General features: G+C 65.0%; 98 protein-coding genes, 1 tRNA gene and 3 pseudogenes (2 of these 102 cut by a window edge). 53 read left to right on the forward strand and 49 right to left on the reverse strand.

What is annotated here, in order from left to right; genetic code table 11:
* The 3 genes from HNP48_RS07035 to HNP48_RS07045 all read left to right on the forward strand — a co-directional run.
* Positions 1-510, forward strand: partial view of a tyrosine-type recombinase/integrase gene (locus tag HNP48_RS07035; protein ID WP_184856172.1) — the 3' portion only. Its footprint begins 423 nt before the window's first position; the window shows 510 of its 933 coding nt (coding positions 424-933); the start codon falls outside the window, past its left edge; it ends in the stop codon at positions 508-510.
* A 33-nt stretch (positions 511-543) separates the two neighbouring features.
* The gene (locus HNP48_RS07040) at positions 544-948 is read left to right on the forward strand and encodes a nucleotidyltransferase domain-containing protein (protein ID WP_184856173.1); all 405 of its coding nucleotides are present in this window, start codon (positions 544-546) and stop codon (positions 946-948) included.
* 68 nt (positions 949-1016) lie between these two features.
* Complete coding sequence (locus tag HNP48_RS07045; protein WP_184856174.1) at positions 1017-1490, forward strand: hypothetical protein; 474 nt, start codon at positions 1017-1019, stop codon at positions 1488-1490.
* Positions 1491-1531: 41 nt separating this feature from the next.
* Here the strand turns inward: HNP48_RS07045 and HNP48_RS07050 are convergent, their stop codons facing one another.
* From HNP48_RS07050 to HNP48_RS07060, 3 genes are all read right to left on the reverse strand, one after another.
* Complete coding sequence (locus HNP48_RS07050) at positions 1532-1864, reverse strand: pentapeptide repeat-containing protein (protein WP_260420126.1); 333 nt, start codon at positions 1862-1864, stop codon at positions 1532-1534.
* 143 nt (positions 1865-2007) lie between these two features.
* Positions 2008-2349, reverse strand: a complete 342-nt coding sequence (locus HNP48_RS07055) for an SMR family transporter (protein WP_184856175.1) — start codon at positions 2347-2349, stop codon at positions 2008-2010.
* Positions 2350-2351: 2 nt separating this feature from the next.
* Positions 2352-2927 (reverse strand): TetR family transcriptional regulator, encoded by a 576-nt coding sequence (locus HNP48_RS07060; RefSeq protein WP_184856176.1) that lies wholly within the window; start codon positions 2925-2927, stop codon positions 2352-2354.
* Positions 2928-3065: 138 nt separating this feature from the next.
* Here HNP48_RS07060 and HNP48_RS07065 point away from each other — a divergent pair, with 138 nt between their 5' ends.
* A complete protein-coding gene (locus tag HNP48_RS07065) occupies positions 3066-3557 on the forward strand; it encodes a hypothetical protein (RefSeq protein ID WP_184856177.1) in 492 nt (163 codons plus the stop codon).
* Between the two features lie 106 nt (positions 3558-3663).
* Here HNP48_RS07065 and hrpA read toward each other — a convergent pair whose 3' ends face one another.
* Positions 3664-7737 (reverse strand): ATP-dependent RNA helicase HrpA, encoded by a 4074-nt coding sequence (gene hrpA / locus HNP48_RS07070; RefSeq protein WP_184856178.1) that lies wholly within the window; start codon positions 7735-7737, stop codon positions 3664-3666.
* Positions 7738-7926: 189 nt separating this feature from the next.
* On the opposite strand from hrpA, the gene HNP48_RS07075 reads away from it, so the two are divergent.
* The 4 genes from HNP48_RS07075 to argA all read left to right on the forward strand — a co-directional run bounded on the left by HNP48_RS07075 (position 7927) and on the right by argA (position 13871).
* Complete coding sequence (locus tag HNP48_RS07075) at positions 7927-9792, forward strand: serine hydrolase (protein WP_184856179.1); 1866 nt, start codon at positions 7927-7929, stop codon at positions 9790-9792.
* 313 nt (positions 9793-10105) lie between these two features.
* The gene (locus HNP48_RS07080) at positions 10106-10351 is read left to right on the forward strand and encodes a hypothetical protein (RefSeq protein ID WP_184856180.1); all 246 of its coding nucleotides are present in this window, start codon (positions 10106-10108) and stop codon (positions 10349-10351) included.
* 12 nt (positions 10352-10363) lie between these two features.
* Positions 10364-12436, forward strand: coding sequence for an AAA family ATPase (locus HNP48_RS07085; protein ID WP_184856181.1), 2073 nt, complete (start codon positions 10364-10366; stop codon positions 12434-12436).
* A gap of 88 nt (positions 12437-12524) precedes the next feature.
* Positions 12525-13871: an amino-acid N-acetyltransferase gene (gene argA / locus HNP48_RS07090; RefSeq protein ID WP_184856182.1), complete on the forward strand. Its 1347-nt coding sequence runs from the start codon at positions 12525-12527 to the stop codon at positions 13869-13871.
* Positions 13872-13922: 51 nt separating this feature from the next.
* On the opposite strand, the gene HNP48_RS07095 is transcribed toward argA, so the two are convergent.
* From HNP48_RS07095 to HNP48_RS07110, 4 genes are all read right to left on the reverse strand, one after another.
* Positions 13923-14792: a MurR/RpiR family transcriptional regulator gene (locus HNP48_RS07095; RefSeq protein ID WP_184856183.1), complete on the reverse strand. Its 870-nt coding sequence runs from the start codon at positions 14790-14792 to the stop codon at positions 13923-13925.
* A gap of 122 nt (positions 14793-14914) precedes the next feature.
* Entirely contained in the window at positions 14915-16501 is a 1587-nt protein-coding gene (locus HNP48_RS07100) for an ABC transporter substrate-binding protein (RefSeq protein ID WP_184856184.1), read from the reverse strand.
* 45 nt (positions 16502-16546) lie between these two features.
* On the reverse strand, positions 16547-17752 hold the full coding sequence (locus HNP48_RS07105; protein ID WP_184856185.1) for an amidohydrolase: 1206 nt from the start codon (positions 17750-17752) through the stop codon (positions 16547-16549).
* Positions 17753-18025: 273 nt separating this feature from the next.
* Complete coding sequence (locus HNP48_RS07110; RefSeq protein ID WP_184856186.1) at positions 18026-18361, reverse strand: hypothetical protein; 336 nt, start codon at positions 18359-18361, stop codon at positions 18026-18028.
* Between the two features lie 128 nt (positions 18362-18489).
* On the opposite strand from HNP48_RS07110, the gene HNP48_RS07115 reads away from it, so the two are divergent.
* From HNP48_RS07115 to HNP48_RS07125, 3 genes are read left to right on the forward strand one after another with little or no spacing between them, the layout of a single operon-like run.
* The gene (locus tag HNP48_RS07115) at positions 18490-19629 is read left to right on the forward strand and encodes an alpha/beta fold hydrolase (protein WP_184856187.1); all 1140 of its coding nucleotides are present in this window, start codon (positions 18490-18492) and stop codon (positions 19627-19629) included.
* 48 nt (positions 19630-19677) lie between these two features.
* Complete coding sequence (locus tag HNP48_RS07120) at positions 19678-20610, forward strand: bifunctional enoyl-CoA hydratase/phosphate acetyltransferase (protein WP_184856188.1); 933 nt, start codon at positions 19678-19680, stop codon at positions 20608-20610.
* Positions 20607-21722 (forward strand): acetate/propionate family kinase, encoded by a 1116-nt coding sequence (locus HNP48_RS07125; RefSeq protein ID WP_184856189.1) that lies wholly within the window; start codon positions 20607-20609, stop codon positions 21720-21722. Before HNP48_RS07120 ends, HNP48_RS07125 begins: the two co-directional genes overlap by 4 nt.
* Position 21723: 1 nt before the next feature.
* On the opposite strand, the gene bla is transcribed toward HNP48_RS07125, so the two are convergent.
* Positions 21724-22617, reverse strand: coding sequence for a class A beta-lactamase (bla, locus tag HNP48_RS07130; RefSeq protein WP_184856190.1), 894 nt, complete (start codon positions 22615-22617; stop codon positions 21724-21726).
* 116 nt (positions 22618-22733) lie between these two features.
* On the opposite strand from bla, the gene HNP48_RS07135 reads away from it, so the two are divergent.
* Positions 22734-23591, forward strand: coding sequence for a LysR family transcriptional regulator (locus HNP48_RS07135; RefSeq protein WP_184856191.1), 858 nt, complete (start codon positions 22734-22736; stop codon positions 23589-23591).
* A 3-nt stretch (positions 23592-23594) separates the two neighbouring features.
* Here the strand turns inward: HNP48_RS07135 and HNP48_RS07140 are convergent, their stop codons facing one another.
* Positions 23595-25235, reverse strand: a complete 1641-nt coding sequence (locus HNP48_RS07140) for an HD family phosphohydrolase (protein ID WP_184856192.1) — start codon at positions 25233-25235, stop codon at positions 23595-23597.
* A 94-nt stretch (positions 25236-25329) separates the two neighbouring features.
* Here HNP48_RS07140 and HNP48_RS07145 point away from each other — a divergent pair, with 94 nt between their 5' ends.
* The 12 genes from HNP48_RS07145 to HNP48_RS07200 all read left to right on the forward strand — a co-directional run bounded on the left by HNP48_RS07145 (position 25330) and on the right by HNP48_RS07200 (position 39087).
* Positions 25330-26310, forward strand: coding sequence for a rhodanese-related sulfurtransferase (locus HNP48_RS07145; RefSeq protein WP_184856193.1), 981 nt, complete (start codon positions 25330-25332; stop codon positions 26308-26310).
* Positions 26307-26987, forward strand: a complete 681-nt coding sequence (locus HNP48_RS07150) for a glutathione S-transferase (RefSeq protein WP_184856194.1) — start codon at positions 26307-26309, stop codon at positions 26985-26987. The genes HNP48_RS07145 and HNP48_RS07150 overlap by 4 nt, the downstream gene beginning before the upstream one ends.
* 111 nt (positions 26988-27098) lie before the next feature.
* Positions 27099-27800: a hypothetical protein gene (locus HNP48_RS07155; RefSeq protein ID WP_184856195.1), complete on the forward strand. Its 702-nt coding sequence runs from the start codon at positions 27099-27101 to the stop codon at positions 27798-27800.
* Positions 27801-27871: 71 nt separating this feature from the next.
* Complete coding sequence (locus HNP48_RS07160) at positions 27872-29422, forward strand: hypothetical protein (RefSeq protein ID WP_184856196.1); 1551 nt, start codon at positions 27872-27874, stop codon at positions 29420-29422.
* 692 nt (positions 29423-30114) lie between these two features.
* Positions 30115-31464 carry a dsDNA nuclease domain-containing protein gene (locus HNP48_RS07165; protein ID WP_311773811.1) on the forward strand — a complete coding sequence of 450 codons (1350 nt, stop codon included), beginning with the start codon at positions 30115-30117 and terminating at the stop codon, positions 31462-31464.
* Positions 31454-32008 carry a hypothetical protein gene (locus tag HNP48_RS07170; RefSeq protein WP_184856198.1) on the forward strand — a complete coding sequence of 185 codons (555 nt, stop codon included), beginning with the start codon at positions 31454-31456 and terminating at the stop codon, positions 32006-32008. Before HNP48_RS07165 ends, HNP48_RS07170 begins: the two co-directional genes overlap by 11 nt.
* Positions 32005-34035, forward strand: coding sequence for a hypothetical protein (locus HNP48_RS07175; protein ID WP_184856199.1), 2031 nt, complete (start codon positions 32005-32007; stop codon positions 34033-34035). The genes HNP48_RS07170 and HNP48_RS07175 overlap by 4 nt, the downstream gene beginning before the upstream one ends.
* Before the next feature lie 155 nt (positions 34036-34190).
* On the forward strand, positions 34191-35081 hold the full coding sequence (locus tag HNP48_RS07180; RefSeq protein WP_184856200.1) for a LysR substrate-binding domain-containing protein: 891 nt from the start codon (positions 34191-34193) through the stop codon (positions 35079-35081).
* Positions 35082-35194: 113 nt separating this feature from the next.
* The gene (locus tag HNP48_RS07185) at positions 35195-36016 is read left to right on the forward strand and encodes an NAD(P)-dependent oxidoreductase (protein WP_184856201.1); all 822 of its coding nucleotides are present in this window, start codon (positions 35195-35197) and stop codon (positions 36014-36016) included.
* Positions 36013-37038: a Gfo/Idh/MocA family protein gene (locus tag HNP48_RS07190; protein WP_184856202.1), complete on the forward strand. Its 1026-nt coding sequence runs from the start codon at positions 36013-36015 to the stop codon at positions 37036-37038. The genes HNP48_RS07185 and HNP48_RS07190 overlap by 4 nt, the downstream gene beginning before the upstream one ends.
* Positions 37035-38054: a Gfo/Idh/MocA family protein gene (locus tag HNP48_RS07195; protein ID WP_184856203.1), complete on the forward strand. Its 1020-nt coding sequence runs from the start codon at positions 37035-37037 to the stop codon at positions 38052-38054. The genes HNP48_RS07190 and HNP48_RS07195 overlap by 4 nt, the downstream gene beginning before the upstream one ends.
* Positions 38055-38115: 61 nt before the next feature.
* Positions 38116-39087, forward strand: coding sequence for a tripartite tricarboxylate transporter substrate binding protein (locus tag HNP48_RS07200; protein ID WP_184856204.1), 972 nt, complete (start codon positions 38116-38118; stop codon positions 39085-39087).
* Positions 39088-39150: 63 nt separating this feature from the next.
* On the opposite strand, the gene HNP48_RS07205 is transcribed toward HNP48_RS07200, so the two are convergent.
* The 10 genes from HNP48_RS07205 to HNP48_RS07250 form a co-directional block, all read right to left on the reverse strand.
* Positions 39151-39687 (reverse strand): disulfide bond formation protein B, encoded by a 537-nt coding sequence (locus HNP48_RS07205; protein WP_184856524.1) that lies wholly within the window; start codon positions 39685-39687, stop codon positions 39151-39153.
* Between the two features lie 72 nt (positions 39688-39759).
* Complete coding sequence (locus HNP48_RS07210; RefSeq protein WP_184856205.1) at positions 39760-40884, reverse strand: sulfate/molybdate ABC transporter ATP-binding protein; 1125 nt, start codon at positions 40882-40884, stop codon at positions 39760-39762.
* 24 nt (positions 40885-40908) lie between these two features.
* Positions 40909-41820 (reverse strand): sulfate ABC transporter permease subunit CysW, encoded by a 912-nt coding sequence (cysW, locus tag HNP48_RS07215; protein ID WP_184856206.1) that lies wholly within the window; start codon positions 41818-41820, stop codon positions 40909-40911.
* Positions 41817-42707, reverse strand: coding sequence for a sulfate ABC transporter permease subunit CysT (cysT, locus tag HNP48_RS07220; protein WP_184856207.1), 891 nt, complete (start codon positions 42705-42707; stop codon positions 41817-41819). Before cysT ends, cysW begins: the two co-directional genes overlap by 4 nt.
* Before the next feature lie 3 nt (positions 42708-42710).
* Positions 42711-43715, reverse strand: coding sequence for a sulfate ABC transporter substrate-binding protein (locus HNP48_RS07225; RefSeq protein ID WP_184856208.1), 1005 nt, complete (start codon positions 43713-43715; stop codon positions 42711-42713).
* Positions 43716-43870: 155 nt separating this feature from the next.
* On the reverse strand, positions 43871-44455 hold the full coding sequence (locus HNP48_RS07230; RefSeq protein WP_311773812.1) for an alpha/beta hydrolase: 585 nt from the start codon (positions 44453-44455) through the stop codon (positions 43871-43873).
* A gap of 87 nt (positions 44456-44542) precedes the next feature.
* Positions 44543-45184 (reverse strand): peroxiredoxin, encoded by a 642-nt coding sequence (locus HNP48_RS07235; RefSeq protein WP_184856210.1) that lies wholly within the window; start codon positions 45182-45184, stop codon positions 44543-44545.
* 113 nt (positions 45185-45297) lie between these two features.
* Positions 45298-46029, reverse strand: coding sequence for an AAA family ATPase (locus HNP48_RS07240; RefSeq protein ID WP_184856211.1), 732 nt, complete (start codon positions 46027-46029; stop codon positions 45298-45300).
* A 28-nt stretch (positions 46030-46057) separates the two neighbouring features.
* The gene (locus HNP48_RS07245; RefSeq protein WP_184856212.1) at positions 46058-46927 is read right to left on the reverse strand and encodes an HDOD domain-containing protein; all 870 of its coding nucleotides are present in this window, start codon (positions 46925-46927) and stop codon (positions 46058-46060) included.
* A 139-nt stretch (positions 46928-47066) separates the two neighbouring features.
* On the reverse strand, positions 47067-48014 hold the full coding sequence (locus tag HNP48_RS07250) for a LysR substrate-binding domain-containing protein (protein WP_184856213.1): 948 nt from the start codon (positions 48012-48014) through the stop codon (positions 47067-47069).
* Positions 48015-48140: 126 nt separating this feature from the next.
* Here HNP48_RS07250 and HNP48_RS07255 point away from each other — a divergent pair, with 126 nt between their 5' ends.
* On the forward strand, positions 48141-48785 hold the full coding sequence (locus HNP48_RS07255; RefSeq protein WP_184856214.1) for an FMN-dependent NADH-azoreductase: 645 nt from the start codon (positions 48141-48143) through the stop codon (positions 48783-48785).
* A 70-nt stretch (positions 48786-48855) separates the two neighbouring features.
* Here HNP48_RS07255 and HNP48_RS07260 read toward each other — a convergent pair whose 3' ends face one another.
* The 9 genes from HNP48_RS07260 to HNP48_RS07300 all read right to left on the reverse strand — a co-directional run bounded on the left by HNP48_RS07260 (position 48856) and on the right by HNP48_RS07300 (position 58109).
* A complete protein-coding gene (locus HNP48_RS07260; RefSeq protein ID WP_184856215.1) occupies positions 48856-49404 on the reverse strand; it encodes an NADPH-dependent FMN reductase in 549 nt (182 codons plus the stop codon).
* Positions 49405-49572: 168 nt separating this feature from the next.
* Positions 49573-51621, reverse strand: coding sequence for a family 2A encapsulin nanocompartment cargo protein cysteine desulfurase (locus HNP48_RS07265; protein WP_184856216.1), 2049 nt, complete (start codon positions 51619-51621; stop codon positions 49573-49575).
* Between the two features lie 9 nt (positions 51622-51630).
* Positions 51631-52563, reverse strand: a complete 933-nt coding sequence (locus HNP48_RS07270; RefSeq protein WP_184856217.1) for a family 2A encapsulin nanocompartment shell protein — start codon at positions 52561-52563, stop codon at positions 51631-51633.
* 74 nt (positions 52564-52637) lie between these two features.
* Positions 52638-52910: a helix-turn-helix domain-containing protein gene (locus HNP48_RS07275; protein ID WP_184856218.1), complete on the reverse strand. Its 273-nt coding sequence runs from the start codon at positions 52908-52910 to the stop codon at positions 52638-52640.
* The gene (gene epsC, locus HNP48_RS07280; RefSeq protein ID WP_184856219.1) at positions 52907-53842 is read right to left on the reverse strand and encodes a serine O-acetyltransferase EpsC; all 936 of its coding nucleotides are present in this window, start codon (positions 53840-53842) and stop codon (positions 52907-52909) included. Before epsC ends, HNP48_RS07275 begins: the two co-directional genes overlap by 4 nt.
* 49 nt (positions 53843-53891) lie before the next feature.
* Positions 53892-54374, reverse strand: a complete 483-nt coding sequence (locus HNP48_RS07285; RefSeq protein WP_184856220.1) for a rhodanese-like domain-containing protein — start codon at positions 54372-54374, stop codon at positions 53892-53894.
* 140 nt (positions 54375-54514) lie between these two features.
* Complete coding sequence (gene solA, locus HNP48_RS07290) at positions 54515-55714, reverse strand: N-methyl-L-tryptophan oxidase (protein ID WP_184856221.1); 1200 nt, start codon at positions 55712-55714, stop codon at positions 54515-54517.
* Between the two features lie 109 nt (positions 55715-55823).
* Positions 55824-56975 carry a hypothetical protein gene (locus tag HNP48_RS07295; RefSeq protein WP_184856222.1) on the reverse strand — a complete coding sequence of 384 codons (1152 nt, stop codon included), beginning with the start codon at positions 56973-56975 and terminating at the stop codon, positions 55824-55826.
* A gap of 174 nt (positions 56976-57149) precedes the next feature.
* A complete protein-coding gene (locus tag HNP48_RS07300) occupies positions 57150-58109 on the reverse strand; it encodes an ADP-ribosylglycohydrolase family protein (RefSeq protein ID WP_184856223.1) in 960 nt (319 codons plus the stop codon).
* An 89-nt stretch (positions 58110-58198) separates the two neighbouring features.
* Here HNP48_RS07300 and HNP48_RS07305 point away from each other — a divergent pair, with 89 nt between their 5' ends.
* Positions 58199-58894: an NrtR DNA-binding winged helix domain-containing protein gene (locus HNP48_RS07305; protein ID WP_184856224.1), complete on the forward strand. Its 696-nt coding sequence runs from the start codon at positions 58199-58201 to the stop codon at positions 58892-58894.
* 6 nt (positions 58895-58900) lie between these two features.
* Here HNP48_RS07305 and HNP48_RS07310 read toward each other — a convergent pair whose 3' ends face one another.
* From HNP48_RS07310 to HNP48_RS07320, 3 genes are all read right to left on the reverse strand, one after another.
* Positions 58901-59842, reverse strand: coding sequence for a CysB family HTH-type transcriptional regulator (locus HNP48_RS07310; RefSeq protein ID WP_184856225.1), 942 nt, complete (start codon positions 59840-59842; stop codon positions 58901-58903).
* A 67-nt stretch (positions 59843-59909) separates the two neighbouring features.
* Entirely contained in the window at positions 59910-60707 is a 798-nt protein-coding gene (locus tag HNP48_RS07315; RefSeq protein WP_184856226.1) for a MetQ/NlpA family ABC transporter substrate-binding protein, read from the reverse strand.
* Positions 60708-60982: 275 nt separating this feature from the next.
* Entirely contained in the window at positions 60983-62068 is a 1086-nt protein-coding gene (locus tag HNP48_RS07320) for a DUF6817 domain-containing protein (RefSeq protein ID WP_184856525.1), read from the reverse strand.
* 107 nt (positions 62069-62175) lie between these two features.
* On the opposite strand from HNP48_RS07320, the gene HNP48_RS07325 reads away from it, so the two are divergent.
* Both HNP48_RS07325 and HNP48_RS07330 read left to right on the forward strand, forming a co-directional pair.
* Entirely contained in the window at positions 62176-62766 is a 591-nt protein-coding gene (locus HNP48_RS07325; RefSeq protein ID WP_184856227.1) for a helix-turn-helix domain-containing protein, read from the forward strand.
* Positions 62763-63308: a GNAT family N-acetyltransferase gene (locus HNP48_RS07330; protein ID WP_184856228.1), complete on the forward strand. Its 546-nt coding sequence runs from the start codon at positions 62763-62765 to the stop codon at positions 63306-63308. The genes HNP48_RS07325 and HNP48_RS07330 overlap by 4 nt, the downstream gene beginning before the upstream one ends.
* Before the next feature lie 2 nt (positions 63309-63310).
* Here HNP48_RS07330 and HNP48_RS07335 read toward each other — a convergent pair whose 3' ends face one another.
* Positions 63311-64210 carry a LysR family transcriptional regulator gene (locus HNP48_RS07335; RefSeq protein ID WP_184856229.1) on the reverse strand — a complete coding sequence of 300 codons (900 nt, stop codon included), beginning with the start codon at positions 64208-64210 and terminating at the stop codon, positions 63311-63313.
* Positions 64211-64280: 70 nt separating this feature from the next.
* Between HNP48_RS07335 and HNP48_RS07340 the strand changes: the two genes are divergently transcribed.
* Positions 64281-65135, forward strand: a complete 855-nt coding sequence (locus HNP48_RS07340; protein ID WP_184856230.1) for a DMT family transporter — start codon at positions 64281-64283, stop codon at positions 65133-65135.
* A 30-nt stretch (positions 65136-65165) separates the two neighbouring features.
* Positions 65166-65957, forward strand: a complete 792-nt coding sequence (locus tag HNP48_RS07345) for an N-acetyltransferase (RefSeq protein ID WP_184856231.1) — start codon at positions 65166-65168, stop codon at positions 65955-65957.
* A 124-nt stretch (positions 65958-66081) separates the two neighbouring features.
* Here HNP48_RS07345 and HNP48_RS07350 read toward each other — a convergent pair whose 3' ends face one another.
* Positions 66082-66648: a fasciclin domain-containing protein gene (locus tag HNP48_RS07350; RefSeq protein WP_184856232.1), complete on the reverse strand. Its 567-nt coding sequence runs from the start codon at positions 66646-66648 to the stop codon at positions 66082-66084.
* A 213-nt stretch (positions 66649-66861) separates the two neighbouring features.
* On the reverse strand, positions 66862-69246 hold the full coding sequence (locus HNP48_RS07355; RefSeq protein ID WP_184856233.1) for an arginine/lysine/ornithine decarboxylase: 2385 nt from the start codon (positions 69244-69246) through the stop codon (positions 66862-66864).
* A gap of 202 nt (positions 69247-69448) precedes the next feature.
* Between HNP48_RS07355 and HNP48_RS07360 the strand changes: the two genes are divergently transcribed.
* From HNP48_RS07360 to HNP48_RS07370, 3 genes are all read left to right on the forward strand, one after another.
* Positions 69449-69874: an NfeD family protein gene (locus HNP48_RS07360; RefSeq protein ID WP_184856234.1), complete on the forward strand. Its 426-nt coding sequence runs from the start codon at positions 69449-69451 to the stop codon at positions 69872-69874.
* A 105-nt stretch (positions 69875-69979) separates the two neighbouring features.
* Positions 69980-70906 carry an SPFH domain-containing protein gene (locus HNP48_RS07365; protein WP_184856235.1) on the forward strand — a complete coding sequence of 309 codons (927 nt, stop codon included), beginning with the start codon at positions 69980-69982 and terminating at the stop codon, positions 70904-70906.
* A 92-nt stretch (positions 70907-70998) separates the two neighbouring features.
* A tRNA-Ser gene (locus HNP48_RS07370) sits at positions 70999-71088 on the forward strand.
* A gap of 821 nt (positions 71089-71909) precedes the next feature.
* Here the strand turns inward: HNP48_RS07370 and HNP48_RS07375 are convergent.
* From HNP48_RS07375 to HNP48_RS07390, 4 genes and pseudogenes are all read right to left on the reverse strand, one after another.
* Positions 71910-73115 (reverse strand): SOS response-associated peptidase, encoded by a 1206-nt coding sequence (locus tag HNP48_RS07375; protein WP_260420128.1) that lies wholly within the window; start codon positions 73113-73115, stop codon positions 71910-71912.
* 593 nt (positions 73116-73708) lie between these two features.
* Positions 73709-77107, reverse strand: a pseudogene (gene ligD / locus HNP48_RS07380) (DNA ligase D).
* Between the two features lie 18 nt (positions 77108-77125).
* Positions 77126-77311 (reverse strand): DUF3606 domain-containing protein, encoded by a 186-nt coding sequence (locus HNP48_RS07385; RefSeq protein WP_184856236.1) that lies wholly within the window; start codon positions 77309-77311, stop codon positions 77126-77128.
* Positions 77312-77343: 32 nt separating this feature from the next.
* The gene (locus HNP48_RS07390; protein ID WP_184856237.1) at positions 77344-78255 is read right to left on the reverse strand and encodes a Ku protein; all 912 of its coding nucleotides are present in this window, start codon (positions 78253-78255) and stop codon (positions 77344-77346) included.
* 140 nt (positions 78256-78395) lie between these two features.
* On the opposite strand from HNP48_RS07390, the gene HNP48_RS07395 reads away from it, so the two are divergent.
* From HNP48_RS07395 to HNP48_RS07420, 6 genes are all read left to right on the forward strand, one after another.
* Complete coding sequence (locus HNP48_RS07395) at positions 78396-78746, forward strand: hypothetical protein (RefSeq protein WP_184856238.1); 351 nt, start codon at positions 78396-78398, stop codon at positions 78744-78746.
* 32 nt (positions 78747-78778) lie between these two features.
* Complete coding sequence (locus HNP48_RS07400) at positions 78779-79216, forward strand: nuclear transport factor 2 family protein (RefSeq protein ID WP_184856239.1); 438 nt, start codon at positions 78779-78781, stop codon at positions 79214-79216.
* Between the two features lie 204 nt (positions 79217-79420).
* A complete protein-coding gene (locus HNP48_RS07405) occupies positions 79421-79897 on the forward strand; it encodes a (2Fe-2S)-binding protein (protein ID WP_184856240.1) in 477 nt (158 codons plus the stop codon).
* Positions 79894-80931, forward strand: a complete 1038-nt coding sequence (locus tag HNP48_RS07410; protein WP_184856241.1) for a xanthine dehydrogenase family protein subunit M — start codon at positions 79894-79896, stop codon at positions 80929-80931. The genes HNP48_RS07405 and HNP48_RS07410 overlap by 4 nt, the downstream gene beginning before the upstream one ends.
* Positions 80928-83297 carry a xanthine dehydrogenase family protein molybdopterin-binding subunit gene (locus tag HNP48_RS07415; protein ID WP_184856242.1) on the forward strand — a complete coding sequence of 790 codons (2370 nt, stop codon included), beginning with the start codon at positions 80928-80930 and terminating at the stop codon, positions 83295-83297. Before HNP48_RS07410 ends, HNP48_RS07415 begins: the two co-directional genes overlap by 4 nt.
* 168 nt (positions 83298-83465) lie before the next feature.
* A complete protein-coding gene (locus tag HNP48_RS07420) occupies positions 83466-83948 on the forward strand; it encodes a hypothetical protein (protein WP_184856243.1) in 483 nt (160 codons plus the stop codon).
* 424 nt (positions 83949-84372) lie between these two features.
* Here the strand turns inward: HNP48_RS07420 and HNP48_RS07425 are convergent, their stop codons facing one another.
* Entirely contained in the window at positions 84373-85155 is a 783-nt protein-coding gene (locus HNP48_RS07425) for a YoaK family protein (RefSeq protein ID WP_184856244.1), read from the reverse strand.
* Positions 85156-85361: 206 nt separating this feature from the next.
* Between HNP48_RS07425 and HNP48_RS07430 the strand changes: the two genes are divergently transcribed.
* Positions 85362-85994, forward strand: a complete 633-nt coding sequence (locus HNP48_RS07430) for a response regulator transcription factor (protein WP_184856245.1) — start codon at positions 85362-85364, stop codon at positions 85992-85994.
* A gap of 42 nt (positions 85995-86036) precedes the next feature.
* On the opposite strand, the gene HNP48_RS07435 is transcribed toward HNP48_RS07430, so the two are convergent.
* Positions 86037-86252 carry a hypothetical protein gene (locus HNP48_RS07435; RefSeq protein WP_184856246.1) on the reverse strand — a complete coding sequence of 72 codons (216 nt, stop codon included), beginning with the start codon at positions 86250-86252 and terminating at the stop codon, positions 86037-86039.
* A gap of 130 nt (positions 86253-86382) precedes the next feature.
* Between HNP48_RS07435 and HNP48_RS07440 the strand changes: the two genes are divergently transcribed.
* From HNP48_RS07440 to HNP48_RS07450, 3 genes are all read left to right on the forward strand, one after another.
* Positions 86383-86673: a hypothetical protein gene (locus HNP48_RS07440; RefSeq protein ID WP_184856247.1), complete on the forward strand. Its 291-nt coding sequence runs from the start codon at positions 86383-86385 to the stop codon at positions 86671-86673.
* Positions 86674-86851: 178 nt separating this feature from the next.
* The gene (locus HNP48_RS07445) at positions 86852-87079 is read left to right on the forward strand and encodes a hypothetical protein (RefSeq protein ID WP_184856248.1); all 228 of its coding nucleotides are present in this window, start codon (positions 86852-86854) and stop codon (positions 87077-87079) included.
* A 736-nt stretch (positions 87080-87815) separates the two neighbouring features.
* Entirely contained in the window at positions 87816-88154 is a 339-nt protein-coding gene (locus tag HNP48_RS07450; RefSeq protein ID WP_184856249.1) for a hypothetical protein, read from the forward strand.
* Positions 88155-88536: 382 nt separating this feature from the next.
* On the opposite strand, the gene HNP48_RS07455 is transcribed toward HNP48_RS07450, so the two are convergent.
* Positions 88537-89562, reverse strand: coding sequence for a phosphotransferase enzyme family protein (locus HNP48_RS07455; RefSeq protein ID WP_184856250.1), 1026 nt, complete (start codon positions 89560-89562; stop codon positions 88537-88539).
* A gap of 988 nt (positions 89563-90550) precedes the next feature.
* Between HNP48_RS07455 and HNP48_RS07460 the strand changes: the two genes are divergently transcribed.
* The 6 genes from HNP48_RS07460 (at position 90551) to HNP48_RS07490 (ending at position 99353) form a co-directional block, all read left to right on the forward strand.
* On the forward strand, positions 90551-90841 hold the full coding sequence (locus HNP48_RS07460; RefSeq protein WP_184856251.1) for a hypothetical protein: 291 nt from the start codon (positions 90551-90553) through the stop codon (positions 90839-90841).
* Positions 90838-91047 carry a hypothetical protein gene (locus HNP48_RS07465; RefSeq protein ID WP_184856252.1) on the forward strand — a complete coding sequence of 70 codons (210 nt, stop codon included), beginning with the start codon at positions 90838-90840 and terminating at the stop codon, positions 91045-91047. The genes HNP48_RS07460 and HNP48_RS07465 overlap by 4 nt, the downstream gene beginning before the upstream one ends.
* A 489-nt stretch (positions 91048-91536) precedes the next feature.
* Positions 91537-92319, forward strand: coding sequence for a translesion DNA synthesis-associated protein ImuA (gene imuA / locus HNP48_RS07470; protein ID WP_184856253.1), 783 nt, complete (start codon positions 91537-91539; stop codon positions 92317-92319).
* The gene (locus HNP48_RS07475; protein ID WP_260420129.1) at positions 92255-93571 is read left to right on the forward strand and encodes a DNA polymerase Y family protein; all 1317 of its coding nucleotides are present in this window, start codon (positions 92255-92257) and stop codon (positions 93569-93571) included. The genes imuA and HNP48_RS07475 overlap by 65 nt, the downstream gene beginning before the upstream one ends.
* 37 nt (positions 93572-93608) lie before the next feature.
* Positions 93609-96707, forward strand: coding sequence for an error-prone DNA polymerase (locus tag HNP48_RS07480; RefSeq protein ID WP_184856254.1), 3099 nt, complete (start codon positions 93609-93611; stop codon positions 96705-96707).
* A 1284-nt stretch (positions 96708-97991) separates the two neighbouring features.
* Positions 97992-99353 (forward strand): leucine-rich repeat domain-containing protein, encoded by a 1362-nt coding sequence (locus HNP48_RS07490; protein ID WP_221480110.1) that lies wholly within the window; start codon positions 97992-97994, stop codon positions 99351-99353.
* A gap of 606 nt (positions 99354-99959) precedes the next feature.
* Here the strand turns inward: HNP48_RS07490 and HNP48_RS07495 are convergent.
* Entirely contained in the window at positions 99960-100346 is a 387-nt protein-coding gene (locus HNP48_RS07495) for a hypothetical protein (protein ID WP_184856257.1), read from the reverse strand.
* A gap of 538 nt (positions 100347-100884) precedes the next feature.
* Between HNP48_RS07495 and HNP48_RS07500 the strand changes: the two genes are divergently transcribed.
* Positions 100885-101991, forward strand: a complete 1107-nt coding sequence (locus HNP48_RS07500; RefSeq protein WP_260420130.1) for a hypothetical protein — start codon at positions 100885-100887, stop codon at positions 101989-101991.
* Between the two features lie 283 nt (positions 101992-102274).
* Here the strand turns inward: HNP48_RS07500 and HNP48_RS07505 are convergent.
* Positions 102275-102838: pseudogene (locus HNP48_RS07505) on the reverse strand (transposase); the annotation flags it as partial.
* Positions 102839-102840: 2 nt separating this feature from the next.
* Here HNP48_RS07505 and HNP48_RS07510 point away from each other — a divergent pair.
* Positions 102841-103113: pseudogene (locus HNP48_RS07510) on the forward strand (transposase domain-containing protein); the annotation flags it as partial.
* A gap of 148 nt (positions 103114-103261) precedes the next feature.
* Here HNP48_RS07510 and HNP48_RS07515 read toward each other — a convergent pair.
* Positions 103262-104959 (reverse strand): hypothetical protein, encoded by a 1698-nt coding sequence (locus tag HNP48_RS07515; protein ID WP_184856258.1) that lies wholly within the window; start codon positions 104957-104959, stop codon positions 103262-103264.
* A 409-nt stretch (positions 104960-105368) separates the two neighbouring features.
* On the opposite strand from HNP48_RS07515, the gene HNP48_RS07520 reads away from it, so the two are divergent.
* On the forward strand, positions 105369-107123 hold the full coding sequence (locus HNP48_RS07520; protein ID WP_260420159.1) for a methyl-accepting chemotaxis protein: 1755 nt from the start codon (positions 105369-105371) through the stop codon (positions 107121-107123).
* Between the two features lie 80 nt (positions 107124-107203).
* Here the strand turns inward: HNP48_RS07520 and HNP48_RS07525 are convergent, their stop codons facing one another.
* From HNP48_RS07525 to HNP48_RS07535, 3 genes are all read right to left on the reverse strand, one after another.
* Positions 107204-108901: a diguanylate cyclase gene (locus HNP48_RS07525; protein ID WP_260420131.1), complete on the reverse strand. Its 1698-nt coding sequence runs from the start codon at positions 108899-108901 to the stop codon at positions 107204-107206.
* Between the two features lie 845 nt (positions 108902-109746).
* On the reverse strand, positions 109747-111819 hold the full coding sequence (locus HNP48_RS07530; protein WP_184856259.1) for a DUF1566 domain-containing protein: 2073 nt from the start codon (positions 111817-111819) through the stop codon (positions 109747-109749).
* On the reverse strand, positions 111809-113293 hold the full coding sequence (locus tag HNP48_RS07535) for a DUF1566 domain-containing protein (RefSeq protein ID WP_184856260.1): 1485 nt from the start codon (positions 113291-113293) through the stop codon (positions 111809-111811). The genes HNP48_RS07530 and HNP48_RS07535 overlap by 11 nt, the downstream gene beginning before the upstream one ends.
* A gap of 171 nt (positions 113294-113464) precedes the next feature.
* Here HNP48_RS07535 and HNP48_RS35320 point away from each other — a divergent pair, with 171 nt between their 5' ends.
* A complete protein-coding gene (locus HNP48_RS35320) occupies positions 113465-114268 on the forward strand; it encodes a helix-turn-helix transcriptional regulator (RefSeq protein WP_184856261.1) in 804 nt (267 codons plus the stop codon).
* 300 nt (positions 114269-114568) lie between these two features.
* Here HNP48_RS35320 and HNP48_RS07545 read toward each other — a convergent pair whose 3' ends face one another.
* On the reverse strand, positions 114569-115343 hold the 3' end of the coding sequence (locus HNP48_RS07545) for an ATP-binding protein (protein WP_184856262.1). It continues 1436 nt past the right edge of the window; 775 of the gene's 2211 nt are visible here — the last part of the coding sequence; its start codon lies off the right edge, out of view; it ends in the stop codon at positions 114569-114571.

The following is a 115343-nucleotide window of genomic DNA, read 5'->3' on the forward strand; positions in this document are numbered from 1 at the left end:
GTGCTGTTTGGGTTTTGGCGCGCATTTCGATCCGACGAGATCGTCAATATGCGCGTGGAGAACGTGACAGCCATTGCCGGCAAGGGTCTGACCTGCAGGCTGGATCGCAGCAAGGCGGATCGCGCGATGGAGGGCCGCACTTTCCATTGCCCGGCACTATCCAGGCTGTGCCCAGTGGACGCCTATCTGGAATGGATCGCGGTCAGCGGCCGTCTGGCCGGCCCGGTGTACTGCGGCATCGACCAGTGGGGCCACATGTCCGATCGACCCATGCACCCCACCAGCCTGATTCCCTTGCTGCGCAAGATGTTCCATGACGCCGGCGTCGAGTCTGCTGAAGGCTATTCGAGCCATTCGCTGCGGCGCGGATTTGCGGGATGGGCACGCGCCAGCGGGTGGGATATCAAGGAGATGATGGAGTACGTTGGATGGCGCGACATGGAGTCGGCGCTGAGGTACCTGGATGCCCCGACCGCCGGACTGCAGGAGCGCTTCGAAAGCGGGCTCTGACATCGCTTGGACAACACCCAACCCGAGGCATGCATGCAGCCCATTCTTGCCCCTCACGTGCGCACCTTCGTCGACTGCCTGACGGATCTGCCGGTACAGCCTTCATCTGTGTGGCTGATCGGTTCGCAGGCCAGTGGCCGAGCCCAGGCAGGCTCCGACACAGATCTGCTCGTGTTCGGCCCGCCCGGGTTGATCGACGCGATCCGGGCGACACTTTCTCAGCCACACGGGATCGACTGCATGGTGCTTGTAAACGGCGACGACTTCGAGGACCCCTGGCAGGAAAAAGGCGGCTCCCTTTCCCGCTGGCGTTGGGCCTTGAAGTCAGCCACCGAAGCCCAGTACGAAGGGAACAAATTCATCGCAGATGAGCCTGGTGGATCGCTCGGCCAATTTGAGACGCGGCAAGAGAGAGCCATCCGCATCTGGTCCAGTTGAAGGCGAGCGGCATGCGAGTCTTCCCACCTGAAGTCAGGCAGGCCCGTCGACCGACATCGCTAGCACCCATGGCAACGAGCTGGATCAATCGGGCGCCACTGGGCCATCAAACAGGAGAGAAGATGCTTCTTGTGTATGTGGATACCGGTGGAATGCTCAAGGAAGTCGCAGCCTTGGAGGCTGCTGGCCTTCTGAAAACGCACTACTTCCCCTTCGAGCAGCGAAATCGCCGGGTCAAGGCCTTCGTGCCTGGCTCGGGCGCTTCCTGGAAGCAAAGCAATCTGAGTTGGAAAGAGGCCCCTGGAACTTGGAACGACTACAAGCCCTCGGCGCTGTTTGAACCGCTACGCAAGTTGCTGGGCGCCAAGGTCGATGCGCAGCACCTTGATTCCGGGGTCAAGGCCGGTTGCTCAGTTTTCCTCACGAGCGACAAGACGGACATTTGGTCCAAGCGCGATGCAATACAGGCGCTCGCCAACATCCGCGTCCTCCATATGCCTTCCGAGTTGGCGACACTGAGGCAGCTAGCAAACCAAGGGTAAACCCGGATCTGCTAACGGAATAATTTGCACGGGAAACGAGATCACCCCAGATCGCAGCGGTACCAGCGCGCATCGGTCAGTTCGGCCAGCTGAAAGTTGGCCAGGCCGGCGCGGCAACCAAGCCAGCGGCTGTCGACCAGGGTCGATTTCTCGAACGAGGCCCCGGCCAGGGTGCAATCGGTGAACTGCGCGCCGCGCAGCTCCAGCCGCGACAGGTCCGCCCCTTCGAAATCGCACTGCTCGAAATGCAGCGGGCCCGGCCCGCGCTCCAGCAGCGCCAGCACATCGTCCCGCGACAGGGTCTGGCCGGTGATGGGGGCCGCCGCGGGCGCTGCTGCGGCAGCAGACGAAGAACAGGCGTAGGAAGCGGTCATGGCAGCAAGCAAAATCAGGAAGATAGAGTGCGCGGGCTCATACGGATTCGCATTCGACCGTATAACTAGGCGGGAAGCCGCAGACAGTGCTTCAGCACGGCAAGGCGAACCAACGACGTTAGACGGTTGAAGGCGAATCCGTATCAGTGGCCCACGCTCTTGGAGAACAGGTTCACGACCAGCACGCCGGCAATGATCAGGCCCAGGCCGATCACGGCCGGCAGGTCCAGCTTCTGGCCGAAGGCCAGCCAGCCCACGACCGAGATCAGCACGATGCCCACGCCCGACCAGATGGCATAGGCAATGCCGACCGGCAGGGTCCTGAGCGTGAGCGACAGCAGGTAGAACGACAGGCCGTAGGTCACGACCGTGATGGCGCTCGGCCCCAGGCGGGTGAAGCCGTCGGAGGCCTTGAGCGCCGAGGTGCCGATCACCTCGGAGACGATGGCGACGCCGAGCAAGGCGTAGGCGGTGGTCAGGTTCATGGCTAGGTGGCTCCATCGCAAAGGTTCAACAAAGTCTGCAGCACGCGGGTTCTGCGTGCCTCATCCATGGGGTACACATCCAGCATCTGGCTGAACCAGTAGCCGTCGGCCGCCATGCGGCAGGCCAGCAGGCGGTCGGCCATGCGCAGGTCGTCGCCATCGTGGGCCAGGGCTTTTTGCATCTCGGCGCTCCAGCGCTCGCGCGCGGCCGGCAGGGTCAGCGCCAGCAGGCCGATGGCGCGCTGTGCCTCCACGCGGTTGCAATCGCTGAAGCCATCGAAGGCAGTGCGGATGTAGGCACGGGCATGCCGGCCGGGGCGGCCCTCCTCTTCGAGCGCCAGGGCGCGCGCGTAGCCTTGCAGGAATTCTTCGAACAGCTGGTCATTCAGCGCATCGAGCAGGGCCTGCTTGCTGCGAAAGTGGTGCTGCAGGCCGCCCTTGGTCACGCCCGCGCGGGTCGACACGGCATCGAGCGTGACCGCGTGCGGCCCCTGCTCGACCAGCAGCGTGCGCACCACGGCCAGCAGTTGGCTGCGCACGAGTTCGGGGTGCTTCTGGCGGCGGTGGGCTTCGGTCACGGCGATAAACAAACCATCTGGATGGATTGTTTATTGTAGCGCCAATGGCCCTGCTGTGCACAATGCCCTTGCCCAAAGCCGGTCTGGGGCGGTACAAGCCAGATTCCGCCCCGCGCGTCCACCCCAGCTCTCGCACCCATGGCAGATCCCTCTCGACAGTGGCTGATCGACGCCTTGCACACATGCTTGCTGCCCGCGCTGGAGGGCCAGGGCTTTGTGCCGCACCCGCTGGCCGGCGAGGATGCCCGCAGCCCCGAGATCCGCACCAGCTTTCCCCTCGGCCAGTCGCGCCGAGCGCGCGAGGGTGGCCATGACCTGGTGGAAATCCAGCTCGACCGCCGCCGCCCGGCCTTTCGGCTGAACCTGGGCGTGGCGCCCGATGCCGGTATCCTGCACGCTGCGGGTCCGGTGGCACGGGACCAGATCTGGGTGCACTACCTGCCCCGGTACTTCGAGCTGTACCAGCACCCGCTGTTCAGGCGGTGGTTCGCCATCGGCCGCTGGTCGCGCGCTTCCGCCAAGGTAGAGGACTACGCCGCGCTGGTGGACCGGGCCGTGGCCCTGCTGCCCGAGATCGACCAGACGCTGGCGGTTGGCAAGCCCGGCCAGCATGTGCGGGCCGTGGGCTGACTATACGGATTTGCCTTTAACCGCATAGCGTCGTTGGTTCGCCTTGCCGTGCTACAGCACTGTCTGCGGCTTCCCGCCTAGCTATGCGATCAAATGCCAATCCGTATCAGCTGTTGACCTGCGCCCAGAGCTTTTCCAGGCGCTTCACGCTCACCGGCTGCGGCGTGCGCAGCTCCTGCGCGAAGAAGCTCACGCGCAGTTCCTCCAGCAGCCAGCGCAGCTCCTGCATGCGGCCGTCCACCTGGCCCTTGCGCTCGGCCACCAGGCGCCAGTAGCGCTGCTCCTGCGGGCGCAGCTCGGCCAGCTTGGCGGCGTCGCGCGCGGGGTCGGCGCGGTATTTGTCCAGGCGCAGGGTGATGGCCTTGAGGTAGCGCGCGTAGTGGGCCAGTTGCGCCCAGGGCGCCACGGCGATGAAGTTCTTGGGCATCAGCCGGGCCAGTTGCTGCTGGGCGTCCTGCGTGGCCTCGGGGGCATTCTTGGTGTCCTTGATCTTGCGCGCGGCGGCCGCGAACTCGATCAGGATGGTGCCCGCCAGGCGTGCCACCTCGTTGGCGATCAAAGTCAGGCGGCCCCTGCCCTCTTCCATCCGGCGCTTGAAGGCGAACTCGTCGGTGGGCAGCGGGTCGAGCAGGAAGGCGCGGTCCAGCGCCACGTCGATGATCTGGTTGCGCAGCTCCTCCTGCGTGCCACCGCCCGTGCCGTCGGCATTGCGGCCCACCTGCATGTAGGCCACGGCCATCTTCTGCAGGTCGGGGATGTTTTTCTCCAGGTACTTGAGCGCGTCCTTGATCTGCAGCGCAAACAGGCGGCGCAGACCCGCGCGGTGCTTGGCCGCAGCGACCTCGGGTTCGTCGAAAACCTCGATGGTCACGGCGTCGCCGCCGTCGATCAGCGCCGGAAAGCCGATCAGCGTCTGCCCGGCCTTCTTGATCTCCATCAGCTCAGGCAGCTCGCCAAAGGTCCAGGCCGTGTAGCGCTGGCCGGCCGGGGCCGCGGGCTTGGCAGGGGCGGCCGCCGGTGCTTTCGTCGCAGCGGCTGCCTTGCCTGGCGCGGGCGCCGCAGGGGCTGGTGCCGGTGGGGTGGGCGCACCAGCGGCCAGCTTGAGCCCGGCCAGCGCCTGGAAGGCACCGCGCGCCTTGGCACCCCACTCGGCCTTAAGGGCGCCCAGGTTGCGGCCATGGCCGAGCTGGCGGCCATGCTCGTCCACCACGCGGAAGTTCATGAACAGGTGGGGGCTGAGCATGTCGAGCTTGAAGTCGGCGCGCTTCACGTCCAGCGAGGTCTCGTCGCGCACCTGCTTGAGCAGCACGTCGGTCAGCCCGCCCTGGCCGAAGCGCTCGGGCGCGCCCAGCAGTTCGGCCAGACGCGCGGCGTTCTCGGGCAGCGGCACGAAGCGGCTGCGTGGGCGCTGGTGCAGGCTTTTGAGCAGGGCCTGTATCTTGTCCTTGAGCATGCCGGGTACCAGCCACTCGCAGCGCTCCTCGTTCACCTGGTTGAGAACGAACAGTGGAATCGTCACGGTGATGCCGTCACGCGCATCGCCGGGCTCGTGCAGGTACGTGGCCGCGCAGTCGACCCCGCCCAGGCGCACGGTCTTGGGAAAGGCGTTGCTGGTGATGCCCGCCGCCTCGTGGCGCATGAGCTCCTCACGCGTGAGCTTGAGCAGGTCGGGCTGCTGGCGCGAGGCTTCGCGGTACCAGGCCTCGAAGCCGTGGCCACTGCACACATCGGGCGGCAGTTGCTGGTCGTAGAAGGCGTAGATCAGCTCGTCGTCCACCAGCACGTCCTGGCGGCGCGACTTGTGCTCCAGCTCCTCGACCTTGGCGATGAGCTTCTGGTTGGCCGCCAGAAACGGCAGCTTGCTCTCCCAGTTTCCGCCCACCAGGGCCTCGCGGATGAAGATCTCGCGCGCGGCATGCGGATCGATCTTGCCGAAGTTGATGCGCCGGCCGCTGTAGATGACGATGCCGTAGAGCGTGGCGCGCTCCAGCGCCGTGACCTCGGCCGACTTCTTTTCCCAGTGCGGGTCGAGCAACTGCTTCTTGAGCAGGTGGCCGCCCACCTGCTCCAGCCACTGCGGCTCGATGGCGGCAATGCCCCGGCCGAACAGGCGTGTGGTCTCCACCAGTTCGGCCGCCACGATCCAGCGGCCGGGCTTCTTGGACAGGTGGGCCCCCGGGTGCTTGTAGAACTTGATGCCACGCGCGCCCAGGTACCAGTCTTCCTCTTCGCCCTTGGCGCCGATGTTGCCGAGCAGGCCGGCCAGCATGGACAAATGCAGTTGCTCGTAGCTCGCGGGCTGGGTGTTGATGGCCCACTTGTGCTCGGTCACCACGGTGAGCAGCTGGGTGTGGATGTCGCGCCACTCGCGCAACCGGCGGATGCTGATGAAGTTCTGGCGCAGCAACTGCTCGTACTGGCGGTTGCTCAGCTTGTGCGTGGGCGCTGTGGCCGCGGCCACGGCGGGCGCGGGCGCCGCTGCAGCCACCGAGCGTTGCGCCACGGGCAGAAAGGCCTGCGACGGCGCGCGCTGGTTGGCCATGGCCTTCTGCGCGCGGGCCGACGGCAGGCTGGGTGCCCCGCCCCGTGCTTCGTTGATCCATTTCCACAGCTTGAGGTAGCCGCTGAACTCGCTCTTCTCGTCGTCGAACTTGGCATGCGCCTGGTCGGCCTGCTGCTGTGCCTCCATGGGGCGGTCGCGCACGTCCTGCACGCTCAGGGCACTGGCGATGATGAGCACCTCGTCCAGCGCCTTGCGGTCGCGCGCCTCCAAAATCATGCGGCCCACGCGCGGGTCCAGCGGCAGGCGCGACAGCTCCACCCCCATGGGCGTGAGCTCGTTGGCATCGTCCACCGCACCCAGCTCGCCCAGCAGCTGGTAGCCGTCGGCAATGGCGCGGCCCGAGGGCGCCTCGATGAAGGGGAACTGCACCACGTCGCCCAGGTGCAGCGACTTCATGCGCAGGATGACGCCGGCCAGCGAGCTGCGCAGGATTTCCGGATCGGTGAAACGCGGGCGGGCATTGAAATCCGCCTCGTCGTACAGGCGGATGCAGATGCCATTGGCCACACGGCCGCAGCGGCCCGCGCGCTGGTTGGCGGCGGCCTGGCTGATGGGCTCGACCAGCAGTTGCTCCACCTTGCTGCGAAAGCTGTAGCGCTTGACCCGGGCCGTGCCCGCATCGATCACGTAGCGGATGCCCGGCACCGTGAGCGAGGTCTCGGCCACGTTGGTGGCCAGCACCAGGCGCCGGCCGGTGTGGCCGTCGAAGATGCGGTCCTGCTCGGCCTGCGACAGGCGTGCGAACAGGGGCAGCACCTCGGCGCTGCGCATTACCGGGTGGTGCGACAGGTGCTTGCGCAGGTGGTCGGCGGCTTCGCGGATCTCGCGCTCGCCGGGCAGAAAGATCAGGATGTCGCCCGAGGCATTGCCCTGCCAGAGCTCGTCCACCCCGTCGGCGATGGCTTCGTTGAGGCCATGGTCGCGCGTCTCCTCGAACGGCCGCCACCGCTGCTCCACCGGAAAGGTGCGGCCCGATACATAAATGATCGGCGCAGGGCCCTTGGCCGACTCGAAATGCTTGGCAAACCGATCCGCATCGATGGTGGCCGAGGTCACCACCACCTTGAGGTCCGGCCGGCGCGGCAGTATCTGGCGGATGTAGCCCAAGAGGAAGTCGATGTTCAGGCTGCGTTCGTGCGCCTCGTCGATGATGATGGTGTCGTAGGCCTTGAGCAGCGGGTCGGTCTGCGTCTCGGCCAGCAAGATGCCGTCGGTCATCAGCTTGACCGAGGCGTCGCGCGAGAGCCGGTCCTGGAAGCGCACCTTGAAGCCGACCACGTCGCCCAGCGGCGTCTCCAGCTCCTCGGCGATGCGCTTGGCCACGCTGCTGGCCGCGATGCGGCGCGGCTGGGTGTGGCCGATCAGCTGGCCCTTCTGGCCGGCGGGCGCATTGCACTTGCCCCGGCCCAGGGCCAGCGCGATCTTGGGCAGCTGCGTGGTCTTGCCCGAGCCAGTCTCGCCGCAGACGATGACCACCTGGTGCTGGCGCATGGCCTGCATGATCTCGTCGCGCTTGCCCGACACGGGCAGAGATTCGGGGAACGTGATGCGCAGCGGCGCTGCGCGCGGGGCGGCAGGCGGGGAAACGGCAGAAATGGGAGGCGTGGAGTCGGTCATGAAGGCCTGCATTATCCGAGGCCTGCGTTGGCCTGGTGCAACACCGGCCATGGGCGGCGACCCCATGGCCCGCCGCGGCAAAAAAAAGCCACCCCTGCCGCCCCCCGGCAAGGGCCGGAAGGGGTGATTTTCAGGATGTAATCACCCCCGGCCATTTCTTCACGCCGCGCGCAGCCAAGAACACCCCGAATGCCTTTGCAGCCCCCTGCTCCCACGCCGCTCCTGGACCCGCAGCCCCCCCGCCCATCGCGCCGCGACTGGCTGGCCTGGGCCGGCACGGCGGCCGTGGCCCCCTGGTTGCCCGGCTGCGGCGGCAGCGGTGCCCCCGCGCCCAACCTGGATGCCACCATGGCCTGGGGCCGCCGCCAGATCCGCCAGGCCATGCAGGCCAGCGAAACCCGGGCTGCCTCGATTGCGTTGATGTACGGCGACCGCATCGTCTGGCAGGAGGCCTTCGGGGTGCTGCGCGAGTCGCCGGCCACCCCTGCCACGCCGGAGACGCGCTTCAACGTCGGCTCGGTCAGCAAGGTGGTCGCGGCCCTGGCCGTCATGATCCTGGTGGACCGCCAGCTGGTGCAGCTCGATGCCCCGGTGGTGCGCTACCTGCCGCAGTTCAGCATGCTTTCGTCGGGTTACCGCGACATCACGGTGCGCCACCTGCTGAGCCACGCCTCGGGCCTGCCCGGTACCTACCTGCGCAACATGTTCGCCTTTGCCCCCCTGCCCGGGTATGCGGCCGGGCTGGAGGCCGCGTTGGCCGACATGCATCTCAAGCACGCCCCCGGCGCCATGGCGGTCTACTGCAACGATGGCTTCACGCTCATCGAGCGCATCGTGCAGGCGGTCACGGGCCAGAGCTATACCGCCTTCGTGCAGTCTGCCATCCTCACCCCGCTGAGCATGGGCCGCTCGGGCTTCACGCTGCAGCCCCTGGCCGAAGGCAGCTTCGCGCCGGGCTACATCGGCCAGGCCCGGCAGGGCCAGGAATTCGTGATGGGCTATGCCACGAGCGGGCTGTGCACCACGCCGGGCGACATGATGCGCCTGGCCGCCCTGCTGATCCAGGGCGGGGAACAGGATGGCCAGCGCATCGTGTCCAAGGCCGGCGTGCTGGAGATGGGCAGCGACCAGAACCCGGCCATGCGCATCAACCTCACGCCCGACTGGCACTGGGGCCTGGGCTGGGACAGCACCCAGCACCCGGGCCTGGGCCCCGCCGGCGTGCGGGCCTGGCAAAAGAGCGGCAGCACGGTGTTCTGCGCCAGCGACTTCTATGTGCTGCCCCAGGCCGGCATGGCCTTGCTGCTCACGGGCAACGCACCGGGCTTTCGCCCCGGCCCCATCGCCGAGGGCATTCTGCTGCGGGCCTTGCAGGAGATCGGCCAGCTGCAGGCCCTGCCATCCAAGGTGAGCACCACCGTGCCCTCGGTGGCCACCACCTCCACCACCGATGTCGATGCCCTGCTCGGCATCTATGGGCGGGCGACCAAGCCGCTGAAGGTGGCCTCGCCCGACAGCCAGCAGATCGACCTCCTGGTGTGGTCCGCCACGCTCAAGGGCTGGGAGCCGCTGTGCGAAGGGCTGCGCCTGCGCAGCGATGGCTGGTGGTGGTCCGATGCCAGGCCCGGCACGCACTACCGCTGGGAAGAAGCCGATGGCCGCCGCTACCTGCTGTCGCGCGAGCCGGCCCGCGCCGGGCACTACTGGGTCACCACGCCCATGGCGCAGCAGATGCCGCGTGCCGCCGCCCCGCTGCCCGCCGCCTGGGCCGACCGCCTGGACAGCACCTGGATCCAGGCCAACGAGGCGCCGGAGTCCATCCTGCTGGCGACCGGCAGCATGGCCACCGCCACGCTGAAGGAATTGCCCGAGCTGCGCGGCTACCTGTTCTGGGACGACCGGCAGTTTCTGCTGCCCCTGTCGGCAGACCGTGCGGGCATGGCCGTGCGGGTGCCCCTGCAGGAAGGCCGCGACCTGGTCGAGCTGGTCGTGCGCACCCAGGACCAGCAGGAGTGGCTGCACGCGGCGGGCTGGGTCTACCGCCAGGGCGACTGATTGAACGGGGCGCACCGCACTGTTCCTTTCACGCGACAGTCCGTCGCTCCCGCTTGCCACGCGCTGCGCACCTCGCCACAATCGCGTCTTCTTTCAGCCATCACGGCCCTGTCGGCCGCCGCTGAAAGCACCCACTGGAGGTCACCGCTATGTTTGTTCCCTTGTTCGCTCCTGCCTGACCACAGTCCACCGCCCCGGCTGGACTGTGCATTCACGAGTCCAGCCACGGCAAACAAGCGCTCTTTCGCACCCAGTGCGGCGCTCCACAAGCCCTGGCTACATCGCCGGGGTTTTTTGTTGGTGGAACGCACACATGAGTGCCCAAAAATTGTCCCGAGCCTACGCCCAGGGTGAAATCAAGAAGCTGCGCCGCATGAAGCAGCCCCTGGTACTGAAGCTCGAATCCTCGGGCCCGCCCCGAAACCCTGTGGCCACCGCGCTGGCCCAGCGCAGCCTGTCCAGTGCGGCAGGCAAGCACATACGCAGCCGCGGGGCCCAGCGCCGCGCGGACAACGTCGCCCTGCGCAAGGCGATCCAAGGCAAGCTGCAAAGCGATTGATCGATTGACGATATGAACCCCTTTTCCAACGACGTGCCGCCGCAACTGCGGCACACCCTGCACCCCACCGCGGCCCTGGCTGCGGGCGGGGTGCCCACCACCGCACCGCATGCGGCGCCGGCCCCGGTGCACGCCCACGGCGGAGCCTCCACCGGCGCGGCGAGCGCAGCGGACCTGGGCGCACGCCAGCAGGCGCTGGCCCAGGCGGCGGCGCAGCTCAAGGCCGAGCTCGTGGGCATCGACGACGTGATCGACCGCGTCATCGATGCCGTGCGCGCCTGGTACGTGCTGCCCCAGCTCATCAGCCGCCCGGTCATCGTCTGCCTCTGGGGCCTGACCGGCACCGGCAAGACCCAGCTCACGCGGCGCCTGGCGCAGCTGCTGGGCTACTACGACCGCTTCGTGGAAGTGCAGATGGACGGCTTCAGCCATGGCGCCAGCTACCGCAGTTCCACCATCTCGGGCATGCTGGGCGATTCGGGCATCACCGAGGGGGCGCCCGGCATCCTGGTGCTCGACGAGTTCCAGCGCTTTCGCACCATGGACCGCAAGGGAGAGGACGTGAAGGTCGAGCGCTACCAGGACGTCTGGACCCTGCTCTCGGACGGGCGCCTGCCGCCCGCGCTGAGCGCGCTGTCCAACATCGAGCGCAAGCTGGCCGACGCGCACTACGAAGCCGAGCGCGCAGAAGACGGCGACGATGACCGCGCGGGCAAGGCGCCCTACCGCTTCCAGCTCGACGCCTGGGACGCGCAGGAACTCAAGCGCATGCTCAAGCTGCAGGAGCCGCTGGCCGAGATCATGCAGTGGCCGCCGGCCAAGGTGCAGGCGCTGTTCACGCGCTTCCAGCAGTCGCACCACTCCTGGGAGACCGACTACAGCAAGCTGCTGGTCTTCGTCTGCGGCAACCTCGACGAGATGTACCACGAGACCGCCCAGCGCGTGGAAGACTGCGACACCGACGCCGATATCTTCCACCGCCTCACGAGCAAGCTCTCGCTGATCGACGTGAAGAAGGCCCTGGGCGAACGCTTCAAACCCGAGCAGATCGCGCGCCTGGGCAACGGGCATGTGATCTACCCCTCGTTCAGCAAGGCCACCTACGAGCAGCTCATCCGCAACCTGTGCGCGCGCTACGTGGACGACATCGCCGCCCAGTGCGGCGTGCGCTTCGCCATCGGGCAGGACGTGCTCGACGAGCTGTATGCCAACGCGGTCTTTCCGGCGCAGGGCACGCGGCCGCTGTTCTCGTCGGTGCACGCCATCATGAGCGCCAACCTGGTCAACGCCGCACTGTGGGTGCTGCAGGAGCAACTGCCGCTGTCGCAGGAGTTCCCCATCCACCTGGCGCCCGGCAAACGCCACCTGCTGGTGCGGGGCCAGGGGCCGCAGGGGCCTTGCGAGACCACCTTCCCGGTGGTGCTGGAGCTCAACCGGCTCAAGCAGCGCGCCAATGCGGACTTCCGCGCCCTGCTGGCGGTGCACGAAGCCGGCCACGGCCTGGCGTACTGCGTGCTGTTCGGCCATGCGCCGCAGGAGGTGAAGATCAACATCGCCTCCTTCGAGGGCGGCTACAACAGCTTCTCCAGCCTCAAGGCCACCACGCGGCAGAACGTGCTGGACATGATGTGCGTGGGCCTGGCCGGCCGCGTGGCCGAGGAGCTGGTCTTTGGCGAAATGGCCTGCACCACGGGCGCCGAGCAGGACTACAAGCAGGTGACGGCCGATGCCGCGCGCTACATCCGCAACCACGGCTTTGGCGCCCGGCTGGCGCGCACCGATGTCACGGTGGAGATGGACAACCATGTCAACACCGACGTGGGGCCGAGCAACGATGCCATCGAGGCGCTGATGCAGCAGCAGTACCGCCGCGCCCAGGAGCTGCTGCAGACCCACCGCGAGGCCCTGGGCCGCACGGTGGACGCGCTCTTGCGCCAGGGCACCATCGCCCCCGTGGAGATGGTGGCCCTGCTGGCAGACTGCGGCATTGCCCTGGCGCCCCCGGCACCAGGCGGTTTGCCCGACGAAGGCTTGGTGCTGGAGCCGTTTGCCGCCAAACTGGGGGCGTTCCGCAAGGGCGTGTGATGCGCCCTGCAGCATGGGGCGGGGTACGCCCTTATGATGCGCGCCTGCCAATATTCTTATTACACCGCTCGCCCCACCCTTCGCAGCCATGTCCGCCGTCTTCAATTTCACCTTCGTGCCCTGGTTCCGCTCGGTGGCGCCCTATATCCACAAGTTCCGCAACCAGACCTTTGTGATCGGGCTGACGGGCGAAGGGATCGCCGCGGGCAAGCTGCACAGCATTGCGCAGGATTTGGCGCTGATCCAGGCCATGGGCGTGAAGATCGTGCTGGTGCACGGTTTTCGCCCCCAGGTGAACGAGCAGCTGGCGGCCAAGGGCCATGCGGCCAGGTACTCGCACGGCATCCGCATCACCGACTCGGTGGCGCTCGACTGCGCGCAGGAGGCCGCGGGCCAGCTGCGCTACGAGATCGAGGCCGCCTTCAGCCAGGGCCTGCCCAACACGCCCATGGCCGGCGCCACGGTGCGCGTGATCTCGGGCAACTTCCTCACGGCGCGGCCCGTGGGCATCATGGACGGGGTGGACTTCCAGCACTCGGGCCTGGTGCGCAAGGTGGACGTGGCCGGCATCCAGCGCACGCTGGACATGGGCGCGCTGGTGCTGCTCTCGCCGTTCGGCTTCTCGCCCACGGGCGAGGCCTTCAACCTGAGCATGGAAGAAGTGGCCACCAGCGTGGCCATCGAGCTGCGCGCCGACAAGCTGATCTTTTTGACCGAGGTGCCCGGCATCCGCATGCAGCCCGGCGAGCCCGAGAGCGAAGACAACCCCATCGACACCGAGCTGCCGCTGGCGGCCGCACAGGCCCTGCTGGCCACGCTGCCGGTGGCGCAGAACCCCACCGACACGGGCTTTTACCTGCAGCACTGCGTGAAGGCCTGCAAGGCCGGCGTGGAGCGCAGCCACATCCTGCCCTTTGCGGTGGATGGCTCGCTGCTGTTGGAGGTCTACGTGCACGACGGCATCGGCACCATGGTGATCGATGAAAAGCTCGAAGAACTGCGCGAAGCCACCATCGACGACGTGGGCGGCATCCTGCAACTGATCGAACCGTTCGAGAAGGACGGCACCCTGGTCAAGCGCGACCGCACCGAGATCGAGCGCGACATCGCCGCCTACACCATCATCGAGCACGACGGCGTGATCTTTGGCTGCGCCGCGCTCTACCCCTACCCTGAGGCCAAGACGGCCGAGATGGCCGCTGTCACCGTGTCGCCGCAAAGCCAGGGCACGGGCGATGGCGAAAAACTGCTCAAGCGCATCGAGCAGCGCGCGCGCGCCGCGGGGCTGGAGAGCATCTTCGTGCTCACCACGCGCACCATGCACTGGTTCATCAAGCGCGGCTTCCAGCCGGTGGACCCCGACTGGCTGCCCGATGCGCGCAAGCGCAAGTACAACTGGGACCGCAAGAGCCAGGTGCTGGTCAAGAAGCTCTGACCATCACGACGGATGGCTGCCAGCGCCTGCTGCACAAGCGCTGGGTTTTCTTCAGGGACGGGGGCGGCGCGGCAGCGCGTCGGTGTGGAACCGCGAGGCACCCAGCGCCAGCTCCAGCAGTTCCTCGCGCGAGCGTGGGCTCTGTGCGGCAATCAGCGCGCACAGGCCTTCGAGCAGGCCGAGCACGCCCATGCCACCGGCCGGCAGCACCGCGTGCTGCGACGGTGCCAGCAGCACATGGTGGGCGTGGGGCGCCACGGGGGATGCGGGGCTGTCCGTGATGGCCACCACCCACACGCCCCGCTCGCGGGCCAGGGCGCACAGCTCGACCGTGAGCGTCGAGTACCGGGGCAGCGAAATGGCCAGCAGCATGTCGCCTTGCTGCAGCGCCAGCACCCGGCGCTGCGCCTCGCCCGCCCCGCCCAGGCCGCTGATGGCATCGACCCCGCCCCGGAACAGGCTGGCATAGCTCACGAAGTAACTCGCCAGATAGGCACTGACATCGCTGCCCAGCACGCCCACGCGTGGCGCCTGCGCGAGCAGTTGCGCCACCTGCTGCGGTGTGTCGGCATGGAGCAGCGCGGCAGCCGAGCGCAGTTGCTCCACCCCGTCTTCCAACGCCGCCTGCAGGCGCTGCGCCGGCTGCGTGGCCTGGGTGCGCTGCTGCTGCAGCTTGTCGACCGGGGGCGCGGCACCGTGCAGCACCTGCTGCCAGTCCTTGCGCAAGGCGCTGTAGCCCGGGTAGCCCAGCGCCCGGGCGTAGCGGTTCATCGTGGCCACGGACACATCGCAGCGCTCCGCCATCGCATCGATGGCCAGCGTGGCTGCCTCGAAGGGGTGCGCAAGCATGTGGTCGGCCACCTGGCGCTGCTGTGCAGTCAGGTCGGCATAACGGGATTGCAGGTGGCGGGCAGCGTTCACGGGCGGAGGTTCGAAGCGATGTCGACCGATGTTATGTCAGTTGCGCATGGCGCTGGGCCCCCCACGGGGCACGAAACCGGCGCTGTCCCTGCCAGGGCGAATCCGCACAGGGGTGGCCGGTCTCATTTCATCAGGATGTAGCGCAGCGGCACGCTGTTGTCGGGCGGCTGCACCAGGTCCATCGCCCGCCGGGCGCCCCAGGCGAGGTTCTGGGTGTGCAAAGGCAGCAGGGGAAGCTCGGCGTTCACCAGCGTCAATGCCGTGCGCATCAGGGCCTGCCGCCTGGCAGGGTCGGCTTCCACGCCGATCTGCTGGGTCAGCTCGTCGAGCCTGGGGTTGGAGTAGCTGCCCAGATTGAAGCGCCCCTGGCCGTCCTTGCCGGGCGTGTTGAGCAAGGCCCACAGCGTGTTGTGGGCGTCGTTGCTGGCGGGCTGCCAGCCCAGCAGAAAGGCCGAGACCTCGCGCTTGAGCGCCTTGGGCAGGTACAGCGACTTGGTTTCCGCAGACAGCGTGGTCTTGACGCCCACCTTGGTCCACATGGAGGAGACCGCCTGGCAGATCTCGGCATCGTTGACATAGCGATCCGTGGGGCAATGCAGGCCCAGTTCGAAGCCCTCGGGGTAGCCCGCCTCGGCCAGCAGCTTGCGCGCGGCGGCAGGGTCGTAGGGCAGGCGCTTGTCCAGGTCGGCCTCGTGGCCGCGCACCCCGGGGGCCAGCGGCAGCCCGGCCGGCAGGGCCGAGCCGCGCATCACCTTGCTGCGGATGGTTTCGATGTCGATGGCCTGGTAGAGCGCGCGCCGCACCCTCAGGTCCTTGAGCGGGTTCTTGCCCTTGACGCTGGAGAACAGCAGCTCATCGCGCCCCACGTCCAGGCCCAGGTACATGGTGCGCAGCTCTGGCGACTGCAGAACCTTGAGCTTGGGGTCGGACTGGAGGCGCTGGATGTCCTGCAAGGGCACGGGCTCCATCAGGTCGACCTCGCCCGACACCAGGGCCGCCACCCGCGTGGCATCGTTGGCGATGGGCGTGAACACCACCTCGTCCAGGTTGTGCTCCTTCTGCCCCCACCAGGTGGGGCTGGCCTTGAGCACCGTGCGCACACCGGGCTGGCGCGACACCAGCATGAAGGGACCGGTGCCATTGGCATGGAGGCTGGCGAAGTTCTCCTTGCCCTTGCGCACGTCGGTGGGCACAGCGGACTGGTTCTTCTCGGACCAGGCCTTGCCCATGATCAGCCAGCCCGAGATCAGGTCCGGCAGGGTCGGGAACGGGTCCCGGGTCACCATCTCGATGGTGTGGGCGTCGATCTTGCGCATCTCCTTGAGCGGCGCCACGTAGAGCTTGGTGTCGGAGGGCTCCGAGCGCGTGCGCTCGTAGCTGAAGAGCACGTCGTCGGCGGTGAACGGCGTGCCGTCCTGAAAGCGCACGCCCCGGCGCAGGTGGAAGCGCCAGACGGTGGGCGCCGTCTGCTCCCACTGTGTGGCCAGCATGGGGATGAGCTGGAAGTCGCGCCCGCGCCCCACCAGCGGCTCGTAGATGTTGGCCAGAAAGCTCAGCTGGAAGGACTCCTGCATGGAATGCGGGTCCATGGACATGGCGTCCCCCTGGTCGGCGAAACGCAGGGTGGCGGCGGTGGCCCAGGGGGCCAGCGCAGCAAGGGCCAGGGTTGCGGCCAGGCGGCGCAGCGTGGGGGGGCGAACGGGGTTCATGGGTCTTGTCTCCTGGTGGTTTTTTCTTGATGAGGGGTCAGGCCGTTACAGCGGCAGGGCTTCCAGCGCCAGGCTGGCCAGCAGGCTGGCGCCCAGCGGCAGGATGGCGTCGTTGAACTCGTAGTGCGGGTTGTGCAGGGTGCGGCCCTGCTCCGCCCCGCCCTGGCCCACGCGCAGGTAGGCGCCGGGGCGCTGCTCCAGCATGCAGGCGAAGTCCTCGGATGCCGTGGAGGGCATGGGCTGGGTGATCACCTGCGCCGCCCCCACGAGCCCGGCGGCCACCGTGGCGGCAAAGCGCGCCTCGCGCTCGGTGCTCACGGTGGGCGGAAACAGGCGGGAGTAGTCCAGTTCGGCGCGCGAGCCGTGCGCCTGGGCCGTGGCCTGGGCCACTTCGGCGATGCGCCGCTCGATCAGGCTGCGCACGGGCTCGGAGAAGGTGCGCACAGTGCCGCCGATCTCCACCGTATCCGGAATCACGTTGCGCGCCAGCATGTCTCCGCCCTGGATGGCACACAGGCTGAGCACGGCGTTCTCCATCGGCGGCACGTTGCGGGGCACGATGTGGTGCAGGGCCGAAACGACGTGGGCCGCCGCCAGCACCGGGTCGGCGGCCAGATGCGGATGCGCGCCGTGCCCGCCCCGGCCGGTGATGCGCAGGGTGAACATGTCGGCCGACGACAGGCAGGCGCCGGGCGCCACGGCCACCGTGCCCACGGGCAGCACGGGCGAGTTGTGCAGCGCATAGATCTCGTCGGCCGGAAAACGCTCGAACAGGCCGTCGGCCAGCATGGCCTGCGCCCCACCGCGCCCTTCTTCGGCGGGCTGGAAGATCAGGAAGACCGTGCCGTTGAACCGGCGGTGGTGCGCCAGGTAGCGGGCCGCGCCCAGCAGCATTGCGGTGTGGCCGTCATGGCCGCAGGCGTGCATGACGCCAGGGCGCTGGGATGCATGGCCAAAGGTGTTGAGCTCGCACAGGGCCAGCGCATCCATGTCGGCACGCAGGCCCACGCTGCGGCCACTGGCCGTGCTTTGCCCCTCGATGACCCCCACGACCCCCGTGCGGCCCACGCCCTCGTGGACCTGGACGCCCAGCAGGCGCAGCTCGGTGGCGACCCGCTGGGCGGTGCGGACTTCTTCAAAGCCCAGCTCGGGCCAGGCGTGAAAGTCCCGGCGCAACTGCGTCAGGTGCCCATGTGAGGGAAGGACGTCCCGCAGGACCGGATGTTCGGAGGTGGTGGGTTCGTATGCCATATGAATGAAAATTTATATGGCAATTTAATCATCAAAGTAAATTTATGTACATAAATTTTCACAGCCCGGTCACAGAGCCATTCCGTGCAAGACCGTCCCACCCGCCTCCACCCACCAGCGCTGCGGCCACGCCCCTGCCTGCCAGAGCGCACATCGCTCAGCATCCGCTGGATCGCGTCCGCAAGCGCCTGCGGGGTGTCGGGAGCCTGGGCCGGGCCCTCCGGCGCACAACCGCCCGTGCTATCGCGAAGCGAAGCGAGTGGCTTGCGTGGGTCAGGAGTCGGTTCTGGGCGCATCCAGCTGGTGCCCGATGCGCGGCGCCAGGTGCTGCCGCACATGCTCGGCAATGGCCGCTGTGGCGTCGCCGCCCAGCTCGCCCACCATCTGGCGCGTGACGGCGTAGTGCATGGCCAGCAGGCCGCGCAGCTTCTTGAAGGCGGCCGGGTTGTCATGGCCGGCCACAAAGCCGTCGTTGGACAGCACGCGCTCGGCCACCCCGGGCGCGGCCAGCGGCACCTGGCAGACGATGGCCATCTGGTCGACCTCCAGGTCGATCTCCTGCAGCAGCTCCTCCCAGTGGGAGGCGGTGAATCGCTCTTCGTGGTCCATGCGGTGGTCTCCGGTAGGGCTTAGGCGCCCCGAAAAAGGCGCCACATGCCCATGGTAAGCTGTTTGCTGCACCGCAACAGATGCCCCGTGCGCCCCCCTGCGCCGGGCAACCTTCTGGGAGCTTCTCCATGTCCGATCACGGCAAGGTTTCTCACGGCACACCGGCTGCACCCTTGGCGGCCGAGCACAGCGTCCCCCTCTTCTGGCCCATGGCCGCTGCCTGGCACCTGGGCGAGCAGGCCCTGGCGCTGATGCAGCGCAACGCCGACTTTGCCACCGAGGCCGCCGTCATCGACCACCCGCCGCAGCCCGCCTGGGCCACGCCCAACCAGGTGCGGCTGGAGCTGGCGACCATGCGGCTGCGCGAGTTCACCGACAGTGCGGCCAAGGGAACCCCCATCCTGGTCGACGCGCCCTTTGCGGGGCACAGCTCCACCATTGCCGACTATGCGCCCGGCCAGAGCCTGGTGCAGGTGCTCATGGCCGCCGGCGCGCCGCGCGTGCTGGTGACCGACTGGAAGAGCGCCACCCCGGCCATGCGCTATTTCGACATCGACACCTACCTGGCCGAGCTCAACGTGGCCATCGACGACCTGGGCGGCCAGGTGCACCTGATCGGCCTGTGCCAGGGCGGCTGGCTGAGCGCCATGTTCGCGGCGCGCTTTCCGGGCAAGGTCCAAAGCCTGGTGCTCGCGGGCTCGCCCATCGACACCGATGCCGGCGACGGCCCCATCAAGCGCCTGGCGCACCGCATGCCGCTTTCAACCTACAAGGACATGGTGGCCGCAGGCCAGGGCCTGATGCGCGGCAGCCTGATGCTGGCCGGCTGGAAGAACATGCACCCGGCCGAACAGTACGCCAACAAGTACACCACGCTGTACCAGCACATCGAGGACAAGAGCCAGGTCGCGCGCACCGAGCAGTTCGAGCGCTGGTACGAGAACCCGGTGGACCTGCCCGGCGCCTACTATCTGCAGGCCATCGAGCAACTGTTCAAGGAGAACCGCTTTGCCAAGGGGCAGTTTGTCGGGCTGGGGCGGACGCTGGCGCTGCGCGACATCACCATCCCCACCTACCTGCTGGGCGGCGAGGCCGACGACATCACCACACCCGAGCAGGTCTTCGCCGCGGCCGAGCTGATCGGCACGCCCAAGCACAGCATCGTGCGCAAGCTGGTGCCCGGCGGGCACATCGGCCTGTTCATGGGCAGCGGCACGCTCAAGACCGCCTGGCCGGGCATTGCCGAATGGGTATTGGGCCACCGGTGAGGCCGGGCCCTGTACCCTTCTTGTCTTCCTCAACTTTCGTGATGGACGATGAACAGCTTTGACGCCGACTCCCTGCTCGCCCACTGCCGCACGCTTGCGCCGGCCCGCACGGCCATCGTCCACCCGGTCACGGCCAATGTGCTGAGCGCCGCCCAGGAAGCCCAGCAGCAAGGACTGATCACCCCCGTGCTGGTGGGGCCCGCGGCACGCACCCGCGAGGCGGCCGAGGCCGCGTCGGTGGACATTGCGGGCTGGCAGCTGATCGACGCCGAGCACAGCCACGATGCGGCCGCCAAGGCCGTGGCGCTGGCCGCCGCGCGCGAGGTGGATGCGCTGATGAAAGGCTCGCTGCACTCCGATGAGCTGATGGCCGCCGTGGTCAAGAGCGACGCGGGGCTGCGCACCGAGCGGCGCATCTCCCACGCCTTCCTGATGGACCTGGAGAGCTACCCCAAGGCCTTCATCATCACCGACGCGGCCGTGAACATAGCGCCCGACCTGCCCACCAAGGCCGACATCGTGCAGAACGCCGTGGAGTTGTGGCACGCCCTCTTCGGCGTGTCTGGCCTGCCCAAGGTGGCCGTGCTGGCCGCCGTGGAGACCATCAACCCCAAGATGGTCGCCACGCTCGACGCCGCCGCCCTGTGCAAGATGGCCGACCGCGGCCAGATCACCGGCTGCCTGATCGACGGCCCGCTGGCCCTGGACAATGCGATCAGCGCCGAGGCGGCGCGCACCAAGGGCATCGTCTCGCAAGTCGCGGGCGATGCCGACATCCTGCTGGTGCCCGACATCGAGGCCGGCAACATGCTGGCCAAGCAGCTCATCTTCATGAGCGGGGCCGAAGCCGCCGGCATCGTGCTCGGTGCGCGCGTGCCCGTCATCCTGACCAGCCGGGCAGACAGCCAGCGCGCGCGCCTGCTCTCCTGCGCCGTGGCGCTGCTGCTGGCCCATGCGCGCAGCAAGGGGCAGATCAAATGACGCAGCCGCTGGTCCCCGTGCTGCTGGTGCTCAACGTCGGCTCGTCCAGTATCAAGTTCCAGGTGTTCGAGCGCGCATCGCTGGCGGTGCTGATGGCGGGCAAGGTGACGGGCATCGGCACCAGCGCCCAGCTGTCGGCCAAGATCACAGGTGCCGAGGCCCCCGTGCGCACTGCCCTGCCCGCGGCCGACCACGACAGCGCCATGGCCGCCGTGATCGCGCTGATCGACGAGCACGACGACGGCTGGCGCCTGGCCGCCGTGGTGCACCGCGTGGTGCATGGCGGCGCGGCCTTCCATGCGCCGGTGGTCGTGACGCCTGAGATATTGGCCCAGCTGCAGGCACTGGCCCCGCTGGCGCCATTGCACCAGCCGCACAACCTGGCCGGCATTGCGGCATCGCAGCGCCTGGCCAGCCATGCGCTGGACATCGCCTGCTTCGACACCGCTTTCCATGCGCGCATGGACCCGCTGTTCCAGGCCTTCGCCCTGCCCGGCCAACTGCGCGACCAGGGCGTGCGCCGCTATGGCTTCCATGGCCTGTCGTACGAATGGCTGGCCCACGAGCTGGTGCGCACCCGGCCAGACCTGGCCCAGGCCCGCGTGGTGGCCGCCCACCTGGGCAATGGCGCCAGCCTGTGTGCCATGCAGGCCGGCCGCAGCGTGGACACCACCATGGGCATGACGGCGCTCGACGGCCTGCCCATGGGCACACGCAGCGGCGCCATCGACGCCGGCGCCGTGCTCTATCTGCAGCGCACGCTGGGCATGGATGCGGACCAGGTCGAGCACCTGCTGTACCAGGAGTCGGGCCTCAAGGGCCTGTCGGGCGTGAGCAGCGACATGCAGGCCCTGCAGGCCAGCGCCGACCCGCAGGCGGCCTTTGCCATCGACTACTTCGCGCTCAAGGTGGCCCAGTACACGGCCATGCTGGCGGTGTCCATGGGCGGCATCGATGCGCTGGTGTTCACCGGCGGCATCGGCGAGAACGCCGACACCGTGCGCGCCGCCATCCTGGCCCGGCTGCCCATGCTGGGCAGCTTCGAGACCCTGGTCATCCCCGCAAACGAAGAGAAGATGATGGCCCTCCACGCAAAGCAGTTGCTGGGCTGACCTACGCCGCCAGTGCCCACTGCGCCACCAGCGCGCCGATCTCCGCCATGGCCGCGTCGCGCTGCTCGGGCGGCGCCTCGCCGCCGGTCAGGTAGCAGCTCACCACGATGGGCTTGCGCTCCGGGGGCCAGAACACACCCGCATCGTTGCTGGTGCCGCGCGATGCGGTGCCGGTCTTCTCGCCCGCCTTCCAGCCCTCGGGCAGGCGGGCGCGCAGGCGCTTGTCGCCCGTCTTGTTGGCCAGCAGCCAGCCCTGCAGCTTTTCGCGCGAGGCGGGCGACAGGGCTTGGCCCAGCGCCAGGGCCTGGATGCAATGCACCATGGCCACGGGCGTGGTGGTATCGCGCGGGTCGCCGGGCTTGGCCTCGTTGAGCGCAGGCTCGATGCGGTCCAGCCGCGTGATGCTGTCGCCCAGCGATCGCACATAGGCCGTCAGCGCTGGCGGGCCGCCGTTGCTGGCCAAGAGCAGGTTGGCGGCGGTGTTGTCGCTCAGGGTCATGGTGCCTGCGCACAGCTCTTCCACCGTGAGGCCCGCGCCGTCGGCATGCGGCTCGGTCACGGGGGAGTAGGCCACCAGGTCCTTCTTGGCGTAGGTGATGCGGCGGTCCAGCTTGTCGTGGCCCTGGTCCACGCGGCGCAGGGTCTGGGCGGCCAGCAGCAGCTTGAAGGTGCTGGCCATGGGAAAGCGCTCTGCGCCCCGGTGGGCGATCTGCCGGCCGGTGTGGGTATCGAGCGCGGCCACGCCCACGCGCCCGCCCACGCTGGCTTCGATGCGTGCCAGCGCGGCCTTCCAGGCGGTATCGGCTGCGGAGGCACTGTTTTTCTGCGGGCTGGTCTGGGCCCAGGCGGCCAGGGGGAGAAGGCCGATGGCGGTCAAAAGGTCTCGTCGTTGCATTTGATTACTTGGAGTGGTTGGCAGGAATGGGTGCAACGATACCGAGAGTGCTGGCAAAGCACCATCGACAATAATCGCCCCGAGACCCAAGAAAAACTTCTGGATACTTTTTCCCCATGCACCTGCCGCTCAACGCCCTGCGGGCCTTCGAGGTGTCGGCCCGCCACCTGAACCTCACGCGCGCCGCCGACGAGCTCAACGTGAGCCAGACGGCCGTGAGCCAGCACATCCGCAACCTGGAGGACCGGCTGGGCAAGCCGCTGTTCCGCCGCCTGCCCCGGGGCCTGGCGCTCACCGACGAGGGCCAGGCCCTGCTGCCCGTGCTCAGCGATGCCTTCGAACGCATCGCAGCCGCCCTGGAGCACATGAGCGACACGCGCCCGCGCGAGGTGCTCACCGTGGGCGTGGTGGGTACCTTTGCCGTGGGCTGGCTGCTGCCGCGGCTGCGCGACTTTCAGCAGGCCTGCCCCTTCGTGGACCTGCGCCTGCTGACGCACAACAACCGGGTGGACATGGCCGGCGAGGGCCTGGACTACGCCATCCGCTTTGGCGACGGCGCCTGGCATGGCACCGAGGCGCAGTGCATCTTGCACGCCCCCATGACGGCCATGTGCGCCCCCGCCCTGGCCCACCACCTGCGCCACCCGGCCGATCTGGCGCGCCAGCCCCTGCTGCGCACCTACCGCGTGGACGAATGGGCGGCCTGGTTCGACGCCGCAGGCGCCCCCTGCCCCGTGGTGCGCGGCGCCGTGTTCGACTCTTCATTGACCCTGGCCGAGGCCGCCGTGCAGGGTGCGGGCGTGGCGCTGCTGCCGGTGAGCATGTTCACGCGCGAGCTGCAGCAGGGCCGCCTGGTGCGCCCGTTTGCGCTGGAGCTGCAGCACGGGGCCTACTGGCTCACGCGCCTCAAATCACGCACGCCCAGCCCGGCGATGGAAGCGTTTCACCGGTGGCTGATAGCGCAGGTGGGGTGAGCTTCAGCCGCCCAAAGCCTTGGCAATGACCTCGGCCGGGATCTCATCCACCTGGTTGGGCTCCAGAAACTCCTGCCCATAGCGCGCATACACGCCCTCGCGCACGAACACCTGGAACAGGTCGGGGTCGATGTGGCCGTTGTCGCGCATCTTGCACATGATGGCAAGAGCCTGCGACAGCGTCATGCCGCTCTTGTACGGCCGGTCGGCGGCGGTCAGCGCCTCGAAGATGTCGGCAATGCCCATCATGCGCGCCTGCACCGACATCTGGTCGCGCGTGAGGCCGCGCGGGTAGCCCTTGCCGTCCATGCGCTCGTGGTGGCCGCCCGCGTACTCGGGCACGTTCTTGAGGTGGCGCGGCCAGGGCAGCGTCTCCAGCATCTTGATGGTGGCGACGATGTGGTAATTGACAGTGTCGCGCTCGCCCTGGGTGAGCGTGCCCGAGCGGATGGTCAGGTTCTCCACCTCCTCGGCCGTGAGAAAGCTGGTCTGCACGCCCTGCGGGTTGCGCCACTGGCGCGCGGCCGAGATGTCGCGCACGCGCTGCTGGTCCTCGGCGCGCATGGCTTCGGCGCCCTGGTTGCTGCGGCGCATGAACTCGCGCTCTTCTTCCAGCGTGTGGATGCTTTGCTGCAGGCCCTGCAGCTCCTGTGCCTCGGCCGCGGCGTCCACCACCGGGCGCAGCGCCAGCTGGCGGCGCAGGGCGGCCAGTTCGGCATCGCGCTTGAGCACCTCGAAGCGCGTGTCCACCAGGCCGATACGGTCGTAGATGGTCTGCAGCTTGGTGGCCTTGTCCACCACGTGCACGGGCGTGGTGATCTTGCCGCAGTCGTGCAGCAGGCCCGCCATCTTGAGCTCGTAGCGGTCGCGCTCGGTCATGGTGAAGCCGGCCAGCGGGCCTTCCTGCGTGGCGTTCACGGCCTCGGCCAGCATCATGGTCAGGGCCGGCACGCGCTGGCAGTGGCCGCCGGTGTAGGGCGATTTTTCGTCGATGGCCAGGTTGATCAGGTTCACGAACGACTCGAACAGCCGTTCGAGCTGGGTGATGAGCAGCCGGTTGGTCAGCGCAATGGCCGCCTGCGAGGCCAGCGACTCGGCCAGGCTCTGGTCGGCCGTGGAGAATTCGGTCACCTCGCCCGTTTCGGGGTCGCGCGCGTTGATGAGCTGCAGCACGCCGATGAGCTCGCGGTCGTGGTTGCGCATGGGCACCGTGAGGAACGACTTGGAGCGGTAGCCCGTGCGCTGGTCGAACAGGCGCGTGCCCGAGAAGTCGAAGCCCTCTTCGCTGTAGGCATCGCCCACGTTCACCGTGCGGTCGTGGATGGCCGCGTACGCCGCCACCAGCGAATCGTTGGGCGAGCCATCGGCATTGCGCAGCGGCAGTTGCGGAAAATCGATGGGCCGCCCCGTGGTGCCGCCCAGGCGGATATCGAGCGAATCGGTGCGCACGATCTCGAACTTCAGCGCATCGCCCTCCTCCGTCACGCTGTACAGGGTGCCGCCATCGGCCCCGGTGATGGCCTTGGCGGCCTCCAGAATGTTCTCCAGCAGCCGGTCGATGTCGCGCTCGCGCGAAAGCGCCGCACCAATGCCGTTGAGCTGCTCAAGCCGGCGAAAAAGGTGGACGGTGGATTCCTTGCTCATGAAGCGACCCTGGCTGCAACGTTGGCGACCGCCCATCGTAACCAAAAGTGACCGCTATCATCAGCCCTTTCTGTCCAGTTTTACAAGCCGCTCCGTGCAGTCCGTCACGCCCCGCTTCCTTACCGCCGCCCTCTACCAGTTCGTTGATTTGCCGGACTTTGCCGACCTGCGCGACCCGCTGCAGGCGTTGTGCGACGCCCACAGTGTGCGCGGCATGCTGCTCTTGGCGCCCGAGGGCATCAACGGCACCATTGCCGGCCCGCCCGAAGGCGTGCAGGCCGTGCTGGCCTGGCTGCGCAGCGATGCCCGCTTTGCCGCCCTGCAGCACAAGGAGGCCGTGGGCGAGCGCCAACCCTTCTACCGCATGCGCGTGCGCCTCAAGCGCGAAATCGTCACTCTGGGCGTGCCCGGGCTGAACCCCGCGCGCAATGCCGGCACCTACGTCAAGCCCGAGGACTGGAACTCCCTGATCGCCGACCCCGCCGTGGTGGTGGTCGACACGCGCAACGACTATGAGGTGGGCATCGGCAGCTTCGCGCGCGCCATCAACCCCCACACCAAAAGCTTTGCCGAGTTTCCGGCCTGGGTGGCGGCACAATCGCAACCCGGCGGCGCCCTGGCCGGCAAGCCCCGTGTGGCCATGTTCTGCACCGGCGGCATCCGCTGCGAAAAGTCCACCGCGCTGCTCAAGTCCCAAGGCTTCGACGAGGTCTACCACCTCGAAGGCGGCATCCTCAAGTACCTGGAGACCGTGCCCGAGGAAGACAGCCTGTGGCATGGCGACTGCTTTGTCTTTGACGAGCGCGTATCGGTGGGCCACGGCCTGGCCCCCGGCCACCACCAGCTGTGCCGATCCTGCCGCATGCCCCTGGGCGCGGCCGAACTGGCCTCGCCCCACTACGTGGCCGGCGTGAGCTGCCCCTATTGCCACGGCACCCGCACGCCCGAGCAGGAGCAGGCCCTGGCCGAGCGCGAGCGGCAGATGCAACTGGCCAAGGCGCGCGGCGAAGAGCACATAGGCGCCCGCCAGCCCGGCACGCCACCCCGCAGCCGGGCGGAGGACGACCCTGCATGAGCACCACCACCGCCCTGCCCGTTCTCTATTCCTTCCGCCGCTGCCCCTACGCCATGCGCGCCCGCCTGGCCCTGGCCGTGAGCGGCCAGGTCTGCGAGCTGCGCGAGGTGGTGCTGCGCGCCAAGCCCCAGGGCCTGCTGCAGGCATCGCCCAAGGCCACGGTGCCCGTGCTGGTGCTGCCCGATGGCACGGTGTTGGAGCAGAGCCTGGACATCATGCGCTGGGCCCTGGCCCGGAACGACCCCGCCGGCTGGCTGCGCCCCAGCCAGGGCGACGAGCCCGCCATGCTGGCACTGATCGCCGAATGCGACGGCCCTTTCAAGCAGGCGCTGGACCGGTGCAAGTACCCCAACCGCTACCCCGAGGCCGATGGCGCCCAGGCGCGGGTGCAGGCCGTGGACTGGCTGCAGGGGCTGGAGGCGCGGCTGGCGGGCCAACCGTTTCTGTTTGGGCAGCACGCCGCGCTGGCCGATATGGCGATTGCACCGTTTGTGCGGCAGTTTGCGGGGATCGATGCGGACTGGTGGGCGGCACAGCCCTGGCCAAAGCTGCAGGGCTGGCTGGCGCAGTGGCAGGCCGGGGCGCTGTTCGAGGGTGTGATGCCCAAGCTGGATGCGTGGGTGGATGGGACGGAAGGCGTGCGCTTTCCGTTTGAGGAAACTGGGCGCATCTCTTGAGTGACCTCCGCTTCTGCAGATATGCCGATGGAGGCCTATCAGAACATTCCAATTGCCTGCATCGAGATAGGATGACTGGCTAGACAAATTCGACAAAAGAGGGAGAAGTCCATGCGCCAACTGTTCATCGCTTTGGCCGCTGTCGCGGCATGTGCAGCAAATGCCCAAACAGCACAAAAGAAGCCTGCACCCCCACCCGCTGCCGCCGCTCAAGCGCCTGCGCCCGCCCCTGCACCGGCACCCGAGCCTTCAGTTCCTGTGTGGGAAAAAGAGCCCGAAGCCTTCTTGGGTGTGAAGCTCAACGAGCCATTCGCGGTACCCGCTTGCCCAATGGAGACCATCGGCCAGTACTACAAGACCCAGACGCTCAACTACAACGCCATGAAGTCGTTGGAAGGGGTCTGCTACAACCCGAATCTAACCTCCACTGGCTCGGGCGGGTCGAGCACATACAGGCTGGCGAACGTTCCGGATGTCGGCGTCGGCTATAAGGTCTTCGTCCATTCGAAGAACGGCGCGGTCAGCAAAATCACGATCGAGTTGACGCAATCGAATTTCGCCGGTCTCTTGTCGGCATTCAAAGATCGCTATGGTGAACCGACATTGGTAACCGCCAAGACAGTGAAAACGCAGGCAGGCGCAGAGTTCAGTGCCAGCGACGTCATGTGGAGAGGCAAGAAAATCTCGATCAGCATGTATGAACGCTTGAACCGAGTTGACGAGTCGTATGTACTCATTTCGGACAACGCCGCTGTGGAGGCCGAACTGGATGCGCAGCGACAAAAGCGCTCCTCGGAGGCGCAGAAGTTCTGAGCCTCTTTACGACCTCGCCGGGCGACCCGCCGACACCGCCTGAACCTCCGGGAACGGCACACAATGCCGGCATGCGTCCGCCCACCTTCCTGCGCACCGGCCTGACGGCACTGGCCTTGGGTGCATGCCTGGCCGCCACGGCAGCCCCCCTGCCCGACATGCCGGACACCCTGATCGAAAAGTCGCGCCTGGTGCGCGAATCGCGCGACCGGGTGTGGGACCCCGCTTCGGGGCAACTGGGCAACCTGCGGCAGGTGCGCATCGTGGCCGAGGGCTGCACGGTGCGCGTGATCTCGGGGCCAGACAACCGGCTGATCGGCCCGCGCGACATGGTGGACGTGGGCGAGGACAACTACATACCTGGCGACAAGACCGTGCCGCGCGATGTGGTGCTGCGCATGCGCGGCGGTGCGAAGCAGCAGCAACAGCAACAGGCCCGCGGCACGCCCTGCTTCACGCTGCAGGTGGCCACGGCGGACTATTTTCTCCTCAGTGGCGACCGTGCCACCTATCTGTTCGACCGGGTGGAGCAGCCGGCAATGCGCGTCTTCTTCAACCCCAGCTCGCAGCTGCGCGTGTGGTTCCAGGACGTGAAGATGGGCTTGCTGAGCGTGGAATCCAACGCCGGTGCACTCGCCGGTGGCACCGGCCAGGTGCAGTGGCTGAAACTGAGCAGTGCCCAAAGCAGCACCTCCATGCTGTTCCATGAGGTGCACGCCCGGCACATCGGCGTGACCAGCCTGGCACCCAGGGCGCGCTACTCCATCCGCATCGGCCCGGACACCAAGGCAGGCTACTACCAGCCCGCCCGCGCCCCCGGCAATCTGGCCGAGCTCTACCCGATCTGGATCGATGGCCCGCTGGACGCGCTGAACATACCCGCCAGCCGCGTGCACCCCATGGCGCTGACGCCAGAGATCCGCCGCGAGGCCTTGGCCCTGCGCAACGAGGTGCTGGGCCGCGCTGGGCCATCACCAGCACTGCCATCATCCCCCGGGCCCGCAGCGCTGGTGCCCAGCCCACCGGTGGCCACCGCACCGCGCCAGTTGGTGGCCGACGGCTTTCGGCCCTACCTGCCACCCGGGGTGGAACTGGCCTCCGTGAACCTGCACAAAGCCGGTGGTGCAATGGAAGGCACGGCCCCCGATGTGGCGACCGTGCGCACACTGGTGCAGTCGCTGGGCCGCTCACCCGACGTGGTCTACACCCAACTGGCCTTTACCCGCCCGCAGGGTGCGCAGGTGGCCTTTCGCGTGCTGTTCGACCTGGCCTGCCAGGCGCCGGGCGAGCCCAGCATCTGCCTGTCGGGCAGCAACAGCGGTAACGGTAGTGCCTACACCGAGGAGCAGATTCGGGGCGAACTGCTGCCCCTGCTGGGCCCCCAGGTGGACCTGACCCGGCTGCAACTGCGCGAGGGCGGCGTGGTGCTGCTCGAAGGCCGCGCCAGCGACGCCGACGCCAGGGCCGCGCTCGCCCGCGTCCGCGAGCAAGCCCCCTGGCTGCGCGGCTCGTCCAGCGGCATTGGCAATGGCAGTTTCTCCGCCCGCATGGTGTTGGTGTGCCAGGCACCGCCGCCGCGCCAGGGGGGGATCTGCAAGGCGCCGCTCTCGGCCAAGCGCTGACGGGTCGACGGCCGCGCAACCTGCTCAACACCATCCGCATCGCTATTCAACGAACCTCTAACTCGGGACACTATGCCGTGGGCATGGGCAACATGAATGTCTGGATGTTTGAGGCGGCGAAATACCCCCTGTCCAAAGGCGTGCCGGTGGTCATTTAACGCCCGCACCTACCCGCTGTATGGCTTTCAGTGCGGCGGCAAGACGACGTTCGACGCGAGTGCGGTGATGGCGGGTGACCTGAGCCCGCAGAAGGCGCGGCTGTTGCTCATGCTGACGTTGCACTAGGGAAAGGCGAGCAAGGCGGAATTGCAGGCGGCGCGTGATAGGTAACCTGAGGGCTTGCAAAGAGAGAGCTCCGAGGAGCGCTTTTTCATTGGTAGCGCTCTACAACAGTTTCGGTCAAAGTCCAAGCACTGTTACGATGACGGCTAACGGCCAATAACGGGCATTCGGGAAGTGAAAGTCGACGACCGCTCGAGGCTGATAGCAGCAGTCGGCTCCGCCCCCAGGAGCGCGGCTTAGCACCCAAATGAAACATCCAGGCCGCTGTCACTGAGTATCTTGATTGTGAAGTCTCCGACCTTTTTGAGCAATCGACTATGCTCCGTGAATTGTCCGTTACGACTGCATTGTCGCCTCCGTTTGAGCAGGTGGGCATGCAGAGGCCTCGGCGTTGGCCTTAGCGAAGAGATGTGTTTTCCCAACCATCGGAGTTCAGCAATGTCGACAGACGGAGTACGTCATTGACCATAGCAGCGCGGTCTCAGTCGATACCTTTAGGCCTACCGGGCCAAATACACGGTAGGCCTACCGTTCAAACTGATAAGGGCGACGACACTCAACTTCAATACTCATACCAGTGCACTGCAGCCGTAGTACTCCTATGTGGAGCGATAGCGGGCAAGAACGACTACGACTCCATCTGGATGGAGCACCACGATGACCTGCTCGCCGATTGCGGCCATGGCCGATATGACGCCATCCAATCAAAAACGGCCCTCAATGCAGAGTCTAGCTGGAAATGCAGTCACGAAGGTTTCGTAGACGCTGTAAGGAAGCAATGCAAGCTCGAACAGGAATACGGCGACCAAATCCGTTGCTACGTACTTTTCTCCAATATCAAATCCTACGTGCCGACGGCGAATACAAAAAAGCCAGAAACGTTCGCTTCCAGCCCAATGCGCCTCATCGACGAGTGCAAGAAAAAGTCATCTTTCGCGCGAGTGACTGAGCCGTACAAAGCGGCGCTGAAGGCACTGAGCGACGCTGTTGGCTTCAAACCTGGGGTTGTGTTTCGCGTGATGCAGAAGTTGGTGTTTCAGAAAGGCCCACAACTGGAAGCTTTTAGGGACCAGCTTGCAACCATAGTGTCTGAAGTGCCAGAGTGTAAAAACCTCCCAATGCCTCGGCTTCGCGAGGCCGGGCAACTGGTCTACCAACGTTTGCACTACGCCTCTATCAAAGATGCCTCGACGCTATCGCTACTGGCATCCCCGTTGGCGCCTGACGGTCGCGAAATGGCTTCTATTGATGCGAAAAGGGTTACGGCGGACGAAGTCAAGCAGATTCTCATGCGTCATCCAGGTGAGAACTTCCTTTATGACGACCAGGGGCAGCTTCAGCTCGGGAAGTTGTCAGGACAGAAGGAAGTACTCCGCCGCAAGATGGACCTCGGTGGGGTTGGGCGCCAATTCAGCAGCATTTGGCTTCAGGCAATATCTGCAGAAAAGCATCTGATGGAGGAGATGCTGCTAGACCCAAAGCGCGGCTTGAGGAAGCTCAACCAGTTGGAAGCTGTGATGGTCGTGGAGTGTCAAAACGCCGAAGCTGAGTTTGGTGATGACCCCGAAGACACTCGAGGTCAAAAAATTTTCAGACGAATCCTTGCTCGAACTGAAGAACTCAGCAACGGGGATAGCGAACAGGTTTTCAACGTCCGGGTTGAGACACTGCGAGGTATGGCAGGACTTCTCTCTGGAAGTTGTTACTTTGCATGGGGCAAGCCCCTTCCAGTCGATGGCGGGGTAGTCGATGGCGTTTGAGCTTGTACGTGCGCTCGCCTACACAGAGCTTGATGACCATCTCCATATGGCGAGGCTGCTTTTGCTGCTAACAGCAGTGGGCGGCAAGAACGCAAAGCCGGTAGATGGAATTACGAAACTTGCGAAGCTGGACTTCCTACTGCGCTACCCGACATGTTTGGAACGTGCACTCGAAGCCGTTGGAATAAACTCAGACACGGCAATCGTTCAATCTTTCGAGCGCACCACTATCGAAGCGAAGATGGTCAGGTTCAGATATGGACCATGGGACCCTTTGTATCGAAGGTGGCTTGCTCTACTCGTGGCGAAGCGCTTGGTACATATGTCGGCGCACGGTCGCACGGTCATCTTGCACACCACGGACCTTGGAAGAGTCGCGGCCGTAGCATTGGCACAAGACGTAGCGCTTGGAGACTTGGCGCAGCGCGCGCGCTTAATTTCCGGAGCTTTCGGCAGCCACAGCGGCAAGGCACTGTCGTTATTTTTCCAGCAGACGTTCCCTGAAATCGAAACCATGAAATGGGGAGAACCCATCGGCGTATGAATCTCTATTTGAAGTCGCTCCGCCTAGTCTTCAGGCACGCAACCGAAACCATTGAGTTCGACAGGTTCAATTTCTTCTGGGGGAAAATTGGAGCGGGAAAGTCAAGCATTGCACGGCTTATCGACTACTGCTTTGGAGGCAACGTTGAGTGGACTTATGCATTGCAAACGGAGTTTATAGAAGCGGCGTTGTCGCTCGAGTTGGCGGGCAAGGATTTAACCATTCACCGGCAGAAGGGAAGCACAACGGTCATAGCTACTTGGCTAGACGGAGAGCAAATTGAGCAAGTGCTGCTCCCTGCCCGCCGTCCTGACGGGCTGGTCATTGAGGACTCGCAAATCCAGGTTCTTTCTGACTTGCTGTTCGTTCTTGCCGAAATTCCACCGCCAATGGTTCGTAAGGGACGCGGGGGAGACCGTCAACGGCTAGAGCGATTAAGTTTTCGCGACGTCTATCACTTCTGCTATCTCGACCAAGACTACATCGACAGTGACTTCTTCAGGCTAGAAGCAACTGCAGATGTCTATCGACGCTCCAAGAGCGTCGATACGATGAGACTTTTTCTTGGCTATCACCAAGACCGGGTTGCGGCGCTGGAGGCTCGGATTCAGGGCATCCATGAGCGTCGCCTTGCTGCTAAGCAGTCCGCTCATGCCCTCGCGACCTTCTTGAAAGATGAGGGGTTTGAAACTGAAATCGAAATAGACTCGCAAGTTGAAGAGCTAAGGGCAGAGGCTGACCAAATTCGAGCACACGCTCTCAAAACTCGAGCCGATGCCAATGCCCTACTGCAGCAAGGACAACACGCCGTCGATACGTTGCGGGAGGAGGCGCGTACGCTTGCACATGAAATTGCAGGCCACGAGGCTCAACTCGATTCTGTTCACAAGCGTTTGCAGGAAACGGGGGCACTCATCAGCGAACTGAAGATGCTAACCATTCGGTATAGTCGCACTAAGTCTGCACGAGCAGTATTGGCAGCCGTGGACTTTCAAGACTGCCCACGCTGCAATCAACACCTGCCGTCAAGATTGCCCAGCCAATGCGCTGTTTGTGGACAAGATGAATCTGCTGACACGGGCACGCACGAACATCTCAATGAACAGGTCCTTCAAACAGACCTTCGGGCACGGCTTAGCGAGCTAATGGAAACTCAGGCCGGTCTGGAAACCCAGAAAAGTCGAACGACCATCCGCTTGGACAACGCCATCCGGAGGAAAGCGTCAGTAGACCATGGCCTCAGCCAGCGTATGCGAGAGTATGACTCGGCTTACCTGTCCCGCGCTGTAGAGACCGAACGCCGCGCTACGACCATTGAGCAGAAGGTCAACACGTTGCTGAGGCTGCGAAAGCTACCCGAAAAGCTCGCGAGCTTTCTCGAAGATGTCGAAGCCCTTTCCACAGAAGAAGCGGAACTGCAGACCCAGTTGAATGGTCTGCGCGCGGAAGCGTACAAAGACTTGAGAAGCATTGAGCAGTTGGAGACGTTGTTCCATGACTGCCTACTTCGCGCTAAATTTCCTGGCATCACACGCACTCATATGGTCAAGATTGACCGAAGGAGCTTTTGGCCGGAAGTCATGCAAGACGGAGTTGAAGATGTCGCAGTAACGTCCTTCGCCAACATGGGTAGTGGCGGCATGAAATGCATATTCAAAGCATGTTTTGTCATCGCGCTACATCGCTTCGCCGCAACCCGTGCTACAGCACTTCCGACACTGCTCATAGTCGACTCAGCGATGAAGAATCTGAGCGAGCGGGAAAACCAAGAGATTTTCAAATCATTTTTCGGAATGGTCTACGAGCTTGCGGGCACTGAACTTGCAAAGACCCAGTTCATCTTTATCGACAAAGAGTTCCCTGAACCTCCAACTGAAGCGCAGTTGAACGTTAAGAGTCGCCACATGGCTCCTGGCGACCCAGAAAATCCACCTCTTATTCCATATTTCCAAGTGCCAATTTCTCCGCCAGTCCAAGATGACGCTTCAGGGCCTCCGTCTGATGACGAAAGTCCGCCCTCCATCTAGAACAGTTTTCTCGCCAAGGAGCAGTGCACGAGAATGTATCGACTGACACCAGCCTTGGGCTCTGTGTAGCCGCCTTAAAAGAGACTTCTAGCCAGAGCCGGTCACAACAAGCAGGCCAGTCAGAATGCAGCGGTATCTTGTCGCTTGAACGCCCCATGGACCTCCGCCGCCTAACCTATTTCGTAGCCGTAGCGGAAGAACGCCACCTCGGCCGTGCCGCCGAGCGACTGCACCTCTCCCAACCCCCGCTCACCCGCCAGATCAAGGCCCTGGAGGCCGAGGTCGGTGCGCAGCTCTTCGAGCGCACGCCCCGCGGTATGGTGCTGACCCATGCGGGCGAGACGCTGCTGCGCGATGCGCGGGCCATCTTCGGCATGGTGGACCAGGCGGCGGACCGGGCGCACCGGGCGGCACTCGGCAAGTTGGGGCGGCTGGATGTGGGGGTGTATGGCTCGGCGATCTTCGGCATCGTGCCGAACATCTTGGCGCGGTTCTCGCGCGAGAACCCCGATGTGGAGATTGCGCTGTACCACGCGCAGACGCCGCAGCAGGTGTCTGCCCTGCGGCAGGGCCGGGTGCTGATCGTGTTCGAGCGGTTGTTGCCGGCCGACAGCGACCTGCAGGTGGAGCGCGTGGCCAGCGAGCCGCTGTGGGTGGCCATGGCCGACAGCCACCCGCTGGCGCGGCGCAAGAAGGTTCCCGTCTCTCTGCTGCGCAACCATGCGCTGGCGGTGGGTTCGTCCCCCTCGGCCACGGCCACGCTGCTGCGGCTGTGCGCCGAAGAAGGCTTCGAGCCGCAGATCGCCACGCAGACCAGCGATGTGGTCATGGCCACGATGCTGACCGCGTTCAGCAACTGCCTGACGGTGGTGCCCTACTCCATGCTGAGCGTGCAGTTCCCTGGCGTGCGCTATGTGCCACTGGTGGCGGCCCGTGGCGAGGCGACCATGGATTTGTACTGCTTTTATCGCAAGGACGAAGCATCGCCGCTGCTCGCGCGGATGCTGGAGACAGTGCGAACCTACAGCGCCGCTGGCGCGGATTGACTCTCGGAGACTCCTTACCGAAAAGGTATGGAGTTGAACGAAATTGGAAATGGACGTTTCTCGTGTGTCGGTGAACACTGCGATGCAGGTCACACAAGAACACGGAGACAACATTGAGTTCACGTCCATTCAAGCGCCTGCTGTTGACGGGCGCAGCAGGCGCGCTCGGCCGCGTGCTGCGGCCAGCGATGCGGGGCCATGCCTCGGTCCTGCGGGTTTCAGATATCCAGCCCATGGAGGAGTCCGGCAGCGATGAGGTCGTTGTCTGCGACCTGGCCGACAAGGCGGGTACCGATGCGCTGGTGGCGGGGTGCGACGCCATCGTGCACCTGGGCGGCATTTCGGTGGAGCGGCCGTTCGAGGAGATCATCGAGTCGAACATCCGCGGCACGTTTCATCTGTACGAAGGTGCGCGCCGGCATGGCGTGAAGCGGGTGGTGTTTGCCAGCTCGAACCATGTGGTGGGTTTCCACCCGCAGAGCGAGCATCTGCAGACCGACTGCGAGCGCCGGCCCGATGGCTACTACGGCATCTCCAAGGCCTTCGGCGAAGACCTGTCGCGCTTTTACTTTGACCGCTATGGCATCGAGACGGTGTGCCTGCGCATCGGCAGTGCCTATGCCGCGCCCAAGGACCAGCGCATGCTCTCGACCTGGCTGAGCTTTGGCGACCTGGAGGCGCTGGTCGGCCGCTCGCTGCTGGCACCGGATGTAGGCCACCTGATCGCCTATGGCGTTTCAGACAATCCGTCTGTCTGGTGGAGCAATGCCAAGGCGGCGCGCCTAGGGTTTGAACCGCAGGATACCTCTGCCGCCTTCAAGGACAGCAGTGCCGCGCTGCCGGCCGCCCTGCCCGGCTCGCCGGAGGCGCGTTTTCAGGGCGGGCCGTTCGTGACCCGCGGCCCCTTCGAAACCCTGCCCGAGGTGGCGCCATGACGGTCCGCTTTGGCGTGGTGGGCATCGAGCACCGCCATGTGTACCACCTCATCCAGGGCCTGCTGGACGCGGGCGCCATCTGCGCCGGGTATGCCACCTCGCGTGCCGACCCGCTGGTGCTGCAGGGTGTGCAATCGCGCTTTCCAACCCTGAAGGCGGTGGACTCGGCCGAGGCGCTGCTCGATGACGATTCCATCCAACTGATCGTGACGGCCGATGTACCGTCGCTGCGCGCACCGCTGGCGGTGCAGGCCATGCGGCGCGGCAAGGATGTGCTGACCGACAAGCCGGGGGTGACCAGCTTCGAGCAACTGGCGGCGGTGCAGGCGGCGGTGCGTGAGACGGGGCGCCTGTTTGCCATCTGCTTTTCGGAGCGGCACATCGTGCCCTCGGTGGCCATGGCGCACAAACTGGTGCAGCAAGGCGCGCTGGGCCAGGTGTTCCACACGCTGAGCATGGGCCCGCACCGGCTGAACGCGGCCACGCGGCCGGCCTGGTTCTTCGACACGACGACCTATGGCGGCATTCTGGTGGACATTGCCTCGCACCAGATTGACCAGTTTTTGGTGCTCACGGGTTCGACCGATGCCACGGTGGCCCATGCCGTGCACTCGCACATCGGGCAGGCCACGCCGGCCAGCTTTCAGGACTTTGGCGAGATTGCGCTGGCATCGCGCGACAACGCAGCGCGTGGCTATATCCGCGTGGACTGGTTCACGCCGGACGGCCTGCCCACCTGGGGCGATGGGCGTCTGTTCATTGGCGGCACCGAGGGGTCCATCGAGATCCGCAAGTATGTGGACATCGAAGGGCGTGCCGGGGGCGAGCACCTGTTTCTGTGCGACCGCACCGGCACGCGGCACATCGACTGCAGCCGGGAGCCCATCACCTTCTTCCGCGATCTGGTGGCCGATGTGCAGAACCGCACGGACAAGGCCGTGCCGCAGGACCATGTGTTTGCCGTGAGCCGGCTGGCGCTGGAGGCGGATGCCCTGGCCACGCAGAAGGGGGCCGCCGCATGAGCACGAAGACGTTGGGCATTGCCCTGCTGGGCGTGGGCCCGGGCTCCGAGCCGCACCTGCAGAGCCTGGCCACGCTGGCCGACAGTGTGGACCTGCGCTGGGCCCTGGCCCGCAGCAACCCCGACAAGGCCCGGGCGGCGGTGCCGCCGAGCACCCGGGTGACGGCCGACCTGCAGGAGATTCTGGCCGACCCATTGGTGGAGGCCGTCATTGTGGCGACACCGGCCTATACCCACCTGGAGATTGCGGCGGCGGCACTGGCGGCCGGCAAGCACACCCTGGTAGAAAAGCCGCTGGACGTGACCCTGGCCCGGGCCGAGGAACTGGTGGGCCGGGCCACGGCACACGGTGTGCACCTGGGCGTGGTGCTGCAGCACCGCTTTCGGCCGGGGGCGCAGCGCCTGAAGCAGTTGCTGGATTCGGGCGCTCTGGGTGCCGTGCAGAGCGCCGTGCTGCAGGTGCCCTGGTGGCGCTCGCAAGAGGGCTACTACGCCAAGGCCGGACGCGGCACGCTGGCGCGCGATGGCGGCGGTGTGCTGCTCACCCAGGCCATCCATGCGATCGACCTGTTCCGCAGCCTGGTGAGGGTGCGGGCCGTGGTGGCCTCGCAGATTGCGACCACGGCCATCCACACCATGGAGACCGAAGACTTTGCCAGCGCCCTGCTCACCCTGGGCAATGGCGCGCCGGGTGTACTGGTGGCTACCACTGCGATGTACCCGGGCCGCGCCGAGGTGCTGGAGCTGGTGTGCCGCCATGCCACGGCCACGCTGGAGGGCGGCACCCTGCGCGTGCAGTACCACGACGGGCGCAGCGAGGCCGTGGAGGGCGAGGCGAAATCGGGCAGCGGCGATTCGATCATGGATTTTTCGCCCGATGCGCACATCGCCCTGCACCGGGACTTCTTTGGTGCGGTGGCCGAGGGCCGGCCGCCCACGGTGACGGGCGAGGAAGCCCTGGCCACGCACCGGCTCATCGAGCAGATCGTGCGGCAAGGAAAAGAAAGAGCTGCCTGAAGCAAAGCAGCCCAAGCCAAGCAACGCAAAGCAAAGCAATTACCACAAGGAGACAAAAGCCATGAAGAAAGTGTTCAACCAGATCGCCTTCGCCCTGACGGCACTGTGTGCAGCCACCCTGCCCGCGCACGGCGCCGACTTTCCGACCAAGCCCGTCAAGATCGTCGTGCCCTATGCGCCCGGCGGCACCACGGACGTGCTGGCCCGCTTCATCGGGCAGCGCCTGGGCGACAACCTGGGCCAGTCCGTGGTGGTGGACAACAAGCCCGGCGCGGCCGAGGCCGTGGGCGCCGGCCTGGTGGCCAAGGCGCCGGCCGACGGCTACACCCTGCTGCTGTCCACCATGACCACCCAGGCCATCAACCCGACGCTGTTTCCCAAGCTGTCGTTCGATGCGACCAAGGAGCTGACCGCCATCGGCCGCGTGGCCGATGTGCCGGCGATGATCGTGGTGAACCCGTCGGTGCCCGCCAACACGCTGCCCGAGTTCCAGCGCTACCTCAAGGCCAACCCGGACAAGAGCTATGCCTCGCCTGGCAACGGCACGCCCAACCACCTGGCGACCGAGCTTTTCAAGCGCGCTGCGGGCGTCGAGGCGCTGCACGTGCCCTACAAGGGCGGTGCGCCGGCCGTGCAGGACCTGATGGCCGGGCAGGTGCAGTTCATGCTGATCCTGGCGCCCGAGGCCATGCCCCTGGTCAAGACCGGCAAGCTGCGCAACCTGGCCATCACCACGCAGCAGCGCTCGCCCATGTTCCCCGACCTGGCCACCGCGTCGGAGCAAGGCATCAAGGACTTCGAGCTGGTGGTCTGGTACACGCTGCTGGCACCCGCCGGCACGCCCAAGGATGTGGTGGCCAAGCTCAATGCCTCGCTGAACGCGGTGCTCAAGGAAAAGCAGACCACGGACAAGCTGGCCGAGCTGAGCATCAAGCCCGCCGGCGGCACACCAGAAGAGGCCATGGCCTATGCCCGGACCGAGGCGGCGCGCTGGAAGAAGGTGATCGAGGACGCGGGGATCAAGGCGGAGTAACTCCCCCGCTCCAAAAGCAAAAGGCGCTCCTCGGAGCGCCTTTTTCATGGTGGCCAGCGGGTTTTATGCCATCGAGTACCCTGCCCCGCCGCGGCGGCCGCCCTTGAGGTGGCGGGCCAGCAGCACCAGCATCACCAGGCCGAAGCCCACGAAGCAGAGGAAGGACCAGTTGGCGATGGAGCCGCCCAGGAAGGTCCAGTCAATGGCCGTGCAGTCGCCCGAGCCGCGGAAGATCATGGGGATGGCGCGGCTGATGGGGTAGTTTTCGATCATGCCGTAGAAGTCGCGGCCGCAGGTGGCGATCTCGGGCGGGTACCACTGCAGCCAGCTCTGGCGTGCGGCCACGAAGGCGCCGAAACCGGCGATGAGCACGGCCACACCGGCCAGAGACATCCACCAGCCGCGCGAATCGCGCGCGGCGGCCAAGCCTGTGAAGATGGCCACGCCGATCAGCGCATAGCGCTGCACGATGCACATGGGGCATGGCTCCAGCCCCACCACATGCTGCAAGTACATGCCAAAGGCCAGCATGCCCACGCAGGCCAGGCTGATCAGCCCGAGGATGCGGCGCGGCGCGTTGTCTATCCAGTTCAACACCATCATCATTCTTATCCTTGTGACCGCCTCGCACCCGGTTCGCCCCGGGTGCCCAGAGGGGCCACAAGGCAAGCGTCAGATGTTGGCGGCTTCGTCCAGAAAAACCTTGGCGCGGCGTGGTGTCACCACCAGCGTCTCGCCCTCCTTGAAACCCAGCTCCTTGAACTGCTGCGCGGGGATCTGGGCCTCGATCAGCGTCTCGGAATTCGAATTGTCGGCTGGTTTGTGATCATCGGACGGAATAAGTTCCAGCCGCGCGATGGGGCCGACCACAATCGCGCGGCTCAACTGTGCCACGATGCCGCGCGGGCGGCCCGAGGCGTCGATGCCCTCGCCCGGCGAGTAGCGCTGCACGTCGAGGTCGTGCGGGCGCACATAGGCAAAGGCCTTGGTGTCCTGCGTGTCGGCATGCTCGGGCGAATCGATCTGCATGCCCTCCAGGTGCACCAGGCCCTCGTGGGCGCGGCCCTGGAACAGGTTCACGTCGCCCAGGAAGCCGTAGACAAACGGGCTGGCCGGGTGGTCCCAGACCTGCTGGGGCGAGCCGCTTTGCTCGATGCGACCCTGGTTGATCACCACCACGCGGTCGGCCACTTCCAAGGCTTCTTCCTGGTCGTGGGTCACGAAGATGCTGGTCACGTGCAGTTCGTCGTGCAGGCGGCGCAGCCAGCGGCGCAGTTCCTTGCGCACCTTGGCATCCAGCGCGCCGAAGGGCTCGTCGAGCAGCAGCACCTTGGGCTCCACCGCCAGGGCGCGGGCCAGCGCGATGCGCTGGCGCTGGCCGCCCGAGAGCTGCGAGGGGTAGCGCTCGGCCAGCCAGTCGAGCTGCACCAGCTTGAGCAGGTCCATCACCTTCTTCTTGATCTGGGCCTCGCTCGGGCGTTCGCTGCGCGGCTTGACGCGCAGGCCGAAGGCCACGTTCTCGAACACCGTCATGTGGCGGAACAGCGCGTAGTGCTGGAACACGAAGCCCACGTTGCGCTCGCGCACGTGCACGTCGGTCGTGTCCTCGCCCGAGAAGTGGATGGTGCCCACGTCGGCCGTCTCCAGCCCGGCGATGATGCGCAAGAGCGTGGTCTTGCCGCAGCCCGAGGGGCCCAGCAGTGCGATCAGCTCGCCCGAGGCGATGTCCAGGCTCACGTCGCGCAGCGCATGGAAGTCGCCGAACTGCTTGCTGACGTTGCGGATTTCGATACTCATGGTGTGTGTGCTTTCTCTTGCGCTTCAGCGCGCAGACGGGGCCGGCGCGGGGCGCTCAGGCGGCAGCTCGGCCGCGGCCTTCATGTCCTGCTCGTTGCGCCATTCGGCGATCGACTTGATGACCAGTGTGACCAGTGCCAGCAAGGCCAGCAGCGAGGCGGCGGCGAAGGCCGCGACCGACTGGTACTCGTTGTAGAGGATTTCCACGTGCAGCGGGATGGTGTTGGTCTGGCCGCGGATATGGCCCGACACCACCGACACCGCGCCGAACTCGCCCATGGCGCGCGCATTGCACAGGATCACCCCGTACAGCAGGCCCCACTTTATGTTGGGCAGCGTCACGTACCAGAAGGTCTGCCAGCCGGTGGCCCCGAGCACGATGGCGGCCTGCTCTTCGTCGTTGCCCTGGGCCTGCATCAGCGGGATCAGCTCGCGTGCGATGAACGGGAAGGTCACGAACACGGTGGCCAGCACGATGCCCGGCACGGCAAAGATGATCTTGATGTCATGCGCCTGCAGCCAGGGGCCGAACCAGCCCTGTGCGCCGAACACCAGCACATAGACCAGGCCGGCCACCACAGGGGACACCGAGAACGGCAGGTCCACCAGCGTGGTGAGAAAGGCCTTGCCCTTGAACTCGTACTTGGCGATGCACCAGGCCGCCGCCACGCCGAACACCAGGTTCAGCGGCACGGCGATGAGGGCCGTGATCAGCGTGAGCTTGATCGCTGCCCAGGCATCGGGCTCGCGCAGGCCTTCGAGGTAGGCGCCAAAGCCCTTGCGCAGCGCCTCGGCGAACACTGCGGCCAGCGGCAGCACCAGGAACAGCAGCATGAACAGCAGCGCCACCGTGATCAGGGTGTAGCGCACCCAGGGCGCCTCGGTGGTACCGGCGCGCGCGCGGCGCACCGTGCGGGAGTTGGTGGTAGCGCTCATGCCGGTGCCCCCGCGTGGCGCCGCTGCCAGGCCTGCAGCGCGTTGATGACCAAGAGCAGGATGAACGAGATCACCAGCATCACCACCGCCACAGCGGTGGCGCCGGCGTAGTCGTACTGCTCGAGCTTGCCGATGATGATCAGCGGCGTGATTTCAGACACCATGGGCATGTTGCCGGCGATGAAGATGACCGAGCCGTATTCACCGACCGCGCGCGCGAACGCCATGGCAAAGCCGGTGAGCAGCGCGGGGGTGATGGAGGGCAGGATGACCTTGGTGAAGGTCTGCCAGCGCGTGGCACCCAGGCAGGTGGCGGCTTCTTCGAGCTCCTTTTCGGCGTCTTCGAGCACCGGCTGCACCGTGCGCACCACAAAGGGCAGGCCGATGAAGATCAGCGCGATCACGATGCCCGCGGGCTTGAAGGCCAGCTGGATGCCCAGCGGCTCCAGGTACTGCCCCACCCAGCCGTTGCCGGCGAGCAGTGCAGTCAGCGAGATGCCGGCCACGGCCGTGGGCAGCGCAAAAGGCAGGTCCACCAGCGCGTCGACGATCTTCTTGCCGGGAAACTTGTAGCGCACCAGCACCCAGGCGATGAGCAGGCCGAAGAACAGGTTCACCAGCGCCGCGATGAACGAGGCGCCAAAGGTCAGCCGGTACGAGGCCACCACGCGCGGTGCGCTGATGGCCGTCCAGAACTGCTCCCAGGTCAGCGAAAAGGTCTTGAACAGCAGTGCCGACAGCGGGATCAGCACGATGATGCTCAGGTAGAACAGCGTATAGCCCAGCGTGAGCCCAAAGCCGGGCAGTACCCGCTTGGACGTGCGCCGGCCGGCCGGCGCCGGTGCCTGCACGGCACCCTGCGCGGCCACGGAGGTCGCAGCGGTCATGGTTTACTTGGCGCCAGGCGTGTAGAGCTTGTCGAACTGGCCGCCGTCGTTGAAGTGCACCTTCTGGGCATCGCTGAGCGAGCCGAAGTACTTGGCCACGGTGAACTGCTTGATGGGCTTGAAGGTGTCGGCGTACTTCTTGAGCACGGTCTCCGAACGCGGGCGGATGGCGTGCTTGGCCGCGATCTCCTGGGCTTCTTCGGAGTACAGGTAGTCCAGGTAGGCCTTGGCCAGTGCGGTCGTGCCCTTCTTGGCCACGGTGCGCTCGACCACGGCCACGGGGTTCTCGGCCACCACGCTCACCGAGGGGTAGACGGCATCGACCTTGCCGGTGCCGAACTCGCGGTCGATGGAGACCACTTCGGATTCGAAGGTGATCAGCACATCGCCCTGGTTGCGTTGCAGGAAGGTGGCGGTGGCGTCACGGCCACCCTTGGCCAGGATGGGCACGTTCTTGTAGAGCTTGCCCACGAACTCGGCGGCCTGCGCTTCGGTGCCGCCCTTTTCGCGCACGGCGCCCCAGGCAGCCAGGTAGGCATAGCGGCCGTTGCCGCCGGTCTTGGGGTTGACCACGATGACCTGCACGCCGGGTTTGATCAGGTCGTCCCAGTCCTTGATGCCCTTGGGGTTGCCGTTGCGCACCAGGAACAGCATGGTCGAGGTGGTGGGCGATGCGTCGTGCGGGAACTTCTTGGCCCAGTCCTTGGCCACCACGCCGTTGTCGGCGAGGAACTGCACGTCGGTGGTGGTGTTCATGGTGACCACGTCGGCCGCCAGGCCGTCGTTCACGGCGCGCGCCTGGGCGCTGGAGCCGGCGTGCGACTGGTCGATCTTCACGTCCTTGCCCGTGGTCTTCTTGTAGTGGGCGGAGAACGCGGCGTTGTAGTCCTTGTAGAACTCACGGGCCACGTCGTACGACACGTTGAGCAGCGAATCCTGGGCCAGCGCCATGCCGCTTGCGGTCAGTGCCAGAGAAGCCAGGAGTGTCTTGAGTTTCAAAGAAGTCATGTGGCGTAGCCTGTAAGGAAAAGCGGAAGATGCCACATTGTGCGCACAGCGCCTTAAAACTCAAAAGAATACATTCTTGTTAATTAATCGGATTTTGGAATAAAGAAACAAGATGTAGGCAGCTGCGCGCCTGCCCGCTCAAGGGCGGGCGCGGCTCAGGCAGAGGCCTGCGCGGCTTGGGCTGGTGCGGGTGCAGCGCCCGGCACGGCGCCCTGCTCGCCCGTGAGCGATTGCAGCAGCGCCCAGCCCAGGGGCCATTCGCCATGGCCCGATTCGATGTTGATATGGCCAGCCTGCTGCATGCGCACGAACTCGCTGCCCCAGGCCCGTGCATAGGCACCGGCCAGGCGGATGGGGCAGTACGGGTCGTTGCTGCTGGCCACCACCACGCTGCGGTAGGGCAGCGCGGCATAGGGCACAGGCGCAAAGTCGCTCAGGATGGCGCGGCGCTCGGGGTCGGCCGGGGCCACCAGCAGCGCGCCCTGGATGCGTGCCGCCGCCTCGGGCCCGATGTGGGTGGTGGCGATGCAGCCCAGGCTGTGCGCCACGATCACCACCGGGTGGGGGGCGGCCAGAATGGTCTTCTCGAGCGTGCCGACCCAGGCATTGCGGGTGGGGGTGATCCAGTCGTCCTGCACCACGCGGCGCGCATTGGGCAGCCGCTCGGCCCACAGGCTTTGCCAGTGGCCGGGGCCGGAGTCGCGCCAGCCGGGGACGATGATGATGGAAGTGGGGTTCACGGGAAATCCGCCTGGCACAGGGCCCTGCCGGCGCCCTGCCCTGCAGGTGCGCGCAACGCCGGGCCGCCGGCCATGGCTGGTTCTTGTTTACTTGTTGGGCTGGGGCGTGATGCGCAGGTAGGGGCGCACGGCCTTGAAGCCCTTGGGGAAGCGCTGGGCGATCTCGGCCGGGTCCTGCAGGCTGGGGACGATGATCACGTCGTCGCCGTCCTTCCAGTTGGCGGGCGTGGCCACCTTGTGGCTGTCGGTCAACTGCAGCGAGTCGATCACGCGCAGGATCTCGTCGAAGTTGCGGCCCGTGCTCGCGGGGTAGGTGAAGGTGGTGCGGATGGTCTTCTTGGGGTCGATGATGAACACGCTGCGCACCGTGACCGTGGTCGATGCATTGGGGTGGATCATGTCGTACAGGTCGGCCACCTTCTTGTCCGCATCGGCCAGGATGGGGAAGTTGACGGTGGTGTTCTGCGTCTCGTTGATGTCGCCCACCCAGCGGTTGTGCGAATCCACGGGGTCCACGCTCACGGCGATGGGCTTGACCTTGCGCTTGGCGAATTCGGAGGCCAGGGCGGCCGTCTTGCCCAGCTCGGTGGTGCACACGGGCGTGAAGTCGGCGGGGTGCGAGAACAGCACCACCCACGAGTCACCCGCCCATTCGTGGAAGCGGATGGTGCCGGCGGTGGATTCCTGGGTGAAGTCGGGGGCGGTGTCGCCGAGTCGCAAGGTGGCCATGGAGAATGCTCCTTCAATGTCTGATGGAGGCATTCTGCGAGCCGGGCTTTAAAACCCAAACGAATATATTGTTCTGACTTAATCGCAAAAACGTCTATCAGAGCACCGAAAGCTCAGTCCTGGTCCAACAGGCGGTCCAGCCGTGCGCGATAGTTGTTCAGGAAGTCATGCGTCACCGCATAGTGTTCCGTGTCTTCATAGGCCACTTCCGAGAGGCCCGTGCCGTCGAACAGCACGATCTTCGCGTGGGGGTAGGACAGCAGGATGGGCGAATGCGTGGCGATGATGAACTGGGACTTGTCTTCGACCAACTGGTGGATGGCCGAGAGCGCGGCCAGCTGCCGGTTGGGTGACAGCGCGGCCTCGGGCTCGTCGAGCAGGTACAGGCCCTTGCCGCGGAACTTGTGGGCGAGCAGGGACATGAAGGCCTCGCCGTGCGAGATGCCGTGCAGCGAATCGGTGCCATAGGCGTCAGGCACACCGACATCGTCCACGAAGGTGGCGACATTGAAAAAGCTCTCGGCCCTGAGGAAGTACCCATCCTTGGGCTGGCGGAAGCTGCGCGCCAGCCGCAGCACCTCGTGCAGGGGCGAGACCGAGTCGGTGCTGCCCACGGCGAAGTCACGGGTACCGCCCTCCGGGCTGTAGCCCAGGGCGACCGCAATGCCCTCCAGCAGCGTGGACTTGCCCGAGCCGTTCTCGCCCACCAGAAAGGTCACGTCCGGGTGGAATTCCAGCCGCCCCATCTCGCGGATCGCGGGGATGTTGTACGGGTAGCGGTCGAAATCCACCTCGGCATCGGGGCGGATGCAGACGCTTTGCAGATAGGGTTTGGCGGGCAGCATGGGGTGCCATGCTAACCAAGCCAGATGATCAGAACCGAACAGCCTCGAAGGCGGGGTGCAGCTCGTCGACCCAGTGGTCCAGCTCCTCTTCCGACACGGCCAGGTGGTCCATGCAGGCCTGGCCGTGCTGCAGCCAGTCGCGCGTGGGCTGCAGGTTGTCGTGGTGGTTCACCAGGTACTCGGCCAGGAGGCCCAGGGCCACCAGGTGGCGCACGGTGGGGTTGAAGCGCTCGTCGCCCAGGCAGGTGAAGTCGTGGTGCAGCCAGATGGCCTGGGCCACGTCGCCCGGCAGGTGCCAGGTGCGCGCCACGATGGCGCCCATCACGGCGTGGTCGGTCTTGTGGTTGGCGTTCTCGGTCTGGGTGAAGGTGCGGTCCTTGCGCGCCAGGGCCTCGGTCACGGTGGAGCCATAGCCGCGCACGGCCTTGACCAGCACCGGCATGCCCACGTGGCAGAACAGGCCGAAACTGTAGCCCAGGCCGGGGTCGAAGCTGTAGAGCTGGCGGCCGATGTGCTCGCAGGCAATGGCGCGGCGCTGCGAACTCTCCCAGAAGTGCTCGAGCAGCGGCGAGCGCACCATGAGCGCGTTGCGCGTGATGAAGGCCGAGAGCAGTTCCACCGTGGGGTTGAGCCCGAGCACGGTGAGCGCCATGCCGATGGTCTGCACCGGCTGGGCCAGCCCGAACAGCGGGCTGTTGGCCTGGCGTATCAGCAAGGCGGCCATGGCCACATCGGACGCGACCAGTTGCTCCAATGCACCCGAATCGAGCTCGGGCGCGGCCACGATCTGCTGCAGGCGCAGCAGCGACTCCGGGCACGGCGGGATCACGATGGCGCGCACGGAGGGGTGCGTGCGGGCCTGCTGGAGCTGGGTATCGACGGGGTGGGGGTTCTTCACGGCGTGCCCGGCCTGCCCGCGCTCAGGTCGCGCAGGCCGGCCGTTCGGTTTCAACTGGTTGCATTGTGGCGTGAAATTCGCCGGCCGGCAGAGACCCGGGCCGGTCTTCGGCTTTCTCGCCCGGTGGCGCGCGCCCGTGCTATATGCCCGCGCCGTCCAGCCCGGCCCCGCCATCGCGCGTGGCCAGGCTGTTGCGGCCCGGCATGGCCTCGCCCAGGTAGTCCAGAAAGGCGCGCACGGCGGGCGACAGGCCGCGCCGCGAGGGAAACACCGCATGCACGATGGCCGGTGGCGGCACCCATTCGGGCAGCACGCGCACCAGGCGGCGCTCGCGCATTTCCTCGTGGCACATGTAGTCGGGCATCCAGCCCATGCCGATGCCGGCCAGCACCGCGAATTTCAGGGTCAGCAGGTCGTCGGCCACATAGCGCGGCGTGTGGTGCACCACCTGGTGGGCGCCGCCGGGGCCCATCAGGTTCCAGGTGGCGCGGCCGTCGGGGGCCGACATGGCCACGCTGTCCAGGCGGGCCAGGTCGTCCAGCGTGGTGGGCGTGCCCTGGCGTATCAGCAGCTCGGGGCTGGCCACGAGGATCTGGGTGGTGGTATCGAGGCGCTTGACCACCATGGAGCCGCTGTCCTCCAGCGTGGGGCGCACGCGCAGCGCCACGTCGATGCCCTCCTCCACCACGTTGACCACGCGGTTGCTGACCACCATGTCCACCCGCACCTCGGGGTAGCGCGAGAGGAAGGGCGGCATCATTTCGGCCAGCACGGTCTGCGCCAGCGTCACCGGGCAGCTCACGCGGATGGTGCCGCGCGGCGCCGTCTGCACCTGGGCCACCGTGTCGGCCGCCGCCTGGGCCGATTCGCGCATGGCCTGGCAGTGGCGCAGGTAGGCCTCGCCCACCTCGGTGAGCGAGAGCTTGCGTGTGGTGCGCTGCAAGAGGCGCACCCCGAGCTCGGTCTCCAGGTCCGACACCCGGCGCGACAGGCGCGACTTGGGGATGCCCAGGGCCCGGCCGGCGGCGGCAAAGCCGCCGCGCTCGACCACCTCCGCAAAATACAGCATGTCGTTGAGGTCTTGCATAAAGTACATCGTTCTACTGATAGGACAATCTATCGCAAGTTCCATGCCTTATCAACAAACGAGTGCGTCTCCACAATTCAGTCCATGGCCACACGCTGTGGCTACCCACCCAAGGAGAACCTCATCATGCAACTGCTTCACATCGACTCGGCCATCACCGGTGAACAATCCGTCTCGCGCGAACTCACCCAGCGCATCGTCGCCGCCTGGAAGGCCGGCCACCCCAACACCACGGTGCAGCACCTGGACCTGGCCGCACAGGCCCCGGCCCACCTGAGCGCCGACGCGCTGGGCTTTCGCACCGGCCAGGCCGCTGCCACCGAAGTGCAGCGCCAGGAAAACGCCCTGTCCGAAGCCCTGGTGAGCCAGTTCCTGGCCTCCGACGTGATCGTGATCGGCGCCCCGCTGTACAACTTCACCATCCCCAGCCAGCTCAAGGCCTGGATCGACCGCATCGCCCAGACTGGCCGCACCTTCAAGTACACCGACAAGGGCCCCGTGGGCCTGGCCGGCGGCAAGACGGTGATCGTGGCCTCGACCCGCGGCGGTGTGTACTCCACCAGCGAAGGCGGCCAGGCCATGGAGCACCAGGAGAGCTACCTGAAGGTGGTGTTCGGCTTCTTCGGCATCACCGACGTGCGCTTTGTGCGCGCCGAAGGCGTGGGCATGGGCCCCGACGCCAAGGCCCTGGCCATTGCCAGCGCCGACAAGGACATCCAGGCGCACACCAGCGTGCCTGCGAACCAACCGCAAATTGCGCAAGTGGCCTGATCCACTTCCCGGTCAGCCAAGCAAAACGCCGCCCCTTGGGGCGGCGTTTTTCATGGAGCGGTGGAAACGCTCAGATGTGTTGCTTGACCCATGCCACGTAGGCATCGACCCAGCCTTGCAGGAATTTCTTGCTGCCCTCGCCCACATTGCCGTCGGCATCGAACAGGCCTTCCTTGGCATGGATGAAGCCCTCGGGCTGGCCCAGGGTGGGCACATCGAGGTAGCCCAGCACATTGCGCAGGTGCTGCTGTGCCAGGGCCGTGCCGATGGCGCCCACCGAGGCACCGATCACGCCCGCGGGCTTGCCGCCCCAGGCGCTCTGGCCGTAAGGGCGCGAGCCGTGGTCCAGCGCGTTCTTGAGCACGCCGGGGATGGAGCGGTTGTACTCGGGCGTCACGAACAGCAGGCCCTGGGCGGCCTTGACCTCGCTTTTCAGGCGCAGCACCGAGGCGGCCTGGTTGCCATCGTCGTCCTGGTTGTACAGGGGCAGGTCATCGATGCGCAGCTGCGTGAACTGGAAATCGGCCGGGGCCAGGCGCTCGATGGCGGTGGCCAGCTTGCGGTTGAACGAATCCTTGCGGAGGCTGCCGACGATGACGGCGATCTGGACTTTGCTCATGGAAACTCCTTGTGAAGGGAACGACATGGAGAACGAAAAAGCACAGCAGGGCTGGTCTCCCGGCCCTGCTGCGCGAAGCACGCACCATGATAGCCACTGACCGTGACGCCATGGCCTGCTCACCCGGCGCAATTGCTATATTTTGTATAGCGGATTGCGCCGGTATGGCTATCCAGCCCGGCGCTGCCCAGCCAAACGCTGTACGACAGCCACCAGGCGGTCGATCTCGTCGAAGGTGTTGTAGAACGCCAGCGACGGCCGCACCGTGGTCTCCACGCCAAAGCGGCGCAAAATGGGCTGGGCGCAGTGGTGGCCGGTGCGCACGGCAATGCCCTCCTCGTTCAGGGCCTTGCCCACCTCTTCGGTGCTGTAGCGCGCGAGCACGAAGGACATGACGCTGGCCTTGTCGTCGGCCGTGCCGATCAGGCGCACGCCGCGGATGGCGCCGAGGTGGCGCATGCCGTAGACCAGCAATTCGTGCTCGTAACGCGCGATGTTCTCGATGCCCACGCGGTTCACGTAGTCGATGGCGGCGCCCAGGCCCACGGCGTCGGCGATGTTGCCAGTGCCCGCCTCGAACTTGTTCGGGATGGGCTGGAACACCGTTTTCTCGAAGGTCACGTCGGCAATCATGTTGCCGCCGCCCTGCCAGGGCGGCATGTCTTCGAGCACCGCACGCTTGCCCCAGACCACGCCGATGCCGGTGGGGCCAAAGACCTTGTGGCCCGAGAACACGAAGAAGTCGGCCCCCAGGTCCTGCACGTCCACCCGCATGTGCGAGACCGACTGCGCGCCATCGACCAGGGTGGTGGCCCCCGCCCGCTTGGCCAGGGCCACGATTTCCTTGACCGGCACCACGGTGCCCAGGGCGTTGGAGACCTGGGTCACAGCCACGATTTTGGTGCGGTCGTTCAGCAGCTTCTGGTACTCATCGAGCAGCACCTGGCCGGTATCGTCCACCGGGATCACGCGCAGGCGCGCGCCCTTGGCGGCGGCCAGTTGCTGCCAGGGCACGATGTTGGCATGGTGCTCCAGGTTGCTGACGATGATCTCGTCGCCCTCGCCCACGTGCTGCGCGCCCCAGCTCTTGGCCACCAGGTTGATGGCCTCGGTGGTGCCACGCACAAAGATCACCTCGTTCACATCGGGCGCGTTGATGAAGCGCTGCACGTGCTGGCGTGCGCCTTCGTAGGCGTCCGTGGCGCGTGCCGCCAGCTCGTGCGCCGCGCGGTGGATGTTGGAGTTCTCGTGCGCGTAGAAGTAACTGATGCGGTCGATGACCGACTGCGGCTTGTGCGTGGTGGCCGCGTTGTCGAACCAGACCAGCTGGCGGCCGTTCACACGCTCCTGCAGCACCGGGAAGTCGCGGCGCACCGCATGCACGTCGAACGCCGGGTGGGCGCTGCGGTCAGCCGAGGGGACGCTGCTGGCGGTGGGTGCCCGGCCGGGCGTGGTGTAGCCGCCGGGCAGCACCACGGCATCGGCAAAGTAGAAACGCGGCTCGGCCGATGGCACGGTGCTGGGCACGCCGCTGCCGGCCGTGGGCGAGCTCACGTGCGGCACCTCGGGCACCGCGAACGGCAGGCGGGCCAGGGCATCGAGCCCGCCGGGGGCAGCGCCGTGCCCGTCGGGCAGCGTCGCACGCTCTGCCGCCAGCGGATGGGCCTGGCGTTCACCGAGAAAGTAGTACGGCGATGCCGCCGCTGGCGCAGGCGGTGTGGAAGGCTGCGCCGCCTCGGGCACGCCCAGCACGCCGCTGCCAAAGCGCGGTTCGTAGGCCGGCAAGGTGCTGATCACCGAGTCGGGCACGCCATTGCCGGCCACCGCATGCGGCAGCAGGGCCGGCGCACGGTGCGCCAGCGAGGCCAGCGGCGTGGGCGAGGCTGGCACCAGGTTGGCACCTGGCACCAGCCCTTGCGGGATGGGCGTGCCCGGCACGCCGGGGCCGAAGCCGGCCGGGCTCACCAGCGGCGAGCCGGCCGGTGCGATGTTGACGGGCGCCTGCACGCCAGGCGGCCAGGGCGTGCCCTGCCCCACCCCGGGCAGCGAGCCCGGGGGCGTGGACGGCAGGCCGGCGGCCGGCCCGGCAAGGCGCGGTTCTTCGCCAGGCCGGGCCGCGAACAGGGCCGTCGCCAGCCCGGCCAGCAGTGCCGGGTCGATGGGCGGCTGCAGCGTGGCGGGCACGCCGGCAGGAAGGGAGGATGGAGTGGTCACCACGCGGCCGCTTTACTTGTAGGTGTCGGGATAGTCGTGGTACTTGTTGATCTCCACATCGTCCAGCACGGCCAGGGCGTCGGGCGTGAGCACGGCCAGCGAGCAGTACAGCGAGATCAGGTAGGAGGCGATGGCATGGTTGTTGATGCCCATGAAGCGCACCGACAGGCCCGGGCTCTGCTCGCCCGGCAGGCCAGGCTGGAACAGGCCGACCACGCCCTGGCGCTTGTCGCCCACGCGCAAGAGCAGGATCTTGCTCTTGCCGTCGGCCACGGGCACCTTGTCCGAAGGGATCAGCGGAATGCCGCGCCAGGTGATGAACTGCGAGCCGAACAGGCTCACCGTGGGCGGCGGCGTGCCGCGGCGCGTGGCCTCGCGGCCGAAGGCGGCAATGGCCAGCGGGTGGGCCAGGAAGAAGGCGGGTTCCTTCCAGACCTTGGTGAGCAGCTCGTCCAGGTCGTCGGGCGTGGGCGCGCCCGTGAGCGGGAACACGCGCTGCTCTTCCGTCACCTGGGCCAGCAAGCCGTAGTCGGGGTTGTTGATGAGCTCGCTCTCCTGGTTCTCCTTGATCGTCTCGATCGTCAGGCGCAGCTGTTCCTTGATCTGGTCGTGCGGGCTGCTGTACAGGTCGGAGATGCGGGTGTGCACGTCGAGCACGGTGCTCACGGCGTTCAGGAAGTACTCGCGCGGGTTCTCTTCGTAGTCCACGAAGGTGCGCGGCAGCTGGTTCTCTTCCTCGCGCGCGGTGCAGGTGACCTTGATGAGCTCGGGGTTCTTGACCTGGTTGAGGCGGTAGATGCCCGCTTCCACCGGCACCCACTGCAGCAGGTGCGTGAGCCAGCGTGGCGAGATGGTCGAGAGTTGCGCGGTGGTCTTGGTCGCGTTGGCAAGTTGCCGTGCTGCGTTGTCGCCCAGGGCGGTCGTGCCGCCCACTGTTGCCGTCATGTGAGGCTCCGTATCAGAAAAAGGTGGGATGAGAGAAAAACTCCCAGCCAGTTTCCGACGGCGGCCTCAGTGCTTCAACATGCTATAGCCGCCAATCGCGAGCCTTTGAGCGCATTCGCATCGCTCAGCTCATCGCAGTGCCCGAGCAGCGTGGCGCTGCGCACGCCAAAGGCCTGCGAGAGCTTGTCGATGGTGACCAGCGAGGCGATGGCGCGGCCGCGCTCGATCTCGCCCACGTAGGAGCGGTTGAGGTCGGCGTGCTCGGCCAGTTGCTCCTGCGACCAGCCGCGCGCCTCGCGCAGGCGCCGCACGGCGGTGCCGAAACTGCGTACCAGCACCTCGCTCATGCCGTGGCCACCCCAGGCTTTTCGGCTTCGTGGTGGCCGTTGTGGCGCGACAGGGCCTGGGTCACGTTGCCGCCGGCGGGCACGTCGTGCGTGATCCAGACATTGCCGCCGATGGTGGCGCCGCGCCCCAGGGTGACGCGGCCGAGCACCGTGGCGCCAGCGTAGATGACCACGTCGTCCTCCACCACCGGGTGGCGCGGCAGGCCTTTTTGCAGGTGCCCTTCCTCGTCGGTGGGAAAGCGCTTGGCGCCCAGCGTAACGGCCTGGTAGACGCGCACGCGCTCGCCGATCACGGCCGTCTCTCCGATCACCACGCCCGTGCCGTGATCGATGAAGAAACCCGCGCCGATCTGCGCGCCGGGGTGGATGTCGATGCCGGTCTGCGCATGCGCCTGCTCGGCCACGATGCGCGCCAGGAGCGGCAGCTCCAGCTGGTACAGCGTGTGCGCCAGGCGGTGGTGGATCATGGCCAGGATGCCGGGGTAGCACAGCAGCACCTCATCCACGCTGCGCGCGGCCGGGTCGCCGTGGTAGGCGGCCAGCACATCGCTGTCGAGCAGGCCGCGCGTTGCGGGCAGTGCAGCGGCAAAGCTGCGAGCAGCCTGCACGGCGCGCTTTTCGATGTTCTGCTCTTCCACCGGCTGGTGGCGCAGCACGTAGCGCAGCTCCAGCCGGATCTGCGCCAGCAGCGCGTGCAATGCCGCGTCCAGCGTGTGGCCCACGTAGAAATCCTCGCTCTCCTGGCGCAGGTCGGGCGGGCCCAGGCGCATGGGGAAAAGCACGCCCTTGAGCTGTTCGACGATGTCGGCCAGCGCATCGCGCGAGGGGAATTCGCGCCCGCCCGGCTCCTGCGAGCGCTTTTGCAGGCTGCGCCAGTCGCGGCGCACGGCGTGCAGCGACTGCACGATGGGTTCGATGTTGAAGACGGCCATGGAGAAAGGGAAGCTGGGGTTCAGTTGTGGAGGCAGGCCGTGCCCGGGGCTAGTCCTGGATCCAGGGAAGCTGGTGAAAGCGCCAGCCGTCCGCATGGCCGCGCTGCTTGTGGCCGTCGATCTCGCCCTCGAAGCCTTCGAGCACATTGAAGACGCGGGTGAAGCCGGCCTTGGCCGCCGCCTCGGCCGCCAGGGCCGAGCGCTTGCCGCTGCGGCACAGCAGCAGCACAGTGGCCTCCTTGCCACCGTGGCTGGCCAGGCGCGCTTCCAGTTCGCGCACAAAGCGCGGGTTGCGCTGCAGCGCCGTGCCCGTGGCCCAGGCCACATGCAGGCTGTCGGGTACGTGGCCGACGAACTTCAGCTCTTCGGCCGAGCGCACGTCCACCAGTACGGCGTCGCCGGCCGAGGCGAGCTTCCACGCGGTGGTGGGCGACACACCGCCCGCATAAGGCAGGCCGGACGCCAGGGCGACCGAGCGGGCGGATTCCAATTCCTGTGCGAGCACAGTGTCCTGGGTTGTGGAGGAAGTCATGGAGGGGGTCCTTGAAGCGACGGTTGGGCGGCCCCCATGGGCGGGGCCGCTGTGAACATGGGTCCACTCTAGAACCATCGTCATAAAACCCAAAAGAATAAAATTTGGTTTCTATAAAACCAAAACATCCTTTAATCCATTCAGACGGCCAGACCGCGCAGGGTATGGCCAAAAGGCCGGAGGTCCAGGCGTTCCGGCAGGTCGAGCACCTGCTGCGCCAGCGCCTCACCCACGGCGGCCGAATGCTTGAAGCCGTGGCCCGAGCAGGCCGAGGCGACATGCACGCCCGGCCAGCCCGGCAGCCGGTCGACCACGAAACCATGGTCGGGCGTGACGGTGTACAGGCAGGCCCGGGCATCGGTGCAATGGGCGCCTGGGGCCTGAAAGCGCGGCAGCACATGGCGCTGGAGCATCGAATCCTTTTCGGCGCCGGCCACGGTGCGGTCGACGGTGTCCGGGGTGGTGGTCTCCAGGTACTGCGCGGTGGCGATCTTGAAGGCCGACGTGCCCGCTTCCGCAATGGGGAAACCATAGATCGAATCGTCCGGCCCGTCACGGAAAGTCCAGATGAAGACCGGGAAGGCCGATGGCTCGAACGATGGCGCGGCCGCCGCCACGTCGAACCAGAACATCACCTGGCGGTACACCGCCAGCTTAGGTGCCCAGGCATGCTGCAGCTCTTGCCCCAGCAGTCCTGGGAGCCAGGGGCCGGCGGCCAGCACCACCTGCTCTGCGCGGTAGCTGCCCTGGGTGGTGTCCACACGCAGGTGACCGCCCTCGCGCGCCAGGCCGGTCACGCGCACCCCGGCCTGCACCGTGGCGCCATGCACCTGGGCTTGTTGCAGCTGGGCGCTGATGGCGGCTTCGGGCCGCACAAAGCCGGCATCGCGCTCCCAGTAGGCGAACTCGTGGTCGTGCAACTGGAACTGTGGGTAGCGCCGGCGCAGGTCGGCATGGTCCAGCACCTCGTGGTCTATGCCGTGGCGGCGCGCGATGTCGATGGTGCTGTGCACGAAGTCGTGGCGGCGGCCCTGGTGCACGGGGGCGCCATCGCGCGGCCCCAGCACCAGGCCATGCGTGCGTGTGTAGATCGATTGGCCCGTGGCGGCCTCCAGCTCGCGCCAGATCTCGTGCGAGCGGCGCACCAGGGGCACGTATTCGTCGCCCTCCCCCACGGCCAGCCGCGTGATGCGGGTCTGGCCGTGCGAGGAGCCCAGGCTGTGGGGTGGCTGGAACTGGTCGAGCCCGAGCACCTTGGCGCCACGCCGGGCCAGTTGGTACAGGGTGGCGGAACCTACGGCCCCCAGGCCGATGACGATGGTGTCGAAGTGCTGCGGCATGCGGAATCGGACGGGAAGACAGGGCCAGAGCTTAAAGGCCGGGCCGCCCTCTTCCAACGCCGCATTCCGCATGAGCTCATGCCGAAATCCACCCAGCGGCGAGCGCCCCTTACTGCGGCCAGACCTTGCCCTTGCTCACAAAGCTGCCGGTGCTGGTCTTGTAGCCGAAGTGGACCTGCACATTGAACGCGCGCAGCTCGGCCTCGGTGAAGTCCAGCGCGGGCGTGAACTTCAGGCTGGCGGCATTGGCCACCTGGCTGGCAAAGGCGATGCCCTCCAGGTCGGCAGGCACCTGGCTGGCCCAGGTACCGTTGGCCAGGCGGAAGAACCAGGTATCCGCCGGGAACGAGGTACCGCTGGCCGGAATGAGCGCCGCCACCCAGGTGCTGATCCTGGGGTTGGCCGCGACATCGGAAGCGGCCTGCGCCAGGCTGATCTCGAGCCGCAGCGGCTGGCCGGCGGCGGACACCACCGAGGTGGACACCGTGGCCGGGACGGGCAGCGTCGTCGCACTGTCCGGCGGGGTGACCGTGCCCGTGCCGCCACCCGTGCTCGGCGCATCCACCGGGTCGGGGTAGGTGCTGGTGGTCCAGACGATCTTGGCGTAGCCGGCCGCGTACTGGGCCATGTCCACGTCGATGGCGCCCTGCACGTCGTACAGGGGGCTGCCGCTGAGCTGGCGCACGTAGAGCCAGTTGCCTTCCTTGGTGCTGCCGCGGTTGGCGTCGAGCTGGCCGCCCACGAAGCGCACGGTGCCGCCGCCATCGTGCACCACAAACTGCTCGGCGCGCTCATTGACCAGGCGTGCAAACGAGCTGTCGATGCGCTCGCCGGTCTGGGCGTTCTGGTACTCCGCGCCGCTCAGGGCCGCCTCGCGCACGGGCGCCGATCCATAGCGCAGCACGAAGGCCGATTGCGTGCGCTGTGGCGCATAGCCCGAGAACATGAAGGAGCGTGTGCCCGCAGGGATGAAGACCTTGAACTCCTTGTACTGCAGCTGGTAGCCGGTGAACTCGGGCAGTGCCAGCGAGCCGCCGCCCGGAAAGGCGCAGCCGCCCGTGGCGTAGCCGATGGCGCAGCCCGTAACACCTTGCGGCGCGTACTGCTGCTTGAAGCCGATCCTGGTATCGAACTTGTAGCTGTAGGAGCCCGCTGGCGGAGGCAGGGCGATCTTGAGGGCCGACTGGTGCAGCGAGACGAAATTGGCGGCCTGGGCCAGGGGCGCAGCCGCAGCCAGGAGGAGAACAGCGAGGTACCGCATGGGATGGATCCAGAAAAGAAAAAGGACAACGGACAAGGACAGAAAAGACAAAAAAACGCAGTGCCAAAGCGGCCTTGAGCAGGCCGCCAGGGGACGGATTGGCCCCCATCGCTAGCGTATCCCGCGCCCGTCCAGGCGATGCCCTGATAAGCGGCACGGCAGGGCCGCTCATCGCTACACCGGCACGGCGCGCGCGTCCCGGTGCAGCAGGCCTGCCGCCATGTCGCCGATCTCCTCGCCCATGAACAGCATGGCGCGCCAGTGCGCGGGGATGCCCTCGGCGCCATAGAACGCACCCGCCACCTGCCCGGTGATGGCGGCCGTGGTGTCGGCATCGTCCCCCAGGTTGGCGGCGGCCAGCACGGCCTCGGCGAACGATTCGGTGCTGGCAAAGCACCACAGCGCCGCCTCCAGCGAGGCCACGCTGTAGCCGCTGCCGCGGATCTGCTCGCGCGGCTTGCCGTGGTAGCTGCCTGCGGCGATGTCCTGCACCGCGGGGCAGGCCAGCCCCGCCTGCCGCACGGTCAGCACCTCCAGCCGGGCGGCTTGGCCCTGCGCCGGATCGCCTTGCAGAGCGTTGGCTATCACCTCGGCCAGCAGGCTGCAGCATTCCACCGCCTCGGCCGCGCCGTGCGTGGTCTGCGAGCTCAGGCGCGCCTGGCGCAGCATGGCCGCCATGTCAGGGAAATACCGCAGCACCACGGGCGCCAGCCGCATCAGCGAGCCGTTGCCGGCGGTCTGCGGGTCGGTGGAGCCGGCCATGGGCTCGCCATCGGCCAGGAAGCGCGAGAGCGCGCCGCGCACGGTGATGCCGATGTCGAAGCAGGTACCCGTGGGGCTGGGGTAGCCCCAGCGCCACCAGTTGGCATAGCGGCGCATCTGGTCCTCGGCGTCGAAGCCGCCGCGGTGCAGCAGGCTTTGCGCCAGGCAGATGGCCATGGAGGTGTCGTCCGTCCACTGCCCTGGCGCCAGGCGGAACGGGCCACCGCCCACCATGTCGGTCAGCGGCGCAAAACTGCCGCGCGGGCTGAACTCCACGGTGGTGCCCACGGCGTCGCCACAGGCCAGGCCCAGCAGGCAGCCCCGGTAGCGGTTTTCGAGGCCATCAGCGATATAGGAAGAAAGTGGGTCCATGGGGCCTCCAACTACTTAGTTTAATTGATGAACTTATGATAGTTTCATTAAAATACTAAGTCAAGAATCTTCAGCCACGGAAACACGCCATGCCCAAGCCCTCTGCCGAGCCTTCATTTCCCACCGTGATCTGCACGGTGGACGTGGTGCTGATGACCCTCAAGGACGATGCCCTGCACGTGGTGCTGCTCACGCGCAAGAATGCCCCCTTCGCGGGTGCGCCGGCCCTGCCCGGTGGCTACATCCACGCGCAGGAGGACCGCACGGCCTGGGATGCGGCCGCGCGCGTGCTGCGCGACAAGACCGGCATCGTGAGCCCGTACCTGGAGCAGCTGGCCACCTACTCGGGCGCGGACCGCGACCCGCGCGGCTGGTCGGCCTCCATCGTCTACTACGCGCTGATCTCCGAGGAATTGTTGCCCGAGGGGCGCGAGGGCTTGCTGCTGGCGCCGGTGGCCGCGCTGCCGGCCCTGCCCTTCGACCATGGCGAGATCGTGGCGCTGGCGGTGGAGCGCGTGCGCTCCAAGAGCCAGTACTCGTCGCTGCCGGTCTACCTGTGCGGCGAGCGCATGACCCTGCCGCGCCTGCAGGCGGTGTACGAGGCGGTGCTGGGCGAGCCCATCAACAAGGTGAGTTTTCGGCGCAAGATCGACGAGCTGGGCATGCTCGAACCCATCGAGGGCGAGCTCACGAGCGGTGCCGCACACCGGCCGGCGCAGATGTACCGCTTGCGCGAGAGTTACAGGCGCGCACTCTCTGTCGTGCCCCGGGGCATCAATTCCTGAGCCTGCTCACTCCAGTGGCGTGCCGGTAGCGCGCACCGCCTTTTCCACCGCTTCGCGCTGCAGCGTGGGCGCAAAGGTCTCGATGAAGCTGTAGGCGTAGCCGCGCAGCCAGGTGCCCTTGCGCACGGCCAGGCGGGTCACATTGACCTCGAACAGGTGGCGCGCATCGAGCGCGCGCAGCTGGCGGTCGCGCTCGGGGTCCACCGCGATGGAGGCGACGATACCCACGCCCATGCCCAGCTCCACATAGGTCTTGATCACGTCGGCATCCATGGCCGAGAGCACCACGTCCGGCCGCAGGCCCTCGCGGGCGAAGGCCTCGTCGATGTGGGCGCGGCCGGTGTAGCCCAGCTCGTAGGTGATGATGGGGTACTCGGTGAGCTGCTGCAGCGTCACGGGTTCGGTCAGTGCCAGCAAGGGGTGCTCGGGCGGCACGACGATGCTGTGCGTCCAGCGGTAGCACGGTAGGGTGACCAGCGCCTCGTAGTGGGCCAGTGCCTCGGTGGCCACGCCGATGTCGGCCTCGCCGCTGAGCAGCATCTCGGCCACCTGCTTGGGCGAGCCCTGGTGCAGGTGCAGCGAGACCTGCGGGAACATGGCGCGGAAGTCGCGCACCACCTGGGGCAACGCGTAGCGTGCCTGCGAGTGGGTGGCGGCGATCGACAGGCGCCCCTCATGGCTGGCACTGTAGTCCTGCCCGGCGCGGCGCAGGTTGTCGGCATCGTGCAGCAGGCGCTCCACGATGGGCAGCACCGCGGCGCCCGGAGGTGTGAGGCCGGTGAGGCGCTTGCCCGCGCGCACGAAGATCTCGATGCCCAGCTCTTCCTCCAGCTCGCGGATCTGGCGGCTTACGCCCGGCTGCGAGGTGTAGAGGATGTTGGCCACCTCGGTCAGGTTGAAGCCGCTGCGCACGGTCTCGCGCACGGACCGCAGTTGCTGGAAGTTCATGGTGCTGTGTCTCGCAAGATCGTCAAAGAAAAAGGGCGGCATGCCGCCGCCCTTTCGTGTGCCGGGCTCAGAAGCCTGGCAGCACCGAACCCTTGAACTCGGTCTGGATGAACTTGCGCACTTCTTCCGAGTGGTAGATCTTGACCAACTGGTTCACCCAGGGCTTGCCCTTGTCGGCCTCGCGCACCACGAGCACGTTGACATACGGGCTCTTGGCATTCTCTTGCGTGATGGCGTCCTTGCCCGGGTTCAAGCCAGCCGACAGCGCGAAGTTGGTGTTGATGGCCGAGGCATCGAGGTCGTCGAGCGAACGGGGCAACTGGGCCGCGTCGAGTTCCACGAACTTGAGCTTCTTGGGGTTGCTCACCACGTCCAGCGGCGTGGCCTTGAGGCCCACGCCGTCGCGCAGCTTGATCAGGCCCTTGTCCTGCAGCACCAGCAGCACGCGGCCGCCGTTGGTGGGGTCGTTCGGGATGCCGAACTTGGCGCCTTCCTTGAGGTCCTCGAGCTTCTTGACCTTCTTGGAGTACAGGCCGATCGGGAAGTTGACGGTCTGGGCCACCGAGACGAACTTGTAGCCACGGTCCTTGACCTGGTTGTCCAGGTAGGGCTGGTGCTGGTAGCTGTTGCCGTCGAGGTCGCCCGCCGCCAGGGCCGCGTTGGGCTGCACGTAGTCGCTGAACTCGATGACCTGGATCTTGAGGCCTTCCTTGTCGGCGATCTTCTTGACCACCTCGAAGATCTGGGCGTGCGGGCCGCCCGTCACGCCGATCTTGATGGGCTTGTCCTGCGCCATGGCACCCGTGGCGAAACCGGAGGCCAGGGCCAGGGCGAGGACGGATTGCAGGAGGGAGCGCTTGTTCACGGAAAACACCTTTCGTTATGAGATGTTTCCACTATAGGGTTTGCCCTTTAAAACGCAAAAGAATAACTTTTAATTACCTTAATCCCACCAGATATAAAGCCGTCAACAGTGTGCTGTCCCGCAAATAGGTGGTACACATAAAACCGATGGATTTCGCGCCATGGCAAGGCGCAAACCGCAGCGATAGCCGGTGCTATCGCGAGGATTTGCAACGCCGCCATGGCGTGAAAGACGCGGTCTTAGTGCCACTTATTTGTGGGACAGCACACCAGCCGTCAACCCCGCAGGGCGACGTTGTTGAGCTTGTCCAGCCGCTCGGGCCAGGTGCCCTCGGTGGCCGACTGCTGCAGGATGCGTGTCCACGCCACCCAGGCGTCCCACTGCACGCGCTTGTCCCAGGAGTTGCCCCAGGCGCTGAACTGCTGCAGCGCGCTGGCCGCAGCCGCAGCGGCATCCGCATTGCGGCCGGCCGACAGGTAGAGCTGGGCCAGCACCATCTGCGGCTCGCCCACCCAGGGGTTATGGCGCACGGCGCTCTCCAGCACGGCGGTGGCCACATCGAGGTCGGCCAGGGGCTGGTCCTGCTGGATCACCGACCAGTACAGCGACGTGGCCGCCGCCTCGTCGGTGGCCGACAGCTCGGCCGTGCAGCCGTTGAAGACGGGCGGCATGGGCAGCAGTCCCTTGAGGCCCGGGTGCTGCAGCGCCCGGCCCAGCGCATTGATCTGGCTCACCATGCGGCCGCTGGGGCGCATGGGGCCGGGCCACAGCGACGCCGCCCAGTGCACGGCCTGCGGGCGGTGCTGCACGGTGGGGAAGCGCGAATAGATGTCGTCCTGCCAGCTGAACCACTGCTCGATGGTGTCGGCCATGCTCACGATGGTGAAGGCCGCCACCTCGTAGGGCGTGAGCGTGTGGGGCTTGCCGTCCTTCTCCAGCACCAGACTGCCGTCGGATTCGAGCGCGCCGGCCAGCACGCGCTGCACGAACTGGGTGCGCGACTGGGTGCAGAACAGGTAGACCAGGTGCTCGGCCGATTCGCCCGCGATCTCGCGCACGCGGGCACGCTCCTTGGCGGGGTCGAACTTCACCAGGTCGACAAAGGCATTGCCGTAGACGCTGTGCAACAGGCCCAGCAGGCGCACGTCGCGCGGCTGCTGCCACATGGCCAGCGAGCGGGCCACGCCCACCAGGTGGTGGCGGAAGGTGCCGGCCTTGTGCCAGTCTTGGCCCACGTTGCGCGCCAGCACCACGGGCAGCACGGGGGCCAGATCGGCGTCGCGGGCCAGCCATTCCTCGTCGAGCAAGGGCAGTGCACGGGCCAGCAGGTCGGCATTGAGCGGTTGCAGCGGCAGCGTCATCGTCACGGTGTCTCCTTGTGGGTATGTGTTGTACCCAAGTATCGCCGCGAAGGCATGTTTGCACATCAATCCAACATACTGGATTAAATATCCAGTAAACTGGATTCATGGACATCCACACCCGCATTGCCCAGCGTTTGCGCGAACTGCGCGACGCGCGCGGCTACTCCCTGGAGGCACTGGCCGAACGCAGCGGCGTGAGCCGCTCCAATATCTCACTGATCGAGCGCGGCCAGAGCAGCCCCACGGCGGCGGTACTCGACAAGCTGGCCATCGGCCTGGGCGTGGCGCTGGCCTCGTTCTTCGATGACGGCACCCCGGCCACCGAGCCGCCCTCGCCCTTCATCCGCGCGGGCGACCAGCCCCTGTGGCAGGACCCGGCCTCGGGCTATGTGCGGCGCCGGCTGTCGCCGCCCGCCCCCTCGCCGCTGCAGCTGGTGGAGGTGGTCTTCCCCGCAGGCCAGCGCGTGGCACTGGATTCGGCCGTGCACGACGCCGACATCCACCAGCAGGTCTGGTTGATCGAGGGCGCCATGGAGCTCACGGTGGGCGCAAGCACCTGGCAGCTGCAGGCCGGCGACTGCCTGGCCATGCGCCTGTCGCAACCCATCGTGTTCCACAACCCCACCCGCCAGGACGCACGCTACCTGGTGGCGTTGGCCACCCTGCCCTTCCAACCCACCCGGAGAACGCCATGAATGCCATCACCACCGACACCACCACCATCACCGTGCGCCGCCTGGGCGCCAACGAAGCCGCCGCCAGCGCCGAGGCCCTTGCCGAGGTGCTGATCGACTGCGTGCACGGCGGTGCCTCGGTGAGCTTCATGGCGCCCTTGCCCCACGACAAGGCCCTGGCTTTCTGGCGTGGCGTGGCCGAAGGCGTGGCGCGAAACGAGCGCGTGCTGCTGGTGGCCGAAGATGCGGCAGAGGGCATCGTGGGCACCGTGCAGCTCATCACCGCCATGCCCGACAACCAGCCCCACCGCGCCGATGTGGCCAAGATGCTGGTGCACCGCAAGGCGCGCCGCCAGGGCGTGGCCCAGCGCCTGATGGCCGCCCTGGACGATGCGGCACGCAGCGAAGGCAAGAGCGTGCTGGTGCTGGACACCGTGACCGGCGGCGCCGCCGAGCGCCTGTACGAGCGCGCGGGCTGGCAGCGCGTGGGCACGGTGCCGCGCTATGCGCTGATGCCCGATGGGGCCTTCTGCGGCACCACATTTTTCTACAAGCACCTCTGACATCAACGGGCTGACAAGGCCTGCAGCGCATCCAGCACCGCGCGCGTGGCGGCGCCGTGCGCCTGGTCCATGCGGTAGGCCAGGCCCAGCTCGCGCAGCAGCGGCGGGTGCAACGGGCGCACCTGCAGGCCGGCGTTGTCGGGGTCGTCGCGGCGTACCTCGGGCTGCTCCAGCGGCAGCAGGGCCGCGCCCTGCCCTGCCGCCACCAGGCTGCGCAGCGCCAGCGGGTGGTTGAGCTCCATGCGCGGGCGCCCGTGCAGCCCCGCCTGGGCAAACCAGGCCATGATGAGGCGGTGCATCTGCGTGGCGGGGCCGAAGGACATCCAGGGGTGCTCGGCCAGCCATTCGGCCGTGATGCGCCGGGGCGCCTTCCAGCCCGGGGGCAGCAGCGCCACCATGGGGTCGCTGCGCCAGTGTTGCACCTGTACCTGGCCCGTAGCGGCCTGCGGCAGGGCCACGATGGCCAGGTCCAGCGTGCCCGCGGCGAGGCGTGCCATGGCCTCGGCGGAGCCCAGCACGTCGAGCCGTACGTCCACCTCCGGGCTCTGGCGCGCCAGCATGTCCACTAGCCGGGGCAGCAGGTGCGGGCTGACGCCCGCCGTGGTGCCCAGGCGCACCAGGCCTTCGAGGCCGCGGGCGCGGCGGCGCACCTGCTCCACCACTTCATCCGCCCCAGCCAGCAGCCGGCGGCCGCCTGCCACCAAGGCCTCGCCCGCAGGCGTCAGGCTGGCCTGCCGGCGCCCGCGCACTACCAGCTGGGCGTTGAGGCGCGATTCGAGCTCGCTGATGTGCAGGCTCACCGTGGGCGGCGCCAGGTGCAGCGCCTGCGCTGCGGCAGCCAGGGTGCCCAGGTCGGCAATGGCGACCAGGGTCTGCACCTGGTCGAGGTTGAGGTTACGCATCAGAAATCCTGAATTCAGCGGTCATTGAATTCAACTTTACAGATGTCTTAGCCCGCAAGACCATCCCCGGATGCTTACCAACGACGTTTTTTTCATCGTGCTGCTGTCCGCCGTGCTCAATGCGGGCTGGAACAGCGCCATCAAGATCGGCGGCGACCGCACCACCGCCATGGCCCTCACCACCCTGGTTGGCAGCGCGCTGTCGCTGCTGGCCCTGCCCTGGGTGGAACTGCCCGGCGCTGCCTCAGCCTGGGGGTTGCTGGCGCTGTCCATCGCCATCCACACGGCCTACCACTTCGCGCTGCCGCTGGCCTACAACCATGGCGACCTGGGGCAGGTCTACCCCATCGCGCGCGGCTCGGCGCCCGTGATGGTAGTGGCGGGCGGCGCGCTGCTCGCTGGCGAATGGCCTGGTGCCGGCGGACTGCTGGGCGTGCTGTGCCTGTGCGCCGGGGTACTTTCGCTCGCGCTGCTCAAGAAGGCCGGCCCGCACGGGCACCACCGCAAGGCCGTGGCCTATGCACTGCTGAGCGGCGCATTGATTGCTGCCTACACGGTGGTGGACGCACTCGGCGCCCGGCAGTCCGGCGCCGCCATCGGCTTCGCGGTGCTTGTCACGCTGGGCGACGGCATTGCCACAGCGCTCATCGTGCTGTGGTGGAAGGGGCCGCGCGCCTTTGCCGTTGACCGCCGGGCGCTGCAGCTGTGCGCGGCCGCGGGTGCCATGCAGATGGGCGCCTATTGGACCGCCGTGTGGGCCCTGGCGCGCGCCCCCATGGGCCAGGTGTCGGCCCTGCGCGAGACCAGCGTACTGCTGGTGGCGCTGGTCTCGGCCTGGGTGCTCAAGGAGCGTGTAGGGCCCGGGCGCATCGTGGCGGCCGCGCTGGTGTTTACAGGCATTGCGGGCATCCGGCTGGGTTCATAGCGCTGCCGCATGCGGTTGGTATAAACAGGAATGCCTTCTGTTGCCGCACCTCTTGCACTGACGCCCCCGACCACCCCCGAAGCGCTTATCCGCGCCCTCGAAGAACGCGCCTTCAATGCCTGGCCTGCGCGCCAGAGCGTGCTCCATTCCGGCTGGGTGTTCCGCCTGTCGGGTGGCTTCACCAAGCGCGCCAATTCGGCCAATGCCATCGAGGCCGGCGCCTCCTTCAGCGGCGTGCGCGCCGCCGCCGAGGCGCTGTATGCGCGGCATGGCCTGCCGGCCGTGTTCCGCATCTCGCCCCTGGCCCACCCCGATGCCGACCGGGAGCTGGCCGAAGCCGGCTACACCCATTTCGATCCCTCGCAGGTGATGGCCAGCGCCGGGCTGGAGGCAGCGCAGGCCCATGCCGGCGTGCAGATCGACGCGACGCCTTCGGCCAGCTGGCTCGATGGCTTTGCCGCCGCCAATGGGGTGCGCGCGCCGTACCACGCCATCCACCACGGCATGGTGCATGCCATTGCCCTGCCCTGTGCGTTTGCCAGCCTGCGCGATGGCACGGGCCAGACCATCGGCTTTGGCCTGGCGGTGCTGGAGCGCGGGGCCATCGGGCTTTATGACGTCGTCGTCGATCCTGCTTTTCGCGGACAGGGGCATGGGCGAGAGCTTGTCTGTGCGCTGCTGCAGTGGGGGCGGGATGTGGGGGCGGTGTCGGCCTACCTGCAGGTGCGCACGGTCAATGAGGTGGCTCGGCGTTTGTATGCGGGGTTGGGGTTTGCCGAGGTGTATGGGTACCACTATCGGATTCCGCCGTTGATGGCGTGACTGCGCTTCGTGGTTGCTGTTTGCCTTGATTGAGTGCGGGAGCCGGGATGTGCGCCCGGCCTCCGCCTTCAACCAAGGCACACCGGATCAAAGCGAAGCGACACCCCGGACAAGCAATCAGAAATCACTTCGGCAACAGCACCTTGTCCACCACGTGAATCACCCCATTGGACTGGTACACATCCGCAATCGTCACATTCGCCGTACCGCCTTTTTCATCGGTCAGCATGATGGCCTTGCCACTGGCCTTGGCCGTGAGCGTGCCCCCCGCCACTGTCTTGATGCTGGCCATGCCCTTGCCATCGGCAATCATCTTGGACAGAGCCGCCGCATCCCACTTGCCCGCCACCACGTGGTAGGTCAGCACCGTGGTCAGCGTGGCCTTGTTCTCGGGCTTGAGGAGGTTGTCCACGGTGCCGGCGGGCAGCGCAGCAAACGCGGCGTTGGTCGGTGCAAACACGGTGAAGGGGCCCGGGCCCTTCAGGGTATCGACCAGGCCTGCGGCCTTGACCGCAGCCACGAGTGTGGTATGGTCCTTGGAGTTCACGGCGTTGTCGATGATGTCCTTGCTGGCCAGCATGGGGGCGCCGCCCACCATCACGTCGGCAGCCATGGAAGGAACGGCGGCGGCAGCAGCCAGGGCTGCGGCCAGGCCGAGGGAGGCAAGGCGGGCATGGAAACGGAGGGTCATGGAAATCTCCTGAAGTCGATGGATGGACTGTGGGTGGCCACGTGAACACCACGCAGCTGTCCATCAATACGGGGAGGCTTCAGGGTCGGATGCGGCCTCGCGCAACAGACTGGTAACAAAAAAACAATCGCCCCGAGGCGCGAACGGCCAGGGGGCGATGCAATGGGTGATGCCGGACCCGGCGGGCCTTGCCCGCCCAGGATCGCGGGTGGATCAGATCGTGCGGCCGAAAGGTCCGTCCGAGCCTACCTGCACCAGGTTCTTGTCCGTCGCCAGCGGCTTTGCATTCTTCTTGCCAGCAGGCTTGGCGGCAGACACCTCCTCGGCCACGCAGTCCGCGTAGTAGCGCACGTTGCCGTTCTCGTCCTCCACCTCCACCAGGCCGTGGATGTCGGTCTCGAAGCCCGGGCACAGCTTGGCGAATTCGCGGGCGAACTTGAGGTAGTCCACGATCTTCTTGTTGAAGACTTCACCGGGGATCAGGAGCGGAATGCCCGGTGGGTACGGCGTGACCAGGCCCACGGTGATGCGGCCTTCGAGCTGGTCGACCTCCACGCGCTCGGTCTTGCGGTGCGCGATGTGCGCGTACGCGTCCGACGGCTTCATGGCCGGCGTGAGGTCCGACAAATACATCTCGGTCGTCAGGCGCGCGATGTCGTACTTGGCGTACATCTCGTGCACGTGCTGGCACAGGTCCTGCAGGCCCATGCGCTCGTAGCGCTTGTGCTGCTGGCAGAACTCGGGAAGGATGCGCCACATGGGCTGGTTCTTCTCGTAGTCGTCCTTGAACTGCTGCAGCGCGGTGAGCAGCGTGTTCCAGCGGCCCTTGGTGATGCCGATGGTGAACATCACGAAGAAGCTGTACAGGCCGGTCTTCTCGACCACCACGCCGTGCTCGGCCAGGTACTTGGTGACGATGGACGCGGGGATGCCCTTCTTGTCGAACTTGCCGTCCAGGTTCAGGCCGGGCGTGACAATGGTCGACTTGATCGGGTCGAGCATGTTGAAGCCGTCGGCCAGCTGGCCGAAGCCATGCCACTTGGTGCCGGCCTTCTTGCCCTTGGCGTCGCTGCGGATGATCCAGTCCTCGGCGCGGCCAATGCCTTCGTCCACCAGCTTGTCCGGGCCCCAGACCTTAAACCACCAGTCGTTCTTGCCGAAATCGTCCTCGATCTGGCGCATGGCGCGGCGGAAATCGAGCGCCTCCAGGATGCTTTCCTCCACCAGCGCGGTGCCGCCGGGCGGCTCCATCATCGCGGCGGCCACGTCGCAGCTGGCGATGATGCTGTACTGCGGGCTGGTGCTGGTGTGCATCAGGTAGGCCTCGTTGAAGAGGTGGCGGTCCAGCTTGGCGGTCTGCGAGTCCTGCACCAGCACGTGGCTGGCCTGGCTGATGCCGGCCAACAGCTTGTGGATGGACTGCGTGGCATAGGTCACCGAATGCTTGGGGCGCGTGCGCTTCTTGCCCATGGCGTGGTAGGTGCCATAGAAGGGGTGGAAGGCGGCGTGCGGCAGCCAGGCCTCATCGAAGTGCAGGTTGTCCACGTAGCCATCGAGCATGCCCTTGATGGTCTCGGTGTTGTAGAGCACGCCGTCGTAGGTCGATTGCGTGAGGGTCAGCACGCGCGGCTTGACCTTCTTGGCGTCCACGCCCTTGAGCAAGGGGTTGGCCTTGATCTTGGCCTGGATGGCCTCGGGCTCGAACTCGCTTTGCGGGATGGGGCCGATGATGCCGAAGTGGTTGCGCGTGGGCTTCATGAACACCGGGATGGCCCCGGTCATGATGATGCTGTGCAGAATGGACTTGTGGCAGTTGCGGTCCACCACCACCACGTCGCCCGGGGCCACGGTGTGGTGCCACACCATCTTGTTGGAGGTGCTGGTGCCGTTGGTCACGAAGAAGCAGTGGTCGGCATTGAAGATGCGCGCGGCATTGCGCTCGCTCTCGCCGATGGCGCCGTTGTGGTCCAGCAGCTGGCCGAGTTCTTCGACCGCGTTGCACACGTCGGCGCGCAGCATGTTCTCGCCGTAGAACTGGTGGTACATCTGGCCCACCGGGCTCTTGAGGAAGGCCACGCCGCCCGAGTGGCCGGGGCAATGCCAGCTGTAGGAGCCGTCTTCGGCGTAGTCGAGCAGCGCCTTGAAGAATGGCGGCTGCACGCTCTCCAGGTAGCTCTTGGCCTCGCGGATGATGTGGCGCGCCACGAACTCGGGCGTGTCCTCGAACATGTGGATGAAGCCGTGCAGCTCGCGCAGGATGTCGTTGGGCAGGTGGCGGCTGGTCTTGGTCTCGCCGTGCACGTAGATCGGCACCTCGGCGTTCTTGCGCCGCACTTCGCCGATGAAGTTGCGCAGGCTCAGCACCACGGGGTCCAGGCCTTCGCCGAGGGTGAACTCCTCGTCGTCGATGGACAAAATGAACGCGCTGGCGCGGCTTTGCTGCTGCGCGAACTGCGACAGATCACCATAGCTGGTGACACCCACCACCTCGAAGCCCTCGGCCTCGATGGCCTGCGCCAGGGCACGGATGCCCAGGCCCGAGGTGTTTTCGGAACGATAGTCCTCGTCGATGATGATGATGGGAAAACGAAACTTCATGCGCAGCCTCCGTGAAACCGTGCCCTGCCGGCCAACCAAAAAACGAAATAGGCGCGAAGTGTAAGGAATAAGCTTGTCAGACCTTTGAACTGGGGGTCTTTTGACCCAGAATGTGGTGCATTAAGAACAACCGACACACAGGTTGTTTACGATCTGAACAACAGACAGACAAATAGACAAACAACGTGAGGAGGAGGTAGGTATGGCGGAATCCACCATCTGGTGGCTGTTGGCAGGCGGTGTGGTGATCGCGGAGCTGCTCACCGGCACCTTCTACCTGCTCATGCTGGCCGTGGGCCTGGTGGCAGGTGCCCTTGCTGCCCACCTGGGCTTGGGCGCTCCCCTGCAGATCGTGGCGGCGGCCGTGGTCGGTATCGGCGCCGTTCTGGCGTTGCACCAGGGCAAGCGTCGCCGTCCGGGCGATCCATCGGCCCGGGCAGACCGCAGTGTGAACCTGGACGTGGGCGAAACCTTGATGATCGAGAGCTGGAACGCCGACGGCACCAGCGTCGTCAAATACCGTGGCGCCACCTGGACCGCCATCCACCGCCCCGGCGTCACCCCTTCCACGGGCATGCACCGCGTTTCGGAGCTGGTGGGCAACCGCCTGCTCGTAGATCCCGTCTGAACACCAGGGCGAGCGGGACTGACAGCGCTTGGCCAGGGCCTGGCAAGCTGTTCGCCCACCCTTCTGGCCCATCCTTAGATTCGCAGAACCAAGAAAGGCTCTCTCATGGATAGCAAAACCATCGTCGCCCTCGTGATCTTCGTGATCTTCGTGGTCTTCGTCATCCGCTCGGTCAAGGTCGTCCCCCAGCAGAACGCCTGGGTCAAGGAGCGCCTGGGCAAGTACGCAGGCACGCTCACGCCCGGCCTCAACTTCCTGATCCCCTTCGTTGACAAGGTAGCCTACAAGCACAGCCTGAAGGAAATCCCGCTCGACGTGCCCAGCCAGGTCTGCATCACGCGCGACAACACCCAGCTGCAGGTGGACGGCATCCTGTACTTCCAGGTGACCGACCCCATGCGCGCCAGCTACGGTTCGTCCAACTACATCATGGCCGTGACGCAGCTGGCGCAGACCTCGCTGCGCTCGGTGATCGGCAAGCTCGAACTGGACAAGACCTTCGAGGAGCGCGACATCATCAACGCCCAGGTGGTGCAGGCCATTGACGAGGCGGCCCTCAACTGGGGCGTGAAGGTGCTGCGCTACGAGATCAAGGACCTGACGCCGCCGGCCGAGATCCTGCGCTCCATGCAGGCCCAGATCACCGCCGAGCGCGAAAAGCGCGCGCTGATCGCGGCCTCGGAGGGCCGCCGCCAGGAGCAGATCAACATCGCCACCGGCGAGCGCGAGGCCTTCATCGCTCGCTCCGAGGGTGAGAAGCAGGCCCAGATCAACAACGCCCAGGGCGAGGCCGCCTCCATCACCGCCGTGGCCGAAGCCACGGCCCAGGCCATCGAGCGCGTGGCCGCCGCCATCCGCCAGCCCGGGGGCGAACAGGCCGTGCAGCTCAAGGTGGCCGAGAAGGCCGTGGACGCCTACGGCAAGGTGGCCGCCGATGCCAACACCACCCTGATCGTACCCAGCAACATGACCGAGGTCTCGGCCCTGATCGGCTCGGCCATGAAGATGGTGCAGCTGCAAAAGCCGGTGTGATGCGCACTGGCCATCGCCAGATGCAGATTTTTTGATCGAATCGGCCCTTTTCTCCAAAACAGCCAAAACCTGTGGCTATAATCGAGGGCTTCGGAGAGGTGGATGAGCGGTTTAAGTCGCACGCCTGGAAAGCGTGTGTGGGCTAATCCCCACCGCGGGTTCGAATCCCGCCCTCTCCGCCATAAAGCAAGCAAACAAGCGCCTTTCGGGGCGCTTTTTTGTTTTTTGCACCTTTGATTGCACCATTGGTGGAAGTGATTGGATCGACGGGAATTGGCACGTTTCGAGGTGACGATCTCGTTCCCGCTCACCCATTCCGAGCAGGCATGTAGTCCGCCTGAGCTTCAGAAAGATCCGGTGCAAGGACTCTGCGGCCGGGTAATGTCGTCGAAGCGACGTTGTATGGGCACGCGATCGGGGCCTCCCACGAAGCCTTTAAAGCCTCATACGCGCGAGTGCGACCGATTGCCAAACGAGTCTTGCTTGATGTCTTCGCCCCTGCGCGGCATTCGCCAACGCCCCAACGAGACGCATTCCGGCACCTTGCACCTGTAGCGAGCTCTGGTTGGCTTGCTGATCGCAAGCCCTAAAACTGCTAGCGCCACCGCACCACGCGAGTAGTGCTCAGAAGACTCTTGGTAGGTTGGATATGCCGAAACTCCATGGAGACCGCCGACGCTTCACGGGCGCGCGAACTATCGCACTTCGAGGGCAGGCGAACTAACTCGGAACAGCAGACGAACTAACTTTGCACTGCTTGTCGCAGCAGAGCTGCTATGACGGTGAGCTTTGCTGAACCAGGAGATACTTCCGGAGTCGCCTGGCGTGTCCAAATTTTGCCTTCAACACTCCGTGGCGATTGACGGTGAAGTGGTGGCACAGGTGAACGATTCGGTGGACAGGGTGTGGACCGCGCTTAAGATGAACCTAGTCATTGTCTACAGGTTATAGCTAGAAGCATTGCGGGGCATTTGGACGTCGATACCACTCTAGGCGTGGCGCATCAGCTTTCCTGCTCCTCAGCATCTGGCGTCTCACCTGTCAGTAGTGCATGCCGGAAGTACGGCCGCGCTGATGGGTCCAGAATTGCATCGAGCTGCTCGTACGTGGATTGCTCAGGCTGCAACCACGTGTCGATGTCTTTGGGGCGGATCGGCACCACGCACCGGTCATGACCCACCGCTCGAACCTCGGGCGGCGGATCATCGGTGATGATGGCAAACGAGAGAAGGTCAGGCACTCCTGGTGCTGTCCAGCGGGCCCAGACGCAAGCGAGCACCAGGTCCTGCTCAGGCTCGGGCCAAAACTCCACCACCACGGTTCCGGGCTTCTCGCCAGGTTGCAGCGACTGCCGACCTTCGGCCAGGTGCCTGGGCACGTGCTCATAGAAGCGGCTGATGACGATGACGCCGTGGGTCTTGCCGTACTGGTGCCTCCAGAAGCCCTTGAGCGAGTCCTTGCGAGCGTTGTAGCAACCTGGGAACTCCTTGTCGAAGGACTCGGGCACGTGCGACGGGCGGCAGTGGTATCGCATCAGCTTGAGCACCCGCTCGCCGTATTCCATCACCATCACCGGTACATAGGAGCCGGGGAAGATCCGTGAGTCGATGGCACTCAAGCGGGTCTGGTGCAGCTTGGCGATCTTCTCTTCATACCAGGGGATCTTCTTGGTGGCGATGCGCTGGTCGGCGGCCGCCGTCTTGGTGAACTTGACCTGCAGCTTCGCGGTGGCCTTGGCCAGCCTGGCGCGCTGCGTCTCCAGGTCCGCCAACAGTTCCTTTTCTCGGTCGGCAGCATACTGCGCGATTGCCATCTTGATGTCGCGCTCGGCTTCGGACTGCGGCATTTCGAAGGCAGCTTCGACGCTCTTGGGGATCAGGATGCTGCTGTCGCCCAAGCGCCGGTAGAAGAGCTCGTAGAAGTTCTTGAGGCTCAACTTGGCCCCATATTCGCGGACGAACTTTGCGTAGTCGGACCGGACCATTGCGCTGTAGCACATCGGCAACTCCTGAACAGTGAACCAGTATGCCGCAGCGCACAATGGGAACTGGCTCCCGATTGCTTGTCTGCAGGCATATTTCGGGCCATTTTTGCTACTATTCGGCGCAAAGATTTGCCAATAGGGTGATGGCATGCCGTTGGAGTTCTTGCGGGAGATCTCACGTGAACCGCTTCCTTTGGAGGTGAGCGGGACTGCAGAAATCGACAAGCTGAGGGTGCTTGCCGCGGCCGACATGATCGTTGCAGAGCTTCCCCAGGTCGGCCAAGCAGGCCCTGCGATCGTTCGCCAGATTACCGGCTATGGCCGAGCGGCACTTTCAGCCCCAATCCGCACGGGGCCAGAGGGCGAACAGTGTTGATCAGGTGCGCGAAGTTGGTTTTCTGACCGAGTGCTGGATCCCAGGTGCAAGGCTGCGCTCGTCAACACATTCTCCTCGGAAGCCATACAGTCGCTCCGCACCCCGGACCTTGAATCCGCGCATGTCGGCGTTCATTGCGGTGAGGTGCACCCAATTGTCCCAGGCGACTCCAGCAGGCACTTAAACGTATTGGCGCGATGGGACTTTGAATGGTAGAAGCACGTCAGGTCTAGCGTTGACCGGAAATTCGCCACCTCGACACTCTGCATCAGGCAAAAGCCGTCACCCTGTAGCCAGTCGGCGCAGGAGGCAGTGGCACAGCGTGACGTTGAACACCTCGCCCAGCAGTTCGTAGCGCACTTCGCCGCCATGGCATCTGCCGGCGCGGACTGTAGAGGCCGAGGTCGGATGCGTGATGAATGTCTCCGTCGCACTGGCTTCGTCAAGCCAGCAATTTGATTGCGCGTGTGATGGCCTGCCTCTTCTTCCAGTAACCGCTCCAAGGATCTTCCTTCTGGAAACTCAGGTACTCCCGCGCCGTCGCAATGGTCCACTGTGCCCCACCCTTGAGTTCGCGAAGCTGGTCCCAGGCCACCGGCATCGACACTCCCATCCCAGGTCGCGACCGCGCTGAGAAGGCGCATGCCGTCGTTTGACCATGCCCATTGCGCAGGTAGTCGATGAAGATCTTGCCCACCCGGTTCTTGCTGCCCATGACGGCGACAAACTTGGACGGGATGACCCGGGCCATGTGTTTGACCACGGCCTGCGAGAACGCCTTGACCTCGTCGAACCCCAGCTTCGGGGTGATGGGAACTACCACGTGCAGGCCCTTGCCGCCGCTGGTCTTGAGCCAGCTTTCCAGGCCCAGCTCGGAGAGCATCACCCTCGTGAGCTCGGCAGCCTCCTGCAGCATGGGCCAGGTCACGCCCTCACCAGGGTCCAGATCGAGCACGAAGCGGTCGGGCTGGTTGATGCGCGCAATCTTCGAGTTCCAGGTGTGGAACTCGACCACATTCATCTGGGCCGCTGACACCAAGGCCTCGACCGAATCCACCGCCAGCAGCGCCGCATGCTCTGGCCACAGGGCCGGGTCCAGCTCCTTCATGGCGGGCATCTTGCTCTCGGGGTGCTTCTGGAAGAACAGCTGCCCAGTGATGCCGGTTGGCGCGCGCACCAGGGACACGGGCCGGTTCTTGAGGTGCGGCAGCATCCACTGGGCAATGCTCTCGTAGTAGTGCACCAGGTCGATCTTGCGCATCCCAGTGGAGGGGTCTATGACGCGCTCGGGATTGGATATCTTGACCTGGTGGGTCGTTGCGGGAACCTCGCGCTTCGTTGCCGGCGCGGCCACGTGTGCCTTGGGCCGCTCGCGCACGATGGCACTGGCGGGCTTGTCCGTGCGGATGCCACGGAAGACAGCGTGCCTGATGCGTCTGTCCGGCGTCCAATCCCCAAACGCCACTTCGACCACCATGGTCGGCTTGACCCACCGCTCGCTGCCCGCTCGCCGCTTGGACCAGCGCCCCGGCTTGACCTAGGCCTCGCTGACTGGGGCGCTGTCCACTTCCAGCTTGGCCAGCCCGGTGTGCAGTTCGCGCCCGCCGGCCGAATCCCAGCCAGTGCCCACAGACCCCGCATGGTGGAGCTTCCCGTCCTCGTAGTAGCCCAACAGCAGGCTCCCCACTTCCTTGGCAGCGTTGCTGCGGTCCGTGAAGCCCAACACCACGAACTCCTGGCGGTGCTGGCATTTGAGTTTGACCCAGGTTTCGGTGCGGCCTGACACATAGGGTGCGTCGGCCCGCTTGGCCATCACACCCTCCAACCCCATCTGGCAGGCCGCCCCCAGCAGTTGGACAGGCGCCACATCGAAGGCGGGACTGAAACGGATGATGTCGCTCTGGCGCTCTTCGAACAGCTCCTTGAGAACCGATCTCCGTGATGCCAGCGGCACGGCACGCAGGTCCCTGTCACCCAGGAACGGGACGTCGAAGACGAACATCACGATGCCGCCGCTGCGCGCGTTGTCGATGGCGTTCTGCAGCGCGTTGAAATCAGGGATGCCCGCATCGTTGAGCACGACGATCTCGCCGTCGAGCCAGGCGCGGGTCATTCCCAGGTGTGCGAGGCCATCTGCGATGGGTTGGAGCTTGTCAGTCCAGTCGTGGCCGTTGCGCGTGAAGAGGCGCACCCCGTCCTCATCGATGCGCCCCAGCACCCGGTAGCCGTCGAACTTGGTCTCGATAACCCAGTCTCCCTCGGGCACGGCAGAAACCAGTGTGGCCAGTTGAGGCTCCAGCTTTGCCGGGAGTTTGGCCTTCCTGGCAGCCTGCAGCCCATCCGATGCATCGGCCGTTCCGCGCCGGGGAGCGGGTGCGGCGCGCGGCTCCCGCGCCTCGATCAGCCCCAGGGGCTTCTCGACCACGCTGTCGGGCAGCGCGGTGATCACGTTGTACTCCGCAATGGGCCTGGCCCAGGCGTCGCCACGCTTCTTGAACAGCATCCACTGGTCCTGCTTCTTCTCCCCGGGCTTGGAGATGCGCACCAGCTCCCACAGGCCCGCCAGCTTTTGCCCGTGCAGGTGGAACATCACCTTGCCTTTGGCCAGACCTTCGCGCGGGTCGCCCACAGGCTCCCAGGTGCCGCGGTCCCAAATGATGACCGTGCCGGCGCCGTACTCTCCCTTGGGGATCGCGCCTTCAAAGGTGTTGTAGTCGATGGGATGGTCTTCGACGTGGATCGCCATGGACTTCATCTTGGGATCGTACGAAGGGCCCTTGGGCACCGCCCAGCTGACCATCACGCCATCGAGCTCCAGCCGGAAGTCGTAGTGCAGCCTCGACGCCCAGTGCTTCTGCACCACGAACTGCAGTGCACCGGCTGCCGAGTTCTTGGAGGCGCGCTTCGATGGCGTCCCCGCGGGCTCGGCCGTCTTGCTGAAATCACGCTTCGCGTTGTATTTTGCCAAAGGCCCGGTAACGGCCGGCGTCGGTGCGGCGTCCTTACCCCGCCCTTTCTTGGCTGCTGGCTCGGGAGTGAGCGGTGGAGGCTTGCGCTTGGCCGGCGCGCGCTTCTTCAGCGCAATCTCGGCCCATGCCGGCGCGTGGTCGCTCGCACCTTCGCGGCCCCGCTCATCACGGTCCACGCCCGCATCCTCGACCTTGAAGGCCTGGCCTACCAGAATGTGGTCGATGCGCAGGCCGGCATTGCGCTCCCAGCGTTTGCGCCGGTAGTCCCAGAAGGTGAAGGGCACGGCCTTGCGGTGCACCTTGGCGACGGCATCGGTCCAGCCTTGCTCCAGGATGGAGGCGAAGGCCACACGCGCCTCAGGCTGCAGCAGCGCATCGTCGCGCCAAGTGTCGGGCTTGTAGATGTCGGCGTCCGTGGGCACCACGTTCCAGTCGCCCAGCAGCACCACTGGGTAGCCTGACTCCCACAGCTTCTGCGTGCGCAGCCTTAGCCGCTCGAACCAGCGCAGCTTGTAGTCGAACTTGGGGCCCGGCCGGGGGTTGCCGTTGGGCAGGTACAGGCAGGCGAAGAGCACGCCATTGATGGCAGCCTCCACATACCGCGCCTGGGTGTCGGCAGCGTCTCCGGGCAGCGCCGTGACCACCGGCAGCGGGTCGTGCTTTCGGCACAGCAGGGCCACGCCATTCCAGGTGCGCTGGCCCACCACAACCGCCTTGTAGCCCAGGGCCTCCAGCGCTTCGGTGGGGAAATCCGCGGTCGGGCTCTTGAGCTCCTGCAGCGCCACCACATCGGGCTGGGTGCGCCGCAGCCAATCGACAAGCTGGTCTATCCGCTTGTTGACGTTGTTGATGTTCCAGGTTGCGACGCGCACGGCGCCACCGTCTTCACATCAGCGGCCGGAGCCCTTGAGGTGTGCTTCCACGGCCTTGGCGTCGTTGCCTACCGCCTGCACGGCGGCCTTGAGCTGCTCGGCACTGACACCGAACTTGGCGGCCCAGTCGCGCACCTCGTAGTCTTCGCTCAGGCTGATGCGGGAGCGGTCCTGGCCGCCGGTCTTGGTCTTGTCGTCTGCCATGGCAGTCTCCTTCGTTGGTGGATGGTGTGCGCTCAAGCGGCCTTGCGCTGGGGCGCTGCCTTCTTCGCGGTAGCTTTGGTTGCTGCCTTCTTGGCAGGGGCATTCTTTGCGACCGCCTTCTTGGCTGGCGCCTTGGCGTCGGCCTTTGCGCCGCCTTTCAGGCTGCGCTTGAGCAGTGCAGTCAGGTCGATCACCTCGGCGCCGGATTGAGGTGCCTCTTCCTCTGGCTCCAGCACGGTCTTGCCCTCGCCGGCTTTGGCCTTCTTCTCGACCAGCTTCATGACCTGGATGCGGAACTCGTCCTTGAAGTCCTCGGGCTTCCACGGGCCCGACATTTCTTTCACCAACTGCGCGGCCATCTTGAGTTCGGCCGCGCTCACGTTCTTTTTTCCGGCAGGGGGCAGGTCCAGGGAGTCGAGGGTCTTGACCTCGTCGCCCCAGCGCAGCAGGTTCAGCACCAGTGCCGGGCCCGAGGGGACCAGGGCGGCCAGGTGCTGCTTGGTGGCGATGACCACCTTGGCCAGGCCGATCTTGCCAGTGGCGATCAGCGTTTCGCGCAGGAGCGAGTAGACCTTGTCGCTCTTGTTCACCGGCGCGACGAAGTAGGGCCGCTCCAGGAAGACGAAGGGCATCTCGTTGGCGTCGATGAAGCGCTCGATCTCGATGGTCTGGGTGGTCTTGGGGAACACGGCCTCTACCTCGTCGGGGCTGATGATGACGTACCTGCCGTCCTCGTACTCCACGCCCTTGACGATGTTGTCCTTGTCGATCTCCTTGCCCGTGCGCTTGTTCACGCGCTTGTAGCCCACGGGGTCCATGGTGCGCTTGTCCAGCCAGTCGAAATCCACGCCCTCGGACGTGGCGGCCGTGTGCAGGCCCACGGGAATGTGGACCAGGCCGAAGGTGATGGCGCCTTTCCAGAGGGTGCGGCTTCCATTTGCCATGCTGATGGTTCTCCATGTGCGGGAATCCCGGGTGGCGCAAGTCTGCGGCTTCGTCGGCCCGCACCTTGTAGGCATTCGCTTACGGGCGCAGTAGGCAAGATGACCTCTCGCATTGGCCCACCAGCCTCTACGCTGTGGCTATGCCTGCGCCACTTCGCTCCATTGCCGTGCATGTCACCGAGCCTGAGACGGGTGCCTTCCAGTGGGCACTGGCCGAATTGTGCGCAGACCACACCTGGTCTGAACTGCAAAGCGCGGACGCCTCATGCTCCACCTACAAGGAAGCCGTGGCCAACGGATTGCTAGCCCTGCAGGCCCTCATCCCCGACCTGGACACGGGCCCGCGCGCTGCATCCGCGGACCAGCATCGGCGACCTCGGCCAGAGCGCGGAGCCGGGCGCGTGCGCAGTGAAGAAGACGAAGAGCCGATCCTGGACGAGGGCGCCAGCCCGTCGCGCCGGTCGGTGTTTGGCTTCGGGCTGGCCAACTGAACAGGCCATGAGCCTTGCATTGGAGCTTGTGAATGACCACGGAACCCGCCCCACCCACCCTGAGCACCGTGCAGGGTGCCCACAAAAACACCCTGAAGCAGGCCAATGCAGCCATCCGGCGGCTCGACTTCGAGAGCTTCCTCGCGCTGTGCACCGATGACACGGAGTGGACCTTCGTCGGGGACAAGACACTGCGCGGCAAGGAGGCCGTGCGCCAGTGGATGCCCACGGCGTACCCGGAGCCTCCCGTGTTCGAGGTGCACCACATGGTGGCGGACGACGCGGGATTTCTCACCGCCATCGGCGAAATCACGCTGAAGAACGACTCGGGCCGCCCCGTGCGACATGCCTACTGCGATGTCTGGCGGTTTCGTGATGGCAAGCTGGCGCAATTGCAAGCCTTCGTGATTCCAGTGGGCGAAATCGCCCGCCCCAGCCCTCTCGGCAACGAAGAGGCTGCCGCGCAATGAATTCAAGCGAGCGCTACAAGATGTTGACCCTAAGTCGAACGCTGACTGAGGGGTCGGACCTGGTTTCCCAAAAGAGCAGACTGGCCCGGGGTTGAGGATCTACCCCGCGCCAGCCCTCTGAGGGAGAAGGCCTCTTGTCCGACATATCGAGGACTGGCTCACTCTGATGATGGGGCGATCCAGAGTTCCATAGGTTCCCTCGCCATGCCCCACTCCATCTCCCTCACGGTCAATGACCGCACCCGGGCGCTCGAAGTCGAGTCCTCGGTCACCCTGCTCGACCTACTGCACGACAAGCTGGGTCTCACCGGCGTGAAGAAGGGCTGCGACCACGGCCAATGTGGGGCCTGCACGGTGCTGGTGAATGGCGAGCGCATCAATTCCTGCCTCACCCTGGCAGTGATGCGCAACGGCGCGCGCGTGACCACCGTGGAGGGGCTGGCCAAGGAAGGTGCCCTGCACCCCTTGCAGCATGCCTTCGTGGCGCACGACGCCTTCCAGTGCGGCTATTGCACACCGGGCCAGCTGTGCTCGGCCCAGGGCCTGGTGAACGAGGGGCATGCCCGCACACGCGACGAAGTGCGCGAACTGATGAGCGGCAACCTGTGCCGCTGCGGTGCCTACGTACAGATCCTGGACGCCGTATGCGAGGTCGCACTGCAAGGAAGGGGCCAGCCATGAGCCCCTTCACCTACGAAACGGCGGACAGTACGGCGGCGGCCGTTGCCCACGGAGGCGACGCCGCCTACGTGGCGGGCGGCACCAACCTGCTGGACCTGATGAAGGAGGGCGCGGCCCGTCCCCAGCGATTGGTGGACATCAACGCCCTTCCCCTGGCCGACATAGCACCCGCGCCCGGCGGCGGGCTGCTGCTGGGTGCGTTGGCACGCAATGCTGCCACCGCCCACCACCCGCTGGTGCGCGATGGCTACCCCCTGCTGGCTGCGGCCATCCTGTCGGGCGCCTCGCCGCAGATCCGCAACATGGCGACCGACGGCGGCAACCTGCTGCAGCGCACGCGCTGCCACTACTTCTATGACACGGGCACGCCCTGCAACAAGCGCGTGCCAGGCAGCGGCTGCTCGGCCATCGGCAACCTGACGCGCCAGCACGCCATCCTGGGCGCCAGCCCGCACTGCATTGCCACCCACCCGTCGGACATGTGCGTCGCCCTGGCGGCGCTGGAGGCTGTGGTGCACGTGGAATCGCCCGCCGGGCGCCGCCGCATTGCCTTTGCCGACTTCCACCGCCTGCCGGGTGATCGCCCCGATGCCGACAACACGCTGCAGAGCGGCGAGCTGATCACCCAGATCGAGCTGCCGCCCGCGCAGGCGTTTGCAGCGCACAGCGCCTACCTCAAGGTGCGCGAGCGGGCGTCATACGCGTTCGCCCTGGTGTCGGTGGCTGCCGCGCTGCAGTTCGACGCGAACGGCCGCATCACCCAGGCGCGCCTCGCGCTCGGCGGGGTTGCGCACAAGCCCTGGCGCCGCACCGAGGCCGAGGCCTTGCTGCACGGCCGCCAGCCAGACTGCACGGCGTTCGCCGCGGCCGCCAGCGCCCTGCTGGCCGGCGCCCAGGCCCAGGGCAGCGGCGCAGGCAGCAATGCCTTCAAGATCCCTATGGCGCAGCGGGCCGTGGTGCGTGCGCTCGAGATGGCCCTGGCGGGCCCCACCAGCCTGCTGCCCGGCAGCAAGATGAACGGAGCACCGGTATGACCGCAGCCCACCCCCAGCCCTGGCCCTCCCCGTCCCAGCAGCCCATGGCCGAGCCCGGCACGGGCTACGTGCAGATCGGCGACGCCGTGGCGCGCACCGACGGGCGCACCAAGGTCACCGGCCAGGCCCTGTACGCGGGCGACCATTTCGTGGCCGGCATGCTCTTTGCCGTGGTGGTGAGCAGCACCATCGCGCGCGGGCGCATCGTGCGCTTCGACCTGGACCGCGCCCGGGCCACGCCGCGCGTGCGCGACATCCTCACGCACGAGAACCGGCCCCGCAAGCGGTCCATGGACATCTTCTACAAGGACATGACGGCGCCAGGCGGCTCGCCCTTCAAGCCGCTGCACGGCGATGCGGTGCTTTACAGCGGCCAGCCCATTGCCGTGGTGCTGGCCGAGACCTTCGAGGCTGCGCGCGAGGCCGCCCAATTGGTGACAGTGGAGTACGAGACAGCCGCGCACGAGACCGAGCTGCTGGCCCACCTGCAGCGCGCGCACGAACCCAAGGGCTTCAAGGCCGGCTATGCGCCGCCCCCCAAGCCCAAGGGCGACGCGGACGCGGCCTTCGCCGCCGCGCCGGTGAAGATCGACGCGCAGTACTACAGCGGCGCCGAGCACCACAACCCGATGGAGATGCACGCGACCACGGTGGTCCGCGGCGAGGACGGCCACCTCACGGTGTACGACAAGACCCAGGGCTCGCAGAACAGCCGCTGGGTCGTCTCACGCGTGTTCGGCCTGGGCAAGGACAAGGTCACCGTGCGCAACCCGTTCGTGGGCGGCGCCTTCGGCTCGGGGCTGCGGCCGCAGTACAACCTGATCCTTGCGGTGATGGCCTCGCTCCATACGGCGTGCTCTGTGCGGCTGGTGCTCACGCGCCAGCAGATGTTCACCTTCGGCCACCGGCCGGAGACGGTGCAGCGCGTGCGGCTGGCGGCCGAGCGCGACGGAATGCTCACCTCCATCATCCATGAGGCGGTGGCCGAAACGTCGCGCCTGGAAGACTATGTCGAAGTGGTGGTCAACTGGTCGGGCCAGCTGTACATGAGCGACAACGTGCGCCTGGACTACAAGCTGGTGGACTTGGACCGCTACAGCCCCATGGACATGCGCGCTCCGGGGGCGGCACACGGTGTGCATGCACTGGAGGTGGCCATGGACGAACTCTCCTACGCCCTGGGCATGGACCCGCTGGCCCTGCGCCTGAGGAACTATGCGGAGCTCGACCCCGCCACCGACCTGCCCCACTCCACCAAGGAGCTCAAGGCCTGCTACGCCCATGGGGCCGAGCGCTTTGGCTGGGCTGCGAGGCCGCTGGCACCGCGATCGATGCGCGAAGGCCACGAACTGGTGGGCTGGGGCATGGCCACCGGCGTGTGGGACGCGCTGCAGATGTTCGCCCGCGCCCGCGCCGTGCTGCACCCCGATGGCCGGCTTGAGGTGAGCAGCGCCGCCAGCGACATCGGCACCGGTACCTACACTGTGATGGCCCAGATCGCAGCCGCCGCGCTGGGGCTGCCGCTGGAGAAGGTGACCTTCCGGCTGGGCGACTCGACCCTGCCCGTGGCCCCCATCGAGGGCGGCTCGTCCCACGTGGCCACCGTGGGCTCGGCCGTGCAAGGTGTGTGCGAGAAGCTGCGCAAGGCTTTGTTCAAGATTGCGCGCAAAATCGATGGATCCCCCTTCGCCAAGGCGCGCCTGGCCGATGTGGAGTTCCACCGCGGAGCCATGCGCCTGAAGGGCGTGGCCGGGGCCCAACTGCCGCTGGTCGACGTTCTGGCCGCAACGGGCGGCACCCCGCTCGAAGCCAAGTACCTCATGCTGCCGCACATGCTCAAGCAGCGCAAATACTCGCGCGCCACGCACTCGGCCGTGTTCTGCGAGGTGCGCGTGGACGAGGAGCTGGGCACCGTGCGCGTGACCCGCGTGGTCAGCGCCATCGCGGCCGGCCGCATCATCAACGCCCGCACGGCGCGCAGCCAGATCCTGGGCGGAGTGGTCTGGGGCATCAGCCAGGCGTTGCACGAAGAAGCCCACTCCGACGGCGCCCAGGGCCGCTTCATGAACCATAGTTTCGCCGAGTACCACATCCCCGTGCAGGCCGACGTGCACGACATCGATGTGCTTTTCGTGGACGAGGACGACCGCATCGTGAGCCGCCTTGGCGCCAAGGGCGTGGGCGAGATCGGCATGGTAGGAGTGGCTGCAGCCATCTCCAACGCCATCTTCCACGCCACCGGCCGACGTGTGCGCAGCACTCCCATCACACCGGACAAGGTGATGGGTGTGCTCAGCGTGACTGAACAGGGGTCTCCCATCAATGCAGAGTTTCGAGAAGCGAGCCTTGGCCCTGCTCAAGGTTAGTGAGTGCTTGGGGCAGCACAGTGGCGGCAAGAGTCACCGTTGATGTCACTCGCACACTGGTCCTACAGCAGTCAGGCCACATGGATGAGGTCCAGCAGGTATCCGAGGATGCACGATCACCGTTTGTCCACGCACTTTCCCCATCCCCTCGCGAGAGAAGGCACGCCTATGAAAACCCCCGCATTGCTCTGGTCTGCGCTCATCGGCGCCGTGGCCAGCGCGCGCTCCATGACGCCCATGGCCACCCTGTCGGCCGCGCGACTGCTGGGCCACTCCACTCCCGGCGCCCTGGCGCTGCTTGACCGCCCGCTGTTCAAGTTCGGCGCGCTTGCCATGGGGGCCGGCGAACTGGCAGGCGACAAGATGAAGTCCGCCCCCGACCGAACCGTCTTGCCGGGACTGCTGGCCCGAGTGGCCAGCGCAGGCATTGCAGGGGCAGCCCTGGCACCCCGGGGCCGCGAGTCGGCAGGCGCAGCCGCGGCAATTGGCACGGCCGTGCCGCTCGCCTATCTCACGTTGGATGCGCGCAAGCGTGCCATGCGGCAGGTAGGCCAGACCCGCAGTGGCCTGCTGGAAGACGCACTGGTCATTGCCGGGGGCATCGCCATCGTCTCGCTGGCCGTTCGGGGGAGCAAGTCCAGCTCGCGATAGAGGTGGGTTCGTGAAGTGGCGAAACCCTAGTCCGTGCCGACAAACATGTGACTGGATCGAAGGCAAAGGTCCTACGCGGCAGTGCTAGCGGATGACGCACATTGAGAACTTACCGCCTTCACAAGCATATTTCTTGGAGCCAGACGTGAAACACGATCAACCCTTGCACAGGGATGCGAATACCTCCAAGCCATTTCAGAGCGTGCGTACACCCACGGCGGTGAAGTACGGCGCGACCGTCGCATTCATCCTGTTCTTTGCCTTCATCGCCTTCTACTACTTCGGCCCAAAGAGTTCTGCTGATCCGGATGCAGATGCGCGGCCCATAGGAGGTCAGAAGACGCAAGCACCGCTTGGGCCATCCTCTGCCCCTCTGTCCAGATAGCCGTATCCACGCCCTGCCACCGTATCCGTAGCTGCCGCATCAGTGGTGTTCGGTGGGCTTTGCAGGCTGGCGCATCCAGCAAAAAGCAGCTCGTCGCCTTTCACGCGCAATGGGCGGCATCGACAACGCCAGCAGCAGCGACGCGAGCGGCACCACACAGATGAAGCCTATGCGTTGGAAGCCGAGAGCTCCCACCAGGCCGCCGAGCAAGAACATGGCGATCAGGCCGGCTACGCGCGTCACCCGCTCCGGGTCACAATGGACCAGGGGGGATTGCTCCCTCCGACGCAATCCCAGGTACGCCCACTTTCCCAGCTCCATGCCCAGATCGGTGATGTTGCCGGTCATGTGGGTGGTACGAATGCTGCCGCGCGAGGTCTTGGAGCCCACTGCGTTCTGCAGCCCCATGATGAAGGACAGCAGCAGCACGGTCATGGGCACCGTAAAGGGGGTGGGCCAGGCGAGCGTCACGGTGCCGGCGATGCCGAAGAACAGCAGGAGCAAGGCCTCCAGAAGCAAGGGCGGCGCATAGATGGCACGCAGCCGGAGCTCTCGCGCCCAGCTGACGAGCACCGCGCACGCGGCCGCCCCTGCGGTGAAGGCGCATATCGCGCCCAAGGCACTGAGAAAGAGCGTTCTGCTCCCGGTCACGCCGCTGTCGACCAGCTGCGAGGCGAAGCCGGTCATGTGCGAAGTGTAGGCATGGAGAACCAGAAAGCCCCCCGCATTGATCGCCCCGGCGTTGAACGCCAGCAACAGCCCAAAGGCCCGGTTCGTTGAACGGGACCGGTGGCGGTACATGAGAAATCGAATCCGGCGCATCACCACAGTATGCGCCCCGCTTGGCCAGCGCCGATGCCATTGATCCGGTAGATATTCCGCCAAGTCGGGAAAAAGGATGACAAAACCGCGCTGCCGTCCTACCGACAATGTGGCCGCCCCGCGCTTGGAATCGCGAGCGTTGTCACCCTCTTCCGCGGGTGAAGCGCGGCTGTTTGCCAGTCACCAATTTTCAGTGAGACCCTTTCATGATCCGTGTTGGAATCGTTGACGACCATCAAATCATTCGATCTGGTCTGCGTCAGTTTCTGTCAGAGCACGTGGATATTCGGGTGGAAGGCGAAGCGGCCAATGGCCGCGAGGCCATCGACCTGGTTCGCACGCACGAAATCGACGTACTGCTTCTGGACTTGTCGATGCCGGGGCAAGGCGGGCTGGATGCAATCGGCATGCTGCGCTCGAAGGCCCCAGACATGGGAATCCTCATCCTGTCAGGCTATCCGGAGGAGCAATACGCGCTCAACCTGATCCGCAAAGGCGCCAGCGGCTATCTGAACAAGGACTGCGATCCGAAGCAGATTGTGGAGGCTGTCCGCGTCATCGCGCTGGGAAAGCGCTTCCTTACGCCAGCTGTCGCCGAGCTCCTCGCTCAGCAACTGAACCGCCCCAGCGACGCGCCTATGCACGAGCAGCTGTCCGATCGGGAGATGCAGGTCTTCCTCAAGCTTGCACGGGGTGCCACCGTGAGTGAGATCGGGGAAGCGCTCTCGTTGAGCGTCAAAACCGTGAGCACCTACCGGACGCGCTTGATGGAAAAGCTCAACCTCAGCTCAAACAGCGATCTGACTTACTACGCACTCAAACAGAACCTCATCGACTGACGCCGTCTATCGACAAGCCCTCCCAGCCCAGGCGTTCGGCTGTCATTTGAGCCACTTGCGCTGTGGCCGAGGATCAACATCGATATCGACAGCATCGTGCACGGCAGGGACCCCGGTTTTGGCGTCATCCTCAACCACCTGCACAAGTTCAACCTCCTTCACCTCAGAGGTGCGTATTTCGGTCGCTGCTGGACAGTGGGGACAAACTGAGCTGGACAGTTGGAACGGCCGGAGCTGGACACTCAGTTCGGCGCTCATGGTCATTTCCAGATCGCGGACGTAAGCATCTGTGCAGCTTTGTCCGGTCGCCCTTTTGGGTGATTCAGGTCGCTGGAGCCACCAGCTAGCCTTCGGCTATCGGCCAGAACCAGTCCCTCAGGGACCTGCCATGTTTCAAAGAACCTTCCTCGTATCTGCTCTGCTGCTTGCTGGCTGCGGAGGTACTTCCGATATTCTGCAAGTTCAGATCCTCCCGTCCGAATACATCGCTGGCGCAGTGAAATCGCCTCTGGCAACACCCGTTGTGGACGAGGTCGTTCGGCTTAATCCGAGAAATGTCCACATCTCCATGTGCCGCTCGACCCCCAACGCCAAGGTTATGCAGTTCAATCTTGAACTTCAAGCGCGGCACGATGCAAAGATTACGGGCGGCTTCTATGAGAACTGTCCAGAGACATGACATTGGAGCGGCCTCGGCGCGCTGACTATCGCATTGAGGCCGCGTCATCGCGCAGTTTCAACGACAGCAACCGGCCAGAAGCGGCCATTCCAGATCATTAAAGCGAGCAAGGTTCATGTCACTGCAATTCATCGAATCCTCATGCGTAGGTCCTGTCTCGACCGCTGAGCTGGACCGAATGAAATCCATGATTCAGAACGACTATGTTGGCTTTCGCTTTGACCCCGAATACGTTCATCTCTTGCAGCGATGCAATGGAGGCGAGCCCGTCACGAAGTATTTTCGCGCTCCCTCTGGGCTCCTGGCTCCTCCGATTGAGCGCTTTCTGCACTATGCGCAGCTCTCAAGCCTGACGGATCGTAGCCTGGCCTTTTTTTCATGCAAACGTTTTCTGGTCGGCTCTTGATGACCGCCTCGGGAAGCTTTTGCCATTCGCAGTGCTTGGAAACAACGACGCACTTTGCTTCGACTGCAGTTTAAAGTCTTCGGCGGTTTTCCTCTGGAGCAACGAGAATTCGGGTGAGGACGCTCCGTCTTACGAGCGCATCAGCGATTCGTTTGGTGAGTTCTGCGCGCGCTTGTCTTCAACTCCTTCTTGACGGTTCTTAAGATCAACTATCCAGCAGATGGAATCGCAGCTTTCGGCCAGAAGCGGTCGGTCAGAAACAGGTTGTTCAATGAACCATGCGAGTCATATTGACTTATCTAGGCAGGTTGTACGTGAGATGGCACTGTTCCTCGACACGGGAAGCACCGAAGGATTCATTGCGGAAGAGGCTGCGTCCGCAGGTGAAGAGGCTCTTCGCCAGATGTGCATGGTGTTTCTACGATGGCTCCAGGGTGCAGCGGGAAAGCCCCGTCTTCGAGAGCTTAAAACTCACGAATTCGGCTCATCCTGCTCGACTCTACGCACACTCCTGTCGTCGGGCGGCAAGTTCGCGAACGTGTTTGCACAACTGGAGACTGGAAACATTGGTCTGATGTTTCCTGAGGAGCGAGAGGAGCTCTGTAGATTTGCGGTGGAGGCCCATATACCAATGCGATTTGCAACGATTAGGGTTCGATAGCAACAGGCGGCTAGACTTCGGCTTCTAGCGTCCTGTGTCGGGTAGGCTCGCATCGCAATAGCGGGGGGAGGCGATGTGACGCAGTTCAAGTTGATGGTCGATAGAACATTGGATGATGGAAGATTCGTTGTAATCAACGACTCGCGCGAGGACGCGCCTGTGGGCACGACTTTCGTGGAAATAACCGTCTGGGCGAGCGCGCGGATTGAAGGTGAGTTCGAGACGGAGCAGATTGGGTCAGCAACGGCAGTCGCGCTTCGGCTCGAATCGGTAGAATTTTGGCGGCGGTTAGTGGATGCTGTGCCATTTGGCCATAACGCTGCGGTCCAGCTTTCGGGCGCTGGATTGAAGGAACTCAGAGACCAGTTGGCCCGGATACCAAAGGGCCAGTACATCTTTCTCTCATCAGAATGACGATGACATGCCAAAAGTGGGCACGAGAGAAACAGTGACCAGCTGTCTACTGGTGCGATACGCTCTAGCAACTTGCTTCAATGCGCAGGATGGCATCTTGGAGGCTGTCTCTCAGCGGCTGTTGTCGCAGATGTTCAACGAGCATGACCGGGCCGCCTTCGCTGCCGAACTAAAAGCGGCCCTAGCCGACCCCGAAGTGTCTTGGCGGTCTATGCTTTGCAATTCAGAGTACGAGGTCGAAGACTTCGGCGATGAGGTACAAGCAAGACAGTTTGCTGAACGAAATCTGTTGGAGCCAATTTCGCGAACACGCCACGCTTAAAGGTCCGCTTTGGGCCCGAAGCGGTCATTGAAGCGAAAGCATACGAGTCACGGCGCGACCTTAACCGCGCAGGTCGATCTTCTTCCATGGCTCGACTCGTTCTATCTGCTTTTGCAGCCAGTCAATGGGAGCCATGCTTGTGCCCCAATGGTTCAATCGGCCGACAGCTTCACCCAAATTCCAGAGGTGCCGCAGTTGCATGAATAGCGGCAATGCTTCCAGGTCAGCCTTGTCAATCTCGCCGCCAGCGGCGCGGTAGCCGCGCAGATAGTGCTTCCATCGATCATGAAGCACGTCGTCTGGCTCCTTGAGCATTTTCCGATTCAAGTACGACCAGGGCATCACACCAAGGTCGTAGGCCAGATATCCTGGGCCGGCGTCATCGAAATCGAAGAAAACGGCCTTCTTGGCGCCGCCAGCGTCTGTGAATACATGGTTGTTGAAGCCATGGGTATCACCGTGGCAGATGACTCGGGTCAAGCAACTCTCAACGGCAGACACTTCCTCCTGCAGGGCGTGGACGTGCTGTCGATAAAGGTCAAGCGACTGCGTTTGCAACTCGGGATAGTGCTGCAGGTACTCCAACGTTTTGCCCGCGAGGTGGTGGGCGTCCAGGGTGTAGCGGCTTGCAGGCCCATCATAGTTGCGTGACGCCTCGTGAATACGGGCCAGTGTGTATTCCGTCAACTCAAACTCGTCCAGAGTCTCTGGCACTGCTCCGTCAGCATGGTGAAAGACGGCCAATGCGCGTGCCCCCTCTGGAAACTGAAGCCGAACATGGCCTGCGTCCGCCAGGGACCTGAGCGGTGTCGCAACGCCGACCTCGCTTGCCGCAAGGTGCTCGATCAGCGCGGTTTCAAAGTCGATGTTGAACTCGCCACGCGGACGAATCGAACAGAGTCTTGCTACATACCGGGCACCATCGAGTCCGCGAAGGGCGTAGTTGTCGTTTAATCCGCGCCGAATGAGGTGGCAATGGTGCAGCTTCAAACCATAGTGTTGCATCACCCAGTGCATCACCGAGGAAGGCGCTGCAGTTGTATGGGAATGGACAAGACCCGGGTCTACCGGCGTTGAAGTGGTCATCGGGACGAACTGCGCGATATAGGTTTGAAGAGACTGAGAGGCAGATGAATGCCCGCTTCGCGCCGGTTGCTGCCATCGTAGCAAGGCAACATTGGGCCCAAACCGGAAGTACGTGCATGCCGATAGCCGAAGTCTAGCCGACCGTCCCAACTGTTCCTCAGCGAGGGGCAGGCGATCTGGCGACGTCTGACCGTGGTGTCGAACTCTGTGACCACGGTGCCGAACCGGCCGTCCAGGAGCTCCGAAATACGCAAGAGGAGGTCTGCTGCTCCAAGTCCTCCAGACCGGCTCCGATTTTGCGCTCAGCCTGGTCGATTTGAGCTTTAGGAACGGGTGTTGATTTCTGCATACAGCCAGTCCAGTAGAAGTTTCATACATCGTGAACCCTGCCGAGACGTCCGGGTGTCGTCTTTCGTCTCGACGCATGGCGCGTTGGTGTTCATTGCTCCGCCGCGCAGCGAAGGCCATGAATTCCTACGTTAGTACCAGCGACATGCCGACACGCCCTCTTGAACCGGCTGCGCAGGATAAAAGAGCCCGCTCACCACCGTGGTCAGCGCCCAGACGAGGAAACAACCATGTCTCAAGAGCAAACTCAACAGCCGCAGCGAGATCAGAGCAGCCGCTCAGATCGCAATCAGGCTGCGCATGTGCGCCCCAGCGCCTTGAATGGAGGGGACCGCGGCGCTGCAGACTCTCCACCCACGACCTCCGAGCAACTGAACTTCGATGACGCCAGCGAGGACCATCCTCGCGGAAACACAAGTCGTACTGGAGGTACCTGGAACACGCCGGACCACAATACGGGCGACCAAGGCGAAATAGGTAAGGCGCCGGGCGCAGGCTTGTCGAACACCAACAGTCCCAGCGACCCGGATTCCAAAAACGCCCCGCCCCCGACCTGAACGGCCTGCATGTTGGGGGGCATCTACGAAACCCCGAGACTGCAATAAAGCGTGTGCAGCCAATGCCTGCATACCATCCATGCATGTTGCTTACCCTTCACATCATCAAGATTGAGTCCGGCGACTATCGGGCCCACGTGATGGAAGGCGCACAGCACCTGGGCAGCTACGAAACCAGCAGCATTGCGGAGGCCATCCGCCTGGCTGCCGAGAACCCACTGCCTGACCTGGCCGGGTTTCACATCTGGTACGAGCATGTCTCGATTGGCAGCGTGCCTGCCGGCGACATGCGGCGCGATCCCGAGGCGCTGGCCCGGCGGCTCGTGGAACTGCATGCCCTCTTCAGCAACCCCCAGTCGAAAGGATCCCTATGAGCGACAAACAGGCTGGCACCTCCAGCGGGCAAGTCGAGCTGGACGGGTTCATCGGCGATTGGACAGTGAATGACGGGCGATTGAAGCTCACCTGCCTCACTGCGGGAGCGCCGCCCAAGGAGGCCCAAGTGGACGAGGATCCTGAGGCACTGGCCAAGCTGCTGCTGCGGGAGCTGTTGGACGAGTGGAAGCGCACCCGGCCGTAGGAGCCAACGCGCCTGCGCAGTCCGAATGCGTTCTTTGCGGGGAACCATATATCGGCTTGGCAAGCGACGTCGTGTGCACCCGCTGGGCGGGATCGATGACCTCGGCCGGACCGATCCCGTCATAGAACACCGCCTTCGACACCGCCACCCGCACCTGAGTCCGATCTCCCTGGTGCTCGACTTCGTAGTGGGTTTTGGGGAACGGCAGCGCAATCTCGTCCGGAGGGCCGCCATACCAGACCGGTACAAGGAGGATTGCGGGCGAGGGAAGCAAGTCGGTCATTGAGCGATTTTAGAGGTGCCTCCTCTGCTTCAAGTTCTCAGAAATTTTTCCTCAGCTGGCGAACATTTGATCCTCCCGCGCCGGCCCTGATTTCCCCGCTATCGTTTTCAGTGCGAACCGCGCGCAATGGCCTTCAACTGCCCTCGGCGACCTCTTTTCTGTCAGTAGGGCTGTCCGTATACTGTATTTAATTACAGTATTTTGACATGCCAGCCGCTGCCCGCTCCTTCGACACCCAGCACCTGCCCATCAGCGTGCGGGAGTCCGTCTGGACGGGTGACGACCTGGCCCACCAGAACCATCCAACCATCCCCACGGGCTTTGACAGCCTGGACGCGTCTCTCCCCGGGGGCGGCTGGCCAACGCGGTCCCTGACGGAGGTTCTCTCGCCCCAGGCGCCCCTGTGCGAATGGAGCCTGCTGGGCGGCTGCATTCCATCCCTGATGGAGGGGGACGGCCAGATCCTGCTGGTCTCGCCCCCGCTGCCCCCGCATGCCGGCGGCCTGGCCCAGCGCGGCGTGCACCCCGACCGCCTGGTGTGGATCCGCGCCAAGGCGCCCGCAGACCGGCTCTGGATCACCGAGCAATTGGTCAAGTCCAACCCACGGGGCGCGGTGATGGCCTGGCTACCCCAGGCCCGTGCGGACCAGATCCGCCGGCTGCAGGTGCACGCCCAGTCCTGCCAGTCGCCGGTGTTCCTGTTCCGGCCAACCGGAGCCCAGCGCGAGGCGTCTCCCGCCCCCCTGCGCCTGCTGGCCTCCCTGGGCACCGGCTGGAACATCCACGTGCAGATCCTCAAGCGCCGTGGCACGCCGTGCCCGGATGCCCTGGAACTGGAAGCCATTCCTCCGCAGTTGCGCAAGGTGCTGCCACCGCGCCTGCTGCGCTCCACATCGTTTTCCCTTTCGCGCGAGGAGGCCCCCGATGCTCGGGATCTGGGCCGCACTGCGACCATCCAGCACCCACAGCGCATCCTGCATCCCCATTGACCTGCCGTCCCTCGCCGTGTGGGCGCTGCAGTTCGCGCCACGGGTGGCAGTGCTGGAGGAGGCTGTGCTGGTCGAGGTGGGGGCAAGCGCGCGCCTGTTCGGTGGTCTGGAGCAACTGCGCCAGCGGGTCGAAGAGGAAGGCACGGCTTTGGGCGTGGAGTGCATCGCCTGGGCGCCCACGGGCACGGCTGCGCTGGCCCTGGTGCGCGGGGGTGTGTGCGACGGCTTTGCAGGCCCGCTGCCCTCCATCCTGGACAAGCTCCCGCTGGAGACCATCACGGCTGTGGCCTCCCATCTGGGCACGCTGCAGCGCCTGGGCTGCAGGACCCTGGGCGATGTGCGCAAGCTGCCGCGCGGCGGCCTGAGCCGGCGTTTTGACACGGAGCTGCTGACCCGGCTGGACCAGGCCTATGGCCTGCGGCCCGAGGCCTACGAGTGGGTGCAGTTGCCCGAGACCTTCAGCGCGCGGCTGGAGTTCCAGTTCCGCGTGGAGCATGCGCCCGCGCTGATGTTCGGTGCCCGCCGGTTGTTGCTGCAGATGTCCAGCTGGCTGGCTGCCCGGCACATGGGCGTGACCTCGTTCACCCTGCGCTGGTGGCACGACGTCATGCGCGCCAAAACCGCAGGCACCGGTGGCGAGCTGACCGTGGGCACGGCCGAGCCCACCCAGTCGGTTGACCACCTGAGCCGGTTGTTGAACGAACACCTGGCCAAGGTCGAGCTGCAGGCGCCCGCAGGAGACATCGAGCTCGTTGCAACCCGCACCATCCCGATCCAGCAGGAGAGCAAGTCGCTGCTGCCCGACACCATCCGCCAGGGGGAAGCAACCTGGCTGGTACTGGAGCGCGTGCAGGCGCGCATCGGCAAGGCCGAGGTGGTGCGCCCCCTGCTCGCTGAAGACCACCGGCCCGAGTGGATGCAGCGCTGGCCCGGCGCCGAGGAGCCACGGCCGCGCGCCGCCCCGGGCCCGTGCCAGCTTCCAGTACCCGACTGGATCTTCGAGGAGCCATTGCGACTGGCCGAGCGCGACCACCGTCCCATCTACCAGGGCCCCCTGGTGATGCTGCTGGGTCCCGACCGTGTCGAGGGCGGTTGGTGGCACCGCGTGGGCGAAGGGGCGGATGCCCAGCAGACCAACGTGCAGCGCGACTACTGGGTGGCCCAGAGCCAGCATGCGGGCCGGCTGTGGATCTACCAGCAGCGCCTGGCCAACGACGAGACCGGCTGGTTCCTGCACGGGCGCTACGCCTGAGCGACCGACACCCTACCCTCACCCGTGAGCAGGCTGTATGGCGCTTCCCCTGTATGCAGAGCTGCTCTGCGTCTCCAACTACTCGTTTCTCATCGGCGCCAGCTGGCCCGAGGAGTTGGTTGAACGCGCCAGGGAGCTGGGCTACAGCGCGATCGCAATCACCGATGAATGCACGCTGGCCGGCGTGGTGCGGGCGCACATGGAGGCCAAGAAGCAAGGCATCCAGCTGCTGATCGGATCGCAATTTCGGGTGCAGGCGGACCTGCCTTTTACCCTGGTGGCGCTGGTCCAGAACATGAACGGCTACGGCAACCTGTGCCAGTTCATCACCCGTCTGCGAAGGTCGTCGGAGAAAGGCACCTACCTGCTGCACCGATCAGACATCGAGGGCGACACGCTGGCCGACTGCCTGCTGGTGGTCTCGCCCTGCCGCGAGGCCAGCGATGCGCAGTTGGAGGAACTGGGGCAGTGGACTTTGAGGCATTTTCTGGGTCGGGCCTGGCTGGGTGTGGACCTGAACCGCCGGATCGACGACGAGCTGTGGCTGCACCGCATGCGCGAGCTCTCCGCCCTGACCGAACTGCCGCTGGTCGCTCTGGGCGATGTGCTCATGCACCTGCGCAGCCGCAAACCCCTGCAGGACGTGCTGACCGCGACCCGGGTGGGCAAGCCGCTGACCGAATGCGGCTACGAGCTGCAACGCAGTGCCGAGCGGCATCTGCGCAGCCGGGTGCGGCTGGCCCAGACCTACCCTGAAGAGCTGATGGCCGAGACCGTGCGCATCGCCGAGCGCTGCACCTTCAGCCTGGACGAGATCCGCTACCAGTACCCGGACGAGGTGGTGCCCGATGGGCACACACCGGCGAGCTTTCTGCGCCAGGCCACGTACGAGGGGGCGGGCCGCCGCTGGCCCCATGGCATCCCCGCCAAGGTGCAGTCCCAGATCGAGCACGAGCTGGAGCTGATCTGCGACTTGCGCTACGAGCACTACTTCCTGACCGTGTTCGACATCGTGAGCTTCGCGCGGTCCGAGCACATCCTCTGCCAGGGCCGCGGCTCGGCTGCCAACAGCGTGGTGTGCTACTGCTTGGGCGTGACCGAGGTAGACCCGGCTCGCATGTCCATGCTGTTCGAGCGTTTTATCAGCAGAGAACGCAACGAGCCGCCGGACATCGACATCGACTTCGAACACCAGCGCAGGGAGGAAGTCATCCAGTACCTGTACCGCAAGTACGGGCGCGACCGCGCCGCCCTGGCGGCCACGGTGGTGACCTATGGACCCAAGTCCGCGATCCGGGATGTGGGCAAGGCCCTGGGTTTCAGCCTGGATACTGTCGATGCGCTGGCCAAGGGCCACCAGTGGTGGGATGGCGATGGTGTGCGGCTGGAACGTTTCGAGGAACTGGGACTACCAGAGAACGACCTGGCCGTGCGGCAGCTGATCCTGCTGACTATGCAGCTGATCGGTTTTCCTCGCCACTTGTCCCAGCACACGGGCGGCTTTGTGCTCACCAAAGGGCTGTTGTCCCGGCTGGTGCCCATCCAGAACGCCAGCATGGACGAGCGCACAGTGATCGAGTGGGACAAGGACGATCTCGACGCGGTGGGGCTGCTCAAGGTCGATGTGCTCGCCCTGGGCATGCTGACCGCCATCCGCAAGGCGCTGGACCTGGTGGGCACGCGCAAAGGCTATGACTTCGGGCTGCAGGACATCCCGGCGGAAGACCGCGAGACCTACCGGATGATTTCGAGGGCGGACACGGTGGGGGTGTTCCAAATCGAAAGCCGGGCGCAGATGTCCATGCTGCCGCGGCTGCGGCCCCGGTGCTTCTATGACCTTGTCATCTCCGTTTCCATCGTGCGCCCTGGGCCCATCCAGGGCGGCATGGTGCATCCGTACCTGAACCGCCGACAGGGCCTAGAACCGGTGACATATCCCAGCGAAGACCTCAAGCAGGTGCTCAGCCGCACGCTGGGGGTGACCCTGTTCCAGGAACAGGTCATGCAGGTGGCCATGGTCGCCGCGGGCTTCACCGCCGGCGAGGCCGATGACCTGCGGCGGGCCATGGCGGCGTGGCGCAAGCGCGGCGGGCTGGAGAAGTACGAGAAGAAGATCATCGATGGGATGTTGGAGCGCGGGTACACCCCGGCCTTTGCGCAGGCTACCTACCAGCAGATCAAGGGGTTCAGTGGGTATGGGTTTCCGGAAAGCCACGCGGCGAGCTTTGCTTTGCTGGTCTACGCGTCGTGCTGGCTCAAGCGGCACGAGCCAGCTGCTTTCCTGGTGGCCTTGCTCAACTCGCAGCCCATGGGCTTCTACACGCCGAGCCAGCTGGTGCAAGACGCCCGGCGGCACCGCGTGGAAGTGCGTGGCGTCGATGTGATGCACAGCGCAGTGGAATCGACGCTGGAGGATCTGCCTGCGATCCCAGCCGTGCGAATGGGCCTGCACATGGTGGCGGGCCTGCATGCGACATCGGCCGCGCGCATCGTTGAAGCCCGTGAGAAGCAACCCTTCGACAGCGCCGAGGACCTCGCCATGCGGGCCGGGTTGGAGCAGCACGAAATGAAGCTGTTGGCCGCGGCCGACGCGCTGCTGGGGTTGTCTGGCCACCGGCGCCAACAGGTGTGGGACGCAGCGGGGCTGCACCGTACGCCCGAGCTGCTGCAGGATGCTCCGGTGAATGAGGACTACCTGGAGCTGCAGGCCGCCCCCGAGGGCGAGGAGATCGTGTGGGACTACGCGTCCACCGGGCTCACGCTGCGCCGGCATCCGCTGGCACTGCTGCGACCGCGCATGGCAGCCAAGAAGCTGCTGTCATCGCGGGACCTGCGGCACATCCCGGATGGGCGGGTGATCCGCACGGCAGGAATCGTGACCTTGCGGCAGCAGCCGTCTACGGCCAAAGGGACGATCTTCGTGAGCCTGGAGGACGAGTTCGGCGCGGTGCAGGTGATCGTGTGGTCGGCGGTCCGGGATGAGCAGCGGCAGGTGCTGCTGGAGTCGCGGCTGCTGGCGGTCAAGGGGGTGTGGGAGCGGCGGGGGCCGGTGGCCAACCTGATTGCGCACCGGCTGGTGGATCTCACGCCCTGGCTGGGGCAACTGGGGCGGCTGGAAAGCCGCGACTTCAGGTAGCGTCCGTACGCAGGATTCTATGCGCCGCAGAAAAAGGCTTGGCTGGCGATTGCTGGCTTGAGGAACTCTCAGTAGCTCTGCGAGATTGAATGGATCTCAACATCCATCGAATATTTCTTCTTGGCATTCACGAAACCAACGGGCTCGTGGCGTGATCACCACGTATTTCAGGGGCAAGCACCTATCAACGCGTCATAGCTAGGATTTCCTGTGCAGTAGATGGGTTCGACCACCACATATCCGTTGGGCTCTACAGAAGCGATTCGCCACGAACCACCCAAGATGAAATCCCACAATGCCCCCCAGTCATAGCCTGCGAGGTCGGTGCGTATTTCGGTCGCTGCTGGACAGTGGAGGCGAAATGACTTGGACAGCGGGAACGGCGGGAACTGGACACAGAGACCGGCTCTAGTGTGCATTCCCAGGTCGCCGACGATAAGCATCTGTTCGGCTTCGCGTAGTCGCCTTCTTGGGGTGATAAAGGGCCCTGGGACGACAAGCTAGACTTCGGCTATCGGCCAAAAGCAGACCTTGGCTTCGAAACTGACACTGCGAACGTGACCAAGCCAATTACGTGCCCTGTGTGTATGTCGCCGATTGAGCGACGGATGCATGGCGGCCTTTTTTGAGGATCAATGTAGAGCGTGCTGCTGGGAGAGTGCCGGCACCTATTCGCCGACTGTTATTGGAATGGTGCCATCGCCCGTGCATCGATTGACCGTTACTTGGCCGGCATCCAAAGTCTCAGCTTCTGCCTTAGATGTGCTGCGCAGGGTCTCGCCGTCCGCGAAAAGTCTGAGTGTTGCGGCTTTGTCGGCATTGCTATTCGAAGGCAGGTCGTTTGAGCTTGATGAAGTCGCGGAGCATGCCCGGATAGAAGTGTCGACTCACCTGCAGAATGCTGGTTTCGTTATAAGTGCTCAAACCGTTCCATAGGCTGGCAATCGGCCAAAAGCGGGCTTTGCTCAAGCTCCACGCTCCACTCACCTTCGCAGCCGCGAAGGTGCGAAGACCAGCCTCGGCGGTGAAAGCGCCAACTGGACAAGCTGTCCAGAAAGCCTGCGAAAGTGCCCTCTATGATCCACGTGCAGCGCACACAGGGCGATCATCCCAAGCCACGGCGCCTGCCTGAAACAATCCTCTCAGTCCAACACCATGGCAACCCAAAAATCCAAATGGACGAACAGCTCGTTTTCCCCCATCCAAGTGCTCAACCACACCAGGGAGCTGAACCTGGAGCGCTTCACCAGCGAAGACCTGGCCCCCATTGCCGGCTGCGATGATGTGGAAGTGCTGTGCCTGCGCAGCAGCAAGCTGGCCGAGCCCTTGGACCTGGCGCGCATCGCCCACATCACCAGCCTGACCTACCTGCGGCTGGAAAGCGTGAAGTTCACGAACCTTGCCGCACTGCGCGCGCTGCCTCGCTTGAAGACGCTGAGCATCGACAACTGCCGGTTCTCGGACTTCGAGGCGCTCAATGGCTTTCAGACGCTGCGCGACCTGACTCTGCGCAACAACAAAAAGGCGATGTTTCCCACGGGGCTGGACTTGCCGCAGCTCCAGTCCCTGCAGCTGTCGAGGAGCGGAATCTCGGACCTGGGATTTGTGCAGGGCTATGCGCACAGCTACCCTGGCATGGTCAAGCTGGACCTTTCGGGCAACCAGCTCGGCGACCTGTCCCCTCTGACCGCGTGCACCCAGGTGACGGACCTAAACCTGAGCTTCAACGAGATCAGCGACCTGTCACCGTTGGCGGCCTGCCCTCAGATCGTGAAGCTGAACATAGCTTACAACCCCATCAGCAGCCTTGCGCCGCTGGCGGGTCGCAAGTTTGTGGACTTTCACGCCAGCGCGCCGCAACTCGAGGAGCGACTCGCCCTGAAGTTGGACCTGCCCCAACCGCCCCAGGTGCACAAACCCGAGCACGTTGAGGCATGGCGCTTGGCCGATCGGATGCGGGCGAAGGACTGGCCTGCCGTCTACGCCATAACCGACCTGGATCTGCTGGCCCGGGGCTTCTCCAGCTTTGTGGGCGGGCACTACGATGAGGAGGCCTTGCGTGGCGTGCTGGCCCACCCGGCCGAGGGCGCCTTTCACGCCCTAGTGGCCAACGGCCTGCGCCCGCACTACACAGAGGAGTGGGCGGTGCTGGTAGAGGTGCTCAGCAGCTTTGGCGAGCACACCATCGCGCCGATGACCGAGTGCTTTCACACGGCGCTGGCATGGCACCCCTACCGGCAAGAGTTCCTGGCCGGCAAGCTCAAGAGCGACCACGCCACAATCATGAACGTGCTGCTCAAGGTGGCCAGCCCGGCGTACACCGACCTCTTCCTCGCCTTCTTCAACGACCGCGACCGCTTCTCGAACGCGCACCTGGGCAACTACAAATGCCTGCTTGAAGTGGTGGGCAAGACCAAGGCGCCGCAGCTTGTGGAGCCCATCATGGACCTGCTGCGGTTGGAGCGGCAGATCGTCGGTGGCGACGCCGTCTTCATGAAAAGGATCTTCAAGGCCATCGGCCAACTGGGCAGCAAGGCCGACGCCGCTTTGCTGGCCAGCCGGTTCGATGCCGCCGCCGAAGATCGACCGGATGTGCTGCAAGCGTATGAGGCGGCGCTGGCGCGTTTGGAAAAGAAGAAAGTGTGATGCCCGGATCGAGAAGGACGGCTTTGGGCCCGAAGCTGCCGTTCGCTTTTGCCCAAAGCGGACATCGAAGGTGGGTCACGCCAGATGGAAAACGCGGGTTCCCAGGGGAACATCCTCTTTCGCTATCTGCGGCGGTAACACGAATGGGATTGTGAGGACCTTGGGGCGTGGTCTTGACCCATAGCTGAAGAGCGGAATCGAGTGAATCCTCGTGTCGACAATCTTGCCATTGGGCTTCAACAGTCGGATTGGGTCTCCCACCCGGACCTCAGGGACACCTGGCCCTGGCGTCACGCCCGGCGCAAGTACGCACCCAATGTTTGAGGTTTGGAATACCTGTTCAACGGTGAAGAGCAGAGAAGGTTCCATGAGTCGAGTGGCCGGTTCTGGCTGATACCCGAAGTCTAGCCGCCACCGGCCGCTTGCGGTCACGATGGCATGGCCACCCGCTTACCTTCCCCCGGCTGTCCTCCCACGTCCAGCGACCGAAACCGCTGTCGATTCACGACCCGCTAACGTCCGCCAAAATCCGCCGGTTTGACGTCAACCTTGATGCACTCTTCTTGTTGAAAAACGATGGTCAGAGACCCAAGGTGGGCCTTCAGCTCAGGTTGCATCTGTCACCTTGCCACCACCCAAGCACCGCCACCAACACCACGACATGCCTGAGAACAAGACCATGGTGAAAGCGGCATCAGCGAATGCGTACATCGAGTAGGCGATGTGATCCGAAGAATGCTGCTGGTTGTAGCGCCACATACAGAGCACCAACAGACACTCAGAAAAGAAAAAGCTGATCAGCGAAAACCCAAGGACTCGACGGCGCGCAGTCACCGCGATGAGCGCCGCACAGACCACAAGTTGGGCGATGCCGACCAAGGAGGACTGCTGCCTGTGCGTGAGTTCTGAGAGCAAAGGGCCCAACAGTTCGTACCACCACTGCCGATAAAAAAGCAGCACGCCAACGAGCACGGCACCCAGCCAGGCAACCACGAACGAGAGCCCATGTGCCCTATGTGCCCTGTGCGGCCTGACTTCACGCATACCGCAAAACCCGCAGGATGTGCTGGACCGTATGGGAGATTCTGGGCACTGGTTCCTCCTGTAAGTGGCTTGCAGTCTGGGCGTACAGCTGCAGGACTATTCAAACTGCAGGGGTCCGATCGGACGCGCCGACACCGTACTCCGAGACCGCCACTGCTCTGACGACGTGGCATGTGGTTCCGCACGAGAACCTTGCTGTCGAGCTTGCACCCATGTAGACGTGCGCTATTGACCGACAGCGAAAGTCTAGCCTGCCGCCCCTGCCCAGGGTCCTCCAACAAGGTGACCCAGCGAAGATGCGCCTGCGCTGGCCGGCCATGACCGCTTTGCAGCGGAAGCGACCCTACATTTTGATACTCGAAAGCGGCGCCGTGTCGGCTACGCGAGTGACAAGGGTCACATGCTATACCTGGCGGTCGATCACACACTCAATCACATCAACCAGATGACATGCGTTCGACGTGTCACGATTTCGAGAGGAATTTCCATGCCTTTTTCTTTCGTCGCAGTCAATCGCCGCGAGCCACGCGGTGCGCGTCGTTCATTTTCCCGCGCTCCGGTGGCTCAATGGCACTTGGTTTTTATGGGGCTTGCAGCGGCGCTGGTACTGGCCGGCTGCGGAGGTGGGGGTGGCGAGGATTCTGGCCCCCCGCCTGGCTTGGACTATAAGCGTCTGGGCCTGTCGGTGAATGGGCTGGTCACGGGTCAGAGCTTGGTGGTGCAGAACCACGGCGCGGACGATTTCATCATCAGCGCCAACGGCTTCGTGGAGACGGCGAAGAGTCGGCCACTGGGCAGCAGCTATGCAGTGACTGTCAAAACCCAGCCTTCGGGCCAGCGCTGTACTGTCGCGCGCGGTACTGGAACGCTGATCGCGGGTGGCGCGTCGGTGCTGATCGATTGCGCAACGGTGGCGGGCGAGCGCAATACGCTGGGCGGCACCATCAGCGGTGTTACCGCAGGCCAGACGGTGGTGCTTACCAATGGCAGCGAGGACTTGGCATTGAAAGCCGATGGCAGCTTTGCCTTTTCTACCCAGCTTCCTGCAGGTGCTGCCTATGCGGTTACGGTGAAATCTCGTCCCGCTGGCGTCGGCTGCGTGGTGCGCAATGGATCAGGCACGGTGGCCACCAACGTGGCGGACACTGTGGCGGTGCGCTGCGTGCCAGAGGGCGCCTTGGCTGATGGGCTTTGGGAAAGGGAGCAGTGCGACGTGACGTCCGACGGAATCGGCATCACAGATGTGTGGGGTTTGTCGAAATCCAACGCTACATCAGTGTCGGTTGGCTCCGCTGGAATTTTCTACCGCGATGCCCAGTGCAGTGGTGCAGGCGAATACAGGCAAGGCCCGATGATTGGCGGGTCCACGATCCTTGAAATGCGCAGCGCGGCGAATGGGGAGATGGTGGCCTACTGGGGCGTGCGCAACTTCTTTGCCGCCGCCGCGCCGCGTCCGCTTGTGATGGTGCGCAAATCCAACTATCTCTGTGTGATTGACGACAGTGCATCCGCGTCGGCCTACCCCGATGTGGCGAGCCTAGCGCCTGCCGTTGCTGCAGCTATTTCGGCGCGCAAGTGTTACACCCCGCGTTGAAAAACACGCCTCAGTGAACCTGACAGCTACTTGTACAAGTACCAGCAGGTTGCCACCCGCCTGGCAGCCTGTTGCCGTCGGAAACGAAAAATATGCCTGCGCTAGCTGTGTGCACGTTTGTGCATTCTCGATGAACAACGTCACGGTGCACCCCCCTCAAATCTGAGCGCAGGCAGTATCGCTACCAAAGCTCCAATGATGGCGAGGTCGGGTTACTTCTGAGGAAGCCGTCAATCAACCACGCCCTTGCGAGCGGCGCCGGAGCCCATCCGCGAGTCGCGGTCTACGCCTCGCCCAGTGCGATGTTCCAGGGCAGCAGAGCTTCGTAGTCATCCACTGTCTGGGCCAGCGGCAACTTCTTGAAGAGCGCAACGAGATAGCGGTAGGGCTCGATGTCGTTGGCTTTGGCGGTTTCAATCAACGAGTACAGGTTGGCGCTGGCGTTTGCGCCACCCACGGTGTCGGCAAACAGCCAACTGCGTCTTCCAACGACGAACGGGCGGATGGCGTTCTCCACCGGGTTGGAGTCCAGCGGCCAGGTGCCGCTGTCAAGGAACCGCACGAGTTTGGGCCACTGCCCGTGCAGGTAGTGCATGGCCTCCCCCAGCAGGCTGGACGGTGCAACGCGATGCAGATGCGTGAGCAGCAGCCCCTCGGTCTCGCGCACGACCTCGCGGCTGTAGCGCGAGCGCAACCGCAGCCGGCGTTGTGGGGCCCAGTCCTTGGCTAGCGCTTCGGCGCGGTACATCTTGCCGATGAGCCGCACGAACCGGCTGGCGAGCTGGTCCTGGGAACGCGCAGCCTTTGGGATGGCGTCCTCGGCCTTGATGAACGGCCTGCGCGCGTGGACTCACGCATCACGTCGAAGACGGCGCGGTACCCATCGATAACAACCACCTGGAGCGCCAGATCAAGCCATGGGCGATGGGGCGCAAGGCTTGGATGTTCGTGGGCAGTGAACTTGCCGGGCAACGCGCGGCCGTGGTGATGAGCTTGGTGCAATCGGCCCGCATGTGTGGCCACGAGCCCTGGGCCTACCTGCGCGATGTTCTGCAGCGGCTGCCGACGCAGCTCAACAGCCGCATCGAGGACCTACTGCCGCATCGTTGGCAGCCCGCCTAGCTTTGCAGCGCGCCTATCGCAAGGTGGGCTAACTTGACGCTCGCCCTTAGGCGCCTGTCCATCGACGTCGACAGAGTTACGAACCTGAGATCCTGATCGAGCTGCAGTTTGACGGATACCACACTGCCGGAGCGAGACTTGGCCGGGTTTACCGATTCGGCCCACTGAGAGCTGGGGTGCCAGAGGTCCCCTGCTCCGTAGTCGCAGCCCAAATGTGCATTGCAGCGATGACCGCCGCATCGATCGGGTCAGGCGCCTTGGCCTGCCGCTCCTGCAGGTAGGCCAGCACGGATGCCCCCTCCGGCCAGGGGTTGTGCAGTTCCGGCCAGTTGCCCCCCCCCCAGATCCGTCTGCGGTCCGACAGGTGGATGTTACGTGTGCAGGGCCCATGGGGGTCGGCACCGTTCTCCAGCAGTAGCGTTACCAGCGGCAGGCACAACGGCCGCAGGATGCTGCCGCGCACGCACAGCAGGCCTGCCACTGCCCCGAGCAGGCTTCCCGCGTAGCAGGCCGAGGGCGGTGATTCTCCCTCGTGCCGGGTCTCCAGGTCGTCCACCTGCAGCGACACCTCCATAGCCGCACTCACCCCACGCTCCAGCACACGGCGCATCGTGCCGATGACGATTTGGCAGGCATCCGCATCCAGGCGCGAGACGAGCTTGCCACTGGCATTGCTGGGCTCATTCCAGTACACGGTCAGCAGCGGCTCCACTACTTCCTCCTGGAAGGCTTCGGGATCTTTCCAGTAGTCCACCCCAGCGCCAGCATCAAGCAGGTCCTGCGCCAGGCGCAAATCCCCCAGCGCTCCCATGTAGTTGCGCATAACCATGCGCAGCGCAGGATATTCCCGCCAGAGCGGCGTTTCCAGATCCACCCCGGACGCAGCCAATTGCGCCGGGGTCTGCGCATCCCGGTATCCCCTGCACATGCAGGTGAGCCGCTCCACGTTGCTCATCTGAGCGGGTGGCACCGAGCGCGCGCCACAAGCGGTCAGCACCTTGAGAACGTCGGCCCGGTCCTGGAAGAACTCCACGCTGTGGAACAGCAGGCTGCCGGTTTCCTGCCCGGAGTGGTCGTCGACAAGCAGGGCATTCACGTCAACACCGGGTTGCGCCAGTAGCCATTGGAGCAACTTGGGATGCACGCTCACCGACCGCGCCACGCGCTCCAGGCGCGACAGCGCGGGCAGATCAACGCCAGGCGCATGCAGCAGGCCCGAGAGCATCGCTTCGCGCTGGTTGCCGCCGCAGGCACCGATCAGGTCGGCCACCTCGGCCGCCCAGGGCAGACAGGCGGTCCAGTCCACCCCGGCATCGTGCAGGGCGCGCACCGACTTCACCAGGCCCGCGCGAAGGGCGAGCACCATGATGGGCACGCCATCGGCCGTGGCATTGGACGAAGCTCCGGCTTTGACCTCCTTGGCGAGCGCGCCGTCTTTGGCCTCCAGCACCAGCTCGTACAGGCGCTCGCCTTCGGACAGCACTGGCTTAGGAAAGGCCTTGGCCGTGATGCGCTTGCCGGAATGGTAGTACGTCGTGACCGATTCGCCGACCTGGCTGTTGAACACATGCACCCGCAGATACTCGGCGCCCGAGGCGTGCCAGGCCAGGATCTGAGGCTTCTCCAGTAGGTCGTGCGCCGACGTGTCGACCGTGCAGCGCAGCGTGGTGCCCAGCAAGGACGCGCTCGTAACACATGGCTCGTCCCAGTATTCGAAGAAACGGTTCAGCGGCTCGGGCAAGGCAGCGTCGGGCGCTTGCATGGCGACCTGCAGCAGGGCAAGCAGCCGGGCCAGCGCAGCGGCGTCGGAACCGATACAGGTGAAGGTGTAGGTGTTGGCGGACATGAAGTGGCGGGCCAGCAGAAAAGCCAGACAGGCGATGCGCCAAGGCTATCAGCCTCCATGCCCGCACGGAGGTCTACGGGCCCGACTGGACAAATTGGCAAGTGCAATGACTGCTGACAGCATTCCTGGCGTCGTCAAGATGGCATGGCTGGCCGCTTACGCGCCTGCTTCTGTTCGGACGGGTGCTTTGCAACGATGCACCTGAGCACTTTTCGCAACAGCGGTGTTTTGGTCGAGTCTGCCAAACCCTGTTCGGCATATCAGCGCGCCAATGCCGCGAGCCGTTGCTCTTCGAATGCTGGAGAAGTGGTCAGGCTGAAGGAACAAGGTGTCCAGAAATAGGGGGCTGGACATTCGCTTTAACCTCAGCCAAAGTAATCTGAGGCAGGGAAAATCCGACGGAGGAGCAATGACGAGGTTAACAATTTCTACGCGTCTGACATTGGCATTTGCCGCGATGGTGCTGCTGCTCATTGCATTGGGTGCCACAAGCCTCGTTCGATCGGCGAGTCAGCGCTCTGAGCTCAACGATGTGATCGACACCCGTGTGCCAATCACCAAAGCCCTGGGCGTGCTGGCCAATAGCGTGAACACCCAGGCCATACAGTTCCGCAACTTGGTGTTGTTCAACTCGGAGAGTATCTCGCGTCTCGCCCACGAGCAGATCGCCTCGGCACGAACCTCCACGGCCGATCAATACAGATTGCTGGACACGCTGATCTCCTCACCCAAAGGCAAGGAACTGCTTAACAGCATGCTAAAGGCGCGTACAGAATTCCTGGCGCGCGGCGACGAATTCCTGGCCCTGGTGCAAAAGGGCCAGAAAGAGGAGGCAACCAAGCTGCTTGAAGAAAGGCTACGCCCAATCCAGCTTGAGTACCAGAAGACGCTGCGCGACCAGGTAGAGTTTCAGGCGCAACTCACTGACGAGGCAGGCAAAGAGGCCGAAGAAGCCGCCGCAGCCCTACAGCGCGACGTGCTGATCGCCGGGGCCCTGGCCATCGCACTGGCCATCTTCCTGGCCATCACCATCATCCGCTCCATCACGCGCCCCCTGGCCCAGGCCGTGGAGGCGGCCGACCGCGTGGCCAGTGGCGACCTGAGCGGGCAGATCAACGTGCAATCGCGCGACGAAACCGGGAAGCTGCTCTCGGCGCTTGAGGACATGCGCCAGAACCTGGCCCGCGTGGTCACCGGCGTGCGCGGCAACGCCGAAAGCGTGGCCTCGGCCAGCGCGCAGATTGCCTCGGGCAACAACGACCTGAGCGCCCGCACCGAACAGCAGGCCTCGGCCCTGGAAGAGACGGCCGCCTCCATGGAAGAGCTCGGTTCCACCGTGCGCCAGAACGCCGACAACGCGCGCCAGGCCAACCAGCTGGCCCTGAGCGCCTCCACCGTGGCCGTGCAGGGCGGCGACGTCGTGGCCGAAGTGGTGGAGACCATGAAAGGCATCAACGCCAGCAGCAGCAAGATCGCCGACATCATCTCGGTCATCGACGGCATCGCCTTCCAGACCAACATCCTGGCCTTGAACGCAGCAGTGGAAGCCGCGCGCGCGGGCGAGCAAGGCCGCGGCTTTGCCGTGGTGGCCGGCGAAGTGCGCAGCCTGGCCGGGCGCAGCGCCGAAGCGGCCAAGGAAATCAAGAGCCTGATCACCGCCAGCGTGGAGCGCGTGGAACAAGGCACCCTGCTGGTGGACAAGGCCGGGGCCACCATGACCGAAGTGGTGGCCTCCATCCGGCGCGTGACCGACATCATGGGCGAGATCAGCGCGGCCAGCAGCGAGCAAAGCGCAGGCGTGGGCCAGGTGGGAGAAGCGGTCACGCAGATGGACCAGGCCACCCAGCAGAACGCGGCGCTGGTGGAAGAAATGGCGGCAGCGGCGAGCAGCCTGAACAGCCAGGCGGGCGAGCTGGTGAACGCGGTGGCGGTATTCCGGCTGGAAGGCGATCGCAGCGGTCCTTCTGGCGGCTATCAGAGACCCGCAGCGCATAAGCCGGCGCCGAAGGCGGCACCGCTTTCGCGCACTCCGGTGCGAACTTTCTCGCGCCCAAAAGAAGACCCGGCTGCAACCAGGGCACTCACCGGGAAGCCAATGCCAGCGCCTGCCATGGGGGAACGCGGGAACTCCAGGAGCGAGAAAGATGAGTGGGAGAGCTTTTAACGCGGGTTACCCGGCGCTGTCTTCGCACCGCTGCCAACGTGCGAAAGTCTATCAATGCTGCTCAATTGCAATAGACGCCGCTACTCAACGGCCTCTACGCACACCTGATTGCGGCCTTGGGCCTTGGCATCGTAAAGCGCGGCGTCGCTCCTACACAGAAGCGTTCTGGAGGTTTCTTGCTTGCCGCGAAAGCTCGCCACTCCCGCACTTACTGTTATTCGCCCAACCAGTGGCATCTCTTGAGAGGCGACGCTGTCAACGATTGCCTGGGCGAGCGTCCGCGCGCCATCGCAATCCGTATCAGGCAAGATCACGGCGAACTCCTCGCCGCCGAGGCGGCCGATGATGTCGCAGGCCCGTACGCGTTGTTCGAGTATTTGAGCCAGTCGCCTTAGAACTTCATCGCCGGCATCGTGGCCAAAGGTGTCGTTCACTCGCTTGAAGTAGTCCACATCTACCGATACGAGACTCAACGGCCGTCCACTGCGGGTCGCCAGTGCCACGGCAAACTCAATCTGTGTAGTAAACCCGCGCCTGTTCAGCAATCCAGTCAACGCATCAGTGCGCGCCTGAAGATCTAACGCTCGGTTTGCCGCCTCTAACTCTGCAGTACGAACATGGACCTGCTTTTCCATTTCTAGGTTGGCAGTCTGTAGCCGATCAGTCATGCCACGCAACGCGAAAGACAGTTGCTTGACATCCCGATTCCGATCTACAAGCGGAATCATTGCGCCATATTTTCCCGCCTCCACCTCGCTCGCCGCTTCGCAAAGAGTGTTGATGTCTTCACTGAGACGCCTGGCCGCAAACCATGCCAGCACAACCGCCGCCAGTGCTGCGAACCCGCCAAAGACAAGCGTGGCGTTGACGGCTCGATTGGCATATGCGAAGGCAACGTCTAACGGTTGCCTGGCAACGACAACCCAACCGAGATCGCTCGCCTTGTTTCGCGGTTGCAAACGTACCGCCGAAGTCAGGTAGCTTTTCCCATCCACCCACGACGCCACCTCAGCAGGCCTTTTCGACCTATCTGTGAAGGACGGAGGCACAGGCAGCCTCTGCTTTCCACGCTCCAGCTCGCTACGGTAGGCCGCAGGTGAATAGATCAGCGTGCCTTCGCGATCAAACACGAACAGTTCGATCCACGAATCCTGAGTGGCAGTGGGGGCAAGACTCTCTAGTTCGTCCCTTGTCCATTCCCAACTGCCGTGCATCCCCAACACTCCCACGGTCGTCTCACCCAATTTGATCGGTGCAGCAAAATCGACGAAGCGATGTGGCTCTCCTGAAACGTTGGGGGGCAACAGTTTTTCCAGCAGTTTTGCGGGGTGTACGTCGCCAACATGCAGGTCAACGAGACCAGCGGTGAACCATGGACGCTCGCGAACGCTATTGCCTTCGAGCAAACCTTGAGTCGCGGACTTCACATTCCCTTCCGAATCAGCGACCCCGATCCATAAGCTGTAAGGGTCAATCGCTTGGTTACGGGCAAGAAGTTCACGCACCTCCTGCGAGCCGAGGCCCTTCTCCCAAATGCCTCGCGCTTTTGAAAGCACCTGTACGACGCGGCTTCGCTCAAAGAGACCTTGGGAGAGCTGGCGACTCGCGTTGTCAGCGACTGTAAACAGTACCTGACTCGCATCTCTTTGCGCGCTGGACCGAAGCATTCCCCCCAGCCCTGCAGAAAGCACCAGGGTCAGAACAACAACGAGCGCAGCGAACACAACAGAGAGTTGGGTGCGCAGGCCGAGTCGGCGGAATAGCGAAAGCATTCTCATGCTTACCTCACTGAAGCGGTCAAAACGCCTTCCGGCGCATAGTCCGTCCGAGGCTGTTCTCTCAAAGGCTATCGAGGGTCAGCGGAGAAATCGTAGCACCATGCTTCGACTAATTCCAGGAATTTTGTCAAGAAAAAAATGACAATGAAAATGATGTCGATTTGGTTTGATCGATGACGTGCAAGAGTGCTTTCTGCTACTTTCGGTGCATGAGAGTCATCACTACAGAGCACCGGCTTCAATGCGATGCGCTCACCAGTTGTTGGGTTCGTCTCTTGCGCAAAAGGGCGTGGAGCGTTGCCTCGATAGAGTTCCCAGATGGCAAAACAGAGTTTGTATCAACGGCCTTATCGTTCGACACGGAAGAGGAGGCGTTGAATCACGCCAGAACGTGGGTCTGCGCATTCAGTGAAAGACAGTTCCAATAGCGAGCTGGAACTACACCCCTGCACCGCATTGACGAGGATCTTTGAATACCGTCGCACGTTGGTATAGCACGGCCTGAATGAGCGGCCAAGAAGCTCCACTCCGTGGAGCGACTGCTTCAGGGAAGCCTGGGTGCCGCATGAAATCGCTAAGCGGTCATTCAGAAGAAGCCGCTGGTGACATTTCATTCGATGGGACGATGATCCGAGTAGATTTGTGAAGCCCTTCGGGAGGCCCGAAAGTCGGCGTCGGGAGTGCGAGCCATCGAAGGAAGCCGGCACTCTTGAGTCCATGGCTTCCGCAGGCGTTCAACTGAAGCATCTAAGGGCCCACCTCTGTGTTGGCCTCCCTTCCTCCTCTGCCTCGCTCGCATCAATCACGAACCTGCGGTCGCTGGCGCAAGAGAGTGCTTGAGGCTCTCAATCTGCGATGCGCATACCCTGCACCTGCGTTCCCAGCTTCAGGTACAGCATTCCGTCGGCACCCATGCGCCAGGGCTCCGTCTGGCCCGCCGCACCAGCGGGCAGTGCCCACTGCGGCAGCAGGCGCCAGGTCTGCCCGCCCAGGGTGAGGGTGAGCGCGCCTTCGCCGCTGCCCGGTTGCACGGCCAGCGTGGCGCCTGGAATGGCCGTGCCGAAAATGCCCTGCGCCTGCGTTGCGCTGAGCAGGGCGGGCAGCAGCAGTTGCCCGGGCCCATTGCCCGCCTGGAATACGATGCGGCCCTGTTCGTCCACGCCAACGCGAGGCGTGGCTGTGCTGACACCCGCGCCCGTCCAGTCCGGCTTGAGCACATAGGTGGTGCCGCCAAAGCCCAGTTGCAGCACACCTTCGGCGCCAAGCTGCAAGGTCGCACCCGGCAATGCCGTTGTCACGGCGCTGGCCAGACCCGCCAGGTCTGCCACCGCAGGCGCAAACTGCACTACCACGCCGCCGCGCACCCAACGCAGCAAGCCCAGGGGCGTGAAGGACAGGCCATCGGGCTGCTTTGCATCCACGGTGATGGGCTGCGTGGGGAGCAGCTGGAAGATCTGCCCGCCATCGCGCAGCATGAACACGCCCGAGGGCGCCACTTCAAGGCCCTGGGCCAGGTTGGCGCCCGCCAGGCGCGCTACCGCGCCGGCCAGCCGTGCGAAGGCCTTGCCGTCCACCGTGATCGCAGCAGGCAGGTTGGTGAAAGCCATGGTATCCCCCATCTGCTGCGCATCGCCCTTGATCGAGCCGAGGGTGACGGACACGAGCCTGCCCTGCGGATCGATCAGCAGGCGTTCACCCGCCAACAGGCCCCTGTTGCCCAGCTCAGGCAATGCCCCTGGCGGTGGCAGCAGCGCGCCAGTGACCACGGCCACGGTGAGCGGCTGCGCGTCGATGCGCGTGCCCGCGGCGCCTGCACTCAGCAGCACCGTGCCCGCTAGCGCCATGGGTTGCCCGGCGGCGGTGCTGGCCATGGACGCCTCGCCCTGCAGCACCACCAGCACCAGCACGTCCTGGCCATCCACCCGGGTCACCTTCAGTTGGGTGCCAGGCAAAGCCGTCACGGTCATCGGCTGGCCGTTGACGGTGATCTGAAGGCTCACCGGCGTGGTGCCGGTGCCGGGCAGCACGATGGTGGCGCCATCGCCCCCTGGGCCGACCACGACGGGGAGAGACGGATCGGTGACGTTCACCACGCCCGGGCCCTGGACCGGCGTCTCCGTTGGACCCGACGGTCCAGACGGTCCCGGGTCGTTGCGTGCGAAGCTCGCCGTCACCGAGCGTGCAGCCGTCACGTTGCTCAGGGTGCATGTGGCCGACGTGCCGCTGCAGTCCCCGCCCCACCCAGAAAAGACATAGCCCGCGGACGGTGTGGCCGTGCAGATGGCCGAAGCGCCCTGGACGACAGGGTTCGGGCTGCAGTTGACACTCCCTGCGGCTGCTGGATTGACCGATGACGTGATGGCATGCAGCGCGCCATGGAGCCTGTCGAACGCAGCGGCTGCGGAGCCGCCCCGCAGCAAGCGTACACGCAGAAGGGTCGTCTTTCCTTCGGCAGCCACGCTGCCGTTGGCAAAGCTCACACGCCACGCACCGGACGGTGCAGGGGTGTAAGTCGTGGACGACCAGAACTCTGCCCCTGGGTAAGGCCAGGGAAACACCGGATCGATCACGGGGCTGGCACTCGCAGCGACATCCACCAGCGATTCGAGTTCGTTCTTGCTGGGCAGGCGCCAGTCGTTGTGGCCCAGGTGGTTGGCGGCGTTGGCAGCCGCTGCCGCCGACAGCGCGCCCGCCCAGGTAAAAGTGTCTGCCCCGGATGGCACGCAAGCACTCGTCGCTGCGCTCCAGACGCTACCCCACGCACAGCGGTCCCAGACGAGGCCAGTGCTACCGTCGATCGCAGTGCCGTCTGCACTGGCGGTAAATGCTGCGAACGCCGGGACCGTCGTTGAGGCGACAAGGGTGGCCCACAGCAACGCTGCGCAACGGCTCTGCCCTGAGACCCGTTTAGTTTTCATAAATCTCAATGTTGATGGTTCCCGGTTCGCTGACGTTGCCGTCCGTATCTGTCACTGTAAACGTAAAGCTATCCAAACCGGTGTAAGTCATTGAGAATGGGCGATAACAAAACGATGAATACAAGTTATAGCCGGCAACCTTGTGATCATTACTGTAAGCCGGAGTAAAAAAGTCATTTACGTCCTCCAGATAACCATTTTTCGGCAGGGAAGCTATTTTGAGCGGCGGTAAAATTATGGGCGCGCCAGGCTCGAACATATTCACTGTATCGGCATCCCAGGCCATTACTGTGACGGAAACGCATAGATTTCGCCATGGCGCACGAATGCTGCGATCAACTGCCTTAGGCTTAGGATCAAGAAAAATCTCAAAGACTGCCGTAGACGTATCTACTCCACCGTTGGCCGTACCGCCGTTGTCCTTTAGTTCCACTTGGACTCGGGCCAAGCCTGCTGACGAATTCCACATCACTCTGTGGCCACCCGTATTTTCAACGTAGTCCTCAAACTGGTATTTGACCTTGAATGACAAGGTTCCCGTCGCCGGGTCGAGCGTGGGCGGCACGTCAAACTCGAGCGCTTTCTGCCCCGTCACGGGCAGTAGCGTGACTGTAGCCGTGAGATTCTGGGTTGATTCACTGGCGGGCCCGGGCGATACACTCGCCCAGCCAGGCATGACCATCGCCTGAGGGCGCCAGTGCGGATAGGCACTGGCCTCGGGCGCCATGTACGGTGCCATGGCGGCCTTGTCGTCGAGGTTGACGTTGGCGATGGTGATGCGGGGAGCCTGGTTCACGCCTGCGCCGGCTGACACGAGCCGCAACGCATTGCTTGCGCTTTGGGCGGGAGCAAGGGAGGCACCGTCCGCGAAGTCAACGGCCCAGGCCCTGGCGGTGTCGAGGCCGTAGACGTCGCCGCTCCAATACCCGCCAGGCACCGTGGCGGGAAAATACGCTGCGTCGATCGCTGGTTGGGCCGCGCCGTTGTGCACGATGGACAGCAACTCCCGTCGCGTGGGCAGGCGCCACCCCTGCCATTGGCTGCAGCGGCTGTAGCCGGCAGCGGCGGCACCAGCGGCCGTAAATGTGGACGCCAGCGTTTCCGTGGACCACACGAGCCCGGTCACGTTGTCACGCACACAGACATGGGCACCGGGGGCCACCGGTTGCCCTGTAGTGTCCAGCGCGGTGAAGTCAAAGCCTGCGGCCCCGCCTCCGATCTTGACCAGAGAGCCCGCCGCGGCCTGCGCGTCGCGCCCAAAACGCGCGTCCTGGCGCGGATGAAGCGCTGAATCGCCGACATTGGCTTGCGTGCAGGCGACAGGTCCAGAGGCATCAAAGCATTGGCCCAGGCCGGTGTCGTTCAAATCCGCCGAAAAGCTGGTGAACGGCGCCATGCCAGCGGCAGCGCAGCCCAGCGCCGCCAAAGCCCTGCGCGGACGGTGCAGGGTTTCATGCGAAAAAAACAATCCCATGGACGAAGGAATAAAGCGATGTTCTAGAAATGCGCCGAACGATGTGCGCGCATACCGCGCCCGACCGGGCGTGCAGGGGCGGTATCGTACAGTTAGTTACCGCAATAGAGAGGAGCTTATCGGCTGCATCGCCGTGCTCCTATCCACTAAACAGTAGGGGGAGGAAACTACGTGCTGGACACCGCCATCCAGGAAGACATCCATCGTCTGTGGGACGAGCTCACGGACTTCGAAGCCGGCCAGGCCGAGGCGGCCACCTGCCACCTGCAGGTGCGCCTGTGCGATATGGTCAATGCCCGTAATTCCACCTGGGGCGGCGCGATACGGTTGCAGGCGCACGAGGGCGGCGATGGTGCCGCGGTCGGCGAAGACCCCCTGCAGGGCTGGCGCGTGGCCGTGACCCGGGTGCTGCACCCCTTTGATGAGCTGCCCGCTGCGCAGGAGGGGCCGTTCAAGGAACTGCAGCGGCGCTGGAACAGCCGCGAGATCGACCCCTCTTTTCTGCTGCCCATGCGCGAGGTTGGCCGCTTCAGAACCTATGGGCTGCGGCGCGACCTGCCCGCAGACTGGTTCGACGGCCCGGCCTACCGCGCCTTCTGGGCGCCCCACGGTACGCACGATGCAGTGTGGGTGGGCTTTCCGATCAACGGTGACGCGGAATCGCATTTCGGCTTCTACGCGGCTCACACCTTCACCGCGCCGCAGATCGCCCTGCTGGCCTATGCGTTGCGCGGCATCAAGTGGTTCCACCGCCACGTCATGCTGACCAGCGGCCCGCTGGTGGCGCGTGCCCCGCTCACGCCCACTGAGCGAAAGGTGCTCGGCCTCCTGCTGGGCGAGGCATCGGAAAAGCGCATTGCCGAGCAACTGAGCCTGGCCACCTCGACCACGCACCAGCACGTTGTGGCGCTGTACCGCAAGTTCGGGGTGCGCAGCCGTGCGCAGTTGATGAGTCTTTGGCTGAGTTGGAAATAACAGTCAACTGCAATCGGGGCATGTCTGATCCAGGATGTTCGGCAAGTGCCTTCTCCAGGGTCCACACCAGTCGATAAGGATGCGTGCTGTGCTGTCCCAGCCGACCGCCCAAAAACGAATGCAGAGGCGGGCGAAAACAGCCAGAGGAGCGAGATGCCCGGGCAGCCAGTGTCCGCACGGATCGTGGATAACTTTTGGAGGTCCCGACCGTCGACCGTTCTGTTTGCTCTTGGCGATCACGGGTCGGCGCCGGTGTTCAAGGTTGGCCATTCCGTACGAAGGAATGACTAAACCTCTCCCTTAAGCTGGGCCGCTGCGTTTCAGTACACGCAACACATCGGCCATGTCATACGGCTTTGCCAAGACCTGCACGCCGGGTATGGAAACCCGATTTTCCGAATACCCGGTCGCAAGGACAACCCTGATATTCGGGAAGCGGCCGAACACTATGCGGGCCAAATCAATTCCGTTTAGCGAGCCTGGCATTACGACGTCGGAAAAAACGACATCTACCTTGGTGCCAGCTTCCAGACAGGCGAGCGCCGCATCCGCACTCTCAGCCATGATGACGAAAAACCCCCCGCTCTCCAGAGCGGGAGCAACACTTTCTCTCACCAGCGCATCGTCTTCGACAAACAAAAGCGTGCCTGCAGATGCTTCGGTATCCAAAGACAGGGCCGGTCCAACTGACTTGGGAACTTTTATTGGGCCTTCTGCTTTTGGCAGGATGATCTCGACCTGCGTGCCCTGGCCTTCGGTGCTTCGGAGGAGTAGCGTACCTCCCGACTGCTTGGCGAAGCCGAACGCTTGTGGCAGTCCAAGGCCTGTACCTTGTCCAACCTTCTTGGTGGTGTAGAACGGATCGAGCGCCTTGGCCATGACCTCGGCACTCATCCCGATGCCTGTATCGGTGAAGCTCGCACGGACATAATCTCCCCGCGCAAAACCTGGGGCGGGGGCTGCATCATGTTCGTTCGTAACAACCAGGCGGATGGTCCCCCCGGATGGCATGGCATCTTTTGCGTTGATCACCAAATTGAGAAAAGCCAGTTCGAACTGGGTTGGATCAATCGTG

The sequence above is a fragment of the Acidovorax soli genome (genome assembly GCF_014207955.1).
Lineage (GTDB): Bacteria > Pseudomonadota > Gammaproteobacteria > Burkholderiales > Burkholderiaceae_C > Acidovorax > Acidovorax soli_A.

Coding starts and splice junctions, on each gene's coding strand:
- HNP48_RS07210 (WP_184856205.1), bottom strand. CDS start 40,884: ATGAGTATCGAAATCCGCAACGTCAGCAAGCAGTTCGGCGACTTCCAT.
- HNP48_RS07395 (WP_184856238.1), top strand. CDS start 78,396: ATGCCTGCGCCACTTCGCTCCATTGCCGTGCATGTCACCGAGCCTGAG.
- HNP48_RS07250 (WP_184856213.1), bottom strand. CDS start 48,014: ATGCAAGACCTCAACGACATGCTGTATTTTGCGGAGGTGGTCGAGCGC.
- HNP48_RS07530 (WP_184856259.1), bottom strand. CDS start 111,819: ATGAAAACTAAACGGGTCTCAGGGCAGAGCCGTTGCGCAGCGTTGCTG.
- HNP48_RS07135 (WP_184856191.1), top strand. CDS start 22,734: ATGCACCTGCCGCTCAACGCCCTGCGGGCCTTCGAGGTGTCGGCCCGC.
- HNP48_RS07475 (WP_260420129.1), top strand. CDS start 92,255: ATGCTCGGGATCTGGGCCGCACTGCGACCATCCAGCACCCACAGCGCA.
- HNP48_RS07335 (WP_184856229.1), bottom strand. CDS start 64,210: ATGCGTAACCTCAACCTCGACCAGGTGCAGACCCTGGTCGCCATTGCC.
- HNP48_RS07480 (WP_184856254.1), top strand. CDS start 93,609: ATGGCGCTTCCCCTGTATGCAGAGCTGCTCTGCGTCTCCAACTACTCG.
- HNP48_RS07455 (WP_184856250.1), bottom strand. CDS start 89,562: ATGACCACTTCAACGCCGGTAGACCCGGGTCTTGTCCATTCCCATACA.
- HNP48_RS07390 (WP_184856237.1), bottom strand. CDS start 78,255: ATGGCAAATGGAAGCCGCACCCTCTGGAAAGGCGCCATCACCTTCGGC.
- HNP48_RS07195 (WP_184856203.1), top strand. CDS start 37,035: ATGAGCACGAAGACGTTGGGCATTGCCCTGCTGGGCGTGGGCCCGGGC.
- argA (WP_184856182.1), top strand. CDS start 12,525: ATGTCCGCCGTCTTCAATTTCACCTTCGTGCCCTGGTTCCGCTCGGTG.
- HNP48_RS07150 (WP_184856194.1), top strand. CDS start 26,307: ATGAGCACCACCACCGCCCTGCCCGTTCTCTATTCCTTCCGCCGCTGC.
- HNP48_RS07125 (WP_184856189.1), top strand. CDS start 20,607: ATGACGCAGCCGCTGGTCCCCGTGCTGCTGGTGCTCAACGTCGGCTCG.
- HNP48_RS07340 (WP_184856230.1), top strand. CDS start 64,281: ATGCTTACCAACGACGTTTTTTTCATCGTGCTGCTGTCCGCCGTGCTC.
- HNP48_RS07355 (WP_184856233.1), bottom strand. CDS start 69,246: ATGAAGTTTCGTTTTCCCATCATCATCATCGACGAGGACTATCGTTCC.
- HNP48_RS07240 (WP_184856211.1), bottom strand. CDS start 46,029: ATGCTGCCCGCCAAACCCTATCTGCAAAGCGTCTGCATCCGCCCCGAT.
- HNP48_RS07520 (WP_260420159.1), top strand. CDS start 105,369: ATGACGAGGTTAACAATTTCTACGCGTCTGACATTGGCATTTGCCGCG.
- HNP48_RS07345 (WP_184856231.1), top strand. CDS start 65,166: ATGCCTTCTGTTGCCGCACCTCTTGCACTGACGCCCCCGACCACCCCC.
- HNP48_RS07430 (WP_184856245.1), top strand. CDS start 85,362: ATGATCCGTGTTGGAATCGTTGACGACCATCAAATCATTCGATCTGGT.
- HNP48_RS07445 (WP_184856248.1), top strand. CDS start 86,852: ATGAAATCCATGATTCAGAACGACTATGTTGGCTTTCGCTTTGACCCC.
- hrpA (WP_184856178.1), bottom strand. CDS start 7,737: ATGACCGACTCCACGCCTCCCATTTCTGCCGTTTCCCCGCCTGCCGCC.
- HNP48_RS07320 (WP_184856525.1), bottom strand. CDS start 62,068: ATGACGCTGCCGCTGCAACCGCTCAATGCCGACCTGCTGGCCCGTGCA.
- HNP48_RS07305 (WP_184856224.1), top strand. CDS start 58,199: ATGCCCAAGCCCTCTGCCGAGCCTTCATTTCCCACCGTGATCTGCACG.
- solA (WP_184856221.1), bottom strand. CDS start 55,714: ATGCCGCAGCACTTCGACACCATCGTCATCGGCCTGGGGGCCGTAGGT.
- HNP48_RS07045 (WP_184856174.1), top strand. CDS start 1,017: ATGGCAACGAGCTGGATCAATCGGGCGCCACTGGGCCATCAAACAGGA.
- HNP48_RS07205 (WP_184856524.1), bottom strand. CDS start 39,687: ATGGTGTTGAACTGGATAGACAACGCGCCGCGCCGCATCCTCGGGCTG.
- HNP48_RS07385 (WP_184856236.1), bottom strand. CDS start 77,311: ATGGCAGACGACAAGACCAAGACCGGCGGCCAGGACCGCTCCCGCATC.
- HNP48_RS07040 (WP_184856173.1), top strand. CDS start 544: ATGCAGCCCATTCTTGCCCCTCACGTGCGCACCTTCGTCGACTGCCTG.
- HNP48_RS07065 (WP_184856177.1), top strand. CDS start 3,066: ATGGCAGATCCCTCTCGACAGTGGCTGATCGACGCCTTGCACACATGC.
- HNP48_RS07235 (WP_184856210.1), bottom strand. CDS start 45,184: ATGGCCACCTTGCGACTCGGCGACACCGCCCCCGACTTCACCCAGGAA.
- cysW (WP_184856206.1), bottom strand. CDS start 41,820: ATGAGCGCTACCACCAACTCCCGCACGGTGCGCCGCGCGCGCGCCGGT.
- HNP48_RS07515 (WP_184856258.1), bottom strand. CDS start 104,959: ATGTCCGCCAACACCTACACCTTCACCTGTATCGGTTCCGACGCCGCT.
- HNP48_RS07465 (WP_184856252.1), top strand. CDS start 90,838: ATGAGCGACAAACAGGCTGGCACCTCCAGCGGGCAAGTCGAGCTGGAC.
- HNP48_RS07415 (WP_184856242.1), top strand. CDS start 80,928: ATGACCGCAGCCCACCCCCAGCCCTGGCCCTCCCCGTCCCAGCAGCCC.
- HNP48_RS07075 (WP_184856179.1), top strand. CDS start 7,927: ATGCCTTTGCAGCCCCCTGCTCCCACGCCGCTCCTGGACCCGCAGCCC.
- HNP48_RS07435 (WP_184856246.1), bottom strand. CDS start 86,252: ATGAGCGCCGAACTGAGTGTCCAGCTCCGGCCGTTCCAACTGTCCAGC.
- HNP48_RS07115 (WP_184856187.1), top strand. CDS start 18,490: ATGTCCGATCACGGCAAGGTTTCTCACGGCACACCGGCTGCACCCTTG.
- HNP48_RS07190 (WP_184856202.1), top strand. CDS start 36,013: ATGACGGTCCGCTTTGGCGTGGTGGGCATCGAGCACCGCCATGTGTAC.
- HNP48_RS07365 (WP_184856235.1), top strand. CDS start 69,980: ATGGATAGCAAAACCATCGTCGCCCTCGTGATCTTCGTGATCTTCGTG.
- HNP48_RS07535 (WP_184856260.1), bottom strand. CDS start 113,293: ATGGGATTGTTTTTTTCGCATGAAACCCTGCACCGTCCGCGCAGGGCT.
- HNP48_RS07175 (WP_184856199.1), top strand. CDS start 32,005: ATGAATCTCTATTTGAAGTCGCTCCGCCTAGTCTTCAGGCACGCAACC.
- HNP48_RS07350 (WP_184856232.1), bottom strand. CDS start 66,648: ATGACCCTCCGTTTCCATGCCCGCCTTGCCTCCCTCGGCCTGGCCGCA.
- HNP48_RS07050 (WP_260420126.1), bottom strand. CDS start 1,864: ATGACCGCTTCCTACGCCTGTTCTTCGTCTGCTGCCGCAGCAGCGCCC.
- HNP48_RS07120 (WP_184856188.1), top strand. CDS start 19,678: ATGAACAGCTTTGACGCCGACTCCCTGCTCGCCCACTGCCGCACGCTT.
- HNP48_RS07295 (WP_184856222.1), bottom strand. CDS start 56,975: ATGCGGTACCTCGCTGTTCTCCTCCTGGCTGCGGCTGCGCCCCTGGCC.
- HNP48_RS07440 (WP_184856247.1), top strand. CDS start 86,383: ATGTTTCAAAGAACCTTCCTCGTATCTGCTCTGCTGCTTGCTGGCTGC.
- cysT (WP_184856207.1), bottom strand. CDS start 42,707: ATGACCGCTGCGACCTCCGTGGCCGCGCAGGGTGCCGTGCAGGCACCG.
- HNP48_RS07105 (WP_184856185.1), bottom strand. CDS start 17,752: ATGGCATACGAACCCACCACCTCCGAACATCCGGTCCTGCGGGACGTC.
- HNP48_RS07410 (WP_184856241.1), top strand. CDS start 79,894: ATGAGCCCCTTCACCTACGAAACGGCGGACAGTACGGCGGCGGCCGTT.
- HNP48_RS07285 (WP_184856220.1), bottom strand. CDS start 54,374: ATGACTTCCTCCACAACCCAGGACACTGTGCTCGCACAGGAATTGGAA.
- HNP48_RS07310 (WP_184856225.1), bottom strand. CDS start 59,842: ATGAACTTCCAGCAACTGCGGTCCGTGCGCGAGACCGTGCGCAGCGGC.
- HNP48_RS07300 (WP_184856223.1), bottom strand. CDS start 58,109: ATGGACCCACTTTCTTCCTATATCGCTGATGGCCTCGAAAACCGCTAC.
- HNP48_RS07160 (WP_184856196.1), top strand. CDS start 27,872: ATGCGTCCGCCCACCTTCCTGCGCACCGGCCTGACGGCACTGGCCTTG.
- HNP48_RS07360 (WP_184856234.1), top strand. CDS start 69,449: ATGGCGGAATCCACCATCTGGTGGCTGTTGGCAGGCGGTGTGGTGATC.
- HNP48_RS07140 (WP_184856192.1), bottom strand. CDS start 25,235: ATGAGCAAGGAATCCACCGTCCACCTTTTTCGCCGGCTTGAGCAGCTC.
- HNP48_RS07260 (WP_184856215.1), bottom strand. CDS start 49,404: ATGAGCAAAGTCCAGATCGCCGTCATCGTCGGCAGCCTCCGCAAGGAT.
- HNP48_RS07055 (WP_184856175.1), bottom strand. CDS start 2,349: ATGAACCTGACCACCGCCTACGCCTTGCTCGGCGTCGCCATCGTCTCC.
- HNP48_RS07325 (WP_184856227.1), top strand. CDS start 62,176: ATGGACATCCACACCCGCATTGCCCAGCGTTTGCGCGAACTGCGCGAC.
- HNP48_RS07425 (WP_184856244.1), bottom strand. CDS start 85,155: ATGCGCCGGATTCGATTTCTCATGTACCGCCACCGGTCCCGTTCAACG.
- HNP48_RS07170 (WP_184856198.1), top strand. CDS start 31,454: ATGGCGTTTGAGCTTGTACGTGCGCTCGCCTACACAGAGCTTGATGAC.
- HNP48_RS07110 (WP_184856186.1), bottom strand. CDS start 18,361: ATGGACCACGAAGAGCGATTCACCGCCTCCCACTGGGAGGAGCTGCTG.
- HNP48_RS07330 (WP_184856228.1), top strand. CDS start 62,763: ATGAATGCCATCACCACCGACACCACCACCATCACCGTGCGCCGCCTG.
- bla (WP_184856190.1), bottom strand. CDS start 22,617: ATGCAACGACGAGACCTTTTGACCGCCATCGGCCTTCTCCCCCTGGCC.
- HNP48_RS07085 (WP_184856181.1), top strand. CDS start 10,364: ATGAACCCCTTTTCCAACGACGTGCCGCCGCAACTGCGGCACACCCTG.
- epsC (WP_184856219.1), bottom strand. CDS start 53,842: ATGGCCGTCTTCAACATCGAACCCATCGTGCAGTCGCTGCACGCCGTG.
- HNP48_RS07420 (WP_184856243.1), top strand. CDS start 83,466: ATGAAAACCCCCGCATTGCTCTGGTCTGCGCTCATCGGCGCCGTGGCC.
- HNP48_RS07155 (WP_184856195.1), top strand. CDS start 27,099: ATGCGCCAACTGTTCATCGCTTTGGCCGCTGTCGCGGCATGTGCAGCA.
- HNP48_RS07275 (WP_184856218.1), bottom strand. CDS start 52,910: ATGAGCGAGGTGCTGGTACGCAGTTTCGGCACCGCCGTGCGGCGCCTG.
- HNP48_RS07460 (WP_184856251.1), top strand. CDS start 90,551: ATGTTGCTTACCCTTCACATCATCAAGATTGAGTCCGGCGACTATCGG.
- imuA (WP_184856253.1), top strand. CDS start 91,537: ATGCCAGCCGCTGCCCGCTCCTTCGACACCCAGCACCTGCCCATCAGC.
- HNP48_RS07200 (WP_184856204.1), top strand. CDS start 38,116: ATGAAGAAAGTGTTCAACCAGATCGCCTTCGCCCTGACGGCACTGTGT.
- HNP48_RS07225 (WP_184856208.1), bottom strand. CDS start 43,715: ATGACTTCTTTGAAACTCAAGACACTCCTGGCTTCTCTGGCACTGACC.
- HNP48_RS07400 (WP_184856239.1), top strand. CDS start 78,779: ATGACCACGGAACCCGCCCCACCCACCCTGAGCACCGTGCAGGGTGCC.
- HNP48_RS07500 (WP_260420130.1), top strand. CDS start 100,885: ATGCCTTTTTCTTTCGTCGCAGTCAATCGCCGCGAGCCACGCGGTGCG.
- HNP48_RS07270 (WP_184856217.1), bottom strand. CDS start 52,563: ATGACGGCAACAGTGGGCGGCACGACCGCCCTGGGCGACAACGCAGCA.
- HNP48_RS07405 (WP_184856240.1), top strand. CDS start 79,421: ATGCCCCACTCCATCTCCCTCACGGTCAATGACCGCACCCGGGCGCTC.
- HNP48_RS07080 (WP_184856180.1), top strand. CDS start 10,106: ATGAGTGCCCAAAAATTGTCCCGAGCCTACGCCCAGGGTGAAATCAAG.
- HNP48_RS07525 (WP_260420131.1), bottom strand. CDS start 108,901: ATGAGAATGCTTTCGCTATTCCGCCGACTCGGCCTGCGCACCCAACTC.
- HNP48_RS07255 (WP_184856214.1), top strand. CDS start 48,141: ATGCAACTGCTTCACATCGACTCGGCCATCACCGGTGAACAATCCGTC.
- HNP48_RS07100 (WP_184856184.1), bottom strand. CDS start 16,501: ATGAACCCCGTTCGCCCCCCCACGCTGCGCCGCCTGGCCGCAACCCTG.
- HNP48_RS07180 (WP_184856200.1), top strand. CDS start 34,191: ATGGACCTCCGCCGCCTAACCTATTTCGTAGCCGTAGCGGAAGAACGC.